Annotated in this window: 113 protein-coding genes, 1 tRNA gene and 1 pseudogene (1 of these 115 running past the window's edge); 26 read left to right on the top strand and 89 right to left on the bottom strand. The window is 32.3% G+C overall.

The window, feature by feature from the left end:
* Both Q4Q40_RS21575 and Q4Q40_RS24225 read left to right on the top strand, forming a co-directional pair.
* Positions 1-624 carry the 3' portion of an IclR family transcriptional regulator gene (locus tag Q4Q40_RS21575; protein WP_303304122.1) on the top strand. 147 nt of this gene lie to the left of the window's left edge, so only the last 624 of its 771 coding nucleotides appear in the window; the start codon falls outside the window, past its left edge; it ends in the stop codon at positions 622-624.
* Positions 611-940, top strand: a complete 330-nt coding sequence (locus Q4Q40_RS24225; protein WP_303304121.1) for a hypothetical protein — start codon at positions 611-613, stop codon at positions 938-940. Before Q4Q40_RS21575 ends, Q4Q40_RS24225 begins: the two co-directional genes overlap by 14 nt.
* 157 nt (positions 941-1097) lie before the next feature.
* On the opposite strand, the gene Q4Q40_RS21565 is transcribed toward Q4Q40_RS24225, so the two are convergent.
* A complete protein-coding gene (locus Q4Q40_RS21565; RefSeq protein ID WP_303304120.1) occupies positions 1098-1388 on the bottom strand; it encodes a hypothetical protein in 291 nt (96 codons plus the stop codon).
* Positions 1389-1461: 73 nt separating this feature from the next.
* On the opposite strand from Q4Q40_RS21565, the gene Q4Q40_RS21560 reads away from it, so the two are divergent.
* Complete coding sequence (locus Q4Q40_RS21560) at positions 1462-2262, top strand: class I SAM-dependent methyltransferase (RefSeq protein ID WP_303304119.1); 801 nt, start codon at positions 1462-1464, stop codon at positions 2260-2262.
* 514 nt (positions 2263-2776) lie between these two features.
* Here Q4Q40_RS21560 and Q4Q40_RS21555 read toward each other — a convergent pair.
* The 13 genes from Q4Q40_RS21555 to Q4Q40_RS21495 all read right to left on the bottom strand — a co-directional run bounded on the left by Q4Q40_RS21555 (position 2777) and on the right by Q4Q40_RS21495 (position 13445).
* The gene (locus Q4Q40_RS21555) at positions 2777-4420 is read right to left on the bottom strand and encodes a serine hydrolase domain-containing protein (RefSeq protein ID WP_303304118.1); all 1644 of its coding nucleotides are present in this window, start codon (positions 4418-4420) and stop codon (positions 2777-2779) included.
* Positions 4421-4549: 129 nt separating this feature from the next.
* Complete coding sequence (locus Q4Q40_RS21550; protein WP_303304117.1) at positions 4550-5698, bottom strand: helix-turn-helix domain-containing protein; 1149 nt, start codon at positions 5696-5698, stop codon at positions 4550-4552.
* A 287-nt stretch (positions 5699-5985) separates the two neighbouring features.
* On the bottom strand, positions 5986-6249 hold the full coding sequence (locus tag Q4Q40_RS21545) for a DUF1871 family protein (protein WP_303304116.1): 264 nt from the start codon (positions 6247-6249) through the stop codon (positions 5986-5988).
* Positions 6246-6503, bottom strand: coding sequence for a hypothetical protein (locus Q4Q40_RS21540; protein WP_303304114.1), 258 nt, complete (start codon positions 6501-6503; stop codon positions 6246-6248). The genes Q4Q40_RS21545 and Q4Q40_RS21540 overlap by 4 nt, the downstream gene beginning before the upstream one ends.
* A gap of 199 nt (positions 6504-6702) precedes the next feature.
* Positions 6703-7206, bottom strand: a complete 504-nt coding sequence (locus tag Q4Q40_RS21535) for a GNAT family N-acetyltransferase (protein ID WP_303304112.1) — start codon at positions 7204-7206, stop codon at positions 6703-6705.
* A 42-nt stretch (positions 7207-7248) separates the two neighbouring features.
* Entirely contained in the window at positions 7249-7434 is a 186-nt protein-coding gene (locus Q4Q40_RS21530; RefSeq protein WP_303304110.1) for a hypothetical protein, read from the bottom strand.
* 197 nt (positions 7435-7631) lie between these two features.
* Entirely contained in the window at positions 7632-8387 is a 756-nt protein-coding gene (locus Q4Q40_RS21525) for a hypothetical protein (RefSeq protein ID WP_303304109.1), read from the bottom strand.
* Between the two features lie 412 nt (positions 8388-8799).
* A complete protein-coding gene (locus Q4Q40_RS21520; protein ID WP_303304108.1) occupies positions 8800-9444 on the bottom strand; it encodes a hypothetical protein in 645 nt (214 codons plus the stop codon).
* A gap of 41 nt (positions 9445-9485) precedes the next feature.
* Positions 9486-10010 (bottom strand): ankyrin repeat domain-containing protein, encoded by a 525-nt coding sequence (locus Q4Q40_RS21515; protein ID WP_303304107.1) that lies wholly within the window; start codon positions 10008-10010, stop codon positions 9486-9488.
* 86 nt (positions 10011-10096) lie between these two features.
* Positions 10097-10714, bottom strand: coding sequence for a hypothetical protein (locus Q4Q40_RS21510; RefSeq protein ID WP_303304106.1), 618 nt, complete (start codon positions 10712-10714; stop codon positions 10097-10099).
* A 389-nt stretch (positions 10715-11103) separates the two neighbouring features.
* Positions 11104-11445: a hypothetical protein gene (locus Q4Q40_RS21505; protein ID WP_303304104.1), complete on the bottom strand. Its 342-nt coding sequence runs from the start codon at positions 11443-11445 to the stop codon at positions 11104-11106.
* 141 nt (positions 11446-11586) lie between these two features.
* Entirely contained in the window at positions 11587-12645 is a 1059-nt protein-coding gene (locus tag Q4Q40_RS21500) for a hypothetical protein (protein ID WP_303304103.1), read from the bottom strand.
* A gap of 317 nt (positions 12646-12962) precedes the next feature.
* Complete coding sequence (locus Q4Q40_RS21495) at positions 12963-13445, bottom strand: hypothetical protein (RefSeq protein ID WP_303304102.1); 483 nt, start codon at positions 13443-13445, stop codon at positions 12963-12965.
* A gap of 264 nt (positions 13446-13709) precedes the next feature.
* Here Q4Q40_RS21495 and Q4Q40_RS24250 point away from each other — a divergent pair, with 264 nt between their 5' ends.
* From Q4Q40_RS24250 to Q4Q40_RS21480, 3 genes are all read left to right on the top strand, one after another.
* Positions 13710-13889, top strand: a complete 180-nt coding sequence (locus Q4Q40_RS24250) for a transposase (RefSeq protein WP_496559860.1) — start codon at positions 13710-13712, stop codon at positions 13887-13889.
* Between the two features lie 88 nt (positions 13890-13977).
* Positions 13978-14124, top strand: a complete 147-nt coding sequence (locus Q4Q40_RS21485; protein ID WP_303304101.1) for a hypothetical protein — start codon at positions 13978-13980, stop codon at positions 14122-14124.
* Between the two features lie 259 nt (positions 14125-14383).
* Entirely contained in the window at positions 14384-15178 is a 795-nt protein-coding gene (locus Q4Q40_RS21480) for a transposase (RefSeq protein ID WP_303304100.1), read from the top strand.
* 90 nt (positions 15179-15268) lie between these two features.
* Here the strand turns inward: Q4Q40_RS21480 and Q4Q40_RS21475 are convergent, their stop codons facing one another.
* The 17 genes from Q4Q40_RS21475 to Q4Q40_RS21390 all read right to left on the bottom strand — a co-directional run bounded on the left by Q4Q40_RS21475 (position 15269) and on the right by Q4Q40_RS21390 (position 30604).
* The gene (locus Q4Q40_RS21475; RefSeq protein WP_303304099.1) at positions 15269-15472 is read right to left on the bottom strand and encodes a hypothetical protein; all 204 of its coding nucleotides are present in this window, start codon (positions 15470-15472) and stop codon (positions 15269-15271) included.
* 152 nt (positions 15473-15624) lie between these two features.
* Positions 15625-15969: a hypothetical protein gene (locus Q4Q40_RS21470; RefSeq protein ID WP_303304098.1), complete on the bottom strand. Its 345-nt coding sequence runs from the start codon at positions 15967-15969 to the stop codon at positions 15625-15627.
* A 48-nt stretch (positions 15970-16017) separates the two neighbouring features.
* Positions 16018-16542, bottom strand: coding sequence for an HD domain-containing protein (locus tag Q4Q40_RS21465; RefSeq protein ID WP_303304097.1), 525 nt, complete (start codon positions 16540-16542; stop codon positions 16018-16020).
* 315 nt (positions 16543-16857) lie between these two features.
* On the bottom strand, positions 16858-17304 hold the full coding sequence (locus Q4Q40_RS21460; protein WP_303304096.1) for a tautomerase family protein: 447 nt from the start codon (positions 17302-17304) through the stop codon (positions 16858-16860).
* Between the two features lie 10 nt (positions 17305-17314).
* Complete coding sequence (locus Q4Q40_RS21455) at positions 17315-17905, bottom strand: TetR/AcrR family transcriptional regulator (RefSeq protein ID WP_303304095.1); 591 nt, start codon at positions 17903-17905, stop codon at positions 17315-17317.
* A gap of 158 nt (positions 17906-18063) precedes the next feature.
* Complete coding sequence (locus Q4Q40_RS21450; RefSeq protein WP_303304094.1) at positions 18064-18333, bottom strand: DUF6968 family protein; 270 nt, start codon at positions 18331-18333, stop codon at positions 18064-18066.
* Between the two features lie 230 nt (positions 18334-18563).
* Entirely contained in the window at positions 18564-19577 is a 1014-nt protein-coding gene (locus tag Q4Q40_RS21445) for a hypothetical protein (protein ID WP_303304093.1), read from the bottom strand.
* Positions 19578-19902: 325 nt separating this feature from the next.
* Positions 19903-20796, bottom strand: coding sequence for a tetratricopeptide repeat protein (locus Q4Q40_RS21440; protein WP_303304092.1), 894 nt, complete (start codon positions 20794-20796; stop codon positions 19903-19905).
* Between the two features lie 652 nt (positions 20797-21448).
* Positions 21449-23203, bottom strand: a complete 1755-nt coding sequence (locus Q4Q40_RS21435; protein WP_303304091.1) for an alpha-L-fucosidase — start codon at positions 23201-23203, stop codon at positions 21449-21451.
* 305 nt (positions 23204-23508) lie between these two features.
* A complete protein-coding gene (locus Q4Q40_RS21425; RefSeq protein WP_303304090.1) occupies positions 23509-23967 on the bottom strand; it encodes a hypothetical protein in 459 nt (152 codons plus the stop codon).
* Positions 23968-24302: 335 nt separating this feature from the next.
* On the bottom strand, positions 24303-24680 hold the full coding sequence (locus tag Q4Q40_RS21420) for a hypothetical protein (protein ID WP_303304089.1): 378 nt from the start codon (positions 24678-24680) through the stop codon (positions 24303-24305).
* Between the two features lie 358 nt (positions 24681-25038).
* On the bottom strand, positions 25039-26181 hold the full coding sequence (locus tag Q4Q40_RS21415; protein ID WP_303304088.1) for a glycoside hydrolase family 88/105 protein: 1143 nt from the start codon (positions 26179-26181) through the stop codon (positions 25039-25041).
* Positions 26182-26568: 387 nt separating this feature from the next.
* Positions 26569-27021 (bottom strand): hypothetical protein, encoded by a 453-nt coding sequence (locus Q4Q40_RS21410; RefSeq protein WP_303304087.1) that lies wholly within the window; start codon positions 27019-27021, stop codon positions 26569-26571.
* A gap of 529 nt (positions 27022-27550) precedes the next feature.
* Positions 27551-27853: an ankyrin repeat domain-containing protein gene (locus Q4Q40_RS21405; RefSeq protein WP_303304086.1), complete on the bottom strand. Its 303-nt coding sequence runs from the start codon at positions 27851-27853 to the stop codon at positions 27551-27553.
* A gap of 83 nt (positions 27854-27936) precedes the next feature.
* Positions 27937-28599, bottom strand: a complete 663-nt coding sequence (gene msrA / locus Q4Q40_RS21400) for a peptide-methionine (S)-S-oxide reductase MsrA (protein WP_303304085.1) — start codon at positions 28597-28599, stop codon at positions 27937-27939.
* A 127-nt stretch (positions 28600-28726) separates the two neighbouring features.
* Entirely contained in the window at positions 28727-29506 is a 780-nt protein-coding gene (locus Q4Q40_RS21395; RefSeq protein ID WP_303304084.1) for a zinc ribbon domain-containing protein, read from the bottom strand.
* A gap of 3 nt (positions 29507-29509) precedes the next feature.
* The gene (locus Q4Q40_RS21390) at positions 29510-30604 is read right to left on the bottom strand and encodes a Nif3-like dinuclear metal center hexameric protein (protein ID WP_303304083.1); all 1095 of its coding nucleotides are present in this window, start codon (positions 30602-30604) and stop codon (positions 29510-29512) included.
* Between the two features lie 316 nt (positions 30605-30920).
* Here Q4Q40_RS21390 and lpxK point away from each other — a divergent pair, with 316 nt between their 5' ends.
* Positions 30921-31931 (top strand): tetraacyldisaccharide 4'-kinase, encoded by a 1011-nt coding sequence (gene lpxK, locus Q4Q40_RS21385; RefSeq protein ID WP_303304082.1) that lies wholly within the window; start codon positions 30921-30923, stop codon positions 31929-31931.
* On the opposite strand, the gene Q4Q40_RS21380 is transcribed toward lpxK, so the two are convergent.
* From Q4Q40_RS21380 to Q4Q40_RS21350, 7 genes are read right to left on the bottom strand one after another with little or no spacing between them, the layout of a single operon-like run.
* On the bottom strand, positions 31921-34158 hold the full coding sequence (locus Q4Q40_RS21380; protein WP_303304081.1) for an ATP-binding protein: 2238 nt from the start codon (positions 34156-34158) through the stop codon (positions 31921-31923). The genes lpxK and Q4Q40_RS21380 overlap by 11 nt on opposite strands.
* Before the next feature lie 28 nt (positions 34159-34186).
* Positions 34187-35203 (bottom strand): type I glyceraldehyde-3-phosphate dehydrogenase, encoded by a 1017-nt coding sequence (gene gap, locus Q4Q40_RS21375; protein WP_303304080.1) that lies wholly within the window; start codon positions 35201-35203, stop codon positions 34187-34189.
* A gap of 2 nt (positions 35204-35205) precedes the next feature.
* A complete protein-coding gene (gene lipA / locus Q4Q40_RS21370) occupies positions 35206-36084 on the bottom strand; it encodes a lipoyl synthase (RefSeq protein ID WP_303304079.1) in 879 nt (292 codons plus the stop codon).
* Positions 36085-36132: 48 nt separating this feature from the next.
* Complete coding sequence (locus tag Q4Q40_RS21365; protein ID WP_303304078.1) at positions 36133-37377, bottom strand: NRAMP family divalent metal transporter; 1245 nt, start codon at positions 37375-37377, stop codon at positions 36133-36135.
* Positions 37378-37923 carry an RNA polymerase sigma factor gene (locus Q4Q40_RS21360; RefSeq protein WP_303304077.1) on the bottom strand — a complete coding sequence of 182 codons (546 nt, stop codon included), beginning with the start codon at positions 37921-37923 and terminating at the stop codon, positions 37378-37380. It lies immediately after the preceding gene.
* Complete coding sequence (locus Q4Q40_RS21355) at positions 37914-39026, bottom strand: glycosyltransferase (protein ID WP_303304076.1); 1113 nt, start codon at positions 39024-39026, stop codon at positions 37914-37916. Before Q4Q40_RS21355 ends, Q4Q40_RS21360 begins: the two co-directional genes overlap by 10 nt.
* Before the next feature lie 12 nt (positions 39027-39038).
* On the bottom strand, positions 39039-39242 hold the full coding sequence (locus Q4Q40_RS21350; protein ID WP_303304075.1) for a membrane or secreted protein: 204 nt from the start codon (positions 39240-39242) through the stop codon (positions 39039-39041).
* A 380-nt stretch (positions 39243-39622) separates the two neighbouring features.
* Here Q4Q40_RS21350 and aqpZ point away from each other — a divergent pair, with 380 nt between their 5' ends.
* Positions 39623-40309, top strand: a complete 687-nt coding sequence (gene aqpZ, locus Q4Q40_RS21345; RefSeq protein ID WP_303304074.1) for an aquaporin Z — start codon at positions 39623-39625, stop codon at positions 40307-40309.
* A 72-nt stretch (positions 40310-40381) separates the two neighbouring features.
* Here the strand turns inward: aqpZ and Q4Q40_RS21340 are convergent, their stop codons facing one another.
* From Q4Q40_RS21340 to Q4Q40_RS21325, 4 genes are all read right to left on the bottom strand, one after another.
* The gene (locus tag Q4Q40_RS21340) at positions 40382-41170 is read right to left on the bottom strand and encodes an anti-sigma factor (protein ID WP_303304073.1); all 789 of its coding nucleotides are present in this window, start codon (positions 41168-41170) and stop codon (positions 40382-40384) included.
* 12 nt (positions 41171-41182) lie between these two features.
* Complete coding sequence (locus Q4Q40_RS21335) at positions 41183-41713, bottom strand: RNA polymerase sigma factor (protein WP_303304072.1); 531 nt, start codon at positions 41711-41713, stop codon at positions 41183-41185.
* Positions 41714-41782: 69 nt separating this feature from the next.
* Complete coding sequence (gene murB, locus Q4Q40_RS21330; RefSeq protein ID WP_303304071.1) at positions 41783-42796, bottom strand: UDP-N-acetylmuramate dehydrogenase; 1014 nt, start codon at positions 42794-42796, stop codon at positions 41783-41785.
* On the bottom strand, positions 42796-43986 hold the full coding sequence (locus Q4Q40_RS21325; RefSeq protein WP_303304070.1) for a pyridoxal phosphate-dependent aminotransferase: 1191 nt from the start codon (positions 43984-43986) through the stop codon (positions 42796-42798). The genes murB and Q4Q40_RS21325 overlap by 1 nt, the downstream gene beginning before the upstream one ends.
* A 105-nt stretch (positions 43987-44091) precedes the next feature.
* Between Q4Q40_RS21325 and Q4Q40_RS21320 the strand changes: the two genes are divergently transcribed.
* Positions 44092-45441, top strand: a complete 1350-nt coding sequence (locus tag Q4Q40_RS21320; RefSeq protein WP_303304069.1) for a PDZ domain-containing protein — start codon at positions 44092-44094, stop codon at positions 45439-45441.
* A gap of 249 nt (positions 45442-45690) precedes the next feature.
* On the opposite strand, the gene Q4Q40_RS21315 is transcribed toward Q4Q40_RS21320, so the two are convergent.
* Positions 45691-46116 (bottom strand): DUF1573 domain-containing protein, encoded by a 426-nt coding sequence (locus tag Q4Q40_RS21315; RefSeq protein ID WP_303304068.1) that lies wholly within the window; start codon positions 46114-46116, stop codon positions 45691-45693.
* A gap of 414 nt (positions 46117-46530) precedes the next feature.
* Between Q4Q40_RS21315 and Q4Q40_RS21310 the strand changes: the two genes are divergently transcribed.
* Positions 46531-49224 carry a valine--tRNA ligase gene (locus Q4Q40_RS21310; protein ID WP_303304067.1) on the top strand — a complete coding sequence of 898 codons (2694 nt, stop codon included), beginning with the start codon at positions 46531-46533 and terminating at the stop codon, positions 49222-49224.
* A 172-nt stretch (positions 49225-49396) separates the two neighbouring features.
* Here the strand turns inward: Q4Q40_RS21310 and Q4Q40_RS21305 are convergent, their stop codons facing one another.
* The 6 genes from Q4Q40_RS21305 to Q4Q40_RS21280 all read right to left on the bottom strand — a co-directional run bounded on the left by Q4Q40_RS21305 (position 49397) and on the right by Q4Q40_RS21280 (position 53827).
* Positions 49397-49705 carry a hypothetical protein gene (locus Q4Q40_RS21305; protein ID WP_303304066.1) on the bottom strand — a complete coding sequence of 103 codons (309 nt, stop codon included), beginning with the start codon at positions 49703-49705 and terminating at the stop codon, positions 49397-49399.
* Entirely contained in the window at positions 49706-50140 is a 435-nt protein-coding gene (locus Q4Q40_RS21300) for a DUF192 domain-containing protein (protein ID WP_303304065.1), read from the bottom strand.
* 61 nt (positions 50141-50201) lie between these two features.
* Entirely contained in the window at positions 50202-51131 is a 930-nt protein-coding gene (gene lgt / locus Q4Q40_RS21295; RefSeq protein WP_303304064.1) for a prolipoprotein diacylglyceryl transferase, read from the bottom strand.
* A 12-nt stretch (positions 51132-51143) separates the two neighbouring features.
* A complete protein-coding gene (locus tag Q4Q40_RS21290) occupies positions 51144-52271 on the bottom strand; it encodes a peptidylprolyl isomerase (RefSeq protein WP_303304063.1) in 1128 nt (375 codons plus the stop codon).
* Between the two features lies 1 nt (position 52272).
* Positions 52273-52815: a gliding motility-associated peptidyl-prolyl isomerase GldI gene (gene gldI, locus Q4Q40_RS21285; RefSeq protein ID WP_303304062.1), complete on the bottom strand. Its 543-nt coding sequence runs from the start codon at positions 52813-52815 to the stop codon at positions 52273-52275.
* A complete protein-coding gene (locus tag Q4Q40_RS21280) occupies positions 52808-53827 on the bottom strand; it encodes a DHH family phosphoesterase (protein ID WP_303304061.1) in 1020 nt (339 codons plus the stop codon). Before Q4Q40_RS21280 ends, gldI begins: the two co-directional genes overlap by 8 nt.
* A gap of 88 nt (positions 53828-53915) precedes the next feature.
* On the opposite strand from Q4Q40_RS21280, the gene Q4Q40_RS21275 reads away from it, so the two are divergent.
* Entirely contained in the window at positions 53916-54335 is a 420-nt protein-coding gene (locus Q4Q40_RS21275; RefSeq protein ID WP_303304060.1) for a nucleoside-diphosphate kinase, read from the top strand.
* A gap of 249 nt (positions 54336-54584) precedes the next feature.
* On the opposite strand, the gene Q4Q40_RS21270 is transcribed toward Q4Q40_RS21275, so the two are convergent.
* From Q4Q40_RS21270 to recF, 5 genes are all read right to left on the bottom strand, one after another.
* Positions 54585-54776, bottom strand: a complete 192-nt coding sequence (locus Q4Q40_RS21270) for a cold-shock protein (protein WP_303304059.1) — start codon at positions 54774-54776, stop codon at positions 54585-54587.
* A 161-nt stretch (positions 54777-54937) separates the two neighbouring features.
* Positions 54938-55129 (bottom strand): cold-shock protein, encoded by a 192-nt coding sequence (locus Q4Q40_RS21265; RefSeq protein ID WP_042242688.1) that lies wholly within the window; start codon positions 55127-55129, stop codon positions 54938-54940.
* A gap of 97 nt (positions 55130-55226) precedes the next feature.
* The gene (locus Q4Q40_RS21260) at positions 55227-55523 is read right to left on the bottom strand and encodes a DciA family protein (RefSeq protein WP_303304058.1); all 297 of its coding nucleotides are present in this window, start codon (positions 55521-55523) and stop codon (positions 55227-55229) included.
* Between the two features lie 28 nt (positions 55524-55551).
* The gene (locus Q4Q40_RS21255) at positions 55552-56232 is read right to left on the bottom strand and encodes a 2'-5' RNA ligase family protein (RefSeq protein ID WP_303304057.1); all 681 of its coding nucleotides are present in this window, start codon (positions 56230-56232) and stop codon (positions 55552-55554) included.
* Positions 56229-57308: a DNA replication/repair protein RecF gene (gene recF, locus Q4Q40_RS21250; RefSeq protein WP_303304056.1), complete on the bottom strand. Its 1080-nt coding sequence runs from the start codon at positions 57306-57308 to the stop codon at positions 56229-56231. Before recF ends, Q4Q40_RS21255 begins: the two co-directional genes overlap by 4 nt.
* 137 nt (positions 57309-57445) lie before the next feature.
* Between recF and Q4Q40_RS21245 the strand changes: the two genes are divergently transcribed.
* From Q4Q40_RS21245 to Q4Q40_RS21215, 7 genes are all read left to right on the top strand, one after another.
* A complete protein-coding gene (locus tag Q4Q40_RS21245; RefSeq protein WP_303304055.1) occupies positions 57446-58216 on the top strand; it encodes a tetratricopeptide repeat protein in 771 nt (256 codons plus the stop codon).
* A gap of 1 nt (position 58217) precedes the next feature.
* Entirely contained in the window at positions 58218-58703 is a 486-nt protein-coding gene (ribH, locus tag Q4Q40_RS21240; RefSeq protein ID WP_303304054.1) for a 6,7-dimethyl-8-ribityllumazine synthase, read from the top strand.
* Between the two features lie 512 nt (positions 58704-59215).
* Positions 59216-59503: a riboflavin synthase subunit beta gene (locus Q4Q40_RS21235; RefSeq protein ID WP_303304053.1), complete on the top strand. Its 288-nt coding sequence runs from the start codon at positions 59216-59218 to the stop codon at positions 59501-59503.
* A 3-nt stretch (positions 59504-59506) separates the two neighbouring features.
* A complete protein-coding gene (gene mutL, locus Q4Q40_RS21230; RefSeq protein ID WP_303304052.1) occupies positions 59507-61360 on the top strand; it encodes a DNA mismatch repair endonuclease MutL in 1854 nt (617 codons plus the stop codon).
* A 3-nt stretch (positions 61361-61363) separates the two neighbouring features.
* Positions 61364-62113 carry a rhomboid family intramembrane serine protease gene (locus Q4Q40_RS21225; RefSeq protein WP_303304051.1) on the top strand — a complete coding sequence of 250 codons (750 nt, stop codon included), beginning with the start codon at positions 61364-61366 and terminating at the stop codon, positions 62111-62113.
* Positions 62113-63006, top strand: a complete 894-nt coding sequence (locus Q4Q40_RS21220) for a rhomboid family intramembrane serine protease (RefSeq protein ID WP_303304050.1) — start codon at positions 62113-62115, stop codon at positions 63004-63006. Before Q4Q40_RS21225 ends, Q4Q40_RS21220 begins: the two co-directional genes overlap by 1 nt.
* 310 nt (positions 63007-63316) lie before the next feature.
* On the top strand, positions 63317-64342 hold the full coding sequence (locus Q4Q40_RS21215; RefSeq protein ID WP_303304049.1) for an endonuclease/exonuclease/phosphatase family protein: 1026 nt from the start codon (positions 63317-63319) through the stop codon (positions 64340-64342).
* Positions 64343-64625: 283 nt separating this feature from the next.
* Here Q4Q40_RS21215 and Q4Q40_RS21210 read toward each other — a convergent pair whose 3' ends face one another.
* The 16 genes and pseudogenes from Q4Q40_RS21210 to Q4Q40_RS21135 form a co-directional block, all read right to left on the bottom strand.
* Positions 64626-64934 carry a DUF6122 family protein gene (locus Q4Q40_RS21210; protein ID WP_303304048.1) on the bottom strand — a complete coding sequence of 103 codons (309 nt, stop codon included), beginning with the start codon at positions 64932-64934 and terminating at the stop codon, positions 64626-64628.
* Positions 64934-65557, bottom strand: coding sequence for a WbqC family protein (locus Q4Q40_RS21205; protein WP_303304047.1), 624 nt, complete (start codon positions 65555-65557; stop codon positions 64934-64936). Before Q4Q40_RS21205 ends, Q4Q40_RS21210 begins: the two co-directional genes overlap by 1 nt.
* Before the next feature lie 69 nt (positions 65558-65626).
* The gene (gene lepB, locus Q4Q40_RS21200) at positions 65627-67210 is read right to left on the bottom strand and encodes a signal peptidase I (protein WP_303304046.1); all 1584 of its coding nucleotides are present in this window, start codon (positions 67208-67210) and stop codon (positions 65627-65629) included.
* 66 nt (positions 67211-67276) lie between these two features.
* Entirely contained in the window at positions 67277-67981 is a 705-nt protein-coding gene (gene dapB, locus Q4Q40_RS21195) for a 4-hydroxy-tetrahydrodipicolinate reductase (protein WP_303304045.1), read from the bottom strand.
* A complete protein-coding gene (locus Q4Q40_RS21190; protein WP_303304044.1) occupies positions 67982-68596 on the bottom strand; it encodes a DUF5683 domain-containing protein in 615 nt (204 codons plus the stop codon).
* Positions 68586-69503 (bottom strand): ParB/RepB/Spo0J family partition protein, encoded by a 918-nt coding sequence (locus Q4Q40_RS21185; RefSeq protein WP_303304043.1) that lies wholly within the window; start codon positions 69501-69503, stop codon positions 68586-68588. Before Q4Q40_RS21185 ends, Q4Q40_RS21190 begins: the two co-directional genes overlap by 11 nt.
* Positions 69504-69509: 6 nt before the next feature.
* On the bottom strand, positions 69510-70274 hold the full coding sequence (locus Q4Q40_RS21180) for a ParA family protein (protein ID WP_303304042.1): 765 nt from the start codon (positions 70272-70274) through the stop codon (positions 69510-69512).
* A 438-nt stretch (positions 70275-70712) separates the two neighbouring features.
* Positions 70713-71468: pseudogene (locus tag Q4Q40_RS21175) on the bottom strand (ParA family protein); the annotation flags it as partial.
* Between the two features lie 119 nt (positions 71469-71587).
* Complete coding sequence (gene scpA, locus Q4Q40_RS21170) at positions 71588-73741, bottom strand: methylmalonyl-CoA mutase (protein ID WP_303304261.1); 2154 nt, start codon at positions 73739-73741, stop codon at positions 71588-71590.
* A complete protein-coding gene (locus tag Q4Q40_RS21165; protein ID WP_303304041.1) occupies positions 73741-74388 on the bottom strand; it encodes a hypothetical protein in 648 nt (215 codons plus the stop codon). The genes scpA and Q4Q40_RS21165 overlap by 1 nt, the downstream gene beginning before the upstream one ends.
* Complete coding sequence (locus Q4Q40_RS21160; protein ID WP_303304040.1) at positions 74378-75742, bottom strand: methylmalonyl-CoA mutase subunit beta; 1365 nt, start codon at positions 75740-75742, stop codon at positions 74378-74380. The genes Q4Q40_RS21165 and Q4Q40_RS21160 overlap by 11 nt, the downstream gene beginning before the upstream one ends.
* Entirely contained in the window at positions 75735-76058 is a 324-nt protein-coding gene (locus tag Q4Q40_RS21155) for an FtsB family cell division protein (protein ID WP_303304039.1), read from the bottom strand. Before Q4Q40_RS21155 ends, Q4Q40_RS21160 begins: the two co-directional genes overlap by 8 nt.
* A complete protein-coding gene (udk, locus tag Q4Q40_RS21150; protein WP_303304038.1) occupies positions 76059-76664 on the bottom strand; it encodes a uridine kinase in 606 nt (201 codons plus the stop codon).
* A 68-nt stretch (positions 76665-76732) separates the two neighbouring features.
* Entirely contained in the window at positions 76733-77149 is a 417-nt protein-coding gene (locus Q4Q40_RS21145; protein ID WP_303304037.1) for a c-type cytochrome, read from the bottom strand.
* Positions 77150-77158: 9 nt separating this feature from the next.
* Complete coding sequence (locus Q4Q40_RS21140; protein WP_303304036.1) at positions 77159-78283, bottom strand: PQQ-dependent sugar dehydrogenase; 1125 nt, start codon at positions 78281-78283, stop codon at positions 77159-77161.
* A gap of 20 nt (positions 78284-78303) precedes the next feature.
* The gene (locus Q4Q40_RS21135; protein WP_303304035.1) at positions 78304-80604 is read right to left on the bottom strand and encodes a TonB-dependent receptor domain-containing protein; all 2301 of its coding nucleotides are present in this window, start codon (positions 80602-80604) and stop codon (positions 78304-78306) included.
* A 146-nt stretch (positions 80605-80750) separates the two neighbouring features.
* On the opposite strand from Q4Q40_RS21135, the gene Q4Q40_RS21130 reads away from it, so the two are divergent.
* From Q4Q40_RS21130 to Q4Q40_RS24135, 3 genes are all read left to right on the top strand, one after another.
* Positions 80751-80825, top strand: a tRNA-Pro gene (locus tag Q4Q40_RS21130).
* A gap of 225 nt (positions 80826-81050) precedes the next feature.
* Positions 81051-81500, top strand: coding sequence for an Arm DNA-binding domain-containing protein (locus tag Q4Q40_RS24140; protein WP_345027187.1), 450 nt, complete (start codon positions 81051-81053; stop codon positions 81498-81500).
* A complete protein-coding gene (locus Q4Q40_RS24135) occupies positions 81436-82044 on the top strand; it encodes a site-specific integrase (RefSeq protein ID WP_367892793.1) in 609 nt (202 codons plus the stop codon). Before Q4Q40_RS24140 ends, Q4Q40_RS24135 begins: the two co-directional genes overlap by 65 nt.
* Positions 82045-82333: 289 nt before the next feature.
* On the opposite strand, the gene Q4Q40_RS21120 is transcribed toward Q4Q40_RS24135, so the two are convergent.
* The 10 genes from Q4Q40_RS21120 to Q4Q40_RS21080 all read right to left on the bottom strand — a co-directional run bounded on the left by Q4Q40_RS21120 (position 82334) and on the right by Q4Q40_RS21080 (position 90716).
* A complete protein-coding gene (locus Q4Q40_RS21120; RefSeq protein ID WP_303304034.1) occupies positions 82334-82783 on the bottom strand; it encodes a hypothetical protein in 450 nt (149 codons plus the stop codon).
* A gap of 49 nt (positions 82784-82832) precedes the next feature.
* Entirely contained in the window at positions 82833-83213 is a 381-nt protein-coding gene (locus tag Q4Q40_RS21115; protein ID WP_303304033.1) for a T9SS type A sorting domain-containing protein, read from the bottom strand.
* A 29-nt stretch (positions 83214-83242) separates the two neighbouring features.
* Positions 83243-83464 (bottom strand): transposase, encoded by a 222-nt coding sequence (locus tag Q4Q40_RS24245; RefSeq protein WP_496559863.1) that lies wholly within the window; start codon positions 83462-83464, stop codon positions 83243-83245.
* Between the two features lie 297 nt (positions 83465-83761).
* Positions 83762-85162: a TlpA disulfide reductase family protein gene (locus Q4Q40_RS21110; RefSeq protein WP_303276211.1), complete on the bottom strand. Its 1401-nt coding sequence runs from the start codon at positions 85160-85162 to the stop codon at positions 83762-83764.
* Positions 85159-85899, bottom strand: coding sequence for a fibrobacter succinogenes major paralogous domain-containing protein (locus Q4Q40_RS21105; RefSeq protein WP_303304032.1), 741 nt, complete (start codon positions 85897-85899; stop codon positions 85159-85161). Before Q4Q40_RS21105 ends, Q4Q40_RS21110 begins: the two co-directional genes overlap by 4 nt.
* A 199-nt stretch (positions 85900-86098) precedes the next feature.
* On the bottom strand, positions 86099-87334 hold the full coding sequence (locus Q4Q40_RS21100; protein ID WP_303304031.1) for a DUF8740 domain-containing protein: 1236 nt from the start codon (positions 87332-87334) through the stop codon (positions 86099-86101).
* Positions 87335-87347: 13 nt separating this feature from the next.
* On the bottom strand, positions 87348-87818 hold the full coding sequence (locus tag Q4Q40_RS21095) for a T9SS type A sorting domain-containing protein (protein ID WP_303304030.1): 471 nt from the start codon (positions 87816-87818) through the stop codon (positions 87348-87350).
* Positions 87819-88197: 379 nt separating this feature from the next.
* Positions 88198-88503, bottom strand: a complete 306-nt coding sequence (locus Q4Q40_RS21090; protein WP_303304029.1) for a T9SS type A sorting domain-containing protein — start codon at positions 88501-88503, stop codon at positions 88198-88200.
* Positions 88504-88912: 409 nt separating this feature from the next.
* The gene (locus Q4Q40_RS21085) at positions 88913-90217 is read right to left on the bottom strand and encodes a DUF8740 domain-containing protein (RefSeq protein WP_303304028.1); all 1305 of its coding nucleotides are present in this window, start codon (positions 90215-90217) and stop codon (positions 88913-88915) included.
* A gap of 13 nt (positions 90218-90230) precedes the next feature.
* Positions 90231-90716 carry a T9SS type A sorting domain-containing protein gene (locus tag Q4Q40_RS21080; RefSeq protein WP_303275870.1) on the bottom strand — a complete coding sequence of 162 codons (486 nt, stop codon included), beginning with the start codon at positions 90714-90716 and terminating at the stop codon, positions 90231-90233.
* A 1380-nt stretch (positions 90717-92096) separates the two neighbouring features.
* Here Q4Q40_RS21080 and Q4Q40_RS21075 point away from each other — a divergent pair.
* Positions 92097-92549 carry a BfmA/BtgA family mobilization protein gene (locus tag Q4Q40_RS21075; protein ID WP_303304027.1) on the top strand — a complete coding sequence of 151 codons (453 nt, stop codon included), beginning with the start codon at positions 92097-92099 and terminating at the stop codon, positions 92547-92549.
* 145 nt (positions 92550-92694) lie between these two features.
* Here the strand turns inward: Q4Q40_RS21075 and Q4Q40_RS21070 are convergent, their stop codons facing one another.
* The 4 genes from Q4Q40_RS21070 to Q4Q40_RS21055 all read right to left on the bottom strand — a co-directional run bounded on the left by Q4Q40_RS21070 (position 92695) and on the right by Q4Q40_RS21055 (position 98673).
* The gene (locus Q4Q40_RS21070) at positions 92695-94089 is read right to left on the bottom strand and encodes a DUF5723 family protein (RefSeq protein ID WP_303304026.1); all 1395 of its coding nucleotides are present in this window, start codon (positions 94087-94089) and stop codon (positions 92695-92697) included.
* A gap of 3 nt (positions 94090-94092) precedes the next feature.
* A complete protein-coding gene (locus Q4Q40_RS21065; protein WP_303304025.1) occupies positions 94093-95712 on the bottom strand; it encodes a hypothetical protein in 1620 nt (539 codons plus the stop codon).
* Between the two features lie 1249 nt (positions 95713-96961).
* Complete coding sequence (locus Q4Q40_RS21060) at positions 96962-98194, bottom strand: DUF8740 domain-containing protein (protein WP_303304024.1); 1233 nt, start codon at positions 98192-98194, stop codon at positions 96962-96964.
* A 5-nt stretch (positions 98195-98199) separates the two neighbouring features.
* On the bottom strand, positions 98200-98673 hold the full coding sequence (locus Q4Q40_RS21055) for a T9SS type A sorting domain-containing protein (protein ID WP_303304023.1): 474 nt from the start codon (positions 98671-98673) through the stop codon (positions 98200-98202).
* A gap of 861 nt (positions 98674-99534) precedes the next feature.
* Here Q4Q40_RS21055 and Q4Q40_RS21050 point away from each other — a divergent pair.
* From Q4Q40_RS21050 to Q4Q40_RS21040, 4 genes are all read left to right on the top strand, one after another.
* Complete coding sequence (locus tag Q4Q40_RS21050; protein WP_303304022.1) at positions 99535-100893, top strand: ATP-binding protein; 1359 nt, start codon at positions 99535-99537, stop codon at positions 100891-100893.
* 629 nt (positions 100894-101522) lie between these two features.
* Positions 101523-102590, top strand: coding sequence for a site-specific integrase (locus Q4Q40_RS21045; RefSeq protein ID WP_345027192.1), 1068 nt, complete (start codon positions 101523-101525; stop codon positions 102588-102590).
* Positions 102554-102751, top strand: coding sequence for a tyrosine-type recombinase/integrase (locus tag Q4Q40_RS24130; protein ID WP_345027194.1), 198 nt, complete (start codon positions 102554-102556; stop codon positions 102749-102751). The genes Q4Q40_RS21045 and Q4Q40_RS24130 overlap by 37 nt, the downstream gene beginning before the upstream one ends.
* 607 nt (positions 102752-103358) lie before the next feature.
* On the top strand, positions 103359-103871 hold the full coding sequence (locus Q4Q40_RS21040; protein ID WP_303304021.1) for a UpxY family transcription antiterminator: 513 nt from the start codon (positions 103359-103361) through the stop codon (positions 103869-103871).
* 127 nt (positions 103872-103998) lie between these two features.
* On the opposite strand, the gene Q4Q40_RS21035 is transcribed toward Q4Q40_RS21040, so the two are convergent.
* From Q4Q40_RS21035 to Q4Q40_RS21015, 5 genes are all read right to left on the bottom strand, one after another.
* Positions 103999-104502 carry an MBL fold metallo-hydrolase gene (locus Q4Q40_RS21035; RefSeq protein WP_303304019.1) on the bottom strand — a complete coding sequence of 168 codons (504 nt, stop codon included), beginning with the start codon at positions 104500-104502 and terminating at the stop codon, positions 103999-104001.
* Between the two features lie 234 nt (positions 104503-104736).
* Positions 104737-105372 (bottom strand): 4'-phosphopantetheinyl transferase family protein, encoded by a 636-nt coding sequence (locus tag Q4Q40_RS21030; protein ID WP_303304018.1) that lies wholly within the window; start codon positions 105370-105372, stop codon positions 104737-104739.
* A gap of 219 nt (positions 105373-105591) precedes the next feature.
* Entirely contained in the window at positions 105592-108927 is a 3336-nt protein-coding gene (fabD, locus tag Q4Q40_RS21025; RefSeq protein ID WP_303304017.1) for an ACP S-malonyltransferase, read from the bottom strand.
* A gap of 9 nt (positions 108928-108936) precedes the next feature.
* A complete protein-coding gene (locus Q4Q40_RS21020; RefSeq protein WP_303304016.1) occupies positions 108937-113808 on the bottom strand; it encodes a beta-ketoacyl synthase N-terminal-like domain-containing protein in 4872 nt (1623 codons plus the stop codon).
* A gap of 10 nt (positions 113809-113818) precedes the next feature.
* A partial coding sequence (locus tag Q4Q40_RS21015) for an SDR family NAD(P)-dependent oxidoreductase (protein WP_303304015.1) occupies positions 113819-115343 on the bottom strand: 1525 nt, incomplete at its 5' end.

Raw genomic sequence — 115343 nt, 5'->3', positions numbered from 1 at the left:
AGTACATTAGAATCTTTAGATATTGTACAAAAAAATGATGACGACAAATATATTTTAGGGCTTAAATTATTCGAACTTGGGAATTTAGTACCTGTATATAAGTCATTAAGAAACTATTCTCGCACTGCTTTAGATACTATTGCTAAAGAAATTAAAGAGACTGTACATTTTGGCGTGTTAAGTAATAATCAAGTGTTGTATCTAAATAAAGCTGAAAGCGCACTAGGGTTGAAGGTTAGTACGCAAATTGGGTCTTACCAGCACGCTTATTGTACTGCTATAGGGAAAGTGCTTTTGGCATTTTCGTCTGCAGATAAAATTTCTGATTATTTAAAAAATGTAAAGCTAGAGGCCTTTACTTCTAACACGATAACTAATTCTAAAGCTTTATTGATTGAACTTGAACAAATAAAAGAAAGGGCATATGCATTAGATATGGAAGAGCTCGAATTGGGGCTTATTTGTATTGCTATTCCTGTATTTAATAAAAATAAAGAGGTTATTGCTAGTATTAGTGTTGCGGGGCCATCAAGTAGGTTTAAGGCTGAAAATGTACAGTCTTATTTGTCTATTATAAAAAAGGGTGCTTTTGAAATTGAGGCGCATTTGCGTGATTATAAATAAACGTTGTTCTATTGTTATTATAAATCAGGTAAAACAATGTCCATCTGGTGCGTTGCGCTATTATATGAATGCTGAAGGGGATAAAGCAGCGGAAACTTTAGAAACAAAAGTTGAGGTTTTAGAGAATGGCTCATTGTTGGTTTATGGTACGTTGCGGTTGACTTATAAAGATGGATCTACCGAAACTAAAATAAAACCACGGCATTTTGTAGATGTGGTGCTTCAAGAAATAAATCTTTTTGTGACGGCGCTCATGTTTCTAACGAATTTAAAGAGTAAAAGACGATTAAAAAAAAGCACTTCAACCATTGATTGAAGCGCTTTTGAATATATATAGGCGCAAAATGCGGAAAATTCTATTTATACTTTATATACGGTTTTAGTCGTAAGTTGGATGTTTTTATTACAAAAAAATAAAGAGAAATACTTCTGTAAGTTATATTTCAAAATCTGTGCCATGAGAAATTTTAATATCATTCTAAATCAATTTTAGTTCTGTTATAAGCGATTGTGTCATTTTTACTTATGGCAATAACATCGTTTGTTTTAGGTTTCCATGTCCATGAACGCTCAAAATGAGTACTATCTTTATCTACATTAAAAGAAAAACCTATTTTAGAAATATGTTTCCAGTTTTCAAAGCCGTGAGCCTTGGCTATTTTTTCTGCAATGGTAAGTGGTTTAATTTCTATCGCTTCTTCTTGTTTTTTCTTGCAAGAAAAGCTTAATGAAATGATAAGCGTAATGAGGGCATATTTTTTCATGATTGAAATTTTTAACAAAGATATAGAACATTCAATGAGATGTTTTATATTGAAGGTTAAATAATTGTAATGGATGGATACTAACGATATATATTTTAATACTAATAAAGCGACCTGGAATGATAAGGTAAAAGTACATGCCGCTAGTGAGATGTATCATTTAGATGATTTTAAGAAGGGGAGGTCTTCTTTAATGTCTTATGAGTTGGAGGCTTTAGGAAATGTGAAAGGGAGATCGCTATTGCACTTACAGTGTCATTTTGGGCAGGATACATTAAGTTGGAGTCGGTTAGGGGCTAAATGCACTGGTGTGGATTTAAGTGATGGTGGTATTAAGTTAGCACAGCGTTTAAATACAGAATTAAACTTAGATGCTGAGTTTGTTTGCTGTAATGTTTTGGATACTTCGGATTTTATAAAAGATACATTTGATATTGTTTTTACAAGTTATGGTGTGATTGGTTGGTTGCCCGATTTAAAGCCTTGGGGACAGATGATTGCGGAACGTTTAAAGGAAGGTGGTACGTTTTTTATGGCTGAATTTCATCCTATAGTTTGGATGTTCGATTATTTAGAGGGTAAATCTGTTATGAGATATGGCTATATGCAAGCTGATGTTATTTATGAAGAATATGAAGGGACTTATGCGAATCAAGAATCAAAGATGGTGAGTAAAGAATATGGGTGGAATCATGGTTTGGGCGAAGTCGTTTCTGCTTTAACTGAAGCTGGTTTGCATATTGAGTATTTAAAGGAATACGACGAAAGCCCTTATGATGTTTTGCCAGATCTACAGAAAACCGAATCTGGAATGTATGTTACTAAGGATAAATTGTACCCGTTAATTTTTACGTTGAAAGCTACTAAGTTGTAGGGTGTAAAGGGGAGTGTTGACAATAAAATTTTACCTGATAGTGCGGATTTTATAATCCGTGATTTTTATCTCAAACATAGGTCATTATTTAAAGTTATCATTTCATTATAATAGTCTTATTTTCTTATGAACATAGAGCGTATTTCCGAGCTAGTAATCGTGCTATACCCGAGCCTTAATAATTAATTTAACTATTATTAAATAAGAGTATATCTATAAGTAAATTTATGAGTGGTTTTAGTTAAAAACTATGAATAGTGAAGTCCCGTTAGCGCGGATTTTATAATCAGTGATTTTATCTTAAACATAGCTCATTCTTTGAAACTATCACTTTATTACAAAAGTTTTATTTTATTGGACTCAAATGGAGTTAAAACTATGTACTTTAGTGGATGTCTCTTTCGGCTTCTAAAAACTTTTGACACGAACCAGCCCGCCGGCTGGCAGGTTTCACGAATTCACACGAATTCAGTTTTACCATATTTCGTTTTAGCAAATGTTATGTGTCGTTATTTTATTCATTTTTATAGAAAAATACATCATAGGAATTTTGTCCTGAGATCTTACATCCATCAATGTTTCCTTTGCTGTTTCTTGTAAATTCTATACGACCAATATATGGTAAATCAGTAATGAAACTATCTTTGTCTATTGGTTTTAATTCTACATCACTATTAAAGTTATGTGTAGCTATTATTATATTGTCTTTTATTATAAATTCATAGGAGGTTTCAACTTCATTATTTTTATAAATTCCTGTGAATTCTTTTAAATCTATATCAGTATATATTGGAGGATTCAGAGTTACTTTTTTAGCAGGATAATAAAAGTCTGAAAAATGCCAATTAAGACCATTTGTTATAAACTTGAACTTACTATGTGTTCTGGCTGGAAACTCAAATTCATTTTCTCCCAAAACAGGTAATTTCAATTTATTATCATTGCCATAACTCTTAAAGAAAAGGGAATCTTGTTCGGCTACAATAGTTATATATAAACCTGGAAAAACTTGATAATCTCCTTCAAACTTTTTTAAATTCTTGTTTGTGTAGTTTGGCAGTTCTTTTTTAATTGGTTTTTTAATGTAATTGGATAAAAATATGTCTAATAATCCATAAGATATATTTAAAGGATTGAATGATTCAAAATTACCAGAAATAGCAATATTAAGTTTATGTTTAGGCACTCTTAACAAATACGATCTATAACCTGCATCTCCACCTCCGTGAAAAATAACATCTAAACCTTTGTAAACTTTTAATTCTTGACCTAATGCATACGGAATGATTTCTCCATTGTTTAAATGACCTTTTGCCTCCATTTTTTTAAATATACTTTTACTTCCAATGATTAGATTATCAAAGTTATTAGCCCAAAGAGACAAATCGTTTATTGTGGTATAAAGTCCTGTGGATCCAACTATAGATCTATTAAGAGGGATATAATAATACTTGTTGTTTTGTTTGCCATAAGAAAGTGCTTTGTTTTTTACCACTAAACCTGGGTCATCTAAAAATAAGCTGTTTTTCATATTTAAAGGTTCAAAAATTCTTTTGTGAGCAAACTCTGCAAAGGTTATCCCAGAAACACGTTTCACAATTTCTGCTAACAAGATATAACCAGAATTACAATACTGAAACCTAGAGCCTGGTATAAAATTTAATCCTTTTTGTCTTAATAATAGATTTACCATCTGTATTTGACTTGTTCGGTCTAAATCTGTTCTACCTTTAAGACTATTTAAATCTGTATTATCTCTAAATCCGCTTGTGTGGTTTAGAAAATGCTTAATAGTTATATTGTGTGGTAATCTGTTGAGTTCAGGTAAATACTTTGTAATGTTATCATCTATAGAAAGTTTTCCTTCGTCTTCTAATAATAAGATTGAGAATGCGGTAAATTGTTTTGATATTGAGCCTACAACAAATTTTGTAGAATCTGTTATAGGAATCATATGTTCTAAATTAGAATACCCTCTATTCTTTTTATAGATAACGTTTCCATCTTTAGCTACAGAAATAGCCATTCCTGGATTATTTTTAATTAGATATTCATTAAGTAATACTTCTATTTTTTGAGCATTGATATCTTGCGATTGATTTTGCGCGAAAACAGAAAAGGTTAGCATAGTAAAGATTGATAAAAAAAGAGTTTTCATTTTTGTTTTGTTTTAAATTCAAGACAAAAGTGAAAAGAAGTCATTAATATGGCGTACTACTTTATTTAGTTGTACGCTTTTTTATATTATAAATACGTGTTACTTTTTTGGAAGGCGTACTACTTTATGTTAACGTGTTTGTTTTAAGTGGTTTGCGCGATACTCGGTTGGTGTTAATCCTGTGTGTTTTTTAAAAGCTTTATTGAAAGGAGATTTAGAATTAAAGCCAACATCGTACAAAATCTCTAAAATAGTGAGCTTTTTATTTGAAGGTTTTTCTATTAATATTATCGCTTTTTTTATACGATATGTTGTTATGAAATCGAAAAAATGCTGATTTAAATGATGATTGATTAAAATAGATAATTCTCGTGAAGGCATTCCAAATTGATAAGCCAATTTCTGAATGGTTAATGAAGCATCAAGAAAGGGTTCTTTCTCTTCCATAAAATGCTCCAGGTTTTTAATTTGTGACTTTACAACGCTATCAATTTCTGTAACTAAATTCGTTTTTTTTAGTTCTTTGGTTATTAAAAGGTGTTTAGAATCGATGGCCTTAAATAACTCGGGTTGATACATGCTTTTCAACACAATCCAAAATAGAAAGCCTAATAAAACTATTATAAGTAATAGACGCATTAAATTTAAAGTATCTACATTACTACCTATAAATTTATACAATTGTTTAAATTGAGAAAATGTAAAAATAAATGAAACGACTAAGGTTAATTGATATAGCCATTTGTAATTAAAAGAAGATGTATTTGAATAGTTTTCTATAAGTAGTTTTTTGTATTTTTTTAGTTCAATAAACATTAAAACCAAGTAAAACAAGCTAATAAGTGTGCTAACTGCATAACTAATTTTAACTTCAATTTGCGAGTTAAAATTTTCAGTAAAAAGAATTCTGTCACTTTCACTAACTCCATAAAATCGAGGGGTAAATATTAAAATGCCAATAATTAAAGGAAGCAAATGTAAGAGGTGTATATAGCGAAGTTTAAAATCTGAATATATATTGGTTAATAGATACAAAAAAAGTAGCGGACTAGATAGATCAATAATTTGATCTCGTAACATTTCAATAACAGATGGAAATTCTATATATTGAGAATAGAAGAAAACACTAATGTGTATTGCAAATACAATAAAATATATGGCTAATAATTTATTTCCTATTTTGTTTTTAGGTTTTACAGTTAGTAGAAAAAAGGATAGTAGTACAGAAAAAAACAGAATAACAAAAGTAATAGTACCTACTATAGTAAGTTTATCCATTAGTTATATTGTTTTATTGTTTTCATAATTGTACTTAACGTGAGTTTGTGTATTAACTTAAATCTGACCTGATAATCACATATTTATAATGCTTCATTGATGCCTGTCTGAATACTCCAGCAATAGAAATAGGTTCATGCACAGCCTGATGTTTTGGCTAAGATTAGTTGTGACGTTTAGCCGTAAATTTAGCAAAAGGGAACGAACCAGTGGAAAATTCCTTTGGAATTTTCCAAGTAAGCGATGCCCAAGTAATTGATTTTAGCCCTTGTTGCGCTTTCGTGTTTTTATTTCTTATTTAACATTAAATAAATCTTGTTGGCTATTTCTAAACTTTTTTTTGTTTCTACATCAATATCAAACGCTTGTTCTAAAACAGACCTTACCATTTTTGAAATTTGCTCCACTGAATTTTTTTTATCAATATGAAACAAAATGTCCGTAGCCTCTATATCATAGTTATCCAAATCACTGATTTGATTAGCTTGCTCACCAAGTGGATTCCATTCAGATAGCATGTCTTTAAGTTTTTCTATATGTCTTTTATTCATTTTTCTGTAGATACAAATTGAGATCTCGTTTTTCCAATATTTTTTAGTCCGTTTTCCCGACAAAATTTGTCAAGCTCGATTAGATCTACTTCTATGTCATTGGTAACAATTCCTTTTGATGAAAGCTCTTTCTTTGCCCTAAGATACGATTTATGCCATTCCTTCCATGTATTAAACATGCTTTCACGGTCATCTATCATAGATAATAATTTTCTCCAATCTTTTTTTCTGTAATAGGCAAGGTTTACTTCCATTTTTATTTCTGTCAAATTTTTATAACGTTTAATATGTGTGTCGTAGCAAGGTAAAATGTTACCTTGCTTTTCGGTTTTTCTTGCGCATTGATTGCTAACTTTTCCTTTTAGCAAACTTTGCGTTTTACCAAAAGTACAACAATCATTCGGTTAATCTCTTAGCTGCTATGATCACTATATATTGTTGGTAAATCGTTTTTTATTCCATTTTTAATACTTTTTCCATTTTATAATCCTCAACCGAATGTCCATTAGGGAAGGAGTTTACAATCGATTCTACTATTTTAAATCCCTTTTTAAGGTAAATGTCAATGGTATTCTGGTTTTGTTGGTTAACAATTAGCTCAATTTTTTCAATTCCATTGTCCGTTGCAAATCCGTTAACATATTCCAACGCTGTTTTTCCAATTTTCAGTCCACGAAACGATTCCAGAATATAAAGTTTGCTTAAAATCAGTTTTTTATTCAGTTTTTGAATTCCTAAATAGCCAACATTTTTAGTATTAAAGTTTAATAGAAAATAGCTAAAATTTTCATTTTTAATTTGGTCTTCAATTGCATTTTCCGATTGAAATTCCATTAAAAAATAATCGGTATGTTCAGCTGGAATTATAGGGTCATAAACTTCGTGTAAAATTTCATTCGCCAATTTTTCGATGACTTTAAATTCAGTTTTTTTATCAGCTCTTTTAATCTCAATCATCTTTTTTTTTCGAATGTTTGCTATTGTAACGCGTTTTTTTATTTATTCTTTTGAAACTCCCACATATTTTGCATTACATACATATATTAAAATTCCTTGAATTGGAATTGGAAGAAGTGCTTTTATATTTCCAGTTGTCAGTCTGTAAAAATTCCAACATAACAGAAGGATTATATATCCAATTAGAGAATATTCGAATGCTTTTTCTTTAAATCTTATTTTCTCCATTAAGTTTGGTCAAATGTGTTATAGCGGTTCGATATAAGAATAGCGCGGTTTTGTGTCTGAGGATTTTTCGCAGGGAAATCAGAGTAACCAAATACGTACCAACCTTTTGATTTATGATTAAACTTAAACATTATTTTTAGTAATGTTTAATGTAAAATACGTTTTAATGTGTTTTTACATAATGCTGTGTGTGCGTTTTATATTTTATGTTTATCTAATACTCGTTTTTTCTTGTAGACTCCATTGTTTGAAAAGGCCTCAATTTTGATTTCCTTAATTGGTACAAATTTAAAGAATACCAGTCCATTTATTTTTAGTGAATCGTTTCTTTTAATGGTTATTCTGTCAATAGAACCTCCAATATAATCCCGAACTAAAATTGCAGGAATCTTAATCGATTTTAGAACACCTATATTGCCCTTTGATTCTTCTAATTTTATATTTCCTTTTCTGAATCCAATTTCACTACCGTCTACTGGAACGTTAAAATGTTCTAATTCAATACCTTTAATAATTAGGCTATCATTCCTTTCTTCAAAATCATTAAATCTATACGATAAATTGAAAGAAGTTCCTATAGAGTATTTGTAACGGTCAGTTACAATTTTGATTCCATTGATAGACGAAATCTCCGTTGATTCAAATTCTGGAATTCGGTTTCCTCCTTTTACAAATTCAACGGTATGAATAGTGTCTGTAGATGGTATTTCAGTTAGATACCTAAAAGGTATCTGTTTAGCTTCAACAATGTTAATAATTTCACTAGAGTCTTTTAGTGTATAACCATATATAGAACCATCATTAAGTGTGCTCCATGCCTGATATTCCAATAGCGATAAACTAGAGTTATTTATTGGCTGTTCATAGAGTTCAGTTACTTCATACCCTCTTCTGCAACTAAAAAGTGCTATTGTAGTATATATGTAAAATACGTATTTCATTCTCAGTTTCATGACACACACGGTTTTGTATAAGATTAGCTGCATGATAATGATATTTTGTTTTATTAGCTTTCTCAATTTCCTCAAGTGGATACTCAATAGAATTGACCTTCCAAAAAAAAATCATTCTCAATTAATTTCTGGTTTTTATAACCATAGATTATTAAATCATGATGGCGGGTTACTCCAGTACCCTTAACAAAACCTATTTTAAATTCAACATCATTTTCAAATGTATAATTATACATCATCCAAGCTCGACTCACTTTTGGATCTAATTCTTTTTCGATTAGGTAGGATTTTTTTTGTCTCTTTTTTGCAAGAGAATAGCATAAAAAGCAATACCAAAATTATAAATGAATTTAGTCTTTATCATTTTTTTAGAGTTATGCAACAGTCACCGGTGTTGTAAAACATTTTTTTATTATAATGCAGAACAGTAGTTAAAAATCAGCACATTATCATCATACATTTTTTCTTTAAACTTATTAAAGACTTTAAAAAAATCTTGGTCAACTGACTCAAATTCATTGTTGTAATGTTTCTCAATTAAAGAATTCAAATTCATCTGTATTTTTTTAAGATCCGCTTTCATACTAAAATCAACAATAGAGATATCACAATTTTCAGCTAATTTATAATCGACTCCTACTTCTTGGAAGTTTTTTCCCCCAATTAAATTATAAATTTTTTCATTTTCAATTAATAAAATCTTGTCTCCGACTCCAAATTGTTTTTTTTCAAATAATTTTACGTCTATTATTTTTTCAGAACTAAATTTTATTCTATTTATTGGTAGAAAAAAGTCTAATTCAAAATTTTCAGATAAATTCAAACTATGAACTTCTGTGTAGATGTATGGTGTATTATGGAATTCTCTGGAAAAATATTCAAAAAATGATTCTTTGTCACTATTGAAACCTTCTGAATATGTATAATGATAAACGTAACCAGTTACTTTTTCATTTCCATTTTGTAATTCTATTTTATATCTAAAAGCCAATCCAGCATCTGCATATGAATTTATGCTTAGAATTAATAAAAGAGTCAGAATTAATAATTTTCTCATAGAATGATTTGATAAATGTTTTGTTAACAATATTTTCCTAGTTAGAATAAATTTTCTATCTCTTTAAAACCTTTCTGAATTGCAACTTCCTTAGGGGTTTGCCCCTCTGAATTTTTAACATTAATGTTTGCTCCACTTTTTATTAGTAATGAGACCATATCTTTGGCATTTTTATAAACAGCTAGGTGTAGTGGAGTTTCGTAAAACCACCCTTCTGAAAAAGTGTCAATATTTGCTCCATTGTTTATCAGAAGTTTAGCTCCCTTCAAATGATTTTCGTACTCATAATCTTCAAGTGAATGTTGAATAATTAATTCATGTAAAGCAGTGGCTCCAAGTTTATTTGTCAAATTAACATCTGCTCCTGCTTCAATTAAAGTTTCAGCAACTTTTAATGAGTTTTCATTTATACATACTGAAGTTTTAATTAAAGGAGTCGCCTCAAGTTTATTATCTTTAATGTTCGGATCTGCTCCATTTTTAATTAGGTTAATTGCATCCTTAGCGACATCTGGATGTTCAAAAGAGGAATATGTTGATAAATCATCTGGGTTCCAATCACTCATAATTATTATTTTATTATTGTTAACGTTTAATGTAAAAGGTCGTTTTAATGCATTTTATAAATTGTTAGTAGCTTTTTACTCCGTTTTTATTTTAATTTTTGCTCAAATAGGGTTTCACTTTGTGCTCCAATAGGAGTGTAACCTGCTGCTATAACTAAATCTTTAAATTTTTCACTAATTATATCATTTTCAAGATTAATTATTTCTTTAATTACTTTCCTCTTTGAAAGTTTAAATTCTTCCATAATCTCATTAAGTATTTTATTAAATTCTAAAGAAGATATATTTGAAATTTGGTCTAAATTAATTAATTCCGACTTTGGGTAGATTGTTTGGAATCTTAATTTTTCATTCTCATCTGTCTTGTAATTATCATTTATGGATTTTCTACCGTTCTTTTTTTCAAGAAGAATAATTGTCATGTCGTGAACTTTATGATTGTTTAGATTATGTTTTTTTCCTTCTAAAAAAATAATTTTTGTTCCTTTCGATAATAATGAATCTTTTTTGATTCTATAGCTATACTTTGGAGAATCATCGCAATTTATGAATTGACTACAATTCTTTAAAAAGATTGAGTCTTTAACCTGCTGAAATTCCATTGCCCCATTTCCTGCAACTAGATAATATTCCTGCTCGAAGACTTTGGATGAAGTACATGAGAATAAAAGACCTAAAAGAAAGATTAATGATATTTTTTTCATTCAATTTTATATTACGTACAAATTGTTAGGCAATGTTTTAGATATCCAATTCCCTTTTTCATCATATTCATAAGTATAGCATTGTGTTCGACAAGATAAGATCTAGGATTTTCATCAATATATGATAAAAAAGACTGAATATACTTTTCCTCGCTACCCGAAAGCGACTCGTGAGCTGTTTGTTTTATTGCTTAACGTTTAGTATAAAAGGTCGTTTTAATTCCTTTTATACATCTTGGTAGCACTAAGATAACAAGTTTTTTAATTGTTTTAGAGAAGATTTACTATAATAAATTTTATGGTAAGGGTAACACATTTATTTTATGGGTTTTATATTTGGTGAACTTTAATAGATGTAAAAAGGCGTTTGGTTTAGTAGTGAACGCGTTTTAGTGTGTTTTTAGACCTTGTGGTGCGTTTTTTATTTTTTTAATTATCCATTGAAGTTCGTCTTGTTCTGTATTATACCCATCAATTTCTCCATATTTAAAATAAGTCGAAATATTAAAACCTTCTTCAATGTCATTATACCAAATTACCTTGTTGCCAGAGATTGCAACAACCCAAAATCCGTTTCCTTCTTCACCATATTCAATTTCCTTCCATTTAACGGGTTCGATTAAAATCTTATTCCAAAGCTGATTTTCTTTAACTGACATTCTAGAAACCCCTAACTCAATCAATTTATTAAGTTCAGAGAGAGAAATTGGCGTCCATTCTTTATGCACCACAACGCTCAGCTAAAATCTGTAGGCTGGTCGTTTATTAATTTCATTAAAACTATCAGATTCAAATTTCCTTTGCAAGTAACTTATTAGCATATAGATATTTTTAGCGATTGTTACCTCTCGTTCTTTCTTGATCTGAAATGGTTATTTAGGGTATTTGAATTCTATATCTATGTGGATAAGATGTGTTCTAATTCGGGCTCGGGAACGTAGTGGTTTAGGTTTTGGTAATAATTTAATCAATCGTATTGCTTCCTGATCATGCCAGGAATCATATGACTTTGTAATGACAGGATAAATTAAACTACCATCAGCTTTTAAAATACAAGATACTTTGACATAACAGCTAGTTTTAGGAACTTCTTGGGGTAATTTCCTTTTTATTTCTATGAATCTCTCAAATGAGGCTTTTCCTCCAGGAAAACGTTCATAAAAGCTCTCTTCTACTAGATTTATGAAAAATGGTTTCACAGCCTCCTCATCGGGAGCTAGTACTGTATTTCGATAAAGCGAATCTTCAAGGTGATAAAGTGAATCTCTTCGAAATTTTATTTTTTTCACCCTTAAATCAACTAAAGCATGATATTGTGTGGGAAAGTAAATTTCACAATCTTCATGCTTTTTTAATAGACTACATTCATAATCATTGTACCTAAAGATATACATTCCCAAAGAATAAGGATCATACATCGTTGGGGGATTATGGACATGTTTCCATTTTTCTTTTTGAAAAGGAAATTTTCTTTTTTGTTTGACATAAACATACTCTCCAAGGGAGGAACTACTTCTTAAATAAGGGATAAATGGAATTGTGGTTGTATGATTTTGCTTGATACTTTTAATATAAAGGGGTATATGATTTTCACCATATTGCCATTCTGCACCTTCTATTTTTATATAGCAATCTCTATTTTGAGGAATTTTTGCATGGAAATAACCCAAAGAATCGGTTGTTGTTTGTGAAAAAAGGGAGTCTTCAAAGTCGACAAGATATACTTCTACCTGCGCATTTGAATGCCAAAAAGCGTAACCCTGGTTTAGGTAATTATCTATGATAATTTCTTTTGCGGGAAATACCAGACTATTACTTAAGGATGTATTGAATGATATAAGTCTACTTCTAATTTCCTGAGCAGAAATACCAGTTGACATCAATATGCCAATTAAAAATGTTAAAGATGTAATTCTTAAAAATGGTGACATATTAATTTTTAGCATGAGAGGTAACGTTGATGTACATGAAAAGTTGCGTGTTTGTGTGCGAGGATTTCCCGAAGAAAAATCAGCAGCTAGCAAACAAAGCAACTCACTTTGTAAAAGCTAAAACCAGTAATTTGTTATATACGGTGTGACTGTTGCACAGCTACTTTTTTTGACTGAATTAGGTTATTTCTGAGAACTTTAAAAATAATGAATATTGATAATTAGCAACTTAGCAATCGTTTGGAAATTAAAAACACATGATTTCCTAAAAATTTTGAGTTGTGCAACAGTCATCAATGTTGTAGCACGTTTTTTTATCAATCACCTAACTGATTATTGATATCAATCATGTTTTCGAAATATTGCTTGACATCAAAATTAGCTGTTTGTTTTATTTCATCGAAAACAAAAGTTTTAAATATTCCATTAGATTTAATTTGGATAAAATAGTCAAAATCCGCTATTACTTGTTTGGTAATTTCATCGTTCGATTGTAATACGCTATTAGGAATTTGTAGAAGTTGTTTTGCTAAGTCAAATTTCTCTATCGATAATGGTTGGTTTTCAAAAGTAGTATTTTCCCAATCACTGATTTCAATTAAATCGCCAAATTCTGTGTCTTTATTGGAATCCGTATAAACGCCTTGTTCCGTCAGTAGATATAATTGTCGGCAGTCTCCAGCGCATAGACCATATATTTCTCCGAATATAATTTCTACTGATTTAGTATCTTGGTTATTGTCCGAGCTACAGTTCAAAATAAATATTGCTAACATTGTTAGTATTCCGATTTTTTTCATTTGTTTAAGTTTTTATTATATAGATGTCAAATATTAGGAATGGTTGCGTGAAATGCGCTACAACGTTAAGTGTAAAATGCGTTTTAATGCATTTTTACACAGTGTGGCTGTTGCACAAGACTAATAATTGATAAATTGATTATCTTTAGTTATGCAAGGAAAGAAAGAATATCAAGAGAAATTATTTTCACAGTTTCAACTCAGTGATCGTGTTTCTAAAGAGAGCTTTTATCGCTGATTAAAAGAAGTTCTGAACCTAGATTTTTGTACCCCCTAACCAAGTGTTACTATGGAGAAAGCGGACAAAAAAGCATCGATCCCGTAGTTTTCTTTAAACTGTGTTTGGTGGGTTATTTAGAAAACGTTATCAGCGATAGGCACTTGATGCAGCATAGCAGTATGCGTTTGGACATTCTCTATTTTTTAGGCTGTGATATAGATTGAAGAATTACCCTAGTATTCCACGATTAGCCGCACCCGTGGATTATATCCAGAGTCTGTATTTGAAGAAGTGTTTACCAAGGTTCTAAGTATGTGTGTAGACCAAGGTATGGTAAGCGGTCATACTCAAGCTATAGATTCCGCGCCAGCAAAAGCAAATGCTTCTATGGATACTTTAGAACTGAAAGTACCAAAGGAAGATCTAGAGCAGCACTTGCATCGTATCCGTCATAATTAGTACTATGGATAAAGAAACAACTCCTATATGACAATCAAAATGGAATAAAGCTTCAAAATCACAACAAGAAATAAGTGCTAGCGCAAGCGAGTTACAAGCCATAAGAAGCAGAAACAAAAAATGGCGTAAAGACCAAGACTAGTGTCCTGGAGCAGGCAATAAAGGCTCTAAATACACATCAAACAAAACCCACTATAGTCCTACCGATCCAGATGCCCGAATAAGTGTAAAACTGGGCAAGGCCAGAAAGCTTAATTATATGAGCCAGTTAAGTGTGGATACTGGACACCATGTGATTACGGATATCAAGGCTTATCATGCGGATGGTAAAGACAGTCAGTGTTTGCCCGATATATGTAACCGCTTAGAAAAACGTTTGCACAAACAGGGACTGTTATGGCATAACTGTATTGCGGATACGGGCTATAGTAGTGGAGAGAACTATGCTTATTTAGAAGAAAAGGGACTGCGCAGTTATATCCCTCCACACGGCACTTACAAAGGCGGGCCTGATGGGTTTGAGTATCACAAAGAGAAGGATTGTTACACCTGTCCACAAGGAAAGACCATTCCCTTTAAAAAGGTGTTTTTTGAGAAAAAGAACAATACTAAGAAGAAAGAATATAGGGCGTTAAAACATGTTTGTCTTGATTGTCCAATACGCTCGCAATGTCTAGGTAAATCTGCTCAGGAGAAGAAATTTACAGTCACTTTCTATAGAGAAGAATATGAACGTAATAATGCACGAGTGAACAGCCCTAGAGGCAGCTATATGAAAGGCAAACGTCAAAGTACGGTCGAACCCGTATTTGGAACGCTTACGCAGTTTCTAGGGCTTCGAAAAATAAATACATTGGGAATAAAGCAGGCAAACAAAGTCATGCATCTATCCGCCATTGCTTATAACCTGAAAAAGTACCTGAAATTCACCCAAAAAAGGGTGAAAAGTGGAGCAGGGATGCTTGCTTTATTATTTTTAATAAAAAATAGTGTGTACAAGCTCGAAAAGTTGTTTTTAAGGAGCCTTAAAATAGCTAATTATAAAGCGATCTAAAAAAAGAAACTGCCTTAGAAGGCAGTTATAGAAGTCTGTTTTTTATAATTTATTGGCTTGTGCAACGATTACCATTGTTACCAAACGTTATTAATTTTCTAGCATAATAGCTTTCTCTTTAACTAGAAACTTATTTAGATTTTTTATTTCTACTATTTTAAATTCTAACTTTTTTGTACCGTTTTTTGAATTTTCAAGTATAGAAAAACCTCTCTTGTTAAAAGAATCTATTTCATATAAGTTTTCTCCATTAAAATTAGCAAACAACAAAGTGCTAAATTTATCTAATTCCATAAGATAAACACCAATATTCTTAAAACTATATTTTGGAGAATCTCTATTAAATTGAAAAGAAATAGTATCTTTTTTATGATTTGTTAGTTTACTTGCAAAAATATTATTGGAAATCAGTTTTCTAAACTTATCAAGATTGTTTTTTTTAGCTTCTATTTTTTTAAAATGAAAAATTTCTTTTTTTTTTTTAAAATAAGCTTATCATCGTTTATGTATTCTAATTCAATTCCAACTTTAGGAACTTTGAGTACGTTTCCGTTTTTTAAATAGTTAAATCCCATTTCAAAAGTTCCTTTCCATTCTTCTTTTGCAGGGTCAAATGTAAATAATGAATCTTTTTCAATTTTAAACATTAGCCTATTTGATACTATATTATTTTTTTGATTACTTTCCGTATTGACTGTATATTCATTAATCCAAACACCTTCTTGTGATTGGGCTACGAAATAATTTGTTATTAGTATAAAGGTTAAAATATTTTTCTTAATGAATGTCATTTTCTTATGTTTGGTAACGTTTAGTGTAAAAGGTCGTTTTAATGCATTTTATAAATTGTTAGTAGCTTTTATATTTCTTGCTTTTTCGACTAAATCATCCAAAATCCCCCATAATTTAATCGTATTTACATTATGCTCAGGGCTGTAAAGTTTTTCTTTAAACTCTTGTTGTTCCTTGAAATACATGGAGAGCAAGTCGAATTTTTCATCTGAAATTGTTTGATTTAAATTCGCAATTCGGTCACAGAGCTTAACACTTAATGCTTTCTCATTGGCTTTAATTTTTGGGTAGGTTTTTACCTTTCTTTCTTTTCTATTCCTCCCCAATTCATCGGTAACAGCAAAAACAATTTCAGCTAGATCTCTTCCGAATTCTCTTTTAATATCCTGATAAGAAACGTCACAATCCTCTATAGTATCATGCAGCCAGCATCCTAAAATTATATCATTCTCTAGATTTAATTCCTTGGCAACTTGGACAACAGATTCTAAATGAAATGAATAGGGTCTAGCTCCATATTGTTGTTCCCCATGTACTCTAATTGCGAACTCTTTTGCTTTTATTTCTGTCATATTCTTGCTTGTTGTAGCACTAAGATAACAAGTTATTTAAGTGTTTTAGAGAAGATTTACTATAATAAATTTTATGGTAAGAGTAACACATTTATTTTATGGGTTTTATATTTGGTGAACTTTAATAGATGCAAAAAGGCGTTTGGTTTAGTAGTGAACGCATTTTAGTGTATTTTTACGGCAGATGATAATCAGTATCGTTTCGGTTAAATATAAATATTTTGCTTTTATTTTTAACTTAAAAGACCAATTTTATATTTAGCGGAGTTTATTAATATTTTCAATGTTCAAATTTAGTAGAATTGCCCTATGTTTTTATACATTGCTAGCCAATGTGTTTTTATATGATGATACAAGTTGTTTTGTCATTTCTAATGTTATAGGAATTCCTCCAACACCAAATCCATTTTCACCTAATGGGATAATCATACACCAAATGTTTCTTCCATTTTGAGATTTAGTTTTTTCATTATTCTCCATAAAAAGGGTAGTAATGCTTGAATACAAATCTTCTGTTGTTTTTTTATTAAAAGCATCTGAAAAAGCATATATTTTTATTATTACCTTTTCTTGATTTCCTTTTTCACCTCCAATATAAAAAGTATCAGAATCTTTAATCTCTAATAAAGTGATTGAATTTGATATAGGATTATCTTTCAAGCCTTCCGATTTGATAAGGATTTTAGTCAATGATTTGGCTAAGGTTGATTTTTCCTGATTAGTCATAAATTTTTCAGGCATTAATATTTCAGCATATGGCATAATTTTCTTTTTAATTTATTGTTATTTTTTTAATCTCTTGCTCTAAGTATTCAATGTTATTTAATAGCATTTTTGGGTCTTTCAGAGTTTTAGAAAGCAATACACTTCCTTCTATTATTGCAATTATTTTATAAGTAAATCTAGTTGTGTCAATATCTATAAACTCTTTTTTTTTAATGCCTAAAATTAAAATATCTTCTGTTTTTTGTATCCAATTTCGTATTGCTCCTATTACTTCTTTCATCAATAATTCGTTATTATCATCAGCGTCAATAGCAGTATTTAGTATTGGACAACCTCCATTATTAAATATCTTAATATATTGAGTTTTATAGTGATTTAACAATACAGACATTTTATCGTCCGCACGTTCTGTTTGTTGTATTCTTCTAGATACTTTTTCTATAAGTTGTCTATAATTATACTTAAATGCTTCTACAGCAACTTCATTTTTATTTTTAAAATTGCCATAAATACTACCTTTTGTTAATCCAGTTGCTTTAGTTAAATCGGACAAGTAAGTCCCTGTATATCCTTTTTTATTAAATATAGAAGCGGTTTTTTCAATTATTAATTGTCTAGTTTTTTCTGATCTTATCATTTTACAAATATACCTTACGGTATATGATATTCCAAAAAATAGTGGTTTTTATATATTGCCTAATGGTTAGCTAAACTACGTTTTAATGCAGTTTAGGTTTTAGTTAACGTTTTTATTTATTCCCTGGTTGACTCAAAACCTAAATCATTCATTCCTAGTCAATTGAGGTTCAATCCTTCCTTGTCTTTTAAATTCTTCAATTCAATTGAAATTAACCGCAGAGCCATTAATAGAGCTTGGAATGCATCCACACCAAATGCTAATTTGATTTTTTCTCCTATTTGAATTGGGCATTCCCAATTTCCTCCAGGCCTTGGATCTGCTCTTGGCTTTCCTAATTTGACTATCAAACTTTGCTCTCCAAACGAAGAGTTATAATTCAATTTTTTTTTTGCTATTGCTTCATCCAATTTTATTTTCTTATCCATTTTATTTTATCAATGTTAACTAACGGTCTCGGCTATGATTAGTATGGGAATTAAAAAGCGATTAATTTTCGATTAAGCACTTAGCCAAAACTTTTAATTTTGTTTTAACTTTTCATTTATCAAAGCCAAATCAAAAGATTTGGCGGACTTGGTTAAAAAGCACTAAACTTTGGTTTGGGTTAAGCAAAACGCCCTATGTTTTTATACCGTGTTGCTTTGTTTTTTTTCTATTAAAAGCGGTTTCCTATCCTTTTCAATACATATTTATCCGAACTATTAATTAATTCGTCTTCTCCATTCACTACTTGTTTATAATACTTCATTGTCAATATGTTCTTATCACTATTGACTATTAGCCAATATTGCTGATATGGTTTTTCTTCAATGAATTCATTTCCTTTTTCATATTTCCAGGAAGAAATATCATAGTTTAGAATAAGGAAATCTTCAATTATTTCATATTCAAAATGTTCAATTCCTACATTGTTTTTGGCAGTTCCTGTCCAATAAAGGCCTATTCTTTTATTGGAATCAATTATGTTATATCCAGGTTTAAACTCTTTGTTGGTTGTCTCATGTGTGTAGAATGCTGCATAAATACCTGAGATAAGGGAATAGATACTTTTCTTAGCAGTTTGTCTAGCAAAAGTGTTGTTTGGTATCCTACTTGTCATTCGTTTTAATATATCTTCATAACTGTTGATTTTATTAAAGATGACAATACCAAAATAAGAATTACTTGATTTTGACACAAAAGAAATTCCTTTCTTAAAATAAATCTCTTGAGCCATACCGTCTTCTTTGGAAAAAAAACGTTCCAACAAATTTTGGCTTCCCATAAAGTTCTTGGCAGCCTCTAGATTTCCATCGAGAGGAATTTCTGCTTTTTTCTTTAGTAGTTTTAGTTTTTGAGATTTAATATCAAAATATATAGCAACGATTTTTTCATTTATAGTATAAGCTCTGATTTCTCCTTTTTTACCAAAATAGTATACTTTATCAAAATCTATGTTGAATTCTAAACGTTGATTTGCATATTTTATCCCCTCAACTTCTCTGGATTCCATAATTGCCCTGAACCTTGAGGAAACATGTACTGGATTACCAACATATTCTTTTATATCGTCAATATTTTGACCAATTTTTAAATTATCACTTCCAATTCCTGGCTCTAGAATAAGTTGAGCTTTAATTTGGCATGAGAAAAAAAGAAGTATAAGTAGGAAAGATATTTTACGAATCATTATAGTTTTTTAAGTTTTATAAAGCACAACGTTTAGTATATTGTGAGTAGGGCAATAGTTGCGTGGTTTAGCACTAAACTTTGCAAGTACACACCAAACTGAAAATCCGCGAGGATTTTCAGAAGTAGGCGAGAATAAGCAATTACTTATAGCCATTGTGACTGTTGCACAACTCAAAATTTTTAGGAAATCATGCGTTTTTAATTTTCAAACGATTGTTAAGTTGTTGATTATCAATATTTATTTTTTTTAAAGTTCTCAGAAATAACCTAATTCAGTCAAAAAAAGTAGTTGTGCAACAGCCACCATTGTTGGCACCAGTTTTTTATTGTTTTAATTCAGTTATTTGTTGTTTAGCATATTCTTTAGCTCTTTCATCTCCGTATTCAGCAGTTTTTTCATAATATTCAACAGCTTTTCCCTTATCTCCTTTAAGTTTATAGCCTTGAGCAATATTTCCCAGAACTATATAATCTTTTGGATTAATCTTTTCAGCTCGCAAAAGTGGTTCAATTCCTTTATCATATTCTCCAGTTAGCAAATAAGTAATTGAAAGATTTGACAAACTTTCTATATGGCTTGGATAAAATTCTAAAACTGTATTTGCAATTTCTCGCATATTTTTGAGCAAGTCATCATTACCAGTATTATATAATTGCAATTGATAGTTTTGAATATCTAATAGAAATTCTTTCTCTCCACCATCATATTTTTCGTGGTTTGTCCAAGTCCATTTATTACTGTTTTTGGTTGAATACTCAATTGTCTTTATTATTTCCGATGTGAAATTTGTCCAATCAGAAATTTGTCCAAGTGCGTATATTTTTCCAAAACGCATATCAAGTCGATTTGGATAAAGTTTGATTCCTTCGTCAATTTTATCCAATCCTTTTTTTAATTCCGTTTGGTCATAATGGGTTTGACTTCCTAAAAATCCAGCATTTTGATTTAAGCTATCTTTTAATACAAGACTTTCTCCATTTGGTTGGTCGTTTGTCAATGCGAGAACTTCTTGACGTGATTTCATAAAGTGATAATTAAAGTAGCTTGTGAGAAGTTCTGCATCTTTTGCATTTTCAGATTGCCATTTTTTCAAAGTTTTCAATTGATTAATGGTGTCATTAGTTTGACAATATTTTTGAAATTCAGATTGATAGCCTTGACTAAACCCGATTTGCGAAATTAAAATCGCAATAAATGTTCCTAATATTCTTTTCATTCGTGTTTTTCTCAAATTGGTGCCAACAATCGGATATAGTTACCATGGTAACTATATTTCCATTATATAGCACTAAGATAACAAGTTTTTTAATTGTTTTAGAGAAGATTTACTATAATAAATTTTATGTAAGGGTAACACATTTATTTTATGGGTTTTATATTTGTTGGACTTTAAATAGGTGTAAAAAGGTGTTTGGTTTAGTACTGAACGCCTTATGTTTTATATATATTGTAATTATTGGCTTTAGCTCTCAATGTCAGAACAATAAAAAAGCAAAATATATTTGCTATTCCAAATACAAGTTCAAAAACCAATCTTTGAATTAATCTGTTTATTTGGTTTTCCATTAACTCCAATATTTATAATCCGTAATTTTTATCTCAAACAGACCTATTATTTATATGTAGCTATCGCTTCATTACAAAAGTTTTCTTTTATTTTCTTACGGGGATGGAAACATTCCCGCGCTCAATGTCATTAAGTTAAGGAGATTTGTTCTGTTTTGCCACATTAAGCGCAGTCGAAATGCTTTTAAAAACTAAGGTTTATAAGGTCTTCGACTGCGCTCAGACTGACATTTTAGTCTTAACTTAATGTCATTGTTCCCGCGCTAGCGGAGTATATTTGATTTTTGATTCTTATCCCAGAATTACTTAGGTAATAATTGTATACTTTGTAGATTTATGGGTTTCCATTTGTCTCGTGTTGGTTTGATATGTAAGCTATAATCACCAGCTTTATCAATATCTACTTTCCCTACATTAACTGTCTTATAAGTATTTAATCCCCCAGTTGGCAGTATTTTGACATGGATTGTTTGTCCAGCAATAATTAACTCTATTGTACTCTCCTCCTCTGAGGCTATGCGCATCGAAATTGTATATGACTCAGCTTTATTAACAGAGAAATCCCAGTCTACTGTCGCTCTTGCATTTGACCATTGATCAATGCAGTCCTTCTTTTTATTGTAGACTACATGAGAGCCTATCACATTATTAATGATGGATTTTTGTGCAGGTAAAAGGATGGAACCATCTTCATTTTGTTTAATCTTGTCAGCATCACTTACTATTGGTGTGCCGTTAATTTTTAGTACAATAACAGAGCTGATTGAGTTTGGGGCTTTGCCAGCAAGTGATATTGTGGTGCCCTGCGCATCGGTTTTGGTTTTAAATTTTTGTGACTTATCCACAAGCAAGTTACAAGACTTAACTTTATTGGTAATAGGAATAAATATTGTGCCATTTTTAGACCAATCAAAAACGTTAAGATAAAGTGTGGTGTTTTTTCCTTTTGTAAGTGTTGTGATACGTCCCCATGCAGGCGTGCGACAAGGACTAGCACTTGTACCATAGATTGATTCACTATTTTCCTCCATCCAGGCTCCTATATTCTTTAGTCGTTCAATGCTTGGTTCGGGGATTAACCCTTCAGCCGTAGGTCCCACATTAAGTAGGTAGTTTCCTCCTTTACTAGCAATATCAACAAGGTTTTGTATAAGTGTTTCGGTAGACTTCCAGTTGTGATCGTAACTTTTAAATCCCCATGTTTTGTTCATGGTCATGCATGATTCCCAATCGCCAGGAAGACCTGTACCAGGTATATGTTGCTCAGGAGTACTGATGTCTCCTTTGTATTTTCCACCTAGTCTATTGTTATGAATAATTCCTGGAACTAGTTTTAATAGAGGTAAAAATTGTTCTGCACGTTCATCATTCATTTTACGTGGTGTATCCCACCATAATATTGCAGGTTTGTATTGGGTTAAAATTTCCTTTACCTGAGGTACTGCAATATTTTTAATATAATCGTCCATGTCATGCTCTTGTTCGGGATCCCATTTGCGTTTAGAATTACCTCGGGCTGAACCGCCTTGGTTCCAGTCCTGAGCTTGAGAATAATAAAGTCCTAGTTTAATACCATTTTTTTTACAGGCCTCGGCTAAGGGAGCAATAAGATCCTTTCCATAGGGAGAGGCATCCATTATATCCCACTCTGAAACTTTTGAATCGAACAGTGCAAAACCATCATGATGCTTCGAAGTTATTATAATATATTTCATCCCAGCTTCTTTAGCTAGCTGTACCCATGCTTCTGGATCGTATTTAACGGGATTAAACTCTTTGGCATAGGGTTGATACTCTTTCATAGGTATGGCTCCTTTGGCCATAATCCATTCGCCTAACCCATCTATTTGCTTACCTTTGTGGGTTCCTGCGGGAACGGAATAAACGCCCCAATGAATAAACATTCCAAATCTTGCTACACGAAACCATTCCATTCGTGCATCTCTTTGAGCAACAGTTTCATTGACATAAGGGTCTAATGAGGCATCATCAGATTGAGAATGCACAGAACTCATTATTAACATGATTAAGCAACAGCTTAGTATTAGGGCTTTCATACGTTTTAATTTTTTTGTAATAACAATAATACAAAAAAAACGAGTTCATTGCTAAAAATGAGTTCTAAATAATGTGAATCTCTCAATTATTAAAGCAATTCGATTTTCAGGATTACATGCAATTTGTTTAGCTTTAAATGGTCTATCTGGTGATATTATGGAATATGTTGAATAAAGTATTTCAATCAGTTATTTTTTTGCATGTCTCACCTCGATAGCGAGGATTTAAGGTTTATAATCCGTGATTTTTATCTCAAATATCTTCTATATATTTGAATAAATAAAACGGGGTTAATACAGAAACTTTATTTTTTTATCAGCACTTTCGAAATATTCTTTCGGTCATACCAATGTTGAAAAACCGTGATTGTGTCAATTGGTGATTCATTAACGTAATAACTCAAAACACTTGTTACATAAATTTTGTTACTCGTTAGACTGTCAATTCGCGAATCCTTTAGGCGAGTTGAAACCTGATTTTTACCCTCAACTCGAATTAGATATTGTTCATTGAACCAGTTATTAAATCCATTATCTTTCCTATGTTCATAGAATCTCATTTGTTGGTCTTTTAGATTGATTTCAATTGTGTCAATTGCTCGTCCTGCAAATGATTCTTTTCCAAAGTCTATGTGACAATATTTTCCAATCAATGAACCGTCAAGATTATTCGGCTCATAGTATCTAATATTTGAACCGTCTTGAGCTATTGAGTAAGACACAATCAAGATGCCAATTATAGTAAATAAAATTTTTCTCTTCATTAAATTCTAATTAATGCTAACATTCTCGGTTACGAGTAGTTGTGTGGTTTATCGATTAAACCATATTCGAGTAAGAATGAATCTTTGCCATTTTCAAATATATCAAGTATAAATCTACGGTAAGAAATTCTAGGAATTTCAATTCCTAGAACTATTGTTCCTAAATAATAAATAGAACTTGTTATCCATGTATTCTTACCTACTATTTTATCACTATTAACCATAATCTGGTAATCTTCTAATCCTCAACAATAACTAAATATCAATAATCTTTAATTAGGCAAACGTTTTTTATATCCATTTTCGGTTTTTCATCTCTGGTTTTCTGTTCAATTTCACGAGTCAGTTATTCTTGAGAATAATTTCGGTTTTCTAATATATGATGCGAATACTGTTGCCATTAGAATTAAAATTACAATTTCGGCTGGTTTTCCTTTATATATATGAATTAAGACAATAAAAGTCATATATAGAACTAAGATTGATGTTCCAATCAATAACGTTTTATTGTATAGGAAAAGAGCTGTCCCAATAAAAATAAAAACTCCAGCTGTAATCATTACAACACTACTTTCTACAATTTTTCCAGTTTGGTTATGATTAATTAATTTGTCTAAAGCATTAGGAATATAGAATAATAATATTGCCAATGTAGGCAACCATATTAATATTCGGCTTAGTGCTTTTTCAAGTCCTTTTTTTTGTTCAGCCATAATTTTATCAATGTTCAGTCAGTTTGTTCTAAATGTTTGCGTTTAGTATAAGAATAGTAGCCGAATTAATAGTGCATCACTATCCGAATACTGCGAGCCGAAGCTTTTGTTTTGGTTATAAATTTAAACTTTATTGCTAGCCGAAACAAAAGTTTCGGCGGTGTTTGTTAAACGCTCAAACCTTCGAAAACCACTGTCACGGCTATTATTTTATACATTGTTAATACCAGTACTATATTATTTGACTATTTTCTAATCCATCCACTATTCAAATACAAAGCATTGACATTTTTTAAATCGAGTTGGTAATTCAAATCATCAATGTTTCTAACATTAAGTATGTATTAGTTAATCAGTCTTATTTCCTAAGAAATGCAGTAGCGCACCATAACAAAGGTGCTTGACCGTGCAAATCGCCAACTATTCTTGGACGTTTTATGTAATGGGCTCGACTATTTTTAATATTTGTTCCAGCACATACTTCTCTAAGATTATCTTCATCATTAACATACTCCGTAAGAGCAAGCCAGGCTTTTTTTGCTGATGCCCCATAGGTTTTTCTATTCAGCCAACCGTTTTTCACTCCTGTAATCATGGCGTAGGTAAACATAGCTGTGCCTGATGTTTCCAGCCAAAATTCATCATCATCAATCACTTGTCTCCACAAACCACCATCTGTTTGATGTCTTAGCAGGGTAGACATCATTTTTTTATATCCGAACATAATTTTCTCATAATTTGTATTGTTCTTAGGTAGTACACGAAGTAACTCGGCCATACCTACAGCCATCCAGCCATTTCCTCGTCCCCAACAAAACGGTGCCTGGGGGGCATGATAAAAAAGACCATTTTCTAATTGTATCTTATCCAAATACAGCACCATTTGTTCAGCTGCACGAATGATATATTTTTCATCCTTTGTTGCTCGAAATGCCTGCGCTTGTACCGCTGTTATCATAAACATATCATCAATCCATATACGTGTTTGCCACGAATATCCCTTATCTGCATATGCTTTTTGTTTTGGTTTGGCATCGTCGGGTGTTTCCCATTGAGTATTTGCATAATGTAACCCCAAATCAAGATATTTCTTTTTCCCAGTCTGCATGTATAATTCCAAAGGAACTGAACCAAAAACATTATTATCTACATGGTTGGGCTTAGGTAAAAGGTTTTTCTCCTCACCAAATAGTGGAGTAAAACGATCTTCAAATCCCCTAAAAAGCACTTTGTTTTTTGTTGCTTCTGCAAACCACATCCCTCCGAGCCAGGTACATACATCAGGGTAGGTTATATACGAGGGAGGGTTTTTGGGGTGGGTATTTCCAAATCTAGAATGACCAGTTTTTAGAAATTTACCTGCAATGCGTAAGCCAATCTCTTTAGGTGATTTTCCTTCTGGCCAGTTTTTGAAATTAAAATCTTGTGCCTCAGTATTTAATCCAATACTTAACCATAATATTACAGCAAGTAATTTAAAAATATTCATTTCCTGTATCATTTATATATTAATAACCCTTATTATTAAATGGCATTGAGCAAGTTAAAAAATCTGCAGCCAAATATGCTACATTTAAGCAATTTGTTTGCATTGGTGTTAACGGTTCGTACATGGAAAGTTGCAAAGTTTGAGTGCGAGGATTTTCCAAAGGAAAATCGGAAGTTAGCAAACGAGCAACTCCCAAAGGTTAAACTAAAAGTAGCAATTTTTTATATACTTTGTAGCCGTTGCACAACTCATGATTTTGAATAAACCTATGGTTTTTTCAATAATAATCAATTAAATATAGCTAAAAACTAGTCTGTTATGTTTGTTTAAATGCAAGAAACAAGTGTTTTGCAATATTTTTTGACTTGCGCAACAGCCACCTTTGTTGCCATTAGTTTTTTATATTTCGTAATAATCTCCATCTTCCCACAGTTTAGTTCCAAGAAAATTTCCGCAAAAATCATAACGCTTTATTGGTTTAACTTTATCTACATTTTTTCCGTGACTAAATATCCAAATTTCCTTTTCGACAATTTTTATTCTATTGAATTTCCGGTCGTCACAAGCGTCCATTGAACAGATAAAAACTGATTTTTCCTCAAAAATTAAATTTCCATTTGAGTCGATAATTCGGTCGGTAACTTTTACTTTTTTTCGATACAATGACCAAAATAGAAATTTATGTTCTTTTTCGATCCGTTCCGTTTTTAAAGTTACATTTTCAATTTCGCAATCATTTTTTTTAGTCAGATTTGTGTTTTGTATTTCAGTCGTTTCTATTCCGCTATTCAGATTAATGATAAGGAAAATTAAACTTATTGAAATTGAAAATATTGAATTTATGATGGTCATTTTAAATTAATGGCAACAATTGGATATAGTTACTATGGTAACTATATTTCCATTATACACACACCAAGATAATAAGTTTTTAATTGTTTTAGAGAGATTTACTATAATAAATTGTAGTGTTATTGTTTTAATTGAGACATGGTAAGGATAACATATTCATTTTATGGATTTTAACACATGTTCTTCTTGTAAAGGAGCTTTTGAGTTAAATTTTCTATTTTTTAGAATCTTGCGCAACAATTTATGTTGTAGTTTTTTTGCGTTTTAAAATTCCGTTGGTTATTGTTAATAATCAACTCCAGATCATGTTTTTCAATCCCTTTTCTAAACGTATAACGGTTTTTACCAAAATCGATTTGGAATTTTTCTAATTGTCCAACCAATATAAAACAACGATGTTTTTTTATAATTCTTTTTAGAGTTTAGCTTTAAATCTATTTAATCTAGGAATAGATACATTTCTTATACCACTGTTAGATGGTAATCTTCGACAATCTAGAATTTTTTAAATGGGGTTTGTTTAAATATCTTATTTAGGTTTATTAATATAAAAATTCAATAAATCAATAGCTTTTTGATTATTTAGTTTTTTTGCTACGAGCATAGGGGTTTCTCCCTCCATAACTTCTTTAATTGATGGATTTCCCCCGTTTTCAAGTAATAATTTTGTTATTTTTAAATGGTTATATCTAATGCTTTCTACTAATGGTAAAGCCATGAATTCTGGATGTTGATAATTGGGGTCTATTCCTATTCTAAGGTAGAATTTTACTAATTCAAAATCACCTTCCTGAACAGCTTTAAACATGGATTTCCAATCTCCTCCTGACATATTTTTATATTCTTTTTTTGACTGTTGGCAGACAAGAACGAAGTTAGCTGGAAATTTTCACAAAATCAAGTCTAAGCTAAAAACTAATAATGATGCTCTTTTAGTAATTCTTTTGGAAATTTAGCTTTAAATCTATTCAATCTAGGAATAGATACATTTCTTATATAACCGTTATTAGGATGTAGTTTTTCGTAGTTTTGATGGTAATCTTCGGCAACCCAAAATTTTTGAAACGGATATACTTCAGCAGCAATTTTAACGCCTAATTCCTTTGCTAAAGCTTCTTTTTTCTTTAAAATGATTAGTTTTTGTGTTTCATTTTGATAAAAGATAATAGAGCGGTATTGAGAACCTCTATCATTACCTTGCCCGTTTACTTGGGTAACGTTTTGCGATTCAAAATAGACGTTAACTAAAGTTTCAAAGCTTACAATTTTTGGATCGTAAATAATTTCGACTGCTTCTGCATGTCCTGTATTTCCAGTATTACTTGCTGCATAGGTTGGATTGTCTGTGTATCCGCCAGAATATCCAGAAATAGACTCTTCAACGCCTTTTACACTTTCGTATATAGCTTCTACGCACCAAAAACAACCACTGGCAAAATACGCTCTAGCTTTCCCATTTTTTAAAGGAACTTCAATAGGTTCTGCATTGATAACAGCTTGTTGTTTTGAATTTACTTGCGCTGTATTTTGACAACTAAATAAAATGGCTATAATGAATAATGGAATGATCTTTTTCATTTGAGAAAATATTTATATTTTATAATAGACGAATAAAAACATAAAACCTTAAAAAGAGGAGGGAAAGTTTTTATAATAAAAAAAGCCTTCATAAATTATGAAGGCTTTAAAATATATTAATAATGGATTATAGTTTTGAAAACATTTTTTCCATTTTTACTTTTTGTTCTTCAGCTAAAGCAGCATCTACTAAAATTCTACCACTATGCTCATCTGTAATTACTTTTTTACGAGAAGCAATTTCTACTTGTACTTGTGGTGGTATTGTAAAGAAAGATCCTCCAGCAGCACCTCTTTCGATTGGTACAACAGCTAAACCATTTTTTACATTGATACGAATTCTATTGTAAGCATTTACTAATCGCTCTTCAATTTGAGTTTTGTAAGTTTCCGATTTTTGGATCAGAGCTTGTTCTTCTTTTTCAGTTTCGGCTAAAATAGCATCTAATTCACCTTTTTTGTGTTTTAAATGTGTCTCACGTTCTTTTAAACGGCCTTTTGTTTCAGTTATAACAGTTTTTTTCTGCTCAATTTGAGCTTTAAATTCTTTAATATGCTTTTCAGCTAATTCAATTTCTAATTCTTGAAATTCAACTTCTTTAGTTAAAGAATTAAATTCTCTGTTATTTCTAACATTTTTTTGCTGCTCGCTATACTTCTTTATTAAAGCTTTAGATTCTTCAATAAGGTTTTTCTTTGAAATGATATCATTATCAACTACTTCTAAACTTGCAACAAGTTTTTCTAATCTTGTACTTAGTCCAGTAACTTCATCTTCCAAATCACGTACTTCTAGAGGAAGTTCTCCACGAACATTTCTGATTTCATCTATACGAGAATCGATTAGTTGTAAATCGTATAAAGCTCTTAAGCGCTCTTCTACAGTTACTTCTTTCTTTTTAGCCATACTTTAAAAATACTTAACAGGATTGGTGTTTGTCTTCGATAAAACGAATGCAAAATTAGTAATTTTTTTTGTAAGATATGCTACTAAAAGATTTTTTGTGAACTGTTCGCTTTCATAATGTCCAATATCTGCCAAAAGAATACGGTTTTCGGCAGTAAAAAAGTCATGATATTTTAAATCGGCAGTTATAAAAGCATCAGCACCAGATGCTTTAGCAGCTTGAATGGCAAAACTACCAGATCCTCCTAAGACCGCTATCTTTTTTATTGGTTTGTTTAAAAAAGAAGAATGTCTAATACAGGGGGTGTTCATTTTATTTTTTACATAATTTAAGAAACTAGATGCGTCCATTGGTTGTTTTAATTCTCCAATCATACCCATACCAATACTTTGATTTTTATTTTCAAGTGTGGTTATTTCATAAGCAACTTCTTCATAACTATGTGAATCAAAAAGGGCTTTGATGACTTTTGACTCCAAATGTTTAGCGTATGTAACTGTGATTTTAGTTTCGATTTCGGTATGTATTTTCCCTTTGTCTCCTTTTGTTGGGTTGGAGTTTTCATTACCATTATAAGTGCCATAACCTTCAACATTAAAGCTACAATCGTTGTAATTGCCTATGGAGCCAGCTCCTACATTAAATAAAGCGGTTCGCAATTGTTCTGCTTCATCTTTTGGAACATAGGTCGTTAATTTTTTAATCGTTTCAGATTGCGGAATTAAAATACGTTTTTTTGTCAGTTCTAATTGATTACAGATCATATCATTTACACCTTGCGATGCGTTATCTAAAGCTGTATGCATACTATAAATAGAAATGTCATGCTTAATAGCTTTCATAACAACTCGCTCTACATAGTTTTTCCCTGTTAATTTCTTAAGTCCTTTAAAAATAATGGGATGAAAACTAACTATGAGATTACATTTTTCTTTTATAGCCTCATCTACAACCGCCTCGAGGGTATCTAAAGTAACAAGAACACCTGTTATTTTTTCGTTTTTATTACCAACTAAAAGGCCAACATTGTCAAAACTTTCAGCGTAGGCTAATGGGGCTAATTCTTCTAAGTGGTTAATAACGTCTTGAACAATCATATGTATTTGTGTTTAAATCTAAAAATTTTCCAACTCTTCCTTAGGGCGGGCGGATCTGCTGGTAAAAGCAGGGTTTTCAATTAACCTCTCCTAAAGGAGCCATCAGAACTACCTTTTTTGTAGTTCTGGGCGAGTCAAAAATAACAAAATTCGATTTTTGCCTTTAAAGGCAAAATAAAACCGGCGAAAACCTGTGCTGAGAGAAGCCGAAGTATACTTCCTATAGCTTGCCTCTAATCTGCCTGTCGGCAAATGTAGGGATAGTCAGTTTTATGAATTTTTTTATTTCAAAGATAAAATAATTACTTTCGTTGCGATGATTTTTTTACGCTACATTTTATTTCCAATTGTTCCTTTTTACTATTTAGTAACTTGGTTAAGGAATAAATTATATGATCTTGAGATCAAAAAGTCTATATCGTATCATATTCCTGTGATTTGCGTTGGGAATTTAAGTGTTGGTGGTACTGGAAAAACGCCTATGATTGAGTATTTAATTGGTCTTTTAAAAGAAGATTATCTGGTAGCTACTTTAAGCAGGGGTTATAAGCGTAAAACCGAAGGGTTTCAATTAGCGGATAATGATGCTACTGCCAAATCGATAGGGGATGAGCCTTTTCAGTTTTATAATAAGTTTAAAAAAGAGATTCTTGTAGCTGTTGATGCAGATAGAAACAATGGTATTAAACAATTACAATTAATTGATGGCAAGCCCGAAATTATTTTGCTTGATGATGCTTTTCAACATAGAAAAGTAAAGGCTGGATTTAATATTTTGCTCACTACTTATAGCAAACCATATTTTAAGGATATAGTTTTGCCTACTGGCAATTTACGAGAACCTAGAAACGGTTCAAAACGTGCTAATGTCATTGTTGTTACTAAATGCCCAAAAAATATAAGTGACGCCGAAAAAAACAGCATATTACAACAAATAAACCCAGAAGCAAATCAGCATGTATTTTTTAGCTCTATTAGCTATTTAGATCATGTAATTTCTAGTAATACTAATAGATCTATTGAAGGTTTAGAAGATTTTACTTTGGTTACGGGTATTGCAAACGCAGCTCCTTTGGTTCATTTTTTAAATGAGAAAGCGTTAAAATTTGAGCATTTAAATTTTAAAGATCATCATGAATTTTCGAAACAAGATATTCTTGAGTTAAATAAAAAAGAATTGATTGTAACTACAGAAAAGGATTTTATGCGTTTAAAACAATATGAATCTTTAAGAGATAAATTATTCTATCTACCTATTAGTATCACAATTAATGATGAGGTAAAAATAAATAAGTTGATAAAAAGTTTTTTAAAGACTAAACTGTAGCAGATTCACCATTATTTGCTGCTAAAGCATTGTAAAGTTTTTTCTCGAATTCTTCTTGTTTAAATGGTTTTGGAATAATATCTGTAAAACCAGCTTCTTCAAATTCATGCATTTTATCTTCAATAGTAACCGCTGTTAAAGCAAAAATGGTTAACTCTTTATCAAAAGAACGGATTCTTTTGGTGGCTTCCATTCCACTTATGCCAGGCATGTGAATATCCATTAAGATAATATCGTATTTGTTTGCTTTAATCATTTCAACGGCTTCTTCACCATTGTCTACAATTTCACAATTAAGATTCATTTTGGTAAGAATCTTTTTGGTAATCATTTGATTAATTTTATTGTCTTCAACAACTAAAATTTTAACATTGGTTAAATCTAATTCACTGGCATCTCCATCAAAATAGGTTACTTTGCTTTCTTTAACCTCTTCTATAGTAGTGTATTGAAGCGGTATTTCAAAGTAGAAAGTGGTGCCTTTTTCTAATTCACTTCTTACGTAAATTTTACCCTTTAGAATGTCGATTAATCCTTTTACAATTGAAAGACCTAAGCCTGTACCACCATATTTGCGATTTATTTGAATGGAGCCTTGTGAAAAACTCTCAAACATATTATCTTGTTTTTCTTGACTAATACCAATACCATTATCTTCTACTTCGAAACGCAAGGTATAAACATTTTCTTTTTCTTCTATTTTATAAACTCTAATCCAGATGTCTCCATCTTTAGTAAACTTAATAGAGTTACCAATTAAATTAATAAGAATTTGAGAAATTTTTAATTGATCTGCTATAAAGTTTTCTGGTAAATCGGTATCGTACTCAAAATGAATTTTAATATTGTTATCTGTTGCTGAATTGTTAAGTGCTAAAACAATATTATTTATTTTCTTTTTTAAGTTGAATGATTCAGGTTCTATGTCAACTTTATTTGCTTCAATTTTATTTATTTGAAGTATATCATTAATAAACGTTAAAAGATAATCTCCAGAGAACTTTAACGACTTTAAATGTTGAACTTGTTCAGGTTTTGGGTTTTCATCTAGTAGCATATTACTTAACCCCGTAACAGCATAAAGAGGGGTGCGTAATTCGTGAGTTACTGTAGATAAAAAATTAGCTTTGGTTTTAGAAGCTAGCTCTGCTTTTTCTTTGGCAATAATAAGTTCTCCATTTTTTTTATGAAGCATATTATTGGTTTTAAGTCTAATATTGTTGTTTTTATAAAGCGATAGAGTTAGCAGTGATAAAATAGTAATTAATGCAACACTTAAAATAGAAATTAAAGTCCCTAAGTTTTTGTCGTCTTCGGCTTTTTCTAATTGTTCTACTATCTCAATATTTTTTTCATTTGCCTCATTTAATAGGTACTGAGTTTCTTGATCTTTTGAAGAATTTAAACGTGTTAAGGTTCTTATAGAATCGGTAAGTTTTGAATGTTCGTTTAGATATTCTCTAGAGAGTTTAAAGTTTTCGGTAGCATAATGTATGTTACTTATAACTAAGTAACCTTCATTGAGTATACTTGTAAAGTCGTTGTTGCTAGCGATTTTTAAACCTTCGCTAGCGAATGCCAAAGCCTTTTCATAATCACCTAATTTAGTATATATTATGCCATGATTGATTAGAGCTTCACTTTGTGTTTTTTTGTAGTCGCCTTTTTTTGCTTGTGCTAAAGATTGCTCAATAATGTTTCTTGCCCTTTCATAATTCTTTAAAGACACATACGTTTTTCCTTCAGCTAAAAGGACTTCAGCTAAATTTTCATTTAAACCTTCTTCTTGAAATTTTGATTTTGCTGCAGTATACGAATCAAGAGCTTGATGATAGTTTTGCTTTTTTAAATAAACATCTCCGAACGTTTTATAAGATTTACCTAGATTCTTGTTATCATTGATAATTCTTTGCATCTCAATGGCCTTATTAAGAGATTTTATGGCATTGTCTTCCTCTTCAATTATAAGTTGAAGTTTCCCTTTAATAGCATAAACGATTCCAATGCTTTTTTTAATATTTGATCTTTCAGCTAATTTTAAAGCATCATCTAGATGTTTTTGAGCATCGTAGTAATTGTATTTTTCCAATTCAACTTGAGCCTGTTCGATACGGTAATTAATGTTATTTTGCTGTATTTCAGGATCTTCATCAATTGTTTTTTGCGATAAAGCACTCAGGCTAAATAGCATCATTATAATATATATGTAGTTTTTAACTTGGGACATTTTTAATAAATATTACTGACAAATATAATTATTTTACCGACAAAGTACATCTTTTTTCCGACAAATTACATATTAGGTCGATTATTCTCTTTGAATATCCAGACTCATTATCGTACCAACCTATTATTTTTACCATATTTCCAATTACAGATGTCATGGCCGAATCAAAAATACAGGAATGTGTATTCCCTACAACATCAATAGAAACAATAGGATCTTCTGTATATTCTAAAATACCTTTGTAATGATTTTTTGAAGCTTCTTTAAAGGTGTTATTTATTTCTTCTATTGTGACATTCTTTTTTACATTAAAAGTGATATCAGTTAACGAGCCATTTATTACAGGAACTCTTATGCCACAGCCACCTATAACATCAGATAAATCTGGGAATATTTTAGTAAGCGCTTTTGCTGCTCCTGTTGTTGTTGGCACAATAGATTGACTAGCTGCTCTGGCACGGCGCAAATCACGATGTGGTTGATCATGTAAACTTTGATCGGTGGTGTAAGAATGGATCGTAGTAATATAAGCTTGATTAATACCACAAAACTTATTGATAATATCTATCATAGGAGCCGCATTATTAGTGGTACACGATGCATTAGAGATTATAGTTTCAGAACCATCAATGGTACTGTCGTTAACACCTCTAACAATTGTTTTAATAGTATCTTCTGTAGGCGGCACACTTAAAATAACAGATTTTGCTCCATTATTTAAATGATTTTGTAGCTCGGAAGTTGTTTTGAATTTTCCTGTAGCTTCAATAACAAAGTCTACATTATATGGTTTCCAATTGATGGTTTTAGGATGGTTATTATTTAGTAAAGGAATTTTATCTTCGTTTACAATAATGTTACTATCATCTGATGATACAGTCCCTTTAAATAAACCATGAACACTGTCGTATTTAAGAAGGTGGCTTAATGTTTTGGTATCGGCTAAATCATTAATAGCGACAACTTTTATGTTTTTATACTCTTGAAGTAATCTAAAAACACGTCTGCCAATTCTCCCAAATCCATTGATTGCAATAGTAATCATAATCAATTTATATGTTTTTGTGCTCGGTAAGAAGATCTTACTAAGGCACTACTTTCAACATGACGGAACCCTAATTCAAGACCGACCTCTTCGTATTCTTTAAATTGATCAGGGTTTATAAACTGTTTTACTGGTAAATGTTTTTTGCTAGGTTGAAGATATTGACCAATAGTAACTACATCAACATCATTTTCTTTAAGATCATGAAGTGTTGCGATAACTTCTTCTCTAGTTTCTCCTAAACCAAGCATAATACCAGATTTTGTACGTCTTTGGCCTTGTTGTTTCAAATATTTTAAAACACTCAGACTTCTATCGTATTGCGCTTGTATGCGAACTTCTCGAGTTAAACGTCTAACAGTTTCAATATTATGAGACACTACTTCGGGAGCTACATCTATAATTCTGTCTATATGTTGTTCGATACCTTGAAAATCTGGAATTAATGTTTCAAGTGTAGTTTCAGGATTCATTCTACGTACCGATTTAACGGTTTCAGACCACATAATACTTCCCATATCTTTTAAATCATCTCTATCAACACTTGTTAAAACAGCGTGTTTAATTTTCATGATTTTTATAGAGCGTGCTACTTTTTCTGGTTCATCCCAATCTACGGTTTCTGGTCTTCCAGTTTTTACACCGCAAAAGCCACAAGAACGCGTGCAAACGTTTCCTAGTATCATAAATGTTGCAGTACCTTCTCCCCAGCATTCCCCCATATTTGGACAGCTTCCAGAGGTGCAAATGGTGTTTAGTTTGTATTTGTCAACTAAGCCTCTAAGCTCTGTGTATTTTTTACCTGTAGGCAACTTAACACGTAGCCATTTTGGCTTTGGTTGTCGCTCTGGTAGTATATTTGAAGCAGTTTCTGAATTCATACATTAAAAATAAAGCTCAAAGATACAAATAATGCTTTTAAAAGTAGCTTATAAAGTAGAGAGGTACCAGATACTAAATCCTATTAGAAAAGCAATTCCAAACCAGCTTAAAATATGAAGCTGCTTAGAGGGTTGCCAATCTTTAGGTGTATGTGTGCTAGAAATTAGGATATAATTAATAATAGCATAAAATGGTGCTGTAATAAAGGATAGAATGGTTGCTACTTTAATAAGGAAACCCATTTCTGATACAAAAAAGAAAAAGATACTAATGGTACCAATTGCTAATAAAATTACCCAGAAGGTATAATTTAATTTTGTAGATGTATTAAAAAGTAATTGTGTGGTTCTGGTCATGGCTCTCGGTGAGGCGTCTAAAGTTGTTAGAGTCGTACTAAACATGGCTGTAAAAGCAGCAATACCAATAATAAGATAAGACCAATCACCTAAACTCTTTTTGTACATATTTATTAGTTGATTAGAAAATTGACTTGCAGAATTACTAAATGTTTCGCCATTATTATACATAATTAAAGTCCCTAATATAAGGAAACCAACCCCTAAAAGGATCGTACTTAAATAGCCAATATTAAAATCGAATAATGCCGATTTAGTGGTGTATTGTTTGGTGTCTTTCTTTTTTTCTATAGCCCACAGGGATTGCCATACAGAAACGTCTAATGGTGCAGGCATCCAACCCATAAAGGCAATTAAAAAAGTGATTTCTAAAGTGTTATTTGGTAATATTTGAGTAAAAGAAAGTCCTTCAGAATTATTAAATAAAGCCATGATTACTGCAATTATGGTGCTAATGGTTAATGTGATAATGATAATCTTCATTAACTTATCTAATAGTTTATATTTACCAGCCAGTAATAATAATAAACAAATGGATGTGATAATAACGGTCCAGATTTCGGTACTTGTTATCGTTCTATTTCCAATTTCAAAAGTTCCAAAATTCCCAAATAAGGTAGAGGCTAAACCAGCTGTTACTATGGTTACTGCAGCTTGTATGGTGAACATTGTTGCTAAATTTAGCGGGTAATAAATTGCTAAGACACCTTTTCCTAATTTATTGTAACCGTCTAATAAACTTTCACCAGTTGCTGTGGCATAACGTGGACCGTATTGGAAAAACGGATATTTAAATAAATTTACTAAAAGTAATGCCCAAAGTAATCCTAAACCAAAATCGGCACCAGCTCGAGTAGATTGTACTAAGTGTGATACACCAATAGCAGCACCCGCAAACAATAAACCAGGGCCTAAGTTTTTGAGTTTGTTGATCATTTATTTTTTTCGAATAATTTCAGCAAGTAATTTTTTAGCTCGTAGCAGCTTTACTTTAACATTATTTATAGGTTCGTCTAATTCCTTTGAGATTTCTTTATAACTTAATTCTTGGAAATAGCGTAAATTTATAATTTCTTGGTAATGTGGTTTTAATTTCTTGATATCTCGTAGAAGTTTTGCTAAATGTTGTTCTGTTATTAGCTTGTCTTCAGGCGAGGGCGATTCATCTAAAATTTGAAAAATATCGCTATCGCTTTTAGAGGTAACTTGAGCGATGGAATTTTTTTCTTTTCGAAGTAAATCTATATGAATGTTTTTCGATATGGTAATTAACCATGTTTTAAATTTGAAAGCATTATCAAAAGTTTCAATTTTATCAAATGCTTTAGAGAATGTTTGAATGGTAATGTCTTCAGCATCGTTTTCATTTTGAATACGTTTTAATTGAAAACCATATACATCATCCCAAAAAATATCTAATAAGTAATTAAACGCTTTTTGGTCATTTTCTTTTGCACGTTGTATAGCTTCGTTTATTTCCAATAATTAGGTTTTGATACGAGATTGTTTATAAAGATAGTTAATTGTATAAGAATTAAAAAAACTTCTAAGAAAGGTAGAAATACTAAAAGATCATTTTCTTTTAATTTCTTTGAAGGTTTTCTAAGAATAATATATTGAATAATAATTCTGAATAAGGATAATGCTAAAACAATTTCCCAGTTGTGAGCTGTTGTAAATAGTGTGATTGCAAAAAACCAAAATAACAATTGTGAACTAAAAATTAAAGTTAGCAAGATTTTATGCTTTAATTTATAGTGTTTTGCTGTTGAAATATGGCGTCTTTTTTGCTTAAACCAATCTTTAAATGTTGTTTTGGGAATAGATTCTGTAAAGCCATTTTTTGAAAAACAGATAGCGGTATTCTTTCTGTTGGCTACTTGGTTAACAAATAAATCATCATCTCCAGAATGTACTTTTATATGGTTAATAAAGCCATTGGCTTTAAAAAATGTCGTTTTTGTATAGGCTAAATTTCTGCCAACACCCATATAAGGGATTCCTAGTTTTGCAAAAGAAAAGTAATGTATTGCTGTTATTAAGGTTTCAAAACGTATGAGTTTGTTTAATAAGGAATTTTTGATTTTTGAATAGCCCCCATAGCCTAAAATTAGATGTTTCTCATTACTAAAATGAGTCGTCATGTTTCTAATCCAATATTTAGAAATAGGTTTGCAGTCGGCATCAGTAAATAAAAGAAACTCATTTTTAGAAGCTTTTATACCAAGTGTTAATGCGTATTTTTTGTTTCCCCAAAACGTTTCGTTATTCCTAACGTTTACAATTTTGATGTTTTCATGTTGACTCGCAAATTGCTCCATGACTTCTAGCGTATTATCTGTAGAAGCATCATTGATTAGAACAATTTCAAAATTTGGATAGTTTTGATTAATAACAGCTGGCAAAAAAGCCTGCAAATTTTCAGCTTCATTTTTAGCACAAATAATAACTGAAACGTCTCTGTCTTTTTGAGATGTTTTTTTCTGTTTAAGAAAAGAAAGTCTTCCGAAGAAAAAAAGGTAAAAGATTGCTTGAATAACAGCTACTACAATAAATGCGTAGAAAACATAATCAAGTAATATCATTATCATAAATGATTATGAATGTTGAGGTTCATTACAATCACTAAATTGGTCAGGCGTTTTTCCACAAAAACCACAAGCATCACCTTCTTTGTTAAGTACTGGGTTCTGACTTGCACAAGTACCAGCAAATTTACCGTCTTTTTTTGCCCAAATTTTAATAGCGATTCCTGCAATTCCTAATCCTAATAAAATGATAGTTATTAAAAGAAGTTTCATGTGATAATATTTATGTTTATCATAGTCATAACGTTACATCTATTACAGTATCCTTTGTTAAATTTTAAAGGTTTTATTGAAGATGTTTTTATTATGATTTATTGATGCAAAGATAATGCTTTTCATTAAAATGAAACGGAATATAGTGAGGATATACAATGAAGTGACGGATTATATTATTTAGTGTCTTATTTTATATAATGAAGTGGCTTAAACTTTTTTCAATAGGCTACGAAAAGCTCTTTTTTACTCATTTTTTGCCTTTTTATTACTCTATAACACTACTATGAATTGCGAAAAACGTTTTAATTGACTTTAAATAGCTGTTTTTCATCACTTTAATTTGTACATTGAAATACTAACTAATTAAATTAATATTTATGAAAAAATTATTTGCAGAATTTTTTGGAACATTTTGGCTCGTTTTTGGAGGCTGTGGTAGTGCTGTTTTTGCAGCGGGTTATCCAGAACTAGGAATTGGTTTTGTTGGTGTTGCACTAGCATTTGGTCTTACGGTATTAACGATGGCTTACGCTGTGGGACATATTTCTGGAGGGCATTTTAACCCCGCAGTATCTCTTGGTTTGTGGGCAGGAGGGAAATTTGAAGCTAAAGACCTATTGGGCTACATTGTTGCGCAATTAATAGGAGCTGTGGTGGCTGCAGGAGCGCTGTATTTAATATTAACAAACAAATCTGATTTTGTTACTGTTGGAGGTTTTGCAGCTAATGGTTATGGGGATTTATCTCCTGATGGCTATTCTATGACTGCCGCATTAATAGTAGAGTTTTTGCTAACAGCTTTTTTCTTATTAATAATTTTAGGGAGCACTAATGCCAGAGCTCCTAAAGGGTTTGCGCCTATTGCTATTGGTTTAGGGTTAACCTTAATACACCTAATAAGTATTCCAATAACAAATACATCTGTTAATCCAGCGCGTTCCACGAGTCAAGCATTATTTGCAGAAGGTGCCTTTGCATCGCAACTTTGGCTATTTTGGGTTGCTCCGATTGCTGGTGCTATCGTGGCAGGTTTTATACACAAAGCGTTATTTGAGAAAGAATAATTTAGAATTAATTATAACAAAAGCCTCGTTTTAATTATTAAAACGAGGCTTTTTATATTGAATTTATTTACTTTACTGTAAATTAATTTCTGCGACTGTATTTTCTAAAGAGGCAATAGTGTTTCCTCCTTTTGGTTCAATAGTAATGTTTAAAGCAAGTGCATTTTCAGCATATGGAAGTGACATAAGTTGTCTGTCAGCTTCATTTAAAATACCTAAACTTACCATTTTACCTTGTAAATCTGCCCATATTTGGTAGCACTGCTCTTCTGGTAATTGAGGTAGTGAAACCACATCGATCATTGATGTTTTTTCTTTTGGGTTTATGTAAGCAACAGTTTTTAAGTCTTTAGCTCTATCATTTCCTTTAATGATATATTTTTCTGTCTCAGGGTTGTTAAGCTTTAATAACTGTCTCATAACATTATCAAGCATCTGATTATTCTTTTCAATATCATTTCGTAAATCAAAAATTTCATCAACCACTATTTGGTTTTCATGAGATAGTTCTCGTTTTTGATTATAGAAATGATACGAAGTACCAGCTAAAATTAAAGCTGCAATACTAGCAGCTACGCTAAATTTATACCAAGATTTGTATTTCTTTTGGGTATTTAAATTAACAACTGGTTTTTCGTCAAGTTCCTCTAAAATATTGTTTAGTATATTTTTAGGAGCTTCAACAGCATTGCTTTTAGCTACAATTTCTAAATTGTATTGCAATGTGTTGTATGCATTCTGTACTTCTGGATATTTTAAAATATTAGATTCAACCGTTTCTGTTTCTGCAGAAGTCGTTTCCCCTAATAGATATTTTTCTAAAAGGCCAGAATTTAAAAAAGTAGTTATTTTTTCATTCATGACTTTGTTTAGTTAAGGATTATAAATTTTTTTCAATTCACGCAATCCAATTTTTAATCTTGATTTTATAGTTCCCAGCGGAATATCTAATTCATCACTGGCTTCTTGTTGTGTCATACCCTCAAAAAAGAGCGCGTTAATTACTGTTTGATATTTTTTATCAAGCGTATTTAGATGGTTTTTTATATCCAACACATCTTGATTTAATTCATTTGATCTTATTTTATATACGGACGAAGTTTCCATTTGGACTTCTTTACTGCTTTTATTTTTTAAAGATCTAACTTTATCGATCGCAGTATTATACGCAATTCTATATAGCCAAGTAAATAATTTAGCTTTGCTGGAATCGTATTTTTTCGAGTATCTCCATATTTTTACAAAACTTTCCTGAAGTACATCTTGTGCTGTATCATCATCTGTTATTATCTTTTTAATAACGCCAAACAATGAGTCTGAGTAGTTTTCGTAAAGTAACGTAATGGCTTGTTTATCGCCATTTTCTAGGAAGTTAATTATTTTTTTTTCTGTAGATGAAATCAAATTAAATTTGGTTTAAACCATAAATCTATATGGTACGTAATTATGCCAAAGTTAGAAATTTCTTTTAAACTACAATATATTTACTTCAGCTTCAATAGAAATATTGAAAAGTCTTTTAACTGTTTTTTGTATTAATGTGGAAAGATTTAATATATCTGAGCCCTTTGCGTTTCCATAGTTTACAAGGACTAAGGCTTGATTTTTATGTACACCATAATCACCAAATCGTTTGCCTTTAAATCCCGCTTTTTCAATAAGCCAACCTGCAGGAATTTTTACTTCATCTTCTGAAACAGGGTAACTCGGAATATCTGAGAAATTTTGCAGTAAGATATTGAAACTAGATTTTGAAATAACTGGGTTTTTGAAAAAACTACCACTATTTCCTATTTCTTTAGGGTTTGGTAGTTTACTTTCTCTTATGGCTATAATCGCTTTTGAAACATCCTGAATGGTTGGATGTGCAATATGCATCGTTTCCAATTGAGATGTAATAGCGCCATAGTTTACATGAAGTTTATGATTGGTTTTGCTAAGTTTGAAGGTAACATTTGTTAGAATATACTTTCCTTTAGCATGTTGTTTGAAAATGGAATTTCTATAACCAAAATCGCAATCGACTTTTGTAAATGTTTTTAAAGTTTTTGTTTCTATAGATATGGCTTCACAGGAAACAAAGATGTCTTTTAATTCAACACCATAGGCTCCAATATTTTGAATAGGAGCGGTACCAACATTCCCAGGGATTAGTGATAAATTTTCAACGCCTCCAAAATCATTATTAATACACCAAAGTACAAATTCATGCCAATTTTCGCCTGCATTTGCTTTAACCGTAACAAAATCATCGTTTTCAGAAATGACTTCGATACCTTTTAAATTCATATGGATAACAAGACCTTCAAAATCTTTAGTAAGCAACATGTTACTACCACCACCTAAAATAAGTTTGTTAGGATGGTTTTTAAGCGCTAAAACTTGTTTTAATTCATCCATGTTAGAAACAGAGACGAAAAATTTAGCTAATGCATCAATACCGAAAGTATTGTATGGTTTTAAAGATATGTTTTGTTTTATATGCACTAATTATTGTAAACTTTTAAGGCTTCTTTTAAAATATTAACGGCTTTTATTAGGCTTTCTTTTTTAAGTACGTAAGCAATACGTATTTGGTTTAAACCAACTCCTGGCGTGGAGTAAAAACCACCAGCAGGAGCTACCATTATGGTTTCGCCATTAACATCAAAATTCTCTAAAAGCCATTGCGCAAAATCATCAGAATTTTTTACAGGAAGTTCTGCAATACAGTAAAAAGCACCTTTGGGTTTTGCTACCTTAACACCGTCTATTTTTTGTAATTCTGAGATTAAAGTATTTCTTCTTTCTACATATTCTTCACTAACAGCATCAAAATAACTTTGTGGTGTGTCAAGTGCCGCTTCGCTAGCAATTTGTGCTAGTGTTGGGGGGCTTAAACGTGCTTGGGCAAACTTTAAAACGGTTTGCATTAGTGTTTTGTTTTTCGATACTAAGCATCCAATTCTTGCTCCACACATACTATATCGTTTGGAAACAGAATCAATCATAATGGCATGGTCTTCGAGCCCTGTTTCTTGCATGACAGAATAATGCGTGTTTCCGTCGTATACAAATTCCCGATACACTTCATCAGCAATTAAAAACAAATCATGTTTTTTAACAATTGCTGCTAGTTTTTTTATTTCTTCTTTAGAGTATAAATACCCTGTCGGATTTCCTGGATTACAAATTAATATAGCTTTTGTTTTAGGTGTAATCAACTCTTCAAACGCTTCAATTGGTGGTAAAGCAAAATTGTCTTCAATTTTAGAAATTACTGGAACTACTTTTACTCCAGAAGCTGTTGAAAATCCATTATAGTTAGCATAAAATGGTTCAGGGATAATAATTTCATCATCCACATCCATAATACTTCCAAAGGCAAAAAGAAGTGCTTCACTGCCTCCTGTTGTTACAACAATATCATCATGAGTAACATTAATATTGTGTTTAGAGTAATATGTTGAAATTTTTTGTCTGTATATTTCAGATCCTTCCGATCTTGAATACGCTAGTACATCTATATCGCTATCCTTTACTGCTTGTAAGGCAATTTTTGGCGTTTTAATATCTGGTTGTCCGATGTTTAAATAATAAATGTTTTTTCCGTTCTTTACAGCTTCTTCTGCATAAGGAACTAATTTGCGTATGGGAGATGCGGGCATTTGTTGCCCTTTTTTAGATATTGTTGGCATTTGATAAAAAAATTATGGTGCAAAGTTGAGAAAATTATCTTAAAGTTTTTTTAAAAAAAAGGACTAAATAATCATGTTAATATAAAAGATTCGTAAATTCATTATATGAAAATTAAATTCTTTTCAACCAAAAGGCCTTTTATTCTTATTTTAATGTTTTTTTGTTTAAGTATTCTTAGCTTTTCTCAAAATAAATTTGTTATTCAAAATAAGAAACAATCAGATAAAATTAAATTTAAATTAATAAGTAATTTAATTATAATACCTGTTGAAGTTAATGGTGTGAGTCTATCCTTTTTATTGGATACAGGTGTAAGTAAACCTATTATTTTTAACTTAGATACCTTAAAAATAAAAGATACTGAGACTGTTTTTTTAAGAGGTTTAGGGAATAAAGAATCTGTAGAAGCATTAAAGTCTAAGAATAATGTTTTTAAAATTGGGGATGCTATTAAGTTAAATCAGGATCTATACGCAATTTATGATTCTAATATCAATTTTGTTCCCAGATTAGGTTTTCCAGTTCATGGCATCATTGGTTTCGACTTATTTAAGGATTTAGTAGTTGAAATAAACTATTCTAAGAAGTTTTTAAAACTTACAAAAGCAGATGCGTATGTGTATAAAAAATGTGAAAAATGTGAAAGACTAAATCTAGAATTTTACAAAAACAAACCTTATATAAATGCTGATGTAACGATGAATGAAAAAAAGATTCCTGTTAAATTATTAATAGATTCTGGAGGCAGTGATGCCTTGTGGTTATTTGAAGATGATTCTTTAGGAATTAAATCGGGTAATAATTATTTTCATGATTTTCTTGGTCATGGTTTAAGCGGAAGTGTTTATGGTAAACGTTCAAAAGTTAAAAACTTTTCTTTAAAAAATTTTGAGTTTAATATGGCTAATGTTTCGTACCCAGATTCGAAATATATAGCACATGCAAAAAAAATTAAGAACCGTAATGGTAGTGTATCTGGTAATGTGTTAAAACGTTTTAATATTATTTTTGATTATCAGAAAGCGATAATTACATTAAAAAAGAATCGTTATTTTAAAGAGGAATTTCTATATAATAAAAGTGGTATAGAATTGGCTCATAGTGGACTTAGATTGGTGAAAGAAAGAGATGATCCAGTTAAAGATAATAATAAAGAAGGTTTTGGAAACTCTGGAAGCCAAAACGCTACAAGAATTATAATAAATCCTAGATATAAATTATCATTAAAGCCCGCTTATACCATAGTAGAATTAAGAGAAAACTCTCCTGCGGAAAGAGCTGGTTTACTTGTGGGAGACTTAGTTTTGAGTATAAATAATAAGGCTTCTTATAAATTTAAGTTACAAGAATTAATTCATGCATTTTATGGAAATACAGGTAAACTTATAAAGTTAATAGTTTCAAGAAATAATATAATTCTAACTTTTGAATTCAGATTAGAAGATCTTTTTTAATCTAAAAATTCTCCGACCCTTGGTGTCGGGGTTTCCAATTAACCTCTCCTTTGGAGAGGTCAGAACTGCAAAAAAAGGCAGTTCTGGGTGAGGCAAAATAACAAAATTCGATTTTTGCCTCTATAAAGGCAAAATGAAACTGGCGAAATACCCCTATGGCTTGCGGGGATAGTCAGTTTCAAGAATTTTTTTATTAAAAAAGCCTAAACTAAAAGTTTAGGCTCTTCATATTTTATATCTGTAAAGCGCTTATTGCTGTACAATACTTTTTTCTTTCTCTTCTAAAACGCTATTCTTACTAGAATCAATAACTAAACCTTTTATTTTTAAAGCTACAGTAGGTGTTTCCGCGTTAGATATAACCGTTATTGTTTTTCTAATTGGGCTTACTCTATTTGTGTCATATTTTACTTCAATTTTTCCAACTTGTCCTGGTAAGATAGGATCTTTTGGTTTTTTTGGAATAGTACAACCACAACTAGATGTTACTTTTGATACTATAAGAGGTGCATCACCTGTATTAGTAAACTCAAAAACACGTAAACCGTTTGATCCTTTTTCAATAGTTCCGTAATCGATCGTATCAGACTTAAATTCTATTTTTGCTACCTTATCTTGTGCATTGATAGATAAACTGATTAATCCGATAAATAAAATTGTAATTAATTGTTTCATTTTTCTGTTTTTTTATTGTTTTATGGGGTAAAATGCCATTCGTATTATATTGTTTTATAATAATTAAAACTCAGTAATCTTTTGTTTTATTACTTCTAATGTCATGTCAAACATACTTACTTTTTCTACAATCTGCAAAAATATTAGACATAATACGGGGATGTTAACATATTCAACGTAGTTAAAAGTACGTACAACTTTTCTTAATTTAATTTATATAATGTTAAAATATTCAACGGTTATTGTTTTATAATTGTTACTATGGCTTTCATTTGTACGGTTCATTTTTTTACTATCTAACGTCATTTACATATTAAAATTTCATTTATTAATAAAATTTATGGCTATGCGCATTTCACAGAAAAAGAAATATAAGTACTTTTACAGGCTAATGTTCAAAAACTATTCCAAAGTATGCAAATACCTTCAAAATATGAGGCTAGTCAGGTAGAAAATAAGTGGTATGATTACTGGATGAAACACAATTATTTTCATTCAGAGCCAGATGAAAGAGAGCCTTATACAATTGTGATACCTCCACCAAATGTAACAGGAGTTTTACATATGGGGCATATGCTTAATAATACGATTCAAGATGTATTAATACGTCGTGCACGATTACAAGGTAAAAATGCTTGTTGGGTGCCAGGTACAGATCATGCGTCTATTGCTACCGAGGCCAAAGTCGTTGCTAAATTAAAAGAGCAGGGTATTAATAAAAATGATTTGTCTCGCGAAGAATTTTTAAAGCATGCCTGGGATTGGACTCATGAGTATGGAGGTGTTATTTTAGAGCAGCTTAAAAAATTAGGGTGTTCTTGTGATTGGGAACGGACCAAGTTTACGATGGATGATGCTATGAATGAAGGTGTCATTAAGGTGTTTGTAGATTTGTTTAATAAAGGCTTAATTTATCGTGGATATCGCATGGTAAACTGGGATCCTGAGGCGAAAACAACTTTATCTGATGAAGAAGTAATTCATGAAGAACGGCAAGGGAATTTGTATTATCTTAAATACAAAATCCTCAGCCCAACCCTCTCCGAAGGAAAGGGAACAAGTAAGAATGCTCTTCCTTCAGAGGGGTTAGGGGAGGAATACTTAACTATAGCTACAACACGTCCAGAAACTATTTTTGGAGATACAGCTATTTGTATTAATCCTAATGATGAGAGGTTTCAACATTTACGAGGAAAAAAAGCTATAGTGCCAATATGTAATCGCGTTGTTCCTATTATTGAGGATGATTATGTAGATGTTGAATTTGGTACAGGTTGTCTTAAAGTAACGCCTGCACACGATGAAAACGATAAGAATTTAGGTGATAAGCATAAGTTAGAGGTTATAGATATCTTTAATGATGATGCGTCTTTAAATAGTTTTGGACTGCATTTTGAAGGTCAAGATCGTTTTGTAGCTAGAAAATCGGTTGTTAAAGAATTAGAGGAAACGGGTGTTTTAGTAAAAACTGAAACTCATATTAATAAAGTAGGAACTTCCGAAAGAACAAAAGCTGTTATAGAACCACGTTTAAGTGATCAGTGGTTTTTAAAAATGGAAGAATTGGTAAAACCAGCGATTAAAGCGGTTTTAGGTGAAGATGCTGAGATCAATTTATTTCCTAAGAAATTCGAAAACACCTACCGTCATTGGATGGAGAATATTCGAGATTGGAATATTTCACGTCAATTACTTTGGGGACAGCAAATTCCAGCTTATTTCTACGGTGATGGAAAAGAAGATTTTGTTGTAGCAGAAACGATAGAAGATGCTTTAAAATTAGCACAGGAGAAGACTTCAAATTTCGAGCTTCAAGCTTCAAATTTAAGACAAGAAACAGATGCTTTAGATACTTGGTTTAGCTCATGGTTATGGCCAATAAGTGTTTTTGATGGGATAAGAAATCCTGAAAATAAAGATATTGAATACTATTACCCAACAAACGATTTGATAACAGGTCCAGATATTTTATTCTTTTGGGTAGCACGTATGATTATCTCAGGATATGAGTATAGGGGAGAGAAACCGTTTAACAATGTATACTTAACAGGATTAGTTAGAGATAAGCAACGTCGTAAGATGTCTAAACAACTTGGTAACTCGCCAGATGCTTTAAAGCTTATTGAAACGTATGGTGCTGGTGGTGTTCGTGTTGGGCTGTTATTAAGTTCCGCGGCTGGAAACGATTTAATGTTTGACGAGTCACTTTGCCAACAAGGGAAAGGTTTTGGGAACAAAATTTGGAATGCGTATCGTTTGGTTGATGGATGGGAAGTTGATGAAAATATAGAACAACCAGAGTCAAGTAAAATTGCTATCGATTGGTATGAATCTAAATTTCAGAAAGCTTTAATTGAGATTGAAGACCATTTTAGTAAGTATAGACTGAGTGATGCATTAATGGCTATTTATAAGCTTATTTTTGATGATTTTTGTGGTTGGTTCTTAGAAATGATTAAGCCAGCATACCAACAACCTATTGATGCTAAAACTTTAAAAAGTGTTATTGCTATTTTTGAAGATAATTTAAAAATTGTACACCCTTTTATGCCATTTTTAACAGAAGATATTTGGCATTATATGGCTGAGAGAACTCCAGAAGAAGCTTTAATTGTATCTAAATGGCCAGATTCTAAGCCCGTTAATGAGGCTTTAATTAATGAATTTGAATTTACTTCGGAGGTTATTTCTGGAATTAGAAATATTAGAAAACAAAAGAATATAGCTTTTAAGGATGCTATTGGGTTTTCGGTCATTAATAACGAAAATACTAATACAACATTTGACAGTATTATTTCTAAGTTAGGAAATTTAGAAACCATCGATTATGTATCTGATGCTGTTGATGGAGCTTTAACCTTTAGAGTAAAATCTAATGAGTATTTCATACCTATGGCTGGTAGTATTGATGTTGAAGCGGAACTTAAAAAATTAACAGAAGAATTAAATTATACAGAGGGCTTTTTGAAATCGGTACAAAAGAAACTCTCTAACGAACGTTTTGTTGCTGGTGCGCCAGAACAAGTGGTTGCTAGTGAAAAGAAAAAAGAAGCAGATGCCTTAGCGAAAATTGAAACACTTAAAGCAAGTTTGGCTAGTTTGAGTTAGAGGTATTAGTGTTCAGTGTTCAGTGCTCGTAATGTTAATTTTTCTCTGCGAAACTCAGTGCAAACTCCGAGGTGCTCTGTGAAATAACCCAGTGTTCAGTGTTGAGTGTTCAGTAATAGTTGATTTTTCTCTGCGCAACTCTGCGTAAACTCCGAGGAGCTCAGCGAAATAACTAATCAGTGGTTGGGTGTTCAGTAATAGTTAATTTTTCTCTGCGAAACTCTGCGCAAACTCCGAGAAGCTCAGCGAAATAACTAATCAGCGTTGAGTGTTCAGTAATAGTTAATTTTTCTCCGCGTAACTCTGTGTAAACTCCGAGAAGCTCAGCGAAATAACTAATCAGTGCTGAGTGTTCAGTAACAATTAATTTTTCTCCGCGTAACTCTGCGTAAACTCCGAGAAGCTCAGCGAAATAACCAATCAGCGTTGAGTGTTCAGTAACAGTTAATTTTTTTCTCTGAGGAATCTGTGAAATAACCAATTAGTGTTCAGTAAAACTAATACTATCACCAACCGAAAGTGACCAAGCATCAACTAAACTCGCATTAATTTCTAATACATATTTTGCAGGAAAATTAGAAGGTAAAGAGCTTTCATCAAGTGGTTTCGCATTTTTCTGAAAGCTCACTATGCTTTTGTTTTCGTTTATATAAATTAAGTCTAAAGGTATTTTGGTGTTTTTCATATAGAAGAAACGTTCCCTAGCATCCTCAAACACAAATAGCATACCTTGTTTTGTTTCCATAGAATCTCTATACATTAACCCTGTTTGGATATCGAAATCGGTGTCGGCTATTTCAATATCGAGTTTAACTTGTGTAGAATCAACAGATTTAAAGATAGTGAGTTCCCCTTCTTTTTTAAAAGCAATTTCGGTTTGCTTTATTACTTTATTATTTTCTTTACAAGACGACATGTTTAAAATTAAACCACTTGAAATTATAAAAGTTACTAAAGGGAAACGTTTGAAAAACATCTTATTTAACGGTTGTTTTTGATTTATAAACAAACATAAAATATAAACCTATAAGAATAAATGGAATGCTAAGCCATTGTCCAGTATTCAAATTAGCCCAATTAATATATTCTTCACCTTGCGGTTCTTTTGTAAACTCAACAAAGAAACGAATGGTCCATAATAAGATTAAAAATAAACCAAATAGAAACCCAGTTTGCTCACTTTTTTTAGTTTTTGAATAGAAATACCATAGAATTAAAAAGACAAAAATATAGCAGAAAGATTCATATAACTGAGAAGGATGCCTGTATGGTACCTTATCTAATAATTCAGCAAATTGAGGGTTATCGGTTACCGCATTATATGCTTTTTGGGTGTCTTTAATGCCAGTAAGTTGTGTAATTTGTCCTTTATAGTATTCATCTTGAATAAAACGAACTCCCAGATTAGAGTTGGTAACTTTTCCAATAATTTCAGAATTAATAAAATTCCCAATTCTGATGAAAATGGCTCCTGAAGCCACCGATATAACAACACGATCTAAGACCCATAATAACGATTTATAGTTATATTTTTTACGATATAAATACATACCTATTATAATACCAATAGCAGCACCATGGCTTGCCAATCCTTGAAAACCAGTAAATTCAAAACCACCTTTAAATTTGAATGGCAGAAAAATGCTAAAAAAGTCTTGCGATATTAATTCCGATTGATAAAATAAAACATGCCCCAAACGTGCGCCTAGCATGGTTGCTAATACGGTGTAAATAAATAAAGGGTCTAGATACTCTAAAGATATTTTTTCTTTAGTAAAAATACGTTTCATAATATACCAGCCTATTATAAAGGCTATCACCCACATAAGGCTGTAGAAGTGCAATTTGAAATTTCCAACGATATCAATCCCAGTTACAGGATTCCAATCAAATTTTAATACATGCATACGTTTTTGTTTTTACTTTAAAAGTTCTAGAATTTCGACTTCAAAAATGATATTAGATTTACCAGGAATACCTCTGCTTCCAGCTTCACCGTAAGCTAAATGATATGGAATAAATAAGGTTGCTTTATCTCCTATGCTTAATTGTTGTAACCCTTCTTTAAAACCAGGAATCATACTAGCATCTGGACCAATGTCTGCTGTTATGGGCTGGTATTTGCCTGCCGCTTTAAGTTTTTCATTTACAGCATCAAGAGCTTCAGCAGTTTCTAATTTACTGGTTTGAAGCAATTTTCCGTTTTCAAAATATACTGCGAAATGCGTAAGTACTGTAGCATCTTCTGGTAGTTTTTCCCCAGTACCTTTTTCTGTAACATAATATTGTAAACCAGAAGGTAACGTAATAGCTTTAGCTTGTTGTTCGTTAAATTTTTCTTTTGAAGCTTTTATAATGGCTTCTGCTTTAGCTAACTTTTCTTTTTCTTTACGTTCTGCTTCAGCAAAATGATTATTAAATGTGTTTGGAGCATCAAAAGATTTGGCTTCTTTACCTTTTCTAATAATGTTTAATTCTGTAATAACAACGTCTTCTACAGGCCTATCTCCAGATGCTGTTTTTACATTAGAAATACTGTCTTGTACATTTATACCAATAACTAATTCACCAAAAACATTATAGCCATTATCTAAGAAAGGTTTTGGGACTTCTGTAATGAAGAATTGGCTTCCGTTAGTGTTACGTCCGGAGTTAGCCATAGATAAAATTCCAGGTTTATCATGTTTTAAATCTGGATGAAACTCATCCATGAATTTATAACCAGGATTTCCTCCACCAGAGCCAGTAGGGTCGCCTCCTTGAATCATGAATTCATTAATAACGCGGTGGAAGATAAGTCCATTATAAAATTTCTTTCCTAAATAAGCACTGTCTACCATAGTATTGGTACCTTCTGCTAATGAGACAAAATTAGCAACAGTTACGGGGGCTTTTGTATGTTCTAATTTCGCAACCATAATACCTTCAGTGGTAATAATTTCAGCATATAGTCCATCTTCAAGATCTGGATATTGAGCTTTACATGAAACTAAAGCGATTAAAAGAGTGATTAATGGAATTTTGATAACGTTTTTAAAAAGATTCATTTTAATTAGTTTGATTTTGGGTAATTGAATTTACTGTGACTTCACAAATTATAGGCGTATTACGGTCTATTTTGTTTTCGTCTCCATAATAACCATATGCTTTTTGCGATGGGAAAATAAACGTAACTGTTTCACCAATTTTCATGAGTTTTAAACCTTCACGTAAACCTGTAAATAGTTCTTCTTTATCCATCGCATAGGTTTGCGTTTTAATAACTTCTTTTGAATATATTAAAACGCCATTTAATGCTTTCACATTGTAATTATAATTTATAATATCTCCAAAAAGCGGTGTTTTTAAAGTATCTGCTTCTATTTTATTATTGTAATAATACCAGAAGCCACTCTTTGAAGCTATATAGTTATTACCTTGCTCTTGTATAATTTTTTCTATGGAAGCTTGCTCTTGAGCATTGAGTCTTTTATTACGTTCTACAGAAGCATCAATGAAAGATCCCGTTTTTACAGAAACAGGTTTTCGTGCGTCGGGAGTTTTACAATTCATTGCTAGTAAAACAATGGTTAAAATTAATAGTTTATTCATTATTTAGGGCTTTATTATAACTAGGCAATATACTAATAAATTTAGCGACAGTATCCTTTAGTGATAAATAGCTTTTTCCACCAGCAGCGTTGGTATGACCCCCGCCACAAAAATGCGCTCTGGATAATTCGTTAACAGAAAAATGTCCTTTTGAGCGTAGTGATATTTTTATAATACCTTCTTGTTTATCTTCAATAAAAATAGCAGCCAGGATGGTGTTTTTTAATGATAAAGCATAATTTACAACACCTTCGGTATCTCCTTTTTTATAATCATACTTATGTAATTCTTCTTGAGAAAGTGTTATATAGGCTGCTCTCGATTCAGGAATAACTTTTAAGTTTCTTAAAGCACATCCCAGGAGTTGCAAACGATTATAGCTATTAGTGTCATAAACATTATTATGAATTTCTGTATTATTAGCTCCTTTTTCAATAAGTTGGGCTACTATTTGATGCGTTCTACTGGTAGTAGATAAAAATCTGAATGAGCCAGTATCTGTCATGATACCAACATATAAACACGTTGAAATATCAGCATCTATTAGGTTTGCGTCACCTAACATATCAATAAAATGATATACCATTTCGCAAGTGGAACTCATACTAACATCGCTAAACATATAAGTAGCATAATCATCAGGCATTTGATGATGGTCAATCATGATTTTTATGGCATCACTTTCAGATAATATCGATTCCATGTTACCAGTTCTATGAAAAGCATTAAAATCTAAAGTAAATATGATATCTGCATCTTCAATTAAAGCGTTGCATTCTTTAGTTTTAGAATCATGTTTTAATATGGTATCATTTCCTGGAATCCATTTTAGAAAGGTTGGATAATCATTAGGAACCAAAACATTTACTTGATGATTGCTTTTTATAAGATAATGGTATAACCCAAGTGTCGATCCAATAGCATCTCCATCTGGATTTTTGTGTGGTACAATGACAATCTTTTTTTTAGTAGATAATAGTTGTTTTATGCTTTCGGTATCTTGTCTATTCATAGTGGACGAAGATACAATTTTTTATAATTGTTTAGACTTGCTTTTTATTAGAAATAGATTACTTTTGCAGGGAATTTAAAATGAAATAATGGCGACAAATAGAACATTTACAATGCTTAAGCCAGATGCTGTCGAAAAAGGACACATAGGTGCAATTTTAGAAAAAATTTCAGCTTCAGGATTTAGAATCGTAGCAATGAAATTAACCCAAATGACAAAAGCAGACGCTGAAGCGTTTTACGCAATCCATAATGAGCGTCCATTTTTTGGAGAGTTAGTTGAATATATGACTCGTGGTCCTATTGTTGCGGCTATTTTAGAAAAAGATAATGCTGTTGAAGATTTTAGAGCCTTAATTGGAGCTACAAATCCTGCAGATGCAGCAGAAGGTACTATTCGTAAACTGTATGCAGCTTCAATTGGTGAAAACGCTGTTCATGGTAGTGATAGTGATGATAATGCTGCTATAGAGGGAGCTTTTCATTTTTCTGGTAGAGAGATGTTTTAAGTCTTATAGATATTTAAGCAAAAGATATCTATTTAAATATAAAAAGACTGTCTAAAAAGTGAATGATAAAATTTATCACTTTTTAGACGGTCTCTTTTGTTTTAAAGCGTGTGCATTTTGTATAGCAACCTATAAAATCACTTCATAATTTAAAATTGGATTGATATAAAGTTAATTAAAGTTAATGCACAAAAAAAGTCTATCAAATAAATGATAGACTTATAATTGTAATTGTTAAAGTATATATCTTTAGATTACTTTTACGTTTACGGCGTTTAATCCTTTTTTACCTTCTTGTAAATCGAATTCTACAGCGTCACCTTCACGAATTTCATCGATAAGTCCTGAAATGTGTACGAAATGTTCTTTGTTATTGTCATCTTCAATAATGAATCCAAAACCTTTAGAGTCATTGAAGAATTTTACGGTACCTTTACTCATAATCTTTAATATTGAATTAGTTATAATAACACAAAGATACTACCAAATAACCTTATAAATCATTTATTTCTCAGCTATTTTTGTTTTTAAGTAAAAAACAAAAAAAAGTCTATCAAATAAATGATAGACTTTTTAATTGTAATTGTATAAAGTATATATCTTTAGATTACTTTTACGTTTACGGCGTTTAATCCTTTTCTACCTTCTTGTAGATCGAATTCTACGGCATCACCTTCACGAATTTCATCGATAAGTCCTGAAATGTGTACGAAATGTTCTTTGTTGTTGTCGTCTTCAACGATGAATCCAAAACCTTTAGAATCATTGAAAAATTTTACGGTACCTTTACTCATTATGTTATGTTATAAAAATTTAGGTAACAAATATAATATAAAAAACAACACCTTTTTTATATTATGTGAAATTTTTATATAAAATTAGATTGCGTAATTATCGGAGCACCAGTTTTTTAATAATTTCTTTTCCTAACTCCTCGTTAAGCATGTTAATTATTTTTTGCTTGCCATAACTTAATTCTTCTCTAAGAACACTAGACGTTAACTGTACATAAAGTGTTTGTCTCTCTAAATTTACCGATGCTGTATAATTATTCACACCATTACCCATTAAGCTTGCCCAAGCGTCTGCTACATTCACTTTGTCTAAGCCTTTTTCTAGTTTATTGGTCTCTACAAACTCCTTTAATGCGTCTTGAATACTTAAATGTTCGTTGTTTCGTTTTGCCATAGGTAAATTTAAACTGTATTATATTATTTTAAACGTCAAATTCAAATAAATTCGTTACATATTTTTCTTTTTGATACCAATCGTTGTATACTAGCTCAATAGTTTTTACGTTAAAAGTGCCAAAGTCGTATGTTTTGTATGCTTTAATAGTTTCTAAAAATTTTAATTTTTGATTTAACTTTTCTGTAAAGCGCACCACAGTACTATGAGCTGTCTGAATTGAATACCGTTTATCGATACTCTGTTGTAAGTTAGAGTTTTTAAATTTGTCTCTTAAATTATTTCTTATTGAATTTAACGATTCGTCGCTCATAAAACCCTGAATCATCAAACAAGATGGTGACGCTGTAACGCCTTTTAATTTAATTTTTAAATTAGAAATGTCTATTAGACTTTCTTTAATTAATTCAATATATTTTGATATGTCAATATCATTTAGGTTAAAGCCATTGTAACAAGATATTATAGACATGATTGTAATGTGTATGTCTGAATTTTTATAATAATATTGATTGGGCTCTATTATTTTAAGGGCATTTATAAATTTTTGAATCTCATTTTTAACTTCAATAGGAGGTCTTATTAAAAGGGTGATTCCAAACCTGTTATCTGTCGATGCGTTTATTAAATGGTCAATCTCATATTGGTCTGATGAAATTTTTTTAATTGATCTTGAGTAAAGGTCGTTGTAATGTTCTTCAAGATTCATAACTTAAAAATCTCATAAGATTGATGTACTTGTTTTACGGCTGCTTCTGTTCGTTTGGCATGAGTATCACTTATAAATAATTGTCCGAAATTTTCATCATCTACTAATTTAATAATTTGAGCTACGCGATGTTCATCTAGCTTATCAAAAATATCATCAAGTAATAAAATAGGGTTTACGCCACTTTGAGCTTTTATAAAGTCAAACTGTGCCAGCTTTAAAGCGATTAAAAACGATTTTTGCTGACCTTGACTTCCGAATTTTTTAATAGGATGTCCTTCAATATTAAAATGTAAATCATCTTTATGAATGCCTACACTTGTGTACTGCAACGCTTTATCTTTATTAATAACGTTTTGTAAAAGTGTTTCCAAAGTGCCGTCAAATAAATCACTATCATATATTAGGTTCACTGCTTCGTTACCATTACTAATAGCTTCGTAACGTGCTTTAAAAATTGGAATAAACTCTTTTAAGAACGTATCTCGCTTTTCAAAAATACGCGTTCCAAAATCTGTTAACTGACTGTTATAAACCTCTAAAGTGTCTTTATTAAAGGTGTGGTTTAAAGCAAAATATTTAAGTAGGGCATTGCGCTGTGCCAATATTTTATTGTAGTTTATTAAATGACTTAAATAGTTTTTGTCGCTTTGAGAAATAACACTGTCTATAAATTTTCGTCGGGTGGTGCTACCTTCAATAATTAAATCTCTATCGGCAGGCGAAATAATAACTAAAGGTAAAAAGCCAATGTGTTCGCTAAACTTCTCATAGGCCTTAGCATTGCGTTTAATAACTTTTTTCTGACCTCGCTTTAAGCTAATAACTATTTTTTCGGTTTTATTGTCTTTTTCATAATCGCCATTTACAACAAAAAACTCCTCATTATGCTTTATATTTTGAGTTGCCACTGGATTAAAATAACTTTTTCCAAAGGACAAATGATAAATAGCATCGAGTACATTGGTTTTTCCAATACCATTATTGCCAACAATGCAGTTTATTTTATCATTGAAAGTAAACGATTTACTGTCAAAATTTTTATAATTTAATAATGAAAGTGATTTTAAAATCATATAATAAGCGACTTAAAGGCTATTAGTTGCTAAACTCTTTAAAAAGAAGTGCAAATTATTGAAAAATATCAAATAAATACCCTTTTAGTTATGAAGAAAAATTATATTTTTGCGACGCATTAATACTGAAAGAATACATGGCAACTTATAATAAAAGGGGATACAAACCAAAAAATAAAGTAGAGAAAGAACAGAATATAGAAGCAGACTCTACAACCGCGGAGGTTTTTAATACGCTTGATGAAACGGCTTCGAAAACTGAAGAATTTGTTCAAAAGAATCAAAAATACATTTTTGTAATCATAGGTCTTGTTGCCGTTATTGTTTTAGGTTCTTTAGGATATAAGGAATTTATAGCAAAACCTAAGCAAATATCTGCTATGAACGATATGTTTCAGGCACAAAAATATTTTGACCAAGCCGTTACTGGTGTTGAAAAAGATTCATTATATAATTTGGCTTTAAAAGGAGGAGAAGGAAAATTTGGGATGCTGGATATTATTGAAGAATATAGTGGTACACCATCGGCTAATCTAGCTAGTTATTATGCGGGCACCGCTTATTTGAGATTAAAAGATTACAAAAAAGCAGTTGAGCATTTAGAAAATTTTAAAAGTGACGACGAAATATTAGGACCTATTGCTAAAGGGAATATTGGTGATGCTTTTGTGCAATTAAACCAACCAGAGGAGGCTTTAGGATATTATGAGCAAGCTCTAGAAATGCGTAATAATGAATACACTACACCTATGTATTTATTTAAAGCGGGAGCAATTGCTTTAGATTTAGGGGAAGCAGATAAAGCATTAGCCTATTTTGAAAGAATAAAAGCCGATTACCCTAATGCAACTGAGGCTTCTAAAGTAGACGTTTTTGTAGGTAAGGCTCAAGTACTGGCAAATAAATAACATGGCTACGGCAAATAAAAATTTATCCGATTACGATAAAACAACAATCCCAAACGCGAATAAATTTCGGTTTGGGATTGTTGTTTCAGAATGGAATGATACGGTTACCGAAGGTTTGTATCAAGGCGCCTATGACACTTTGATTACACATGGTGTTTTACCAAATAATATAATTCGTTGGGAAGTTCCTGGAAGCTTTGAGCTTATTTACGGAAGTAAAAAAATGCAGGAGCAAAAGGTAAATGCCGTGATTGCTATAGGTAGTGTTATTCAAGGAGAAACAAAACATTTCGATTTTGTTTGTGAAGCGGTGTCTCAAGGCATTAAAGACTTAAATGTGATGCATGAAACTCCAGTAATTTTCTGTGTTCTTACAGATAATGATATGCAACAAGCTATAGATCGTTCTGGAGGTAAGCATGGCAATAAAGGTACGGAAGCTGCTATTGCTGCTATTAAAATGGCCGAATTACGCAGGAATAGTTAGTTTAGTATTCAGTATTCAGTGTTCAGTGTTCAGTGTTCAGTGTTCAGTGTTTGGTAGGTGATTTTCTTTGTGGCTTTGCGTCTTTGCGATATTATCTATGTAAGAAAATGTTTAACATGTGATTTTCGGCTATTCGTTTTATACTTCTAACTTCGCACTTCAACCTTCAAACTTTGTTTTTGTTTTGTTAACAATTTTTGGCACTTCAACTTCTGTTTTGTCCTTATTTTTAAGTACTTTTGAACTATAAGCATTCATATACTTTGTTTAAGCAACGCAAAAATAAAACCTTCAATTATCAATCTAGATTTTCTAATGAAAATAACATAGATTCTAATTCAGACACGCCTGAAGAGACAGATTTCATTTCGAAATGGAAAAGTGTTAGAGATACTAAACGTAAAGTAAAAGGCGGTATGTCTATTAAGACGCTAATTTTGGTTTTGGTATTATTATTGATTTGTATGTATATCTTGGATTCGAAATTCAATTAATATTAAAACTTAGAAATTATGGGAATTTTAAAATTGCGGAAAAACAAAAAGTTTAATTACACACCACGTTATTTTGATGATAAAGGGGCAGGGAATCCTTTTGAAATTAAGCATAAATTTGATGAGCACAGAACGACAATTGGTAGTAATAAAGGTTTGAAAACAAAATTTAATAATGCTTTAGATGATTTAAAAAATAATCCGGACAGGCAGGTAAACAGACGTGTTTTAATAATTGTTGGTATTCTTATTTTAATATTTCTTTTTATCATCGATTTCGATTTATCTATATTCTTTTCTAAATAATACATGGCAGACATTATACAGCTTTTACCCGATCATGTAGCTAATCAAATAGCGGCTGGAGAGGTTGTGCAACGTCCAGCATCTGTGGTTAAGGAGTTACTTGAAAACGCTATTGATGCGGGAGCTTCGACTATTAAGCTTATTATAAAAGACGCAGGGAAAACATTAGTACAAGTTATTGATGATGGAAAGGGGATGAGTACTACCGATGCTCGTTTAAGTTTCGAGCGTCATGCTACGTCTAAAATTCGTACTGCCGATGATTTATTTCAATTGCATACTAAAGGTTTTCGAGGTGAAGCTTTGGCGAGTATAGCTGCTATTGCGCATGTAGAGTTAAAAACGAAGCAAGAACAAGATGATGTTGGTAATAGCATCGTCGTAGAAGGTAGCCATGTGACATCGCAAGAAGTGATTGTAACACCCAAAGGCACATCTATTTCTGTGAAAAACCTTTTTTTTAACATTCCTGCACGACGTAATTTTTTAAAATCGAATACAGTTGAATTACGCCATGTTATTGATGAATTCTATCGTGTAGCATTAGCACATCCTAATATTAGTTTTGCTTTATATAATAATGGAAGCGAATCGTTTAATTTACCAGTTAGTAATTACAGACAACGTATTGTAAATATTTTTGGAAATAAAACCAATGAAAAACTGGTGCCTGTTGAGGAAGATACCGAAGTTCTTAAAATTTCGGGATTTGTTGGTAAACCTGAATTTGCTAAGAAAACCAGAGGCGAGCAGTATTTTTTTGTAAACGATCGCTTTATTAAAAGTGCTTATTTAAATCATGCCATTTCCTCGGCATTTGATGGTTTATTAAAAAGTGGTACACATCCAAGTTATTTTTTAAACTTAACGGTAGATCCGCAGACTATCGATATTAATATACATCCAACAAAAACAGAGATTAAGTTTGATGATGAGCATACTTTGTATGCCTTGTTACGTTCGGCAGTAAAACATAGTTTAGGGCAATTTAATATAGCTCCTGTATTAGATTTTGAACGTGATCCAAATCTTGATACACCATACAGTTTTAAAAATAGTGATACGAGTACACCTAAAGTAGAAGTAGATAGGAGCTTTAATCCGTTTCAAGAAGAAACAAAATCGAGAGCTGCGACAGAGGTGACTTATAAAAAAGAACCTGCTGCAAATTGGGAAGGTTTATATGTCGGACTAGAGTCTAAAGGGACTAAAACTCAGCAAGATTTTAGTGAAGTGCATTTTGAAAGTGAAGAGTCTACACCTTCTATTTTTGACGATGACAAGCAAATAGAAAAAGCAAATACGACATACCAACTCCATAATAAATATATTGTAAGTACCATTAAATCTGGGATGTTGGTTATAGATCAACATCGCGCTCACCAACGTATTCTATATGAAGAGCTTCTTAAAAATATGACGGTTAAAGAAGCGGTAAGTCAGCAATTATTATTTCCGCTTCAATTGCATTTTTCAACACAAGAAATTGCTATTGTAGAGCAATTAAAAGATGATTTAGAAAATACGGGATTTGTATTTTCAAACATCAAGGATGCGTCTCTTGAAATAACAGGCGTTCCAGTGTCGGTTCCAGAAAGTGAAGTGTCTATTATTTTAGAGCAGTTAATTAGTGATGTAGAAAATGAGGTGCCAGAAAGTAATTTTAGTGCCACCGATTTGTTAGCAAAATCAATGGCGAAAAGTTTAGCTATTAAAACAGGACAATCGTTACAGAAAGATGAACAAGAACATTTGGTAAATAAGCTATTTGCTTGTAAAGAACCAAATATTTCACCTACTAACCGATCAACATTTATTACTTTAAGTGTTGATGAGTTAGATAAAAAATTTATTTAGATTATGATGAGGATATCAGAAACCGTTAAGCATTTATTAATCATTAACGTGATTATGTTTATAGGTACCATGTTTATTGGAGAGGGAGTTTTGTTTTACGATTGGTTTGCTATGCATTTTCCAAAGAATGAAGCGTTTCAACCTTGGCAAATAATTACGCATATGTTTATGCATGGAGGAGCGAATTTAAATAATTTAAGCATTACACATATTTTGTTTAATATGTTTGCTTTGTGGATGTTTGGCACTCCTGTTGAACAGGTTTTAGGTTCAAAACGATTCTTGTTTATTTATATGTCAGCAGGATTAGGAGCTGTGGCTTTACAGGTTGGATATTACTATTTTCAATATTTACCTATGGAAGCTCAAGCTTTAAGTCTTGGAATAACTGAAGACCAAATTATTGAAACTTTTAAAGACGGTAAAATGTTCACTGCTATCGGTCAAGAATTTAACGAGATCTATTATGCATCCATGGTAGGTGCGTCTGGGTGTATTATGGGTATTTTAGCAGCATTTGGCATGATGAACCCTAATGCGGAACTTATGATGATATTTTTACCAATACCTATTAAAGCTAAATATTTTATTCCAGGGATTATTATTTTGGATTTAGTTTCTGGTATTACAGGGCAATCCTTTTTTAGCCCAAGTAATACCGCTCACTTTGCGCATGTTGGGGGTGCATTAACAGGCTTTTTAATTATGTGGTATTGGAAAAGAACACAGTTTAATAGAAACCGTTGGAATTAATGACATCGCTTTCTCAAGATATAAAAGATAAATTGTCTAGGCTTAATGTACTAGAGAAAATTATAGCTATTAACGTTGTTGTTTTTGTTATAGGTTATGTGCTTACCAAAACATTAAACCTTCCTGAAAGAACTAGTTTAAGTTGGTTTGAATTACCAAGTGATTTTTCCGATTTTATAGTTAAACCATGGACCATTATAACCTATGCTTTCTTACATTACGATTTTATAGGGCATCTTTTTTTTAATATGCTTTGGTTGTATTTTATAGGACGTATGTTTTTAAACCTATTCAGTCCTAAAATGGCACTAAATATTTATTTTTTAGGTGCTATGGCAGGAGGTTTATTGTATATGTTATGTTATACCATGTTTCCTAATGTGTTTGGGACAAATTCACGATTATTAGGAGCTTCAGCTGCAGTAAGGGCTTTGTTAATTTTTCTTTGTGCTTACATGCCGAATCAAGAATTACGCTTTTTTACATTCAATTTAAAATTGTGGTATGTTGGAGTGGCTATTGTTATAATTGATCTGATTGGCGTATTTTCCGGAATTAACAACCCAAATGGTAACTCTGGTGGCTATTTGGCACATTTGGGAGGCGTATTATTAGGTTATTTTTACGCAAAACAATTGTCGAAAGGAAATGATATAGGTAGAGGTTTTGAGGGGTTGATGGATGCCGTTTTTAGGTTTTTCAAGCCATCAAAAAAAGGACCATTAAAAACAGTTCATAAAAATAAATCGAAAGTTGGAGGATATACTAAATCCGATTTTAAAGAGTTTAATAATCAAAAGAAAATAGACATTATTTTAGATAAAATCAGTAAAAGTGGTTACGATAGTTTAACAGCAGAAGAAAAAGAGTTTTTGTTTAGAGCAGGGAAATAACCTTTAAGAAAAATAACAAAAAACGGAGTAATAAGTAATTATGTATTTGGGGGACAAAATGCATTCATTAATCGAAAATTTCTTACAATAAGAGATTTATAATTTACCTTTTCAATTATTAAAATATTTAGCATCTGTAGCTTTAAATATTTATTGGGGTTAATTGATTTGATAGTTTAATCCAGAACAAAATTAATTTATTAAATATGCTATGCACTCTCTAGTGGGAGTTGTATCATATTTACGTAAGACTAATTGCGAAAAATTGAAATAAAATGTCGTTTTAGGTATATGGTCTTTAAGTAGCACTATGAAAAAATTAAGTTTTATAAATAAAATCATCTATTTAATAAATGTGATTGTAGCATTATTGCTCCTGTTTTCATTTGCCTTACCGTTTTTACCGCCTAAAACATTTTCTATACTATCTGTCCTTAATTTAGGTGTTTCGTTTTTAATATTAGTTAATGTATTGTTCTTTTTATATTGGTTAGTAAAGCTTAAAAGACAATTAATGGTATCGCTCTTTGTACTTTTTCTTGGATATATTTCTTTTGGTTCTTTATATAAGTTTTCTTCTTCAAAAAAGATAGAAAGCCCAGATAATATAAAGGTTATGAATTACAATGTTAGATTGTTTAATCTATACGATTGGATTCCTGAAAAGAATATGGAAAATAAAATTGTCGATTTTATTAAAACAGAGTCGCCAGAGATTTTAAGTGTTCAAGAATACCATCCTCATGAAAATATTGACCTTTCTTTTTTTAAGTATAAATATGAGAAGCTTTCTGGAAAAAAAACAAAATACGGACAAGCCATTTTTTCGCAATATCCTATAGTAAATTCGGGATCTATTGAATTTCCTGACACAGGTAACAATGCTATTTTTGCCGATGTTTTAAAAGGCGTGGATACGATTAGGGTCTATAATATCCATTTAGAATCGTTACGTATAAATACTAATGTTGAAACTCTTAAAAATGAAGATTCCGAACGTCTTTTTAATCGTATTGGTTCGACATTTAAAATGCAACAGTTTCAAGCAGAATTATTTTTAATACATAAAAACGAATGCACACATAAAATGGTTATTTGTGGCGATTTTAATAATACGGCATTTTCGTATGTGTACAGGAAAATTAAAGGCGATCTAAATGATACGTATATAGAAAATGGAAATGGATTTGGACGTACTTACGATTTTAAGTTTTTTCCAATACGAATTGATTTTATTTTTGCAGATGAAACCTTTCCTGTAAATGGTTTTAAGACCTATGATGCTCATTATTCTGATCATTACCCCATTATGGCAACTCTTAGTTTGAAGCCTTAGTTTTTAGTCTCAGTGTTCAGTGTTCAGTATTCAGTGTTCAGTGCTCAGTATTCGGTATTCAGTATTCAGTATTCAGTATTCGGTATTCAGTATTCAGTGCTTAGTGTTCAGTTGTAGTAATTGGTCTATAGCAGTTTAATTGAATTTTTAGAATTCGTAAATCGTAATTTATTGTGAATTCGATTTAGCAACATGCCTATTTTGAGTGATAATTGGTATAACATCCACTAATATTAGTATTCGCTACTTTCAAGCTGTGATTAACCCGACACAAAATATAAGCTTACATAAAAGAACAATCTACCACATCTGCAATAATATGTATTATTAAGCCTAAACCAAATAGCCGTGTTTTTTTTGGGAATAAAAGAATCAGGTATAAAACTAAGGCATAATAGGAGTGAAGTGGATGAAAATTAATGCTACATCTGTTGGGGTCAAAAATTGGATTTGCAAGTAAGTGATCTAAATCGATCAACATACCAGAAAACATAATTAGAAAAGCTAATTTCCAATGTGATTTATACCAAATTAAGGCAACTAATAATGGTATGAAAATATGACATCCATAATGAACACTAGTTTGTAGCATTATTGTGTTATTATAGTTTGAGACTCTAAATAATTTAAAGCGTTTGGGCCTTCATTAAAAAGTAAATCTAAAATACTTAGGTTCGATATAAAACCATGTTTGTTACTAAATACTTGAGTATAGGGGGTAAAATGTTTTAATGGTTCTTTTTTTGCATTTACTAAATGCCTGAAGTCCGTTTTGTTTTCAACTGTTTTTTGATACGTTTCAGATTTTGTAGTATTTAATTCTAATTGTAAGCAATCATAAATCACTTCAAGACATTTAAAGTTGAAGTCTAAAATATAGTCACTTTTTGTATTAAATAAAGGTTGAAGATCATCTTCGTAATATTCAAAAAAAGGTGATGTTCTGTATGCAGAAAGCAATGATTTCCAATGGAGGTTTTGCCATTTTTCCTCATTAAAAATTTTCACATCTCGATATTTTTGACGGTTTTTTTGTGAATGAATTACTGGAATGTTTAAAGTAAGTTTACCGTTAGCACCGTAAACATAGGTGCGATTTCTATAGGTTTGCTTTAAAAAATTATCATCTGTTTCAAATACAACTTTTTTCGCTTTTACTAACACTACAAAGTGAGCGATATTGGGGAAGTATGTTGGATGGATAATTATGTTCATAATGAATTATTATTCCTGCTGTAGTTTATCTTGAGTAAAGACGGCGAAAGGCAGGAATGACAAAACGTATTAACTGTTAGCTTTTTTACCTGCTCTCCATTTGTTAAATCCAATCCACCCAAATAATAAAACAAGAAATGGAATTAAAAAAGAAGTTGCTTTACCGCTACCGCTTACAGTTGTAAAGAAACGTTCCCAACGAGGATTTTTTAGACCATCCCAACTCATCCAAATAAACACGGGTTTACCTACTACATGATCGAAAGGAACAAATCCCCATGCGCGTGCATCGATTGAATTATGACGGTTATCACCCATCATCCAATAATAATTTTGTTTGAAGGTATAGGTGCTAGTAACTTTACCGTTAATTAAAATCTGATTTCCTTTTACTTGTAGTGTGTTACCTTCGTATTCTGTTATTACACGTTTGTATAATGGTAGAACGTCTAAATTTATATCAATCGTCTTTCCTGCTTCGGGGATATATAAAGGACCAAAGAAATCAACGTTCCAATTATAGTTTGGATCATGTGGAAAAATAGCTGGATCTCTTACTCCTTTTTCTTTCTTTACAGGTGTTATGTTAGCAACATTTGGATGGTTTTTAAACTTCGCTAAGGCTTCATCTGAAATAGCTGAAAAATAGTAAGTATTTTGTTGGTTCATGATTCCAAAACCATCCGTTATATCATAACGTTCTTTTAGATATTCTGGATTAAATTGATTCGTTTTTGGTTGTACATAATAACTAAATTGTAAATGTGCTCTATCTGGGAGTACATTTTGTTTTCCGTTTATATATACATAGCCGTTTCGAATTTCTAACGAATCTCCTGCAATGGCAACACATCGTTTTACTAAATTGGTTTTCTTATCAATAGGTTTGTAATAGTTTCTGTCTGGATGAAAATCATTCATATTCAGCAAAGTATCTGCTGGCTGATTAAAAACGACAATTTCATTCCTGTCTATTTTTTCAAAACCAGGAAATCTTAAATAAGGTAATTGAAGTTTGTTTATCCAAGAGGTTTTTCTTTCTTCAAAATTATCATTAAATAAGTATGATTTTGTTCCTAATTTAGGAATGGTATCATGCACCATAGGGGCTCCAACAGTCGTCATAGGTACTCTAGCACCATAATGAAATTTACTTACAAAAAGGAAATCGCCAACTAATAAAGATTTTTCTAATGATGATGATGGTATTGTAAAGGGTTGTATGAAATACGTATGAACAATGGTAGCTGCAACGATAGCAAATAAAATAGAACTTACCCAATCTCCTCCAGATGTTTTTGGTTGTAAACTTCTATTTTCAATATAGTTAACGTCTGTGACGTAGTTTAAATAATAGTTGTAAAAACCAAGTGTTGCAACGGCTAAAAAAGTATCTACAGGCATGTTTTTACCAAAACTTCTGGAAGTTTCTACCCAAACAACAGGAAACATGATTAGGTTTACAATGGGTAAAAATAATAAGATAACCCACCACCATGGACGGTTTATAATCTTCATTAAAACAATGCCATTATAAATAGGAATAAAAGCTTCCCAAGCTTGTCTACCAGCTTTTGTGTATAGCTTCCATGTACCTAGACCATGTATTACTTGAATAATCAGTATGAATATAAACCATTGCGTAAGTGTCATAATCTTAAAATTTTAATTTTTTGTTAGTAGTTAAGCTCATTAATGTTGTTACACATTTATTAAGTATTAACCAATATTTAACACATCGTTCATTGTAAATACCCCCTTTTTGCCTGCAATCCATTCGGCAGCAATTACTGCACCTAACGCAAAGCCTTGTCTTGTATGAGCTACATGTTCTATAGAAATAGTATCTACTTCACTTTCGTAATTAACGGAGTGTGTACCAGGAACGTCTTCAATACGTTTTGCAACTATAGGAATTATAGCTTCTCCGTTTTCATCTAATTTCCAATTATCATAACAAGTATGCTGTGAAATAATATCGTTTGCCAAAGAAATGGCTGTTCCACTAGGAGCGTCTAGTTTTTGTGTATGATGGATTTCTTCCATACTAACATTGTATTGTTTAAGAGTGCTCATCATTTTAGCTAACGTTTTATTAAGCTCGAAAAAAATGTTAACACCTAAACTATAATTAGAAGCATAAATAAAGGCACTTTTTTTCTCTTTACATAATGCTACGGCTTCATCATATTTGTCTAACCAGCCCGTAGTTCCAGAAATAACGGGTACTTGATTATTTATACAGTTAGATATATTTGTAAATGCTACTGTAGGAATACTAAAATCTATGGCTACATCTGCTTTTGTAATATCATAGTCTTTATCATCTTTATCGACAGTTAAAACTATATTATGACCTCTTTTAATAGCGATCTGCTCAATGGTCTTCCCCATTTTTCCATACCCAAGTAAAGCTATATTCATTTAAAATTTAAAGTTTAAAGTTAATCCGAGATTGCTAGTTGCATCAAATTCGTTAAATTCGTAATGCGGTGCCAAAGATAAGTTTTCATCTACATTATATTGCAATAAATGCGCATCAACATTGGCATCAATTATATTTAAAGCGTAAAATCCGAATGTTACCAGTAGTGAAATATCTTTGTTTTTCCTATAAAACTCTTGACCTCGTTCTAAGCTTTCTGTAGTTACTCTAGGTGTTGATAATTGATTGCCTTCAGAATCGAAATAAAATTCATCATTTGTATAACCAGCTAACCTGCTTTTATAAGCATCTCTATATCTATTGTATTCTTTATTGTTTGTTATGTAAAAATAAACTCCTGTACCAATAGCGCCATAAACGAACGGGATTTTCCAATACTTTTTATTGTAGGCTTGCCCCAAGCCAGGTAATATGGCTGAGTAAAATGCTGCTTTAGCGGGAGATAAGGGATTAAAAGGTTTTTTAATTTCTATAATAGAATCTACAATAACTTCTTTTGGTAGTTTTTTTATTTTCTTCTCTTTTTCTTGAGCTATTGTTGAAAAACAAAATAAAAAGGTAAAGATACTTGCTATTAGAAATTTACTTGGCACTCTCACCCTCAACTAGTTTTTTTATACGATTAAAGTCTTCTTCTGAATGGAAAGGGATCGTAATTTTTCCTTTACCGTTTCTAGAGACTTTAACGTCAATTTTATGTCCAAAGTATTCAGAAAAAGTATTAATACCTTTTTTTATATATTTTGGAGTCTCTTCTTCACTTTCTTTTTTAGGTGTGACTTTTACTTCTTTGGTATCATTAAAGTTACGAACTAAATTTTCGGTTTCTCTAACAGATAATTTATTGGATAGTATGTTTTGGTAAATATCTAATTGAATGGCCGTGTCTTCAATATTTATGATAGCACGCCCATGACCCATAGAAATAAAACCATCTCGCATGCCAGTTTGGATAATTGGGTCGAGTTTTAATAAACGTAAGTAATTTGCGATTGTAGAACGTTTTTTTCCAACACGTTCGCTCATTTGTTCTTGTGTTAAATTGATTTCATCAATTAAACGCTGGTATGATAAGGCAATTTCGATAGGGTCTAGATCTTGACGTTGAATGTTTTCAACCAATGCCATTTCTAACGATTCTTGGTCGTTAGCAATTCTAATATAGGCAGGGATCGTGTCTAAGCCAATCAATTTTGAAGCTCTAAAACGACGCTCTCCTGAAACTAATTGGTATTTATCAAATTCTAATTTTCTAACAGTGATAGGTTGAATAATACCTAACTCTTTAATAGAAGATGCTAATTCTCGTAATGATTCTTCGCTAAAATTAGTACGTGGTTGAAAAGGGTTAACCTCAATAACATCAATGTCTAATTCGACTATATTCCCAATAACTTTATCGGCGTTTTTATCCTGAACCGATTTAATATCGTTCTCAGGATCTTTTAATAGTGCAGATAAACCTCTACCTAAAGCTTGTTTTTTTGTTGCCTTAGCCATAATAATTTAAGCGTTTTTATTGATGATCTCTTTAGCCAAACTTAAGTAATTGTTAGCGCCTTTACTAGCGGCATCATAGTCAATGATACTTTCTCCATAACTAGGAGCTTCACTTAAACGTACATTACGTTGAATAATGGTTTGAAAGACCATATTGTTAAAATGTTTTTGAACTTCTTCAACTACTTGGTTAGACAATCTTAATCGAGCATCGTACATAGTAAGTAGTAAACCTTCAATATCTAATTCCGGATTATGAATTTTTTGAACACTTTTTATGGTGTTCAATAATTTTCCTAACCCTTCCAATGCAAAATATTCGCATTGTATTGGTATTACAACAGCATCAGCTGCTGTTAAAGCGTTTAATGTTAGTAGACCTAAAGAAGGAGCACAATCAATTAAAATATAATCGTAATCGTTTTTAATGTCTGCTAAAGCTTTTTTTAACATATACTCTCGAGACTCTTTATCGACAAGCTCAATTTCAATAGCAACTAAGTCTATGTGAGCAGGAATAAGATCTAAGTTAGGTGAATCTGTTTTCATTACCGTTTCTCTAGCGGGGCTAGAGTGCTCTAAAAGCTGGTAGGTACCCATTTCTATAGATTCTATGTCTATTCCTATTCCCGAAGTTGCGTTTGCTTGAGGATCAGCATCTATAAGTAATATTTTTTTTTCCAGAACGCCAAGTGAGGCAGCTAAGTTTATAGATGTTGTTGTTTTTCCAACACCGCCTTTTTGATTAGCAATTGCAATAATTTTACCCATGAAATGATTTGGTTTGGTTATATTTTTATAAGCTTATTTATAAGAAAATATGAGCGAAAGGTAGTGATTTTTTGAGAAAAAAAGAGATTAAATTATTTTTAATAACAACTATTGCCCCTTATTTATTTTAAAGGTTGTAAGCTTGTAATCTACAATTTTTTCATTTTCGAAATATAAATACAAATAGTTTTTTTTCATTAAGCTAAAAGATGCGCTTGTTCTGTACATCCATACGCTTGAATGAATATCATTATAAGAAAACCCTAGTACTTCATTTATTTCCTCTCTTTTTAAGCCAATTAAGTGACTGTAATCTTCGTCTTTTTTATCGGTATTTGTATTTGTATGGTCTCTAATAATAAGATCAACATCTTCTGAATCTAGTGTTAGTATTTCAGATAGATCTTTTTCAATTTCCGAATTTGTTGATTCTTCTATATTTTTATTAATGAGCTCTGATGCTAAATTTAAATAATTTTGAGAACCTACACCATCAGGATTATACTTTATTATGCTTAATCCATAACTAGGGGCTTCTCTTATTTTAACATTTCTTTTTATAACGGTATTAAATACCATAGATTCAAAATGTTTAATTAATTCTGTTCGTAATCGGCTTGATATACTTGTTTTTGAATCGTACATGGTGATTAATAATCCTTCTATATCAATATCTGGATTAGAAGATTTTTTAATACTTTTTATTGTAACCAATAGCTTGCTTAATCCTTCTAAAGCATAAAACTCACATTGTACTGGTATAATTACAGAATGACATGCTGTTAAGGCATTAAGAGTTAATAGTCCAAAAGAAGGAGAGCAATCAATTATAATATATTCATAATTATCTATAACTTTTGAAAGCGAGCTTTTTAGCATAAATAAATGCGCAGATTTCGATTTATTTATTTCTATAGATGCTAAGCGTATGTTTGAAGGTATAAAATCAAAATGTGCTAAATCTGGTTTTATAATATTTATTTCAGGTTTGAACGTGTTTGTAAAAAAACTTAAACTACTATGTTTGATATCGTAAGGAACAAGACCAACACCAGAAGTCGCATTTGCTTGAGGGTCTAAGTCTATTAAAAGTACTTTTTTTTCAAGAAGACCGAGTGCGTCTGCCAGATTTATAGACGAAGTAGTTTTACCAACGCCACCTTTTTGATTGGCTATTGCAATAATTTTGTTCATTAGGTTTTAGATAGGGGGTAGTAAAAATACAATTATTTTTGTGTATAATAAACAGAATTTACCGATAATTTACGGTAAACGTAAGTGTTATCTCTCTTTGTTGTCTTTTTATAGATACTTTAGTCAATCAAGATTTCTAAAATCTTAATAGCAGCATCACTAATCTTTGTACCAGGACCAAAAACTGCGATCGCTCCAGCATCAAATAAATATTGATAATCTTGTTTGGGAATCACACCTCCAACAATTACCATGATATCATCACGATCATACGCTTTTAAAGCTTCAATAACTTGTGGTACTAAGGTTTTGTGACCTGCAGCCAATGAAGAAACGCCTAAAATATGTACATCGTTTTCAACAGCTTGTTTTGCTGCTTCTTGTGGTGTTTGAAATAAGGGACCGATATCTACATCAAAACCAACATCTGCATAGCCTGTGGCTACTACTTTAGCACCACGGTCATGACCATCTTGTCCCATTTTTGCAATCATAATACGAGGTCTTCTCCCGTCTTGTTCTGCAAAAACATCGGCTAATTGTTGTGCCTTTTTAAAGGATTTGTCGTCTTTTATTTCTTTACTATACACACCAGAAAATGATTTTATTTGTGCTTTATACCGTCCGAACTCAACTTCTAAAGCATCACTAATTTCCCCAAGAGTAGCACGTTCTCGAGCTGCTTCTACTGCTAAAGCTAATAAATTATTGCCTTCATGGGAGCGAGAATCTTTCGAATTTAAGGAAAATTTTGCAGCTTCGGTTAATTTTGAAAGTGCTGTATTAACTTTTTCTGCGTCTCTCTCTGCTTTAATTTTATTGAGTCGTTCTATTTGTTGATTTCTAACTGTTTGGTTGTCAACTTCAAGTGTTGATAATGGGGCTTCTTCTTCAAGTTTGTACTTATTAACCCCAACAATAATATCTTGGCTAGAATCTATGCGGGCTTGTTTTTTTGCGGCGGCTTCTTCAATTCTAATTTTGGGAATACCAGCTTCAATAGCTTTCGTCATACCTCCTAATTCTTCAACTTCTTCAATTAAAGACCATGCTTTTTGAGCGATATCGTGTGTTAGTTTTTCAACATAATAACTTCCAGCCCAAGGATCTACTGTTTTGGTGATTTTTGTTTCTTCTTGTAAAAAAATTTGCGTGTTTCTAGCTATACGAGCCGAAAAATCGGTTGGTAAAGCGATCGCTTCATCCAGTGCATTGGTATGCAAACTTTGTGTGCCTCCAAAAGCAGCAGCAGCAGCTTCTATAGTGGTTCTTGCTACATTGTTGAAAGGGTCTTGTTCTGTTAAACTCCAACCGCTTGTTTGACAATGTGTACGCAAAGCCAAAGATTTTTCATTTTTAGGATTAAATTGTTTTACTAATTTAGCCCAAAGCATACGTGCTGCACGCATTTTAGCAATCTCCATAAAATGATTCATACCTATAGCCCAAAAGAAAGAAAGACGAGGTGCAAAAGTATCTATATCCATACCAGCAGCGAGCCCTTTTCTTATGTATTCTAAGCCATCGGCAAGCGTGTAAGCTAATTCAATATCGCAGGTTGCACCAGCTTCTTGCATATGATATCCCGAAATACTTATACTATTAAACTTGGGCATGTTTTTACTTGTATATTCAAAAATATCTGAAATAATTTTCATGGAAGGCGTAGGGGGGTAGATGTATGTATTACGCACCATAAATTCTTTTAAGATGTCATTTTGAATTGTACCCGCAAGCAGTTCTGGTTTAACACCTTGTTCTTCTGCTGCCACAATATAAAATGCCATAATAGGTAATACGGCACCATTCATAGTCATGGAAACCGACATTTTATCTAATGGTATTTGATCGAACAACACTTTCATGTCTTCTACCGAATCAATAGCAACACCAGCTTTTCCAACATCACCAACAACCCGTTCGTGGTCGCTATCGTAACCTCTATGGGTTGCTAAATCGAATGCTACAGATAGTCCTTTTTGTCCTGCAGCTAAATTACGTCTGTAGAAAGCATTACTTTCTTCTGCAGTACTAAAACCAGCATATTGTCTTATAGTCCAAGGTCTTCTAACATACATGGTGCTGTAAGGGCCTCGTAAATTTGGTGCCATTCCAGCAACAAACCCGAGGTGTTCCAGATCTTTAATATCATCTTTTGAGTAGGATGATTTTATATCTATACCTTCTGCAGTCGAAAAAAGGTTTACCTTCTTAGTTTTTGATTTATTTTGTTTACTGTTTATTGTGATATGTTGGAGGTTCTTTCTCAAGATTATTCAGATTTTTTATTAAAATCTACTTTAGATTCTGTTTTGTTTAAATTAACTTTAGTAAAATCTACATCAAAAAGTTTGGCATAAAACAAATCTAATGCAATGTAAGTTGCTAAATATTTGTCTTTAATTGCAGTTCTGTATTTATTAAGTAAAGGTGCGCCAAACAATTTTGGACTCATACTGTTAGTTGATACAAGCGCATTAAAGGTTGTTTTTAAAGCAGTGTCTTCTATATTATTTGTAATACAGTCTATAATGACACTATTATAGTTTAAATGGCTTTTAGTATTATTGGCATCCCATAAGGTGTTTTCGTTTTTCAAAGCTTCAAATACTTTAAGAGTATGGGCAGATACGATGTCTTCGTATTTTATTCTTCTGTAAACAGCTGCTCTTACAAATTGGTTGTAAGCCTGAATTTGAGATGTGTTTTTATTGGTTTTGCTATAAAAATTCAAAATATCATTTTCAAAAGTGTATAGAGCTTCGTGGTATAGTTTAGAATTGAAATCATTACATGTTAATACTACAGGAGAATCTGCGTATTGGTATTCTGAAAATGTGTTTTCTTTTTTACAGTTTAATAAAGTAAGTGTTAATAAAAGCGTGATAAGGTTAAAATTTAGGTTCATTTTAGTTTTCATTTTTTAATCGTTCTTGTTCTATTTTTTCTGCTAATCGTTTTTCAATTATTGGTTCTATCCATGTTTTTCTTTGATTTGTTTTTACAAACGGGTAAAGTTCTAACTCATGTTTTATTTTATCTTCTGCATTCGGGTGTTTGTTAGAGCCTAAAAGGATGCGTTCCCCAGCGTTAAATTGCGCTTCTTCTTTGGTAACGTTTTCTTTAATTTTTCGTTGAATAGTGCCTTCTTTTAATTGTTTTAAAAAACCACCATTTTCTTCAATATTTTTAAATAAATCTAAAGCTTTTTCTGCTAGTTGATGTGTTAAAGATTCTATATAATATGCTCCGTCTGATGGATTATTAACGAGACCAAAATAACTTTCATGTTTTAAAACTAATAGTTGATTTCTAGCTATACGTTCACCAAATTCATTGTCTTTATGGTAAATAGCATCATAAGGTAGATTATAGACGCTGTTTGCGCCACCAAGAATAGCACTCATACATTCTGTAGTTGTGCGAAGCATGTTGGTGTTATAATCGTATAGTGTTTTGTTCCGTTTTGTTGGAGATGCTAGGATATAACAATTAGGGGGTGCTTTATATGCTGTTGCTAATGTATCCCAAAGTATTCGTAATGCGCGTAATTTTGCGATCTCAAAAAAGTAGTTGGTGCCAACAGAAACGTTAAAGGTTATTTTTAAAGCAGATAAGACCTCTTTATTGTTTTCAAAATAACTTAAATACTCATTGGCATGTGCTATGGCGTATGCTAATTGTTGTATGATATTGGCTCCTGCATTTTGGTATAGAGATACATTAACCGAAAATGATTTTGTATTTGTTATTATGGTTTCAAACTTAGAGAAATCGTCTTTTAAGTTATGATACCAGTTACCACTTTTTGCCAGATTGCCTATAATATCTGTATGAATATGGATTCCTGTATGAGATGGAATGGCTGTTAGTTGTTTTACAAATGTTTCAGAAAGAAATTGTAATTCAAAATAGAGAGGTGTTGTGTCTGGATTTATATTTTCTAATAAATCGCTAATTAGAATGGCTTCTGAAGGAATAATAAACTTAATGCTTTCTGCACCTCTTTCAATAGCATTAATTGCTTTTTGATTAGATTTCTTAGCATCTGCTACAAAAATAGCTTGGCAAATGTTCCATGTTGTTTCTGTGTTTGAAACGTCATGCTGTTCTTTAAAGTCGTCGGCATGATAAAATGGTTTTACAGAAATAGCTTCGTTTGTTTTCCAAATAAGCGTATCATTATAATCAGCTCCTTTTAAATCGAACTGTATTTTTTGTTTCCATTGTTTAGCTGAAACCGAATCAAATTCATTAAACAACTTATTACTCATTCTTTTTAGTTTTTAAACTGTCTTCGTATTCAATAATATAAATTTCTTCATTGTCGCGTTTCATATAATATTCTTCGCGAGCAAATTTTTCTAAACCATCTTCTGTGCTTAGCTTTTTTATCGCTTTATTATCTTTTTGTATTTCTTTTTTATAATACTCCTTTTCATTTTCTAGGGCTTCTACATCTGTATTTAGTTCGTGATGAATGATCCATGAATTGGCATCAAAAAATAGCATCCAAACTATAAAAGTGGCTAAAATTAAGGAGAGCCAATTTTTAAAGGGTTTAAAAAATTTATGTTTAAAAAATGCCATTTATAGTTTTTCGTTTATTATGGTTTTAACAATATCTATAGCTACTGTATTAAATTTATTGTTTGGTATTATAATATCTGCATATTCTTTCATAGGTTCTATAAATTGATCGTGCATTGGTTTTAACGTTGTTTGGTAACGTACTAAAACTTCATCTAAATCTCTACCACGTTCGGATATGTCCCGTTTTAAACGTCTTATTAAACGTTCGTCTGTGTCTGCATGCACAAATATTTTAATATCAAACATAGCCCTTAAGTCTGGATTTGTTAAAATTAAAATGCCTTCAACAATTATAACTTTTCTAGGGTGTGTTAAAATAGTATCACCAGTTCTATTATGTTTAACGAAAGAATATACTGGTTGGTGTATGGGGGTATTGTTCTTAAGTGCTTTTAAATGATTTGCTAAAAGCTCAAAATCGATAGAACGCGGATGGTCAAAATTTGTTTTTACACGTTCTTCGTAAGATAAATGCGTCGTGTCTTTATAATAGGAATCTTGAGAAATCACTCCAACCTCGCCTTCGGGAAGCTCATTTAGTATCTGATTTACAACTGTAGTTTTACCGCAACCAGTGCCGCCTGCAATTCCAATTATAAGCATTATTGATGTTGTTTAGTTAGCTTTGACAAAGTTAGTTAAATGGGATGTTATTTAAATATGAAAATAACTTATTTTTTAATTTTTGAAACTTCTTCTTCTGTAACTATTTTATCATTTTTATTGCCCCAACTGTTTGTAATATAGTTCATAACATCTGCTACTTCATCATCACTTAAACCCATAGGAACCATATTACCATTGTATGTTTTTCCGTTAACTATAATGGTTCCTTTTTGTCCATATTTAATTCCTTTAATACTGGCTTCCCGATTTTTTATAAGATAATCTGAATTGGCTAATGGCGGATACACTTTTTCTACGCCAGCGCCATTAGGCAGATGGCATGAGACACAAAAATCTGTATAAATTTCCTTACCTCTTTGTATGCTTTCTTTTAAAGGATCTATTGGTGGTTTCCTATTTTGATTTATGTAAATTATAACTACAGGAGATAGCGCTATTAGGCTAGCAATAATTAATTTCATGTGTTTATTTTAATGTTCTGGAACAATTTTTACAATACCTAAACCTTCAATAGCCGCATAAATATAACCATCGGGTGCTTCTAGTACATTTCTAACGCGACCTATGCCTTCAAATAATTTTTCGCGTTTTACAACTTTATTGTTTTCTAAAACTAGTCTTTCTATGTATTTGAACTTTAAAGACCCAACAAGAATATTTCCTTTCCAATTTGGGTACTTATCCGAAGAAATAAAAGTCATACCACTAGGAGCGATAGAAGGTACCCAATAAAATAAAGGTTGTTCCATATTTTCTTTTGCTGTAATATCTGTAAACGTTGTACCATCATAATTAATACCATACGAAATAACTGGCCACCCGAAGTTTTTACCTTTTTGTATGATATTAATTTCATCACCTCCCCGAGGGCCATGTTCATTCACCCAAATATCTCCTGTAAACGGATTTTTTATCATGCCTTGTGGGTTTCTATGCCCGTAACTATAAATAGCCCTTTTTGCATTGGTTGCGTTTGTAAAGGGATTGTCTTCTGGAATGCTTCCATCATCATTTAATCTGTAAATTTTACCACAATCTCGAGTAATATCTTGTGGGTTTACATCTCTATTACCTCTATCTCCCACAGAAAAATACAAGTAACCTTTATCGTCAAACTCAATACGAGATCCCCAATGTTGCCCTTTTTTTGTATTAGGACCAGCTTTATAAAGTAATTGTTTTTCAACTAAGGTGTTGTTATCTAACTTGGCTCTTAAAATGGCTGTGTTACCACCATCTGCATCTCCTTCTTGTGATGCATAAGCTATATAAATCCATCCGTTGTTTTTATAATTAGGGTGTAATTCTAAATCCATTAAACCACCTTGACCACGTACATATATTTCTGGTAAGCCTTCAATATTCTTTTTTACACCGTTTTTAAAATGAATGAGCTCACCTGTTTTTTCAGTAATAAGCATGCTTCCATCTGGTAAAAGAACCATGCCCCAGGGAATATCTAAATCTGGAACAATGAGTTCGGTTGTATAATTAACATTAACAGGTGTTTCCGCTTTTATTTCAGATTCTATTTGTTGGGCACATGACATGCATGTTATAAAGATTAGTGATAAAAACGAAAAAATAGTTCTCATGGCTTTTTGTTTATAGTTATTTAAAACATATAATTTATGTTGATTCCTGTATAATAATTTACAGGATTCCCTGGGTAATAATATCTTGGCGCACTGCCATTAAAACCAGAGGTGTTTATCAAAATTTGTGATGCATAGGTTTTATCAAAGATATTATTTATACCTAAGAAAATATTTAAGTTTAGCTTTTTATTAAGATATGTTTTGTATCCAACTTTGAAATTCGTTAAGTTATAACTGTCTGAATATAGGCTGTTACTATCTGTAATAGGCATCTCGCTTACATATTGAAAATTAATATTTCCGTAAAATCCTAATGATGATTCGATATTAATTCCTGCGTTAAAAACGTCTGAAGGGACACCTGTTAAATCATTGCCTGAAAAATTAGTGTCACCATCAATAAATTCTTTAAATTTAAAATTATTGAGCGTGTAGTTTAGAAATGAATTTATAGATAGCGTTTCTTTCTGTAGCCATTGGTAATTCAATGATAATTCTAATCCGTCATGTTGCGTACTTCCAGCATTTATTCCGATAAATTCATCTTGAGCAGTTCTGCGAGATACTAACAGATTCTTAATTGCTAAGCGATAAAGTGCCAAATTGAATTGTAAACGATTATTTATAAAAGCACCTCGTGTTCCAATTTCATAATTCCATCCCGTTTCTGGTTTAAGATTGGTGTTTATTTGTCCGTCGGGTAACAAGGTTTCATTTAATGAAATAGGAGAGAAGCCGTGGCTAACATTTGAATAAAGGCTAATACTCTTATAAATTAGATAAGACATGCCAAATTTAGGGGATATTATATTCTTGAATTTAAAGTTGCCAGATTGATCTGGATTGTTTTCTGAAACAGGAAACCTATCGTTTAAATGATATGAGGTTTGGTTTAAATTTAAACCTATTGAAAGTGTCGTTTTTTCTGAAGGCTCATAATTAGTTTCAAAAAAGGCGTTGTAATAATTTCTTTTTTCTTTAAAGTTTGATAATCTATTACCCTCAACACTTCCAGTACCATCAGGAAAATCTTGATATAAATTTTCAAATGTTCCATATGTGTAAGTGTCTCTAAAAAGTTCACCTCCAAGTGTCCAGTTAAGAGTTTTGTCGAAAAGCTTAGAGTTTCCTAAAATTCGACTTCTAATACCTATTGCTAAGGTGTTTTCTTTTAAAATATCAAAAGGTCTGGGTTCGTAAGCATCATAAAAAGAAGTAAAAATACTGGTTGCCTGTTTTGTGTTTTTACTATATTGATGATTCCAAGACAGACCGAAAACCCCTCGTTTAGAGTCTTCAAAACCTTGTGATTGTTTCCAGGTAAATGCAGCCGATTTAGGACTGTTTAGATAGGTTTCTTCGTTAATCGAGCTAGGAATAAAGGCATTCAGATCTACGTAACTAGCTAAAAAAGACAGCTCGTTTTTTTTGCTTAAATAGTGATTTGTGTTTATGGTAAAGGTCTGCCTATTATATGTGTTGTTTTCCCGATAGCCGTCACTATGTGTATTGCTGTAAACAGCTTTAAAACTATGGGTTTTAGTACCATGATTTATACTTATAGTACCTTTTGATAGTCCGAAAGACCCTATAGATATTTTATTATTTATATTAGATTGATTTAGAAATGCATTTTTTGGTGTTAGGTGAATAGTGCCACCAAGACCAGCTCCATAAATACTAGAAGTAGCTCCTTTTATAATTTTTAAACGGGAGATGGTATTTAATTCAAAATCTTCAATGGTTGTTTCTCCGCTCCCAGATGTTAAAGGTATATCTTTAAAATAGGCTCTAATTTTAGCTGTTCCGAATAAATTTCTGGAACCAATACCTCTAATTGTAATTCGGTTTGTGTTAAGAGCAGCACTTTGCATAAATATTCCAGGTGTTCTGTTTAAAATAGGTGCTATATTGATGTCGTTACCTAGCTCTATATCTTTTAACGGAATAATACTAATTGAAGCTGTTGCTCTTTTTAGTTTTTTAGGTATATGATTTGAATTAATAATAACTTCATTTAATTCGGATGGATTAATACTTAGTTGAATTATATGATATGTGTTATTTTTTAATTCAAGAGTCTTTTCAAGGTAGCCTTCTTTTTTGAATGAATATTTACCAACTGTAGAGATTTCAAAGGTTCCATTTAAATTAGAAACGGTAGTGGTTTTCGTATCGAGATTTGTGATTTGTACACTTGCTATAAAAGTGTTATTGTCTCTATCAATAATTTTTCCTTTAATTTTTGATTGTCCAAAAGCACTAAAAACTATGCCGATAAAAGGTAAAACTAAAATTATATTTTTTATAAAGTACATGGGGAATATGATGTGTTTAAGCACGCTAAATTATAGTTTTTTTTGGTATGTATTTTTAATTACATCTAAAGGTGAATTTTTTTGATATAAAAAATGGTGTAATGAATAAAAAAACTATATTTGCAGTCCTAAAATGATAACCAATTCGGGGTGTAGCGTAGCCCGGTTATCGCGCCGCGTTTGGGACGCGGAGGTCGCAGGTTCGAATCCTGCCACCCCGACGAACCTAGTAATAGGTTACAACAAAACACTGTTAATTGTATGATTATCAGTGTTTTTTGTTTTTGCACATTTTATTTGATACCAAATGATACCATTTAAACCCATATAAAAGGTGTGCAATTAGGTGTGCAATGTTTCACTGAAATTGTATTAACTTTATGGAGCTTTGAGGCATGATTTGACTTTCGTCTTTACAAATCATTGTTTAATCAAAGTCACTTAAAATGAGAGCAGTAAATACCTTTTCTATTACTTTTTTTACTAGAAAATCAAGAAGTAATCCCAATGAACTTTCCATCTATGTCCGTATCACCGTAAAAGGAAAACGAGCAGAAATCAGTCTAAAAATGTGTGTAAATTCAACGCAATGGGATTCCACCAAAAACAAGGGTAGGGGCAACACGGAAAAAATAAGAGTTTTAAACGCTTATTTAGACCAAGTATATACCAAACTACTTCAATGCCACAAACAGCTGATAGAAGAGGATAAAATCCTATCCTCGGATGCGATAAAAACTAGATATTTAGGAGAAGACGATAGGAGTAAGACCCTGAGAGAACTTATAGCGTATCATAATAGTAATCAAGGATTCCAAGAAACAACTTTCTATGGGAAACAATGGGGTAATGAAACATCTGGAACGTTTCAAGAAAATCATAAATCTAGCCATTAAATTGGACTGGATGAGCAAAAATCCGTTTGACCGCTTCCAATTAAAATATGATAAATACGATAGGGCGTTTTTAACAGAAAGGGAACTGGAATTATTAGAGAACACGGATTTTAAAAGTGACCGCTTACAGCGAATAAAAGATTGCTTTGTCTTTTCTTGCTATACGGGACTATCGTATGTAGATGTAAAGGAGCTTACAGAAGATAATATTGTCAAGGGTATAGACAATAATAACTGGATATATACCAAACGAGAGAAAACGGACGAGCTTGTAAAAATACCCATTCTGCCCAAAGCTTGGAGAATACTTCAAAAGTACCGTGTAGCAAGAGAAATGGAATTTACCACAAACATATTACCCATAAGCTCCAACCAAAAGACCAATAGCTATTTAAAGGAAATTGCAAAATCAAGTGGCATCCACAAAAACATTTCCTTTCATGTCGCCAGACATACTTTTGCCACTACGGTAATGCTGTCCAATGGCGTACCTATAGAAACGGTATCCAAGCTTTTAGGGCACACCAAGCTATCAACAACATAAATATACGCTAGAGTGGTGGAGAGTAAGATAAGCGAGGATATAAACAGATTATTGGAAAGATTCGAAGAAAAGAGAAGTAAAGCTATAAGTAATTGTTGAGCAATAGCATGTGGCATTGTTGAAATAGAACAACGCTTCCCAAAGGTCGAGTTGTTTCCAGTTCAACAAGCATTTCACCACCATCATTTTTTAATGATTTTTAAATTTTCTAAAGAACAAATTGAACGGAAGGGAAATTTCGTAAACAAGTACCTAACTTTTTACTTGTATTAAACGACAATAAGGTTCATTAATCTATTTCTATTTTTTCGTATTTAATCTGTATCTGAGGAACCACCGATGTGTTATTGATAATAAGGGTATTCTCTTCCTCTTCAAATTCTACAATTTTTTTCGTATCGTTTGAATTTGAGTAAAATGACAATTGATTATCTTCTTGTAAGAAGAAACCATCTTGTTCTTCATCTATTTTCAATTTGGTAAAATTATATATGTACGCTCCACTTCTTGGATTTACATCATCAGCATAATTTGAAAAAAGTGAAAGGGTATCTCCAGAGGAAATAGATTCCCAATTTGTTGCCCCACTATTTAGTTCTATCTCTTTCCATTTTGTTAAATAACCGTATACTGGAGGATCGGTTATTAGTATGGGTTCGTTATTAGTGTTTTCTAAAGAACAAGAAAACACTAAAGTAGCAACAGATAATAGTGCTATAAAATAAATTTTATACTTCATACTTTTCGTAATTAAAATTATTGATATTAGATGTAAGACCAAATTGTCATTATCTGGCTATCAACACTTTTTTAATAGATATATTACCTGTTTTGGTTTCCAGTTGTAGGAGATACATTCCATTAGATAAGTGGCTTGTATCTATTTCTAGTGCGCTTTCTGAATATAAATAGGCTCCAGTCATGTTATATATGCTTACTTGATGCAATTCTTGCTCTGAACTTAAATTAATATAAACTTTATCTTTTGCGGGGTTAGGGTAAAGGGTAAAATAATCTTTTTCAGGCTCATTTGTAGTTAACGTGTCATCATAAAACCCTGTCCACCCAGCAACTTCGTAATCATTCATGGTACCAGAAGGAACCGTTAAAGTTATACTACTACGATTTGAAAAAGCACTTGTGGGCAGGAGTGGAATGTTACTACTCATATTTGCTATCACTTCGGTAATTGGATTATCTAAAAAAGCGCTATCTCCAATACTCTCAACATTAGCAGGAATCTCATCTTGTTCAGGTATCCATAAATGTATAATTTGAGCAGGTCTGATGGATGATAGGCTGGACGACCATTTTCAATAAAATCTGCCTTAAAACCGTAGTCCCTTAATGTTAGACTGTTAACAAATAAATCTATCAGCCTAACATCGTTGTTTAAATCTATAGATTCTTCTAAAGAAATAGGAAAAAGATGGATCTGACTTCTGTCTTATCCTTTTATGTGTTTCATACCTTAAGATGCTTACAATCACAGTATTTGCCTAATAATTGGCAGTAGATTTATTCACAAAGTTATTAAAGGTTTTTAGACAGTCTGACGGATGGCAATATGCCACGAAGCGGATTGCGAGTAATTCACTATCAAACCGAGTTGAAGTTGAAACGGGCGAAAACCGCCCCAATTAAGCACTTCACCGCTTTTTGCTATATTGCGTGTTAGCGTTTCGTTGGTTATTGTCATGCTATTTTTCATTTCTAGTTACTTATTGCCTTGCACCAAATACCAATCTACCCACGAGTCTAATTGACTTACTGAATTAGGTCGCAGTAAAATTTCTCGTTTATTATTAAGCAAATAAATGGTTGGGGTGGCAAATACATGATAACTTTGTACAATAGGGCTTTCCCATTTTTGGTAATCGCAGATGCTAATAAATGGAAACAATTCTGCAAAACTTTTAAATATGTTCTTGTCTTCGTCTAATGACACAAATACAACTTCAACGCCTTGTTCTTTCCATTTAGCATATTGTTTGGCCATTTGCGACAACTCTTGCGGGCATTGTGGACACCAACTTGCACCAAATACAACTACTGTATAATTGCTTTTTATATCGGAAAGCATTTTGGGTATTTCGGTAGCTTTATAGCTGGGTGCAATAATATCGTTCTTAAATTTAATATCTGGTGCTGTATTTCCTTTTTTCATGGCACGATAGCTTTCTAATTGTACCGCAAAATCGTTGTTAATGGTGCAGCCCTGCTCGTTGAGTAATTTCAATGCCAAATATTCTGATGCTCTGAATAAACTGCGTTTTTCAAGAGATTTGAATAAGTATTCTGTTATCTCATTCAATTTATATTCGTCCGGTAAAAGGTTTGCAACCAAAATGTCTATGGATTTATTCATTTCTATGTAAACAGAATCCAAAGAGCGACCGCTGTTTTCTATTAACCAAAAATGACTTTCAATAACTTCTTTCAGCAAGCCGCTATTATAAAGGCGTTTATCGGTGTAATCTATTTCTCTGAATGCTTGAATAGTAGAAGGAATTTCTTCGGTGCGGTATTGGGCTATGGTAGAGACCGAACTCCCCAATTTGCGAAGCGGCAAATAATAACTTACATAAGAATTTTTGGGTAAACTCGCCAAGAATAAACTGTCTTCGGCTATAATGCGTTGTTTTTCGGTTTCTATTGCCTGTTTGGGAATTTTATGAACAGCAAAAAGCGAATCTTTCCTGTAAACTTTTGTAAGGTAGTCCCATGCACTCAAAGTTTGTTCACGGCGTGGATGCTCCGTGGCATATTGCTCAAAAAGTTTATTTTGTTTACCGCTTATAATTACAATGGTTTCATGTGTAGCAAATTTTTCGGCTACTAATTGCAGGTTTTCATTTTCCGAAAGTATAATAACAAAACTTTTATTGTCCTGCAACAAAAGATAGCCCATGCCATAATCATTTTTACTGAATTTTAAATTAAATCTGCCTTTTTCATCAGCTTGTGTACTGTCAATTGCGTAAGTATCAAAACCGTTAAATCCTACAAGTTTAATGTGTTGATTGGCAAGTCCTGTAAATGTGCCTGTAATGCTGTTTTGGGCATAAGTAAAAGCACAAATGAATAATAAAACAATTATGGCTTTGAGTTTTTTCATAATACATTAATTTTAAAATTGGCATTAAAAGAAACAAGGGCTGTGGTTGAACCATGCATAGTATTACAATCCTTAAGGCAACGTACACTAAAGCCGTTCGCCCGGTTGTTGCTGTTCATGTTGGCATTGCTGCTGTTGAAGTTCAGGTTTCTGGCGTTTGTACCACTAACCGTACTTGACCAATAGTTGCCGTTGGAACCCACATTGTTGAGCGAACCATTGCTGTTGTTGCGGTTGCCTGCCACGGGCAATAAAACATATCTTCTACACATTTCAAAACAATGCATCGTTCTGAAACTGCTTACGCTTGTATCTCGCAAAAGGCGGGACGATATGTTAGGATTATTTGCTGCACTCCCCATACTATTCGTTTTTCTGTTCTTTAGCATGAGCTCCGGCAGTGTATTTTTGCCATGATGAAAGTTGTAATTTTGTTTAATGTCTTCTTTCAATGAAAAAACAATACCATAAGTTTTTTCAGTATAGCTTGTAGCTTGTATAGCTTCTGAAATAGCTTGTAGCTTTAAATTCTCTTTCTCTATTTCGCTTGCCGGAAAACCCAAACTCCGCACCTCCGCACCTACACTTTTTACAAATTTTGAGCTTACTTTATATGCCCGTACCTTTTGAGTAAACATCATAGCATCCTCGTTATAGCACTTATAAAATAAACCTTCTTTGAAAAGTGTAAATCTTGTTTTATCGGCACTAACTTGTCTTTTTTCTGCTATGGTCATATTATGGATATTTCAAAAAAAAATTATTAACATGATTTTTGCTCAACTCGGCATAGTTTAAACAAGTTCAACTCTGCTCTTGTTTTTCGCAAAAATTCCGACCCGCAAAGCGGGTATTATAAAAAACTACCTGTCCGCCGAAAAGGCGGAACAGGTAGTTTAAGTGACAAAGTATCAAATCGCTTCGCTAATCAAAGTGTCAATCCTTAAGGCAACGTACACTAAAGCCGTACGCCCGGCCGTAGCTGTTCATGTAGGCATCGCTGCTGAGGAAGTACAGGGTACTGGCGTTTGTACCACTAACCGTACTTGACCAATAGAGGCCGTAGGAACCCACATTGTAGAGCGAACCAGAGCTGCTGCGGCGGTAGCCTGCCACGGGCAATTTAAGTGGCGATGCAAAAGCACCGGCTGAATTATTACTGTCCCAGCTCGTGCGCTCGTTTCCCCATTCAGCTTCTGTTGGCAGGCGGTAACCACTTGGGCAAGGGTTGTTGGTGCCGCTTACGCCCTGCCATAAATTGTCGTTTTGTGAGCTACGCCAGTCGGCTGGGCTACTGTTGGTAATAAAATCGCCATGCCCGGGAGTATCACTTGTTGCTAATGTAGCTGTTGTGCTTGATGTTCTGCTTTCGTGCCCATCGGCAGCACGCCCCCATTGGTACAAGTCCCCGTAAGCATCAGCATCGTTACTGCTTGTTGCTACTTGCGAAGCTCCAAGGTTGCGGTCCATCCATATTTTGCCTGTGGCGGAAGTTATATCTTGCCACATTAGTCCAGATGTAGGATCAATATTGGTCCAAATTGGTACGCCATTTAGATTAGTAAGTCTTTGCCCTGTAGTTCCTGCTGCCACTATTACCCATGCAGTGCCGTTCCAGTATTGCATTTGGCCGGTAGCTGTGCCTGTGATAGCCCCCACTTTTGCAGTATTGGCAACTACATGGTCATTATCTGACACCAAGGCATCGGTATATCCTACTTTTAAAGTGTTGGCAGCTATTTCATTAGCTTGTGCAGTCGAAATACCATTTTCAGCTTTTTTTGCCTGCAATGCATAAGGTACACTTAACAACTGGCTTGTGCCTGCAATGGTATAGCTTGTGCCTCCTGTTGGGTCGGTTTCTGTTTTTATAAAAGAAGGACCAGAAGACCAATCTATGGTAGTAAAATTGCCACTTAAAACAGTTCCTGTTCCTATTTCTAATGTTACTAATCCGTTAACATTAGTGGTTGGTGTTTGGTTTTCTTTGTATACAACTGTTCCTGTCGCTGTAGTTTGCAAAATGCTTATTTGCATCCCTACTACTTGGTTTGTTACTAAAGCACCTGCTCCATCGCGGATTACCGCTTGATAACTCATTTTTTCGGGTGCTTGTGCAAAGGTGGTTGCTGTTAGTAATACAGCTAAAATAAATGTAAATAATTTTTTCATTGGTTTGACCTCCTTAATTTTTAATGATTTTAAATGTTTTTAATTCATGGCTATTTTGGTTTACTTTTAGTACATAGGTACCTGATGCCAAATTTTGCATCGCTATTTGGGTATTGGCTTGTGTTGTTATGCCTTTTGTAACTGCTCTACCTTGTAAATCATAAAGGACATAGCTTAAATCTGTAAGATTGGTATCGCTTATGGCTAACACAACATAATCTGTTGTAGGATTAGGGTAGGTAACTGCTGATAAATTTACAGTTGTAAGTTCTGGATTACTTAAGCTAAAGTGTTCGATAGCTTGCTGAACGCCTTGGGAAACGGTACCACTACCTGTATTTATGGTATAAACCAATTGACCAAAAGAATAACTGGATGACCCTCCACTTCCTGTGGCTACTCCTCCTGATGCTGGAATATTTTCTTGCGAAGAAATTAAATGTGTTACAAATAATAAACACATTACTAATATTCTAGTTTTCATAATTTAGGGGTTTATTCATGAAATAAAGAACAAAATTGAAACTCTTATAGGTAGCATCCAAAAGAATGCGCCAAACTTTGTTAAAATAGGGACTAAACAGGTTGTCTATGGGATGTTATAAAAGTTATAATATTCGAAGTAGCCTTTAAAACATAAAAAACTGACCCGTTTTATTGATAAGGATCTCTTTTATATCCTCGTAGTTATCTCTTGTATTTTGTGGTTCTTTCTGAGTATTTTTTTCTTTTTTTTGATTCAGATTGTGTTTTTATCCACAATTAATGCGTTTTCTATTACGTTTCCGATTCCGCATTTCATTTTCACACTATCTTTGCGTTTTCTTCGATTCTACATTATGTGTAGTAACAAGGTGTTTTTATTAGTTAATAATCAATTTTTCAGTTGAAACTATACCATTTTGAATGAAACTGATAAAATACATACCACTGGAAAGTCTATCCGTTTTTATTTCATAAAAGTTCGAATTTGAGAACTCAAATTCTGCAACTAATTGCCCATAATAATTATTCACTTTAACCATTGTTTTATTTAATAAACTAGCTTCAACCCGTAATAATCGACCTTCTTTAATTGGATTTGGATACAGAGAAAATAAATCTTCTTTACTTAATTCAATATCGTTTATTTCTTCATTAATTTTAAAACTTTGATTTGGAGAAATCAATGTCCGCTCAACTCTTAAGTCTTTATGTCCATCTACAAGCCAAACATACGATTCAATAATTCCTTCATTGTTTGAGGTTACAGTTTTGTATGTACCTTTTGAGTAAACATCATAGCATCCTCGTTATAGCACTTATTAAAATAAACCTTCTTTGAAAAGTGTAAATCTTGTTTTATCGGCACTAACTTGTATTTTTTCTGCTATGGTCATATTATGGATATTTCAAAAAAAAATTATTAACATGATTTTTGCTCAACTCGGCATAGTTTAAACAAGTTCAACTCAGCTCTTGTTTTTCGCAAAAATTCCGACCCGCAAAGCGGGTATTATAAAAAACTACCTGTTCCGCCTTTTCGGCGGACAGGTAGTTTAAGTGACAAAGTATCAAATCGCTTCGCTAATCAAAGTGTCAATCCTTAAGGCAACGTACACTAAAGCCGTGCGCCCGGTTGAGGCTGCTTATGCCGGCATTGCTGCTGAAGTACAGGTATTTGGAGTAAGTACCACTAACCGTACTTGACCAATAGTAGCCGATGGAACCCAAATTGTAGAGCGAACCACTGCTGTAGAAGCGGTAGCCTGCCACGGGCAATTTAAGTGGCGATGCAAAAGCACCGGCTGAATTATTACTGTCCCAGCTCGTGAGCTCGTTTTCCCATTCAACTTCTGTTGGCAGGCGGTAACCACTTGGGCAAGGGTTGTTGGTGCCGCTTACGCCCTGCCATAAATTGTCGTTTTGTGAGCTACGCCAGTCGGCTAGGCTACTGTTGGTAATAAAATCGCCATGCCCGGGAGTATCACTTGTTGCTAATGTAGCTGTTGTGCTTGATGTTCTGCTTTCGTGCCCATCGGCAGCACGCCCCCATTGGTACAAGTCCCCGTAAGCATCAGCATCGTTACTGCTTGTTGCTACTTGCGAAGCTCCAAGGTTGCGGTCCATCCATATTTTGCCTGTGGCGGAAGTTATATCTTGCCACATTAGTCCAGATGTAGGATCAATATTGGTATCATTATCTATCCAAATTGGTACGCCATTTAGATTAGTAAGTCTTTGCCCTGTAGTTCCTACTGCCACTATTACCCATGCAGTGCCGTTCCAGTATTGCATTTGGCCGGTAGCTGTGCCTGTGATAGCCCCCACTTTTGCAGTATTGGCAACTACATGGTCATTAGCTGACACCAAGGCATCGGTATATCCTACTTTTAAAGTGTTGGCAACTACATGGTCATTATCTGACACCAAGGCATCGGTATATCCTACTTTTAAAGTGTTGGCAGCTATTTCATTAGCTTGTGCAGTCGAAATACCATTTTCAGCTTTTTTTGCCTGCAATGCATAAGGTACACTTAACAACTGGCTTGTGCCTGCAATGGTATAGCTTGTGCCTCCTGTTGGGTCGGTTTCTGTTTTTATAAAAGAAGGACCAGAAGACCAATCTATGGTAGTAAAATTGCCACTTAAAACAGTTCCTGTTCCTATTTCTAATGTTACTAATCCGTTAACATTAGTGGTTGGTGTTTGGTTTTCTTTGTATACAACTGTTCCTGTCGCTGTAGTTTGCAAAATGCTTATTTGCATCCCTACTACTTGGTTTGTTACTAAAGCACCTGCTCCATCGCGGATTACCGCTTGATAACTCATTTTTTCGGGTGCTTGTGCAAAGGTGGTTGCTGTTAGTAATACAGCTAAAATAAATGTAAATAATTTTTTCATTGGTTTGACCTCCTTAATTTTTAATGATTTTAAATGTTTTAACTTCTTTGTTGACCTGCATTACTTTCACAAAGTATGTTGAAGGAAGAAGGTTACTCATAATAATACTTGTTTGATTACCTATGATTTTCTCGTTTTGCAAAAGTTTTCCGTTAATGTCATATAGTTGATATGATAAATTTTTCAACTTCCAACTTTCAACTTTCAACTGTAAATAATCGGTAGTTGGGTTGGGATAAGCCGTAACCGAAAGGTTTATGCCTTTGGCTTGTTCAATTCCTAATGCTATCGAAATATAGGGTTGTTGTACGCCTTGTGCCACAGAACCATTTGTTCCTGTGTTGGTCGTGTAAACAACCTGTCCTACGGAATAGCTAGCCGAACCTCCGCTGCCTGAAGCATTGCCGCCTGTGGCGTTAACGCTTTCTTGTGCCTGCAACCCTGTCAGTCCGAGTCCTAATATGAGTATGGCACTTAGTTTTAATCGTTTGTAACTCATTTGTCCACCTTTTTTAATTATTAATATTCATTTTTGGTTATCTATTTAATATTCTGTTTTTCTGTGTCGTTTCGGCGGTCTTTTTTTTCAATGAACGCTAACGGCAGTTGTAGAGATAGAAGTAACTTGGTATTTTATATTATTAGCAGCCGTAAATTCATCTCCTACAGATTGACCATAGCTGGTCAAACTCAGTAAGCTAAAAAGGATGAAGGATAATTGCAATTGTATTTTTTTTCCATTTTCTTAGGAGTGTTTAATTTTATGATTTTCCTTTATGATTTTTGGTATATTTTAAACCGAATAGTATGAACTTCTCAGAGAACAGCCAATAATAAGTGCTTATGTAAATTAAACAAGGGACGAATAAAGCATTAAAAGGGATTTATCAAGATCAAATTCTCCATAAAGATTAATATGTTAGCTGGCCATAACCAAAATCGAACTCTATAAAAATATTAGGTATGCTGCGCATCTTTACTATTTCCTTTGAAAACGAAAGCAAAAAGGAACGCTGCGCTAGGACATAAATAAATATTGGCACTAAGTACAGCGCGTTCAATTTACCATCAAATTTATCTGCTTAAATAATGGCATTAACCCGCTTCCTTCGTCAGGGGATCCATCCAATTTTTTAATTGAAAATTTGAGACAAATAGTTGCTTTTCGTTTTGGAACCTGCACAAATATTGTTTAATTAAAGTCACATCTTATGGAAACCAAAGTAAAACGCATATTGGAAATCCCTGTGAGAAAACACAAAAAGGGAATTGTAAATGAAAATAACAAAGCAAATAAGTCCTTTTTACTGGTTATCTATATTATGGTTTTTTCGGTTTGAATATTCCAAAGAAGTACACCCAAAAGAAACACAATCCTAAGATTTTTTTTCAATTTAAACTCCCTTAGTTTTTACGTTTCCTTTTTTTAGAACTAACGTTTCTCAAGCTGTATTTCTTCAGATCCCTTTTATTTAAAACCAATTCAATAATTTAACCAATTGGCATCAAATCACGCTTTTTATTATAAAACAATAGAACCTATATTTAGATAAGCCACAAAAAAGGCTTAACGTATGGTCATTTTTGTTGTGATTTAATTTTCCTATTGAACACCTATCAATTACCAATTAAAAAAAAGCATCTGATTGGAACAATCAGGTGGCTCGGAATTTTGACCATCGGGAAAAATGTAGAGCAAGAGGGTAACGGGCTGGCGCAGCGTTACGTTATTTCATTTACCCTGTAAAGCCTTTTTTTTATAGGGGTTTTGGGGTTTTAAAAAGTTTTGGAGTAGTCAATTAAATTGTCACAAAACCATTGAAAAGCCTAATGAATATTAAAAAATATTGTCACAATCTTAAAATAAAACATAGCCCAAATGGATGATTTTAAAACCGTACGGATAAAAAAGAAAACCTTGTTAAGGTTTAAGCGTTTTTCAAAAAAGGTTTCTAACAGCTATTCCAAAACGTTGGATATGGTGATGCGCTTTTTTGAGTGGCACGGTTTTTTGCCCTCAGACCGTTTAGGGAAAAGTATGGTAGAGGAAATCATCAAAAACCGAATAAATAATGCCATTGCCATTATCAAGGATATTGAGAAAAGCCAAACCTTACCAACAATGGCAATGTTGCAATCCCTATTTGAACAAAGTTTTGAAGAGGATGACGATGATTTTATAGAAAAGAAGTTTGAAAACATAGAAGATGAAGAAGATGAGCTACTGGATAAGGTAAAAGAAGTTAAAACCCACTTCGGAAAAGATTACCTAAAACTAGAACTCTCCAAGGAAGAAGTAGAAAAATATAAGCGAACCATAAAAAATAGTTGAGACATCTACATCAATATTACCCAACCACATAAGGGAGAACATTTAAAAAATGAATTGTGATATATTTTTTAAACTTTAATCTCCATCATTATCTGTAGGCTGCACATAACTTATCTATATAAATTGGTAAACAATTTTTATATGATTACAATATTTTTAAATAAACTCTTGATTGTCTAATTTCACCCCTTTTGTTGATCTTTTTTAGCCATTTTTTATATCCTAGATTCAAATTTATTCCAAAACGAAAATCAGCACTATATACATTCTCAATCTTACTTACTATATTATCTGTTGCAGCATATATTTGTAATGCACCTAAAGAAACTGCAAAATTGCCTCCAATGCCTATGGGTTTTTGGTGTCCGCCAAAACTACTTGTTAGGCCAAAAGTTGCCCTTTTTAAGGTGCGATTATAGGCTAATGCAAAAGAGGGAGAAAAATCATTAAAAGTATAGTTGTTAAAACCGGTAAGACTAAACCTGTTTTTTTTATTTGGTAAGTAAGACGTAGAGACATATGATTTAACACCTAATTTTGTTTTAAAAGACCTTTGTGTCTCATTGGTTGTAAAAATAGTACTTAGTTCATTTTCAAATGCCTGTTCGACATCGTCTATATCTTTTAAATCTAAACCGGTAAATGTTCCACTTCCATCTTCAATATTGTAATTAATAACGTGCTCTCTCCATGTAATACTTCCTATATCATTAGTGGAAATCTCTATTATAAACTTTTTGCTTATTTGGTAAGATGCACCAAGATCGAAGGCTATTCCTTTGTTTTTATTTCCAAAAATATATGAAGTTAATGCATTATTAGGGTAATTATCTTTATTTATAATTAAATCAAGCCCTGCAGTATTTACAGTAGCATTTTGGGCTGTCATTTCCCAATTATAAGTATCTGCTTTGGTCAATAACGTTAGTTCTGCATTACGCTGTGTCGATGCGTGAAAAACACCACGTAAGAGCCTTAGGTTAAATCCTACTTTAAATTTACTGTCCAAAAAGGTTCTTACATACCCGAAACCGATCTCACGATATGCTGTAGCGTTAAACTTATCATGGCTCAAATCGATAAGTTCTCCCACTTGAGAACTATTGCCATTAGCCAAAAAATTAAAAAAAGGTTTTGTAAGCTGAGCATTTACGTCTGTTTTTGTGTTTAAAAACACAGAAAAGGCATTTTTCCCTTTACGTAACCCCATATAAAACAGGTGACCTGTGACATTAGTTTTTAAAGTATTGATATCACCAACATGCAATAAAAGGTTTTTAAGATCAATTTCCAATGCCCCTGAATTTGTGTTTTCTACTAAAAGATCTTTTAATCGAAAACCATTCTGGTAATTTACACCAAAATTTGAACTGGGAATTGCAATCGTAAATGTATTTTGCGGCATATAGGTAGGTGAAATACCCTGTGTTTGAAACACATAATCTCTTAGTTGGTAAAAAGAGAAATATTCTTGTGCTGTAACATGATACATAGTAAAAGCTATAAAAGCATATATTAATAGAGTTCTTTTTTTTTGCATGACCTAGTTGTTATTAATATCAATACTTACATCTGTTGTAATGCTAATATCTAAAGTGTTAGCTGCTAGTAACTTTACAGGACTGTTTGCGCTAGCATTTGTAGTATTCATTTTTAATTTTAAAACCGCTCTTGTGGCTGTTTTTAAATCGTCTCCTGTAATGTCAAATGACGCTGTATTAGTAGAAGCCCCCGTACTAATACCATTGGTGTCTACTGGTGCAGCAGCAAATACTACTTGTTCGGTTATTGTATAAACAATTGAATTGTCATTGTAAAACACCATTTCAAGTGTCCCTCCCAACGGAATGGTATTTATGGTATGTATATTTAAGGTCGTCTCACCTAGATCTTCAAAATCTGCTCCATTAATGTCATCCAGTTCTTGTTCAAATTCAATATTTTCAAGAACAACATCCAGGGGCATATCAACTTCTACGTAGGCATTTAATGCACTGGTATTTAAAATGAAGTTTTGAGTTGAATAACTATTTGGATTTGATGTTGCAGAGATATCTACCGTTAATTGAGAGGGCTTTAAAGCTAACAGATCAACAATATTTGAGTTTGTATTATCTATGGTAATAGTATCTCTTACAGTTTGTCCTTGTTGGTCTAGTGCAGGGCCATTAATAATTAGGGGCGTATCTGTAACAGCTCCCATTAATAAGTTGGCTTCGCTGGCATTACTTACAGCAATGTTTCCAAAATCAATCCCCAAAGGAAATCCAAAACTATTATCGACTATCAATCGCAATGTTGGATCCGCAAATAGAAACGTACCAGTACCAAAATCTTCAAAAACGTCGAAGTCAATGGTTTGACTGTCACTATTTACAGTTTGATTTTTTAAATTGCCGTAAATCGCTTCAAATTGGAGGTTCGTCATATCCAGTGAAAATGACAATTTTTGCTCAGAGGCTATTGTATCTCCAATGTCCAGATCAATACTACCCGAAACTGTTAATACAAAAGTATTGGTCGTACTTCCTCCATTACCATCGTCTGTTAAGTCCACCCAGAAAGCTGCTAGATCAATACCAATTATTTCAGAGGTTGCTCCATTTATGGGCATTGTTACCTCATAAGGACTATCATCGGTTTTAGACTTTAACGAATTGAGGGTTAGTGTCAAATCCATATCAATATCAGCAAATGTTGATTGAACTGTAAGCCGTAAGTACCCCTCACTAAAAACGATTTTATTAAATTCTTCACCATTTGATCCACTTAATGAAAAGGCAAAAGGAGGTATTTGGTCAAGAATTAAAGTTTCATCAATAAACGATCCTGGAGAAGGAATATCTATTCCTGGACTGTAATCCTGTGAAGGGAAACTCTGATCTGGAATTTCTGTAGCATCAACAGCGCTAACTGATGCTAAAGTGTCTAAATACACAAACGAGACTACGCCTTCGTTAGTTTCTTTGATTTCTAAACCTTCTGCATCAATTTCATTGATCAATTCACCCACTGCATACGTAATATTTCCCACAGGGATTGCCCAATTTGCCTCTGTGTCAAAATCCTCTATATCTTTATCTAAATAACTAAGATCACAAGCCTGTATCACAGATAGTAGTATTGATATGAATATGATGTATTTAAATTTTATTTTTTTCATAATTTGAGTTAATTAGGTCGGTAAAAAATCAAATAGTAGTATACTTCTTTAGCAAATTTGGAAGCAACCTTGTCAATAAACCCTTTTCACCGTAGTGATTACGAGAATCTATTTTCCTTGAATCAATGTAGAGATCGCGGGGGTTTTTAAATTGAGCAACATTTTTAATTTCACTTTTACAAGCCATCAAAAAAATGGACAATAGAAATAATGTATATTTTTTCATAGTATGATTTTTAAAAACCTTTTATGGGCCAAGATCAAAGGAGATCACCTAATTAATCTACTTATTAGTAGGCATCTCGTTTTTACTTGGTTTTCAATGGACATTTTATATAAACTGGTTTATATAAAAATCAGTTCTTAACACGACCTATCCTATAAAATGTGACGAAACCAGACAAATGTGGGACGAAAAAGGAATAATTAGGATTTTGAAAAATTAAAGAAGTCAAAAGCGGTTTCGGAAAGGATTATTTTAAGCTTTAGATTACCCTAGAAGAATTTTGAGAAATATAAGAGAATCATCAAAAACCATTCAAAAAAATAAGGTTTTATCCCAGGAATATTATCATATATCCCGTTATTAAGATATTTAAACACTTATTGTTGTTTATTTTTTTATACAATATTTTCTTTGTTTAAATAATAATATTTAATACTGAATACAAATATAGCAAACACACAAAAGCAGATAAAAGGTACGACTTAAATTTTGACCAAAGTTTATTTGTCAATATAAATTTAGAACAGTCCACAATTATTTAATTATTTGAGTTAGTCACCAAATTAAAATAGCTTAGATTCATGAAAAGCACATTTTAACCGATGTGCTTTTTTAATGAAGATTATTTGGATGTTACCAAAAAAATATTGAAATCATTTCTTAATAATAGTTTTTTTAACTTTCCAAAGAAAAGATGGAACATGATATAAATTCCTAAAAACCATTGGAAATCGGTTAAAACCACGCTCTGAATTTTCTTTTTTAGTTTTTCGACATCCCAACACTACACTTATAACTTTGATAAAATTGCTATTTGGTCAGGTATTCAATCCATTTTAATATCATCAGGTAATATTTCTAAAATTCTATGACCAATATGGAAATATAAAGAAAGGGGGGGACAACTGAGGGGATTTCTCAAAATTGATTCTGATAGCGTTTTAAAAAGTAGGATATTCAGAAATAAATTTGAACACTATGATGGATTATTGGATGATTTTTAGACAAGGATATTCACTCTTATTAAAAAACCCGAACTGCACGCACACGGGAGGGGTAGTACTTACCGATGCTGCTGAGCTGATTACCAGTGACTAAACCCTGTAACCACGCGTAATTGGAATTGACCTCCGTAGAACTCCAGTAGGAACTATCAATAAAATTAGAACCTTCATTGTTGGTTGCTGTCTCATTTATAGTGTCTCTATTAAGGTACATTTCATTCAACTCCTCTTTACTCGGTAAAAACCAATCGTTAAAACCGCCTCCAGTGTAGGCTCTTGCCAAACCTGCTGCGTAATCAGATTCTGTTTCACCTTGTACTGCAATAATAGTATCTGTATTGTCTGCACCTGTACCAATTGTTTCACCTGTTGCCCCTGTAATCATATAAATACCATTATACCATCGTATTCCATCACTACTTTGGTCTTCTATGGCGCAAACTAACCCATGCGTATTATCTTCGGGATCTACCCAGAATACTACACCTCCATCTCTAAAGTCTCCTATCTCTGCTGGCTCTAAAGCTGCAATTCTAGTATTTAAAGCTTCTATTTGCTCTTGTAATAAATCTATATACGCCTTTGTTGCTGCATCACTCTCTACGGTTGGTGTTCCTAAACCTGTAATAACGGCTCCGTTTGCATCGTTTCCATCGGCTAGTACTTCTTCTATATTTTGTATCTCATTCAATGGGTCGGAATCTGCATCATCGGTATCTAATCCATCTACATACGCCTTTGTTGCTGCATCTTGCGCATCACTAGGGTCTGTTACATTCTTTAATTGGTTATTATTTGCCGAATTTCCCAATGCCACAACATCTGCCAAAGTTTGGGTTTCTGTTGCACTACTTGCCGTTTTTGCATGTAGGGCATAAGGCACACTTAATAACTGGCTAGTACCTGTAATGCTATAATTTGTTCCTCCTGCTGGGTCGGTTTCTGTTTTTATAAAGTAAGGGCCAGAAGACCAATCTATGGTAGTAAAATCGCCAATTGAAACAGTACCTGTTCCTATTTCCAATGTTACTAACCCGTTGGCATTAGTGGTTGGTGTATGGGTTTCTCCATAAACAGCTGTTCCTGTCGCTGTAGTTTGTAAAATGCTTATTTGCATCCCTACTACTTGGTTTGCTACTAAGGCATCACCGCTGTCTCTTACTACGGCTTGGTAGCTCATTTTTTCTGGTGCCTGTGCAAAGGTGGTCGCTGTTAGTAATATTGCTGCTATTATCGTGTATAGTTTTTTCATAGTCTTTATTTCTTAATAATTTTAAATGTTTTTAGTTCTTGGCTGTTTTGGTTTACTTTAAGCACATAGGTGCCTGATGCCAAGTTTTGCATACCTATTTGGGTATTGGTTTGTGTTGTTACGTCTTTTGTAACTGCTCTACCCTGTAAATCATAAAGGACATAACTTAAATCTGTAATATTAGCATCGCTTATCCCTAACACAACATAATCTGTTGTAGGATTAGGATAGGTAACTACTGATAAGTTTACAGTTGTAACTTCTGGATTACTTAAGCTAAAGCGTTCGATAGCTTGCTGAACGCCTTGGGAAACGGCACCACTACTACCTGTATTGGTAGTATACACAATTTGACCAACAGAATAACTGGATGCACCCCCACTTCCTGTGGATAATCCTCCTGATGCTGGAATATTTTCTTGTGAATGAATTAAAAGGGTAGCAAATAACAGACATGCTACTAGTATAGTGTTTTTCATTGTTTTGTTGTTGTTCTTTTTCTTCTTCTATAATATTATAGAATTGTGATATTAGGTGTTAACTTAAAGCATAGTTCAGCACTTTAAAAAAAAAGTGATGAACTCTCTTAAATGAGGGACTAATTTGAAACTATAGGGGATTTTTGATAAGCTGGTTTTGGTGGTTCTTCTTTTAATTCAAATCTCTACCGCGTTGAGACTTCCATCAATAAAATCCAATGGAGACAATTGGTGAATCTCAAAAAAATCGGCTATATCACGTAAGGTCATCTCATAGAATGTGATTTAGAAATTTCCTTGCAGGATTTTCTGAACTTGTTTGCAATGGGCTCCTTGTATTTTAAAGGTTGTAAATCGCTCTTTTTTCATATCCTTCATCCTTTTTTTAGCAAAATATATTCTGATTTTACTAGAATCAGGAGCTTTTTAAGCAAAAAAACGCCCAAAAGTATATGCTATTGGAAATCGGTTAAAACCACTCTACATTTTTTTAGTTTTCCGACATTCCAACACTGCACTCTTTTATCCCAGTTTCAGTACATATCTGCACTTTTTATTTTGCATTTGGATTAAATGGTTTTAATTCTTGAAAACTTAATTGTTCAGAATTCAGGTAAAACGCTGAAGATTTGGTGCTCTCTATTTACAACAGATAATGAACACTGTGGGCCTAAAACCAATTTCCTGAAATCCCAAGAAACCAATAGTTCCTACCTGTTTAAGCTTTGAACTACACTTTTTTTTGAGATGGTATAGATTGTTTTAATCCTTTGTTATACATAATAATATTTAAATTTACCTTGACTTTGTTACATAAAAATAAATAATTCACCCTTACTTTGTTACAAATAATTTTAAGATATGAATTTCAGAAGGCATGCACTTAAGAGCTTAGAGAGCTGGAAGGCTAGTAATAATAGGAAGCCACTCATTTTAAGAGGGGCAAGACAGGTCGGAAAAACGACTTTAGTAAAAGAATTTGCGAAAGGCTATAAGCATCATATTTTTTTGAATTTGGAAAAATTGGCTGATGCAACAATTTTTGAAACTTATGATGATGTCGAAACACTAGTAGAGGCCTTATTTCTATCCAATAATATTAGTCCGAAGGAACAAAGGAGTACTTTACTCTTTATTGACGAAATACAAGAACTTCCCAAAGCCATTCAATCACTACGGTATTTTTTTGAAGAGGTTTCCGATTTGAATGTCATAGCAGCAGGTTCATTGTTGGAATTTACTATGAAAGATGTGGAAAGTTTTCCTGTAGGTCGCATTGAATACTTATATCTCTATCCTTTGAATTTTCAAGAGTATTTGGAAGCCATTCAACATACCGCTGCTTTAGAGCAATTGAATACCATTCCTCTAAAACCAGTAGCTCATAAAACCTTGTTAGATCTGTTTCATAGATATGCCATAGTGGGAGGTATGCCAGAAATTGTAAAAATGGATATTGAATATAATAATTTGGCCGAGCTGCCCAAGGTTTATGAAAGTATTTGGGGCACTTATAAAAACGATGTAGAAAAGTACGCTTCGGGCACAAGTGAAAGAAGGGTCATCAAACATATTATGGATACTGCCCACCTCTATGTGGATCAGCGAATCAAATTCCAAAACTTCGGAAATTCCAATTATAAATCGAGAGAAGTAGGCGAGGCCATGCGTAACCTCGATGCCGCCAAAATCATACAACTCATTTATCCTACCACAGATATCGAACCTCCTATCAAACCCGATATCAAAAAATCGCCAAGGTTACAATTTTTGGATACTGGCTTAGTAAACTATACTTTGGAAATACAAGCGGGGATGTTAGGCATGGAAGATTTGAGCAATGCTTTTAAGAGAGCAATAATACCGCATTTAATAGCTCAAGAGGTCATATCGTTAAACACGATAACTAATACCAAGCCTAATTTTTGGATTCGTGAAAAAAAGCAGTCTTCATCGGAAGTAGATTTGGTGTATCACTATGGCGATAAAATCATTCCTATTGAAATTAAGTCTGGTGCAACGGGAACTTTAAAATCTCTGCATCAGTTTATGGATAGAACAGACCATGCGTATGCTATCAGAATGTATGCAGGAGAATTTAAAGTTCAAAATTCAACTACAATAGATGGAACGCCTTTTTTATTAATGAATTTGCCCTATTATTTGGGAACACAGCTTCCCAGATATATCGAGTATTTTGTGAATAATTATGCTCTTTAAATAATTATACCCCTCGGTCAAAATCATTTCATTTGAATTCATAAGATGATATTTGTAGAGAAATAAATAGTTTAGCTCTAAGCTATTATTTAAAGTCTAAAATTTTTCCTTTAAAGAGCTCTCTTTTTTTGAACTCCAATTGAATAAGGTAATTGCAGATACTAATAATCAGGAATATGAAACTGCATACAATAAAATCTGATGATATAGTACTTTTATTCTTATGCAGAATAAAATTAATAAGTATTGATATAATTTGTACCTTTATGATATCAAAGAAGAGCAAATTATATGTTCAAAGTTCTTTTTATGGTTTTAGTGTACAATTAGGTGTGTACATTTTGAAAAAATGAAATAAAATGCTGAATAACAGTGCGGTATAAAGTGTGGGTTAAGCCTGCCACCCCGACAACACCGATGTCATTTGATATCAAACAATATTTAACTAAATGATTTTTAGTAATTTAATTTTTATTGATATCATTTAGTTAGTTTTATTAACAAGTAAAAAGGGACTTATTCGGGACCTAATCTTCTTTCTTTTTTTCGTATATTTATTATAGAGAGCAGAGCTTTCAACGTGATTTAACTTTCGTTTCAAGGATTTATTAACTTAAAACGAAGGAAAAATGAAAACTTCCACATTTAAGATTCTTTTTCGACAAGTAATAGGAAAGAGAAAAAACGACCAAGCATCCATTTATGCCAGAGTTACAGTAAATGGTGAGCGCACAGAATTTAGTTTAAATAGACTTTATCCTATAAAGGATTGGGACGGTAAAATGAGCCGTGCAAAAGGCAGAACAGCCCATGCAAGAACTCTCAACGATGAGCTGGACAATGCCTACGCGGATATTACAGCATCATATAAAGAACTATGCAAAGAAGGCAAGTTTATAACCGCTCAAGTTGTAAAGGCAAGATACCTAGGGACAGATAATAACCAAGAAACGCTTTTTAGTTTAGTAGGATACCATAAAAACAAAATGGAGGGCGTTTTAACGAACGGCACTTTAAAAAACTATAAGACCACTACAAAGTATCTAAAAGCCTTTTTAACAACCAAATTGAAAACCAAAGACGTTTATTTAGAGCAAATGAGCTATAGTTTTATTGTGAACTTTGAGCAATACCTAAGAAACAAAGAAAACAACCTAAGCAAACAACCATTAACCAATAACGGTATAATGAAACATATTGAACGACTTAACAAACTAATGAACTTAGCCGTAAAGTTAGAGTGGATAAGTAAAAACCCCTTTTTGCATTACGATGTAAAGTTTAATAAATATGATCGTCCATTTTTATCTGCTATAGAATTACAACAATTAGAAAACATAGAATTACAAAAAGAGAAACACATCTATGTTAGAAATGTTTTTGTTTTTGGGTGCTATACAGGACTGTCCTATATCGATATCAGGCTACTAACAAAAGAGAGTATCGTTTACGGCATAGACGGTAAAAAATGGATTTCGTTTTACAGACAAAAAAGTACCGAACCTGTAAAAGTGCCATTGCTGGATAAAGCATTAAATATCTTGAAAACGTATAAGGAGTACGACAATAGTAATAGACTGTTACCAGTATGCAGCAATCAGAAAATGAACATTTATATAAAAGAAGTGGCAAAACTGTGTAAAATAAAAAAGAACCTAAGTTGCCATGTAGCCGTCATACTTTTGCAACTACGGTAACTTTATCCAATGGCGTGCCTATAGAAACCGTATCAAAATTATTAGGTCACACCAAACTTTCTACCACACAGATTTATGCTAGAGTAATGGAAGATAAAATAGGTAAAGACATTAGCGAGTTACAAAGTGTCTTAAATACGGATAAAAAGAATGCATCATAAGAGTGATTTTTTTAGTAATAATTAAAAAGCGTTATTTAATTTTGTTAAATTTTAGTCTTATAAAATTAGGCTAACTGTTGTTTGTAGTTTCAATACTGAAGGTTACATCATGTAAAAAGGCTGTCATAAATAATTTTGTGGCAGTTTTTTTATTTGAGAAGAAAGCGAAACGACAAAGTACTATAGAGGGCTTGTCTTTGGCACCCGAATCCAATTTATAGGACAAAAAAAACTAGAGCGGAAACGTAAAAACCTAATTCGCTTAGGCATAGAAGAAGGGCAAGCTTATGCTTGGAGTAGAACCAGAATGGGAGGCTGGGCAGTCGCCCAAAGTCCAATTCTAAGAACTACCATCACCAGAATGATACATAATACATTACTTGGTTGGAAATTATTAATCTGAAAAGAAATAAAAATATTTTGGTGTAAAATCCTTTTAGGATAAGTTTTAATCCTTAAAGGTTAATTTTTTCAAGATACATTTGACCATTAATAAATTGTTTTTGTTTGTTTAATTTGATTACAGACGATCATTTTATTGGGAATTAATTTCATGTAACAGAGGATAGTGAAGCTATACTTCTTTTTTTAATTATATATTAATTTTATGAATTTTAATATTGGTTGGCATGTACTATATGTCAAATCCCGTTGGGAGAAAAAAGTTTATGAATCTTTAAAAGAGATTTCTCTAGAAGTTTTTTTACCTCAGACAAAAATAATTCGACAGTGGAGTGATCGAAAGAAAACTATTTTAAAACCGTTATTTCCATCTTATGTATTTGTAAAGATTAATTCGTCATTGGAGTTTTATAAAGCATTATCTATTAACGGTGCTTGTGCTTATATTAGCTTTGGAAATGATTATGCAAGAGTGACAGAAAAAGAAATTACTCAAATCAAATTTTTAATTGGAGATAAAGATATTACAGATATAAGAATGAATATAGAACTTCCAAAAGTTGGTGAGATTAAAAAGATAATTTATGGACCATTAAGTGGGCTAGAATGTGAAGTCATTAAAACAGGTAATGTTAAAAAAATTATTGTAAGAATTGAATCATTGCAACAAAATATTGTGGCAATGATTCCTCTTCATTTTTTTGAGAGTGTATTGTAAGAGTTATACACATTTTTTACTCTGAGTGATGGAGGTGGTGGATTAGCTAAAGATTAGCTTTAGAGAAAGTTGTTAACTTTTAATTCTTCGTTATTCTTTTATTTATTGGAAATCAAAAGGATCAGGCTTATTTTCCTATTTCTGAATTCAACAAAATATTTTTTTTCTCAAGCTGGAAATAAACATTATTTCTCAAAAGATAACTTAGTTCTTTACCTGGAGATTTTCCAAAAGAATGACCAGGCCAAAACATAGTAGTTTCTGCCAATTTTAATTTTAAAAATTGAATAGAGAGGTATAACTTTTCAGTGTCGTTTGGATGACAAATACCTACACCTTCTATAAAAGCCGTATCTCCAGAGAATAAATTATTTTCAATTAAATAACATGTGCTTCCCATTGTATGACCAGGTGTAATCAATGGCGTTACGACAAAATCACCTAAAACTATTTTTTTTTGATGTTCTACTCTCTTTAAATTCATCAAAATAATTTTGTAAGTATCAATTTCTGTACTAGACATAAAAATTGATACATCCCTTGATTCAGCAAATCTCTCCGCTAAGTCCGTGTGATCAGAATGTGAATGAGTAATCAAAACTGCTTTTAAAATAATATTATTTTCATTCAAAAAATTATTTATAAGATCATAGTCCAAGCAGGATCTATAATGATCCCTTGATAGTTTTTATATATTAAATAGCATTGATTCTTAAAAATACTTTGACCAACCTTAAATACCTTAATCTTAGCTTTCATTTCAAAAAGATTATTATCAAATGGTTCATAAAACTATAATCAATTTTTTTATTTATATAAGTAGAATCAATTATTCCACTTTCCTAATCGTTGTTATTCGTATATTCTAAAAATTTAAGTTAATCAATTTGATTGAGTTTGGTTTAGAATCCGAAGCCAAGCATACGCTATATTCTTTATTAATTTGTAATATTTCAAGGTTCCAAAAGTTATTATCTATTGTTGCTGTGTTATTTGTCACTTGAATTTCCTTTAAAGGTGCATGAAATCCTCTGCCGTCAGCTTTCACTACGCTTTCTTTGATTGTCCAATATAGAAAAAACTTTTGTTTAGGATCGTTGGATTTTTTTATTTGATTTAATTGATCTTCAGAAAAGGCAGATTGAAAATTTTCGAAATCAATAAACCTAATTTTCTCAATATCAATTCCAAGTCGAATATTTCTGCCTATAGCACAAACGACCATATCGTGTGAGTGTGAAATGTTAAAATCAAGATTAGTATCTATAAAAGGTCTCCCATACTGATTATAGTACAAGTTTTCTAAGCTGCGGTGCTGTATCCCCATTTTTAATAATGCTTCAATTAATAGGATTTTACCAAATAAGTTAGTATGTCGATCCTGCCATCTCATAAATCTTAAATTTCTTTCTTGTAGCTTTTTTGGAATTTTGTTGAGAAGTTGCTTATAAGTTTGAATAGGAAGCTCTTTGACAACTTTGGTATAGTAGACATAGATCATATTTTCGATTTTATGAAAAGAGTCGAACCGAGAATATTTACCACTAAGCTAATAGATATTATTTTCGAAAAAAATCTTAAACTAAAGAACCTTTTTTCAAGCTTTAATCGATAGAATTCTTCGAGAATCTCGCTCTTTTAATTGAAAACCTTTTAAAAATAAATTCTTTCCGCTTGTTACTTCGGGGCTCTATTTTGGGGTGTTCATTGAATAATTACTTCAATTTTTGTAAAAAGATTTTATTCGGTTATTTAGTAATTCAGCTGAACTGCTCATTATTTTTTCTGCGATTTCATCTACATGCCTATTCCTCCAATTCTCAAGAGATGTTCCTTTTACCCATTGATTAAACGCACCAAGAGCTGGTCCACAATGAACCTGAAAGTCAACTTTTTGGTCAACTTGTCCTTTTAGAGCTAATTCATTAGAATATCCAAAATACCATCTAAAAATATATGCCATTTTCTGTTTTGGATTCTTTTCGGCACGGCTAATTTCTTCTGGGGTATAATATTTTTTTACCTCTTTATATATTTCATCAAAACTACGTTTGAAATACCGAGCCTCTAATCGTTTCCTTGTCTTTTCATCGATTTCGTCAATTGAATTATAGTGTCTATATAAATCGTAAAGTTTGTTGGCTCTTGCCGAAAAAAAGACTCCTTTTTTCAATACTTGAATTTTTGCACCCATTTCGAACATATCCCCAGCTGGGGCGTAGCCAGTATCTTGTACATTAATATCTTGAAGCACTTGCTTTACTTTTTCATTGGCTCCAGACTCTACAGTACATTGATTAATTGATCCAGTAAGGATGTAATCCGCTCCCAAAATAAATGCTGATACAGCTGCTTCTGGTGTTCCAATTCCTCCAGCAGCTCCAATCCTTATATTATTTTTGTAATCGTATTCTTTAATATGTAAATCCCGTTCTTTAATAATTGCGGGCATTAATGTAGATAGTATACCTTGATCTGTATGACCTCCTGAGTCAGCCTCTACCGTTAACTCGTCAGCTAGAGGAATAAATTTTGCTAAATCAGCTTGGTGTTCGGAAATTAGTTTTTCGCTAAGTAACTTTTGAACTATTCTTTCTGGGGCTGGACTAAGAAATAAGGATGCAACTTCTGGTCTTGAAATTTTAGCAATTATACGATTCCCTTTCTCTATACTACCATCTTTATTTTGTGACAAGCCTTTTAATTTGTATCTAACAATCGCAGAACTAATTTCCATATAAGCTGATGCTTCAATTAGAGGAACTTTGTACTTTAGAAACAGGTCAACAAGACCTTCCTCTTTTGACCCATTAAGGAGATTAAATCCGTATGATTCACCATTTTTTAGCTGATCTTGAATATATATAATAGCGTTTTCCACCTCATTTAGATTTAGTCCTCCTGTTCCATAAAACCCCATCAACCCGGCTTTCCCCATTTTAACAACCAGTTCTTTCGATGCGATTCCATGAACCATAGCTCCTGATATATAGGCATACTTTAGATTGTAATCTTTTCTAAATTCTATTGATCCAAGATCTGTTCCTGTAATACTAAATACACTACTCTGAAGAGCTGGATCTATTAATTTGCTTGAGTTTTTATGATTTTCATAATCTATTGTATTGTGGATTGTTTTTTCCAAGTTCTGAAATTCTTCTTTTATAACTGTATTTTCTTCATTTTTGCGATCAATGACTTCCTGATTTTCTAAAATCAATGGTTTCGCTTCTGTCTTGATTTTAGCTAATAATTTCTGTAAAACATCTCCTGGGCCAACTTCTTTGAATTCTGTTACACCCTTTCCCATTAAGTAACATATTGATTCGGTCCATTTTACAGGACTAGTAATTTGGTCAGCTAATAGTTTCTTCAATTCAAGAGTTGGATAAGGTCGAGCTGTAACGTTTGAAATAATTGGAATTTTAGGTTTATTAAAGGAAAAATTATTTAGATAATTTTCAAATTCGATTTTTGAATTTTCCATAAGTCTTGAATGAAATGCTCCGCTAACATTTAGTGTTAAATAGAGGTCGCATCCAGCTTTCTCAAAAAAGGGCTGAGCATTTACTATATCATTTTTAGGCCCTGAAATTACAATCTGTTGAGGAGAATTAAGATTTGCAATATCGATAAATTTAAGACCTTCGAGCTCAATGATTTCATTGACTCTGCTTTCATTTAACCCAATTACTGCTGCCATTCCTCCTTCTTTTGCTTTAGCCATAAGCTCACCTCGCTTTTTTACTAATTTTAACCCCGTCTCAAAATCTATTGTATCCGATGCAAACAGAGCACAGTACTCCCCAAGGCTATGACCAGCCACAAAATCAGGTTTCTGATTATTTTCTTGGATAAGTTTTAAATAGCTTAAACAATTGATTACATATAAAGCAGGCTGAGTAAATTGAGTTTTATTAAGATTGTTTTCGGGATTATTTATACATAAATTCTCTAGAGAATACCCTAAAATTTCACTAGCCATGTCAAAAGCTGCTTTGAAGTCATTAAATAATTCTTGTCCCATTCCTTTTTTCTGCGACCCTTGTCCTGGAAAAAGATATGCTAACTCTTTGTTTTGGTTTTTTTTTGTTTTCATACGAATGTTATGTTTTATTTTATCAATGTTATTCACTTCATTACTGAACTGATTCATAATATTAAATACCGCTGATTTTCTATTAGTATTTCTATTCTTTATTATATTTGAAAGAGCACCCGAGGCACCTAAGTCAATGTATGTGTAGTTATAATTCTGATCATTCTCAATGAATTTAATTGCCTCTATAAATAAAATAGGCTTTCTTATAATGTCCCAGAAATATTTAGGCTTAATTTCCTTATCGAGTTTCTCGCCGAACAAAGATGAAACGACTGAAACATTTGGTTTTTTACAATATATTGGGCTCAAAAATGAGGAAAAAGAAGTAAAAGCTGGATCTATATTTTCTGAGTGAAAGCCATGAGATACTGGTAATTCAATAAAAAAAAAATTTTCTCTCCTAAGTAACCTTTTAATCGAGTTTGATTGATTCCTTGAGCATGAAATAACAAAATGCTTTTCACTGTACATAGAAACTATATTGGCTGTGGAATCAATATGGAGAATTTTTCTAAAAACCTCTGTTGTGCCCATGATAGCAATCATATTTCCGTAATCACACGTACTTTCAATACAATCAGCTTGATAGAATATAAGTTCTAATGCTTTTTCTGGAGTTATTACTTCGGACAAGGCAGCTGATATAAACTCTCCAAGACTTGCTCCAATTACATGGTCTGGTCTTATACCTATATCTATTAGGGTTTTTGCAAGTGAGTAACCCACCATGAAAATGGAGGGATGAGTATGAATGGTTTTTGAAAATTCATGTTTTTTAGTTTTTTTTTGATCATAAATAACATCCAATATGGATTGACCAGAAAGTCGTTTATGTGAATCGTCTAGTTTGGTCATCCAATTTTTGAAACATACATTTTTAGAGAAGAGTTCCTTTCCCATATGATAATATTGAGAACCTTGTCCAGAAAACATGAAAACAATTTTTTTATTCATAGAAAGCATTTATTTTGGTGTAACTATATTTACCTCATCAATCACTGGATTCTTGTAACCATGTTTTTTTATAATATCATTCTTAAAAGTTCTTAAATACCTTTTGTTCATTCCCTCCTTAGAATATAGTTTTTTACAAAATCTAAAAATCGTTTGATATACCTTTTTTTCAGAGAACATGGTCATATGGCATGAAGAATCTACATCCATGATATGAGTATTAGGAATCTGTTTTTCCCATTCTTTCCAATATGTTGTATGATCTATTGAAAAGCTAGGTTTTTCAATACTGCAATATGGTTCCAATTCACCATAAAATAAACCATTCTTATTACGGAAGTAATAACAAGTCAGACTTTTTGGGTCTGGTAAAGGCCTTACCTCGTGTTTATCAACTTCAAAAGCCAATTGAACTTTACTGTTATGTTTTATTATTAATTTAATCTGAGATTTTGTGTTTTTCATCCCTCGCTTTTTTGCTATTGAAACTAATTCATCTAAAAAGGATTCTTCGTCCTTAATGGTTTCAACTTCACTTCTGTGGATCAATAGTTTAGAAAATTTTTCTGGCTGATCGATGATAGTTTTTAATAATGCAAGGTTTATAGTTCTTAATATTACCGTTCTCATATCTGTTTGTAATCTTTTGAGCCCTTGTAAATAAAGTGAATCGAGCATAACAATCGATCCAACTTTCTTACCAAGAAGCTGCAATTGGGTAGTAACTTCATAGGCTAACACACCTCCCATAGAATATCCACCTAGATCATAAGGTCCTTCAGGTTGTATTGTCATCATTATCTTGATATAATATGCAGCCATGTTTTGCATCCCACGCAGAGGAAGCCTGTCATTTCCCCAACCTTTTGCCTGAATACCAAAAAAAGGACGTTCTGATTTTTCAGCTATTTTATTATATATACTCACTCCTCCCAAAGCTGGATGAAACCAAAATATTGGTTTCCCTTCAGTTTTATCATTTAAGTGTATTAGCTCTGGAAACAATTTTAACGCTGATTGAATCGATACGGTTTCTTCTTCTTTATGATCGATATAATCATCTTTAGCCAAACTATTAATAATGTCTTGAGTTGTTACCCATTTTTGAAGATCATTAATTTCTATAGTGGGTTCAACTTCTTTTTGAAGTTTGGAAACTAGATTCGTACTAATCAAAGAGTCAAATCCATAATTTGCCAAAGGCAAATTCATGTCTACTTCGCTAGGTAAAACCCCAACCATGTTAGCTACGATATTGCGAATAGTATTGATTTTTGAATTAGGCTTTTTATTATCTATTTTACCTTCAGATTTCGATGTCTTTATATCGTTAAAAATAGGAGGTGGGAGTTCATTTTCAATCCAGTAACGTTTTCTAAGAAAAGGATAGGTGGGTAGGTTTATCAGTTGAATATCTCTGTCTTTGTACAGCGATTTCCAAGAAATTTTTCCTCCCTGTACCCAGTAAGATGCCAGCTTTTCTAAATTATTTTCTGCCAATAATACTTTGGCTATAGTTTCTCCTAAACTTCCCGAGAGAAGATTGTTGAGGTTCACGGATTCCATTGGACTTCCTAAATAAATTTGAATAGAAGATTTGATTAAATCTTCCTCGTGTTTAGATTTTATAACGGTCTTCAATCCATCAATAAGCTGATTTCGATTAGCAATTATCATTGCGCAGCGATGCTCCATTGACTCTTTTCCTACTTGAAGCGTATAAGCAAATTGTAAAAGTGACAATTTTTTCTTTTTTTCGACAAATTCCAATAGTTGCTTTGCAACTTCTTTTCGTTGATCTTTAGTTTTTGCAGAGAATACAATTAATAGAAGTATTTCTTTTGAATTATAGTTTGAATTTTCTACAAGAACTGGATTTTCATATTCTTCTAAAATAACATGTGCATTGGATCCTCCTATACCAAAGGAACTTACCGTTGCTCTCCTGGGAAGTTTATATGTTTTTCCATCTTTTTTTCTAACCATTTGTTTCCAATCTGTTAGTTCTTCTTGTATTTGAAAAGGAGTTCCTTTTAGGTTTAATTGGGGATTTAATGGCTTTGATTTTATGGATGGAACTAATTTTTTATGTTTTAACTGCAAAATCACTTTAGTCAGTTGAGAAATTCCGGAAGCTGCTTCTGCATGCCCTATATTAGACTTTACGGATCCTATTGGATATGGTTGCCCCCTTTCCGTATCTGTAAAAACTCTTTTTAACGCATTAAACTCAATAGCATCTCCTAGAGGAGAGCCATTGGCTGCGGCTTCAATATAACCAATGGTATTAGGGTTAATCCTAGATTTATTGAAATTCTCCTTTACTAGTCTCACTTGAGCATTAGGGTTAGGGGCAGAGAATCCATTTGATTTACCATCATGGTTAATTGCCGAAGATTTAATTACTGCCATGATTTCATCCTTATCTTTTATTGCTTCAGAAAGAGGTTTTAGCAGGACAGACCCTATAGCTTCGGCCGGAAGATAACCGTCGGAATCCGAAAAACTTCTACAGTTTTTGTGACTGCCAATTACCTGAAGTCTGCTCAGACCTATATATTTATAAGGATGAATAGAAAGATTTACACCTCCCGCAATAGCTATTTTACATTCTTCTTTTAAAAGGCTCTCACATGCCATATGCAAGGCTATAAGCGAAGAAGAACACATAGTATCTATAGCTATACTAGGCCCTTGTAAGTCAAAAAAATAGGAAGTACGGTTGGCAATTGACCCATAAGAGGCTAATGAAAGTACAGGTTCTTGTATTTTTCCGACTCCAAAATTTCGATAATGTTGATACATTGTACCAACAAAAACACCAACCTGAGATTCATATTGTGACTGAAGTTTAGTTCTCGTATAACCTGAATTTTCAAAAAGATCCCATACATTTTCTAGGAATAAGCGCTCCTGGGGATCCAGTAATTCAGCTTCTCTGGGCGAAATGTTAAAGAATAAAGGGTCAAATTTTTCTACATCTTCGAGAAACCCTCCCCATATACTATAGGTTTTGTCTTGTACATTCTTGTCTTTATCGTAGTAACTCTTATGATCCCATCTTTCTGCGGGAATTTCTGTAATACAATCTTTTCCTTGTGCCAAATTCTCCCAAAATTCATCAAGATTTTTGGCTTTTGGATAACGCCCCGTCATTCCGATAATAGCAATGTCAGAAGATTTAGAACTTACTCTTTCTCCTTGTATTTTCGTTGTGTCGTAAAATCTTTTCGATGTTATTTTCTGAACAACGGGTTTATTATTAGAAGTATTTTTGTCGTTATCCATTTTTATTGGTGGGATGGGGGCAATACCTAATAGGTTTTCTAGTGCCATACGATCTTTTTTTACGAAGAATTCGACCAGATCATTAATTGTTGGGTATTCAAAGAATATTGAACTGTTAACATCCTCAAAAAATTTATTAAGTTCATCTGCAAACTGCACCACTATGATGGAATCTATTCCATATTTTTCCAAATCCTCCGATGCATCTATTCTATGGTGAGGAATTTTGAGACCATCACCAATTAGCTTCTTAAAATATTCTTTGCTTTTCTCTTTCAGAGTACTCAAGTTTAATATGGATTTTTCTCCTAATGTTGGTTTATGAAACACCTCCTTGGTCAATCCTTTATCGAGTGTTTTTTTAACCTTGTTTATATCTTTAGGAAGCGTTTTCTGTCTTACTATACCATCACTTTGGCTAAGGATGACCTGTTGTCCCAAAAAATGCATTTCGTTCACAGGAAAAAAAACAGATTTAAAACCTTCTTCCTCTAAAACCTGCTGCCATGTTTTGGAGTACAAACCAGGACACCCAGGGATTCTAATGGTTGGATCTTCGTACATCCACCATCCCTCTAAAAGTCCAAACGTCAAATGGGTAAATAATGACTTTTCACTTATTTCATTCAAAATAAGTATACCATTGTTTTTAAGGCATGCCTTGGTATTGCGTATTGCTTGTTTAATATTTTTCGTTGCATGCAAAACGTTGGTAGCGATAGCAATATCATATTGTCCTATTTCGATGTTTTGCTGAGTAGGGGATTGCTCTACATTAAAAATCTTATACGAGAGTGAAGAGTTTTGGGGAGCAAACTCTTTTTTTGCATGGATAAGAAACGCTTGAGATATGTCAGTATAACAATATTCCTTTATATTTATAGAATGCTCGTTGAGCATTTTAAAAACTTTGGTACTGGTACCACCAGTTCCTGCTCCAATTTCTATTATTCTGATTTCTGCTTTGGGGTCTTTTTTAAGTAATTCTTTGATTGAGTTTAATATAGAAAGGCTTACAATTTCATTAAAAAAATCTACTGTGTTATTATCTTTATATATCCCCTCTACCAATTCCATTGAGGAATTCGGAAATATTATATCAGTAGCTTTCTTTTTTCCCAGAAGAATATTTGGGAGCGATTTTAAGGTTGTTTCTATAAGTGTAATTTGCGCTTTTGTATCGGTACTTTGATTCCATTTATTTTTTTCAAAATTCCATTCTTCCCATATGATATCTAAATTTAGTTTTATAGGAGTATGGAATAGTTCGGATTCGCTAAACTCTTGTGTTAAGTTTTGAATTAAGGCTCTAATACTTTCCTTAAACCATTCTTGATATGACTCAATTATCCCTAATTCCTTTGCAAGATCATTTATAGATGATTTTCTAATCTTTTTCATACCAATGGATTGAAGCTGGCATAAAAGCAATTGACATAAAAGCTTGTCCATTTCTCTGTTTTTCTTATCTAGTTCAGGTTTTCTGAAATTAGATAGAGGTATGTTTAACTTGATAGACTCAGCTAGGCTAGCAAAATCTAAAGAGCCGTTCTCAGGGTAAATTTCTATTAATTCATTTGTATTTATGTTCATATTAAAATTTTTAGTTTATGACTACAGCCTTAGTTGTTTTCATTAATGAGATTTGATCAAAAGGGCCATTGAGTAAGGATTCAAGAGCCTCCATTCCTTCGGGAGCCTCAATAGAGTCAATTCCGAATTTTTTCATGCGATCTCGGTAGATTTCAGAAGAAACTATACCTACACTCCCCCAATAACCCCAGTTCATTACTTTTACCTTACATTTCCATTCTAAGGCAAGTTGATGAGCAAAAGCATCTTCAAATACACATCCAGCAACGTAATTACTTTGACCAGCAGATTTAGTGAAAGAGTTCATTGATGAGAAAAATAATACAAAATCTAACTCTTCTTTATGAAAAACCTGAGAGAGGCGGACACATGTGTCTACTTTGGAAGACAGAACTGATGTTAGTTCACTTTCCTTCATTGTTGATATGCTTCTATCTGATAGAACGATAGCAGAATGAACAATACCGTTTATTTTATTATATTTTTTTTTGATTATTTCATAAGCTTTTTTAAGCGCTTCCAAGTTTGTTGCATCAGCTTTTATATAAAGAGGTTTAGGGCCTATCTTGCTTAAATCATTTATTTTAGTTTGTATTTCACTATTCTCACTACGACGTCCAATCCAAACTATTTTGGCATTATAATTTTGGATCATGTATTTGCTCCATACTTCTCCGATACCACCTGCTCCTCCAATGATTACATAAACTCCATCCATTTTGAATTCTATTCGTTGTAGGTGTGAAATTCGAACAGGAACCTGTTGCTGACGAAACCATTGCTCCGTACGGTAAACTATAATATTGTCATCTGAATTTTTAGGAAGTGTTTTAATTTGTGAAATCGGAAAGTTTGTGCTACCGTCAAGATCAATTAATCTTATATTCCAATTTGAATATTCTTTTGAAGCGGAGCCCATAAAGCCATGCAGACTTGCGTGAGTGGGAGAAACATGGTCTTTTTTATTAATTGGTTGGGTTTGCCGTGTAATAATGGTCCAAGTAAGTTCCATTTTATCGTAGCCTATCTCAACAAGAGCTTTTATAATACGGAAGCATTGGAATATTCCTCGGTTTTGTTCTATCAATAATGATTCATCTGTTAATGTATTTAATGGTATGTGTGAAACCAACCAAAAGATTTGATCTATACCATTTATATCTTCTAGAATCTTAACAATGCCTTTTGAAGTGTTGAATAGCTCATCGTCCAATAAAATGGCATTAGGATACTCCCCTTTGATAGTCTCTTTTTCTGATATTTCACCCCCAATAATCACAACTTGACTATCAGACGAAATAATTTCTTTCCCCTCATCTGGGGTAAATGGCTCCCATATGGTTTTTAAAACAAGCAGGTTATTACTATCGTTTTCAGAGGTTATTTCTGAATTTAGTTCATTTTTCATATGTTTTTCTTCAAGAACTCTAGAAGAAAAGCTTTTGATTTTAACACATATTTTTCCAGTTGCGTCGCATAAATCAATATCTATTTTTTGTATTTTATCATTTGTTGTACTTGTGGGACTCAATCTA

Origin of the sequence: Flavivirga jejuensis (genome assembly GCF_030540765.1) — a bacterium.
In the GTDB taxonomy this organism is placed as follows: Bacteria; Bacteroidota; Bacteroidia; order Flavobacteriales; family Flavobacteriaceae; genus Flavivirga; species Flavivirga jejuensis.
The sequence above is the reverse complement of the archived record's forward strand: the minus strand, read 5'-3'. Positions and strand labels throughout refer to the sequence as shown.

Bases quoted from the DNA above. Each gene is read 5' to 3' on its own strand.
- Q4Q40_RS21565 (WP_303304120.1), bottom strand. From the start codon at position 1,388: ATGAAAAAATATGCCCTCATTACGCTTATCATTTCATTAAGCTTTTCT.
- Q4Q40_RS21560 (WP_303304119.1), top strand. From the start codon at position 1,462: ATGGATACTAACGATATATATTTTAATACTAATAAAGCGACCTGGAAT.
- Q4Q40_RS21555 (WP_303304118.1), bottom strand. From the start codon at position 4,420: ATGAAAACTCTTTTTTTATCAATCTTTACTATGCTAACCTTTTCTGTT.
- Q4Q40_RS21550 (WP_303304117.1), bottom strand. From the start codon at position 5,698: ATGGATAAACTTACTATAGTAGGTACTATTACTTTTGTTATTCTGTTT.
- Q4Q40_RS21545 (WP_303304116.1), bottom strand. From the start codon at position 6,249: ATGAATAAAAGACATATAGAAAAACTTAAAGACATGCTATCTGAATGG.
- Q4Q40_RS21540 (WP_303304114.1), bottom strand. From the start codon at position 6,503: ATGGAAGTAAACCTTGCCTATTACAGAAAAAAAGATTGGAGAAAATTA.
- Q4Q40_RS21535 (WP_303304112.1), bottom strand. From the start codon at position 7,206: ATGATTGAGATTAAAAGAGCTGATAAAAAAACTGAATTTAAAGTCATC.
- Q4Q40_RS21530 (WP_303304110.1), bottom strand. From the start codon at position 7,434: ATGGAGAAAATAAGATTTAAAGAAAAAGCATTCGAATATTCTCTAATT.
- Q4Q40_RS21525 (WP_303304109.1), bottom strand. From the start codon at position 8,387: ATGAAACTGAGAATGAAATACGTATTTTACATATATACTACAATAGCA.
- Q4Q40_RS21520 (WP_303304108.1), bottom strand. From the start codon at position 9,444: ATGAGAAAATTATTAATTCTGACTCTTTTATTAATTCTAAGCATAAAT.
- Q4Q40_RS21515 (WP_303304107.1), bottom strand. From the start codon at position 10,010: ATGAGTGATTGGAACCCAGATGATTTATCAACATATTCCTCTTTTGAA.
- Q4Q40_RS21510 (WP_303304106.1), bottom strand. From the start codon at position 10,714: ATGAAAAAAATATCATTAATCTTTCTTTTAGGTCTTTTATTCTCATGT.
- Q4Q40_RS21500 (WP_303304103.1), bottom strand. From the start codon at position 12,645: ATGTCACCATTTTTAAGAATTACATCTTTAACATTTTTAATTGGCATA.
- Q4Q40_RS21495 (WP_303304102.1), bottom strand. From the start codon at position 13,445: ATGAAAAAAATCGGAATACTAACAATGTTAGCAATATTTATTTTGAAC.
- Q4Q40_RS21485 (WP_303304101.1), top strand. From the start codon at position 13,978: ATGTGTGTAGACCAAGGTATGGTAAGCGGTCATACTCAAGCTATAGAT.
- Q4Q40_RS21480 (WP_303304100.1), top strand. From the start codon at position 14,384: ATGAGCCAGTTAAGTGTGGATACTGGACACCATGTGATTACGGATATC.
- Q4Q40_RS21475 (WP_303304099.1), bottom strand. From the start codon at position 15,472: ATGGAATTAGATAAATTTAGCACTTTGTTGTTTGCTAATTTTAATGGA.
- Q4Q40_RS21470 (WP_303304098.1), bottom strand. From the start codon at position 15,969: ATGACATTCATTAAGAAAAATATTTTAACCTTTATACTAATAACAAAT.
- Q4Q40_RS21465 (WP_303304097.1), bottom strand. From the start codon at position 16,542: ATGACAGAAATAAAAGCAAAAGAGTTCGCAATTAGAGTACATGGGGAA.
- Q4Q40_RS21460 (WP_303304096.1), bottom strand. From the start codon at position 17,304: ATGCCATATGCTGAAATATTAATGCCTGAAAAATTTATGACTAATCAG.
- Q4Q40_RS21455 (WP_303304095.1), bottom strand. From the start codon at position 17,905: ATGATAAGATCAGAAAAAACTAGACAATTAATAATTGAAAAAACCGCT.
- Q4Q40_RS21450 (WP_303304094.1), bottom strand. From the start codon at position 18,333: ATGGATAAGAAAATAAAATTGGATGAAGCAATAGCAAAAAAAAAATTG.
- Q4Q40_RS21445 (WP_303304093.1), bottom strand. From the start codon at position 19,577: ATGATTCGTAAAATATCTTTCCTACTTATACTTCTTTTTTTCTCATGC.
- Q4Q40_RS21440 (WP_303304092.1), bottom strand. From the start codon at position 20,796: ATGAAAAGAATATTAGGAACATTTATTGCGATTTTAATTTCGCAAATC.
- Q4Q40_RS21435 (WP_303304091.1), bottom strand. From the start codon at position 23,203: ATGAAAGCCCTAATACTAAGCTGTTGCTTAATCATGTTAATAATGAGT.
- Q4Q40_RS21425 (WP_303304090.1), bottom strand. From the start codon at position 23,967: ATGAAGAGAAAAATTTTATTTACTATAATTGGCATCTTGATTGTGTCT.
- Q4Q40_RS21420 (WP_303304089.1), bottom strand. From the start codon at position 24,680: ATGGCTGAACAAAAAAAAGGACTTGAAAAAGCACTAAGCCGAATATTA.
- Q4Q40_RS21415 (WP_303304088.1), bottom strand. From the start codon at position 26,181: ATGATACAGGAAATGAATATTTTTAAATTACTTGCTGTAATATTATGG.
- Q4Q40_RS21410 (WP_303304087.1), bottom strand. From the start codon at position 27,021: ATGACCATCATAAATTCAATATTTTCAATTTCAATAAGTTTAATTTTC.
- Q4Q40_RS21405 (WP_303304086.1), bottom strand. From the start codon at position 27,853: ATGTCAGGAGGAGATTGGAAATCCATGTTTAAAGCTGTTCAGGAAGGT.
- msrA (WP_303304085.1), bottom strand. From the start codon at position 28,599: ATGAAAAAGATCATTCCATTATTCATTATAGCCATTTTATTTAGTTGT.
- Q4Q40_RS21395 (WP_303304084.1), bottom strand. From the start codon at position 29,506: ATGGCTAAAAAGAAAGAAGTAACTGTAGAAGAGCGCTTAAGAGCTTTA.
- Q4Q40_RS21390 (WP_303304083.1), bottom strand. From the start codon at position 30,604: ATGATTGTTCAAGACGTTATTAACCACTTAGAAGAATTAGCCCCATTA.
- lpxK (WP_303304082.1), top strand. From the start codon at position 30,921: ATGATTTTTTTACGCTACATTTTATTTCCAATTGTTCCTTTTTACTAT.
- Q4Q40_RS21380 (WP_303304081.1), bottom strand. From the start codon at position 34,158: ATGTCCCAAGTTAAAAACTACATATATATTATAATGATGCTATTTAGC.
- gap (WP_303304080.1), bottom strand. From the start codon at position 35,203: ATGATTACTATTGCAATCAATGGATTTGGGAGAATTGGCAGACGTGTT.
- lipA (WP_303304079.1), bottom strand. From the start codon at position 36,084: ATGAATTCAGAAACTGCTTCAAATATACTACCAGAGCGACAACCAAAG.
- Q4Q40_RS21365 (WP_303304078.1), bottom strand. From the start codon at position 37,377: ATGATCAACAAACTCAAAAACTTAGGCCCTGGTTTATTGTTTGCGGGT.
- Q4Q40_RS21355 (WP_303304076.1), bottom strand. From the start codon at position 39,026: ATGATATTACTTGATTATGTTTTCTACGCATTTATTGTAGTAGCTGTT.
- Q4Q40_RS21350 (WP_303304075.1), bottom strand. From the start codon at position 39,242: ATGAAACTTCTTTTAATAACTATCATTTTATTAGGATTAGGAATTGCA.
- aqpZ (WP_303304074.1), top strand. From the start codon at position 39,623: ATGAAAAAATTATTTGCAGAATTTTTTGGAACATTTTGGCTCGTTTTT.
- Q4Q40_RS21340 (WP_303304073.1), bottom strand. From the start codon at position 41,170: ATGAATGAAAAAATAACTACTTTTTTAAATTCTGGCCTTTTAGAAAAA.
- Q4Q40_RS21325 (WP_303304070.1), bottom strand. From the start codon at position 43,986: ATGCCAACAATATCTAAAAAAGGGCAACAAATGCCCGCATCTCCCATA.
- Q4Q40_RS21320 (WP_303304069.1), top strand. From the start codon at position 44,092: ATGAAAATTAAATTCTTTTCAACCAAAAGGCCTTTTATTCTTATTTTA.
- Q4Q40_RS21315 (WP_303304068.1), bottom strand. From the start codon at position 46,116: ATGAAACAATTAATTACAATTTTATTTATCGGATTAATCAGTTTATCT.
- Q4Q40_RS21310 (WP_303304067.1), top strand. From the start codon at position 46,531: ATGCAAATACCTTCAAAATATGAGGCTAGTCAGGTAGAAAATAAGTGG.
- Q4Q40_RS21300 (WP_303304065.1), bottom strand. From the start codon at position 50,140: ATGTCGTCTTGTAAAGAAAATAATAAAGTAATAAAGCAAACCGAAATT.
- lgt (WP_303304064.1), bottom strand. From the start codon at position 51,131: ATGCATGTATTAAAATTTGATTGGAATCCTGTAACTGGGATTGATATC.
- Q4Q40_RS21290 (WP_303304063.1), bottom strand. From the start codon at position 52,271: ATGAATCTTTTTAAAAACGTTATCAAAATTCCATTAATCACTCTTTTA.
- gldI (WP_303304062.1), bottom strand. From the start codon at position 52,815: ATGAATAAACTATTAATTTTAACCATTGTTTTACTAGCAATGAATTGT.
- Q4Q40_RS21280 (WP_303304061.1), bottom strand. From the start codon at position 53,827: ATGAATAGACAAGATACCGAAAGCATAAAACAACTATTATCTACTAAA.
- Q4Q40_RS21275 (WP_303304060.1), top strand. From the start codon at position 53,916: ATGGCGACAAATAGAACATTTACAATGCTTAAGCCAGATGCTGTCGAA.
- Q4Q40_RS21270 (WP_303304059.1), bottom strand. From the start codon at position 54,776: ATGAGTAAAGGTACCGTAAAATTCTTCAATGACTCTAAAGGTTTTGGA.
- Q4Q40_RS21265 (WP_042242688.1), bottom strand. From the start codon at position 55,129: ATGAGTAAAGGTACCGTAAAATTTTTCAATGATTCTAAAGGTTTTGGA.
- Q4Q40_RS21260 (WP_303304058.1), bottom strand. From the start codon at position 55,523: ATGGCAAAACGAAACAACGAACATTTAAGTATTCAAGACGCATTAAAG.
- Q4Q40_RS21255 (WP_303304057.1), bottom strand. From the start codon at position 56,232: ATGAATCTTGAAGAACATTACAACGACCTTTACTCAAGATCAATTAAA.
- recF (WP_303304056.1), bottom strand. From the start codon at position 57,308: ATGATTTTAAAATCACTTTCATTATTAAATTATAAAAATTTTGACAGT.
- Q4Q40_RS21245 (WP_303304055.1), top strand. From the start codon at position 57,446: ATGGCAACTTATAATAAAAGGGGATACAAACCAAAAAATAAAGTAGAG.
- ribH (WP_303304054.1), top strand. From the start codon at position 58,218: ATGGCTACGGCAAATAAAAATTTATCCGATTACGATAAAACAACAATC.
- Q4Q40_RS21235 (WP_303304053.1), top strand. From the start codon at position 59,216: ATGGGAATTTTAAAATTGCGGAAAAACAAAAAGTTTAATTACACACCA.
- mutL (WP_303304052.1), top strand. From the start codon at position 59,507: ATGGCAGACATTATACAGCTTTTACCCGATCATGTAGCTAATCAAATA.
- Q4Q40_RS21225 (WP_303304051.1), top strand. From the start codon at position 61,364: ATGATGAGGATATCAGAAACCGTTAAGCATTTATTAATCATTAACGTG.
- Q4Q40_RS21220 (WP_303304050.1), top strand. From the start codon at position 62,113: ATGACATCGCTTTCTCAAGATATAAAAGATAAATTGTCTAGGCTTAAT.
- Q4Q40_RS21215 (WP_303304049.1), top strand. From the start codon at position 63,317: ATGAAAAAATTAAGTTTTATAAATAAAATCATCTATTTAATAAATGTG.
- Q4Q40_RS21210 (WP_303304048.1), bottom strand. From the start codon at position 64,934: ATGCTACAAACTAGTGTTCATTATGGATGTCATATTTTCATACCATTA.
- Q4Q40_RS21205 (WP_303304047.1), bottom strand. From the start codon at position 65,557: ATGAACATAATTATCCATCCAACATACTTCCCCAATATCGCTCACTTT.
- lepB (WP_303304046.1), bottom strand. From the start codon at position 67,210: ATGACACTTACGCAATGGTTTATATTCATACTGATTATTCAAGTAATA.
- dapB (WP_303304045.1), bottom strand. From the start codon at position 67,981: ATGAATATAGCTTTACTTGGGTATGGAAAAATGGGGAAGACCATTGAG.
- Q4Q40_RS21185 (WP_303304043.1), bottom strand. From the start codon at position 69,503: ATGGCTAAGGCAACAAAAAAACAAGCTTTAGGTAGAGGTTTATCTGCA.
- Q4Q40_RS21180 (WP_303304042.1), bottom strand. From the start codon at position 70,274: ATGGGTAAAATTATTGCAATTGCTAATCAAAAAGGCGGTGTTGGAAAA.
- Q4Q40_RS21165 (WP_303304041.1), bottom strand. From the start codon at position 74,388: ATGAAAACTAAAATGAACCTAAATTTTAACCTTATCACGCTTTTATTA.
- Q4Q40_RS21160 (WP_303304040.1), bottom strand. From the start codon at position 75,742: ATGAGTAATAAGTTGTTTAATGAATTTGATTCGGTTTCAGCTAAACAA.
- Q4Q40_RS21155 (WP_303304039.1), bottom strand. From the start codon at position 76,058: ATGGCATTTTTTAAACATAAATTTTTTAAACCCTTTAAAAATTGGCTC.
- udk (WP_303304038.1), bottom strand. From the start codon at position 76,664: ATGCTTATAATTGGAATTGCAGGCGGCACTGGTTGCGGTAAAACTACA.
- Q4Q40_RS21145 (WP_303304037.1), bottom strand. From the start codon at position 77,149: ATGAAATTAATTATTGCTAGCCTAATAGCGCTATCTCCTGTAGTTATA.
- Q4Q40_RS21140 (WP_303304036.1), bottom strand. From the start codon at position 78,283: ATGAGAACTATTTTTTCGTTTTTATCACTAATCTTTATAACATGCATG.
- Q4Q40_RS21135 (WP_303304035.1), bottom strand. From the start codon at position 80,604: ATGTACTTTATAAAAAATATAATTTTAGTTTTACCTTTTATCGGCATA.
- Q4Q40_RS24140 (WP_345027187.1), top strand. From the start codon at position 81,051: ATGAGAGCAGTAAATACCTTTTCTATTACTTTTTTTACTAGAAAATCA.
- Q4Q40_RS24135 (WP_367892793.1), top strand. From the start codon at position 81,436: ATGGGAAACAATGGGGTAATGAAACATCTGGAACGTTTCAAGAAAATC.
- Q4Q40_RS21120 (WP_303304034.1), bottom strand. From the start codon at position 82,783: ATGAAGTATAAAATTTATTTTATAGCACTATTATCTGTTGCTACTTTA.
- Q4Q40_RS21115 (WP_303304033.1), bottom strand. From the start codon at position 83,213: ATGAGTAGTAACATTCCACTCCTGCCCACAAGTGCTTTTTCAAATCGT.
- Q4Q40_RS21110 (WP_303276211.1), bottom strand. From the start codon at position 85,162: ATGAAAAAACTCAAAGCCATAATTGTTTTATTATTCATTTGTGCTTTT.
- Q4Q40_RS21105 (WP_303304032.1), bottom strand. From the start codon at position 85,899: ATGACCATAGCAGAAAAAAGACAAGTTAGTGCCGATAAAACAAGATTT.
- Q4Q40_RS21100 (WP_303304031.1), bottom strand. From the start codon at position 87,334: ATGAAAAAATTATTTACATTTATTTTAGCTGTATTACTAACAGCAACC.
- Q4Q40_RS21095 (WP_303304030.1), bottom strand. From the start codon at position 87,818: ATGAAAACTAGAATATTAGTAATGTGTTTATTATTTGTAACACATTTA.
- Q4Q40_RS21085 (WP_303304028.1), bottom strand. From the start codon at position 90,217: ATGAAAAAATTATTTACATTTATTTTAGCTGTATTACTAACAGCAACC.
- Q4Q40_RS21080 (WP_303275870.1), bottom strand. From the start codon at position 90,716: ATGAGTTACAAACGATTAAAACTAAGTGCCATACTCATATTAGGACTC.
- Q4Q40_RS21075 (WP_303304027.1), top strand. From the start codon at position 92,097: ATGGATGATTTTAAAACCGTACGGATAAAAAAGAAAACCTTGTTAAGG.
- Q4Q40_RS21070 (WP_303304026.1), bottom strand. From the start codon at position 94,089: ATGCAAAAAAAAAGAACTCTATTAATATATGCTTTTATAGCTTTTACT.
- Q4Q40_RS21065 (WP_303304025.1), bottom strand. From the start codon at position 95,712: ATGAAAAAAATAAAATTTAAATACATCATATTCATATCAATACTACTA.
- Q4Q40_RS21060 (WP_303304024.1), bottom strand. From the start codon at position 98,194: ATGAAAAAACTATACACGATAATAGCAGCAATATTACTAACAGCGACC.
- Q4Q40_RS21055 (WP_303304023.1), bottom strand. From the start codon at position 98,673: ATGAAAAACACTATACTAGTAGCATGTCTGTTATTTGCTACCCTTTTA.
- Q4Q40_RS21050 (WP_303304022.1), top strand. From the start codon at position 99,535: ATGAATTTCAGAAGGCATGCACTTAAGAGCTTAGAGAGCTGGAAGGCT.
- Q4Q40_RS21045 (WP_345027192.1), top strand. From the start codon at position 101,523: ATGAAAACTTCCACATTTAAGATTCTTTTTCGACAAGTAATAGGAAAG.
- Q4Q40_RS21040 (WP_303304021.1), top strand. From the start codon at position 103,359: ATGAATTTTAATATTGGTTGGCATGTACTATATGTCAAATCCCGTTGG.
- Q4Q40_RS21030 (WP_303304018.1), bottom strand. From the start codon at position 105,372: ATGATCTATGTCTACTATACCAAAGTTGTCAAAGAGCTTCCTATTCAA.
- fabD (WP_303304017.1), bottom strand. From the start codon at position 108,927: ATGAATAAAAAAATTGTTTTCATGTTTTCTGGACAAGGTTCTCAATAT.
- Q4Q40_RS21020 (WP_303304016.1), bottom strand. From the start codon at position 113,808: ATGAACATAAATACAAATGAATTAATAGAAATTTACCCTGAGAACGGC.